Origin of the sequence: Pseudomonas sp. HN2-3 (assembly GCF_020691745.1) — a bacterium.
In the GTDB taxonomy this organism is placed as follows: Bacteria; Pseudomonadota; Gammaproteobacteria; order Pseudomonadales; family Pseudomonadaceae; genus Aquipseudomonas; species Aquipseudomonas capeferrum.
Genome location: NZ_CP085704.1, coordinates 3068107 through 3179847 on the forward strand (window position 1 = coordinate 3068107; position 111741 = coordinate 3179847).

The following is a 111741-nucleotide window of genomic DNA, read 5'->3' on the forward strand; positions in this document are numbered from 1 at the left end:
CTGCCTGGATGCCGGCATCGGCGCCTTCGTCACCAAAGACGAAGACCACGAAGCCTTGCTGTTTGCACTCAAGGCCCTGGTCAAAGGCTATTCGACCTTCCCGCAGATGTCGGTCAACAGCAACTCGCTGGAGAGCGAGTCGATACGCCTGGGCAGCCTGTCCAACCGCGAAATGGAAGTGTTGCGGCGCCTTGCGCGCGGCGAAAACAACAAGAATATCGGCACCTGCATGAACCTCAGTGCCAAGACCATCAGCACCTATCGCGGCCGCATCATGGACAAGCTCAAGACCGAATCGCTGGTGGAAATGGTCGACCTGGCCAAGCGCAACAGCGTTAACTGAGCCCAGCTGCCATGAAGCGCCTGCTGGCGAGCGTTCTACTGGTCATCGGCCTGGCCGGCTCCACCGGCCTGTTTGCCGACAGCGAACCGAGGCAATTGTTGGCGCGCTCGATCAGCGCCGCAGCGCCCTTGCAACTGGGCGACCAAGACCGCCAATGGCTGCAGCAGCGCGGCCGCCTGGTGCTGGGCAGTTCGCGGCCTGATTACCCGCCGTTCGAAATCAACATCAGCCAGCATGATTACGAGGGCCTGAGCGCCGATTATGCAGGCATCATCGCCGAGCAACTGGGCGTCCCGATCGAGGTCCGGCGTTTCGACAACCGCCACCAAGCGATTGCCGCGCTGCGCGACGGCCGCATCGACCTGCTGGGTAGCTCCAACGCATTCGAGGCGGCGGATGCCCAGCTCGGCCTTAGCGAGCCTTACGCCGACGACCTGCCGGTGATCGTTACGCGCGAAGGCCGCACCTTGAAAAACACCCCAGACTTCAATGGCCTGCGCCTTGCGATGGTCGACCACTACCTGCCCGCCAATACCGTGCGCGCGCTCTACCCCAAGGCGCAATTGAGCCTGTACCGCTCAACCCTGGCGGGCCTTGCCGCAGTGGAATTGGGCGAGGCCGATGCCTACCTGGGCGATGCCATCAGCACGGATTTTCTCATCGGCAAGAGTTACCAGGGCACGGTAAAGATCGACCACTTCTGCAAGGTGCCGCCCGGCACCTTCGCGTTTGCCCTGGCCAACGACAACCAACGCCTGCGCAGCCTGATCGACAAGGCCTTGGGCAGAATCACCGAAAGCGAGCGCCTGACCATCCTGCGCCGCTGGACCAGCGGCAATACCAGCCTGCTGCTGGAGCGCCACCTGGCGGCCCTGACCGCTGAAGAAACCGACTGGATCGCCCGCAACCCCACCGTCAAAGTGCTGGTCAACACGTCGCTGGCGCCGCTGACCTTCAACGACGCACAGCACCGCGCCAGCGGCATCACCCTGGAACTGCTCAAGCAGATATCCCTGCGCACCGGGCTGCAGTTCAAGCCGCTGGAAAGCCAGTCGGCGCAGGCGATGCTCGAGCGCCTGGGGCGCGGCGAGGCGCACATGATCGGCGCCCTGGGCTACGGCACGGAGCGCGCCAGGCAATTGCGTTTTACCCGCCCCTACCTGGTCAGCCCACGGGTACTGGTCACCCGCAACGACGCGACATCGCCTGCCCAGGCCAAGGCCCTCGATGGCCAGCGCATAGCCTTGGTACGCGGTTCGCCGCAACGGGCAGAACTCAAGCGTCGCTACCCACGCGCCAAGGTGGTCGAAGTGGACAACCCCCTCGGGCTGATGGAAGCAGTGGCCAACGGCGCCGCCGACGTGGCCTTGAGCAACCACATCAACGCCACCTACTACATCAACCACGTGTTCAAGAACCAGCTGCGCATCGCCAGTGTGCTGGACGACAGCCCGGCCATCGCGGCATTTGCGGTGGCCTCGGACCAACCGCAACTGCAGGCCATTCTCGACAAGGCACTGCTGAGCATCCCGCCAGAAGAGCTGGACCAGCTGATCAACCGCTGGCGCACCAGCACACTGGTCAGTGACAGCCCATGGCGCGATTACCGCACGCTGGCGCTGCAAGTGCTGGTACTGTCGGCGCTATTGCTGGCCGGGGTGGTGTTCTGGAACAGCTACCTGCGCAAACTGATCCACCAGCGCACCGACGCCCAGCATGCCCTGCAGGCCCAGCTGGCATTGAGCCGCGGCCTGCTCGAACAGCTGCGCCAGGCCAAGGACGACGCCGAACAGGCCAGCCAGACCAAGAGCACCTTCCTGGCCACCATGAGCCATGAAATCCGCACACCCATGAACGCGGTGATCGGCCTGCTCGAACTGGCCCTGGAAGACAGTCGCGCCGGCCGCTGCGATACCCAGACCTTGCAGACTGCCCACGATTCGGCCATCGGTCTGCTGGAGCTGATCGGCGACATCCTCGACATTTCGCGTATCGAGTCTGGGCACATGACCTTGCAACCGGTCCCCTGCAACCTGGTCGAACTGGTACGCAACACGCTGCGGGTATTCGAAGGCAATGCGCGGATCAAAGGCCTGCACCTGCACAGTGCGCTGCCACCTTCAGCGGGTTGGGTCATGGCAGACCCGCTGCGGCTCAAGCAGGTGCTCTCCAACCTGATCAGCAACGGCATCAAGTTCACCGAGCGCGGTGAAGTGCATGCCAGCCTGACCCTGTCGGCCCAAGGCAGCAGCGGCGAGATGCAAGTTGAGCTGTGCGTGCGTGACACCGGCATTGGTATCAGCCCTGAAGACCAGGCACGCCTGTTCAATGCCTTCGCCCAGGCCGACGGCCCGCGGGCACGCCAGGGCGCTGGCCTGGGGCTGGTCATCAGCCGTACCCTGGCCGAACTGATGGGCGGTACGCTCAGCCTGCACAGCGTCGAAGGCGTGGGCACCAAGGTGCAGGTCAGCCTGCAACTGCCGGCCAGCCAGGCGCCCGCGCCTGCCGAAGCGCTTGCCCCTGTCCTTGAAAGCAGCAGCGGCCCGCTGAACGTTCTGGTGGTCGACGACTACCCTGCCAATTTGCTCTTGCTGGAGCGGCAACTGAACACGCTGGGGCATCGCGTGACCCTGGCTGAGAACGGCGAAGCGGCGCTGACGCGCTGGCAGGCGGCCCGGTTCGACCTGGTGATCACCGACTGCAGCATGCCGATCATGGACGGCCACGAACTGACTCGGCGCATCCGCAGCCTCGAAAGCGAAGGCGCGCTGGCGCCTTGCCGGATTCTCGGCGTCACCGCCAACGCACAGGCTGAAGAGCGTGCACGCTGCCTGGCCAGTGGCATGGATGAATGCCTGTTCAAGCCCATTGGCCTGCAAACCCTCAAAACCCACCTGCCGCACGCCAGCGTGCATGCGCAGCCTGTGCCAGCCCAAGGCAGTGGTTTCAACCTGAACGAATTGCGCCACCTGACTCAGGACGATGAACAACTGACGCGGCACCTGCTGGAACAATTGTCGCAGAGCGCCAGCGAAGACCTGGCCGCGCTGCGTGCGCTCGGCCCCGACGCCAGTGGCGATGCGGTGCGTGCCTTGGCCCATCGCATCAAGGGCGGGGCAAAAATGCTCAAGGTACGCACACTGGTCAAGGACTGCGAAGCCATCGAGCATGCGCAAGCCCAAGGGCTGCCTACGGCTGAACTAAGGCAGCAACTGCAGGCCAGCATGCAGAGCTTGCTGCACGAACTGGCCGACGCCCTCAGTGCAATTGCAGCGTCGAACTGATCTGGCTGATCGCATCGACCACGTGGCGTGAGCCCTGCTGGATTTCCATGATCACCGTGCCGGCTTCGTTGGCCAGGGCGACGCCATGGCCGGTGCGGGTCAGGCTCGACTGCATGCTGGCCACCGCCAACAGCGACAGGTCGTGGTTCTGGCGCACCACATCGACGATCTCCAAGGTTGCCTTGCTGGTACGCGCCGCCAGGTTGCGCACTTCATCAGCGACCACGGCAAACCCGCGCCCATGCTCGCCGGCACGTGCCGCTTCGATGGCGGCGTTCAGTGCCAGCAAATTGGTCTGGTCGGCAATACCGCGAATGGTCAGGACAATCTGGCCGATCACATCCGACTGTTTGCTCACCGCGTCGATGCTGCGCGCCGCGTCATTGAGCTCTTGGGAAATCTGCTCGATCACCTGCACCGCCTGTTGCACCACCTCGGTACCCTTGCGCGCGCAGGCATCGGTCTGCATGGAGCTGGCGTGGGCGGCATCGGCGGCACTTTGCTGGGTGCAGACCTGGCTGGTGATATCGCTGGCGAACTTGACCACCTTGTACAGCCGGCCCTTGCTGTCGAAGATCGGGTTGTAAGAGGCTTCAAGAAAGACCGTCTGGCCTTGCTTGTTGACCCGCTCGAAGCGGTGCGAGTGGTATTCCCCACGGTTGAGCGACGCCCAGAACTCCCGGTACGCCGACGACTCCCGCTCCTGCGGCAGGCAGAACAGCCCGTGGTGGCGCCCCACCACCTCTTCCAGGCGATAGCCCATGGTGGTGAGAAAATTCGGGTTGGCCTTGATGACCCGGCCGTCAGGGGTGAACTCGATCACAGCCATGGAGCGGCCGATGGCCTTGAGCAGGCTTTCACTCTCGTGTTCCTGCATGACCCGCTGGCTGATGTCCGACGCCACCTTGATCACGCTGGTGACTTGCCGCTGCTCATCCAGCACCGGCATATAGCTGGCTTCAAGCCAGACCTCACGCCCTGCCTTGTCGACCCGCTCGAAGGTGCCGCTGATAGCCTTGCCCTGCCCCAGTTCGCGCCAGAGCTGCTGGTATTCGGCTGTCTTGACGTAGGCCGAGTCGCAGAACAGCCGATGATGCTTGCCGCGTAATTCTTCGACGCTGTAACCCATGGCCTGGCAGAAGCGCTCGTTGGCGTCGAGAATGGTCCCATCCGGCGCGAACTCGATCATCGCCATCGAACGGCTGATTGCCGCGAGCTTTGCTTGCGCACTGGCCAGTGCCTGGTGACTACGCTGGATCTCGACGAGGTCGGACTTGCGATGGAAATCGAACATGACGCCGGGCTCCTTTATGCGCGGGGTTTCCTGAGCATAGATGGGCAACAGCGCCGTGCAAGCACATTGATATCACTTTGTAATTAGTCCCCGAGGCCGTCAAACACGAGGCGCTGAGCCTGAAGAACTCTAAGCCTCAAGAACTCTCGCGCACCATCAGTTCGAACCCAAGGTCCTGCTGCTCGTTGGTCACCCGCTTGCCGTCAAGCAACGTCAGCAGCGCCAGTGCCGCCCCCCGGCCTACGGCCGCCCTAGGTGTGCGAATCGAGGTCAACCGCGGCACCATGTGCGCCGAGGCGGGCAAATCGTTGAACCCCACCATCGCCACCTGCCGCGGTACCTCAACCCCTTGGCGCAGCGCCTGCAGCACAGCGCCCTGGGCCAGGTCGTCGTTGCAGAAAAAGATGCCGTCGACATCCGGCGCCTGCTGCATCAGCTGGCTGAACAACGCACTGCCCAACGCGATGGAAGAAGGCTCGGGCGCCAGGATTTCCAGCTCAGTCGCTTGCAGCCCCGCTTCGCTCAGGGCCTGGCGGAACCCCTCGGCGCGCTGCATCACCCGCGGGTCGAGCTGCGCGGCAATGAACGCCAAGCGCCGCCGCCCGCGTTCGATCAGGTGCTTGGCAGCCGCACGCCCGGCCTGTTGCTGCGAAAAGCCCACCGACAATGCACCCGCCTCGCCACCCAACTCCATCATGTGCACGCAGGGCACGCCACTGGCCGCCAGCATCTGTCGCGATGCGTCACTGCGCTCGAAACCGGTCAGCAGCATGCCGCAAGGCTGGTAGGCCAGGTAGTTGCGGATCAGGTTCTCTTCTTCGGCAATATCGTAGTGATAGTTGCCGATCAAAACCTCAAGCCCGCGCGGGCGCATCACCTCGTGAATGGCTTCGAGGGTGTCGATGAACAACTGGTTGGACAATGACGGGATCAGCACCACCACCGACTGGCTGCGGGCCGAGGCCAGTGCGCGGGCGGCCGGGTTGGCGACATAGCCCAGGCTCGCCGCAGCAGCGGCAACCTTTTCGGCCAGCGCCGGGGCAACCGTGCTGACCCCGCGCAAGGCGCGCGATGCGGTGATCGGGGAAACCCCGGAAAGCCTGGCGACTTCTGCCAGGGTGGGACGACCGGTGGTGCGGGAGCCTGTTCGAGACATGAATGTTGTAATTTTACTACTTGCCAAGGGAGGGGAACGGCCACTAAGGTAGCGCTGTCTCAGGACGCAGGCAATGTAATCTTTGGTAGCCGTTCCGCGTGCTCGCTGCCAAGCGTCCATACTGCGTAAGGACAAGACCAATAACACCGGGGAGGTGGCTGTTCGTCAGCGACGAGACAGCGCTACCTCACCCCGCAGGAGGTACTGATGAATTCTCCCCTGTCCGCCATTGTGGTGATGGGCGTGGCTGGCTGCGGCAAAAGCTGCGTCGGTGCCGCCATTGCCGCCAGAAGCGGCGGCCGCCTGATCGAAGGCGACGCTTTTCACCCTGCCGAAAACATCCGCAAGATGAGCGCTGGCATCCCGCTGGACGACAACGACCGTGCCGGCTGGCTGGTGCACCTGGGCCAGGAGCTGCAGGCCACGGTCAACGCGGGCGAGCGCCCGATCCTCACCTGTTCTGCCCTCAAGCGCCGCTACCGCGATACCTTGCGCGCCTCCATGCCCGGCCTGGTGTTTGTGTTCCTCGAACTCACCCCTGCCGAGGCAGAAAAGCGCGTACTGGCCCGCCCTGGGCATTTCATGCCGGCAAGCCTCATCGACAGCCAGTTTGCAGCCCTCGAAGCCCCGCATGGCGAGCCGCTGACGCTGCCCCTGGACGCCACCCAGCCCATCAATGTGCTTGCCGAGACGGTAGACAGCTGGCTAAAGCCCTGCGGTGAGCGGGACCTGGCGCAAACTGCCTGAACCAGGCGGTTTTTCCGGCTCACCAAAGACAGCGCTGTCTCAATCAATGAAAGCGCCTGAAGTTCAATAAAGCAACGCCCAAAACAACGATAAGACCGAGGCATAAAAACCATGTTCGGACTGGCTACTGATACCTTCCTGCTGCTCGACGCCCTGGTAACCATCATCGGGCTGATCCTGCTGATCACCCATTTCAAAGTTCACCCCTTCGTCGCCCTCACCCTCGCGGCCGGCTTCCTCGGCCTTACCTCCGGCATGCCGGTGGCCAAGGTGATGAAATCGTTCCAGGACGGTTTTGGCGGCGTACTGGGCTTCGTCGGCATCGTGCTCGCCTTGGGCACCATGCTTGGCAAGCTGATGGCCGATTCCGGCGGCGCCGACCAGATCGCGCAGACGCTGATCCGCGCCTTCGGCAAGAAGAACGTGCACTGGGCCATGATGTTCGCCGCCTTCCTGGTCGGCATCCCGCTGTTCTTCGAGATCGGCTTCGTGCTGCTGATTCCGCTGGTATTCATCGTCGCCCGGCGTTCCGGGGTCTCGTTGGTGAAAATCGGCATCCCGCTGCTGGCCGGCCTGTCCGTGGTTCACGGCCTGGTGCCGCCGCACCCGGGGCCGCTGTTGGCGATCGGCATCTTCAATGCCGATATCGGCAAGACCATCTTCTATGGCCTGATCGTGGCGCTGCCTACCGCGATCATCGCTGGCCCGCTGTTCGGCAACTTCATCTCGCGTTACATCCCCGGTAACCCGTCCCAGGAGCTGATGGACCAGATCGCCAAGGAGTCCGACCAGGGCAACCTGCCGAGCTTCGCCGTCACCCTGCTCACGGTGCTGCTGCCGGTGGCGCTGATGCTGCTCAAGACCTTTGCCGACGTGGTGCTGCCCGCCGAGCATATCGTGCGGCAGTGGATGGACCTGATCGGCCACCCCATCACCGCCCTGCTCGCCGCCTTGCTGCTGGCCTTCTATACCTTCGGCGCGGCGCGTGGTTTCAACCGCCAGCAGATCATGAAGATGCTCGACCAGAGCCTGGCACCGACCGCTGCCATCGTGCTGATCGTAGGGGCTGGCGGCGGCTTCAAGCAGATGCTGGTGGATACCGGGGTCGGCAACGTGATCGGGCAGATGGCGGTGCAGGCGGAAATCTCGCCGATCATGCTGGCCTGGCTGGTGGCGGCGGTGATCCGCATCGCCACCGGCTCGGCGACGGTCGCCACCATCACCGGCGCAGGGATCGTCGCACCCGTGATCGACATGGTACCGGGGGTCAACCGTGAGCTGCTGGTGCTGGCCACTGGCGCGGGCTCGCTGATCCTGTCGCACGTCAACGATGCCGGGTTCTGGCTGGTGAAACAGTACTTCAACATGACCGTGGCCGAGACCTTCAAGACCTGGAGCATGATGGAGACCATCCTTTCGGTGGTGGGCATCATCTTCATCATGTTGTTGTCGATGGTGGTGTGACCGTTGATCGGGATGGGGGCACCCGGCGTCAGCTCGGCGGCCCAATCGAGGTAGAAGCCCTCATCCCGATGCAAAGGAGCTTGCACCATGATCCGCCCCTTCCTGCTCGCAGCCGTGTTTGTTTCGCCGCTGGCCCTCGCGGTCGGCACCGGGCCGACCTACCCCGACGACCCGCACAACCCAGCGCCCCAGCCGGGTGTCGACAGCACCCTCAACCCGATTGAAAAACCGATGCCACGGGATACCGACCCGCGCTTGCAGGGCAATGACCCCGACAGCCCGCCTGCCACGCAGAATGATGAACATGATTTGCCCGGCATGGAGGGTAGCGGTTCGCAAGACAGCAACAAGACAGGCGCCAGCAAGCCCTGACGTCGCTGCGCGCTGAGGGGTTACCACTGCCGCTTGTCTGGCCTGGTTAACCCCAGCTTCTCGATCCGGTAACGCAGCATATCCCGCGACAACCCCAGCATCCGCGCCGACTTGGTCACGTTCCAGTCGGTCCGGTCCAGGGTCTTGCACACCAGGTCCCGCTCCATGTCCGGCAGGCTGGTGCCGGGTTCGGGCTCATGCCGTGGTATCTCGAACACCATAGGCGCCTGTTGCTGAATCAACGGTTCGTCGATCAAGCTCATGCACAAGTTCAGCTGATGGGTCTGGATCACCTCGTTGGGCGCCAGCAGCACTGTCTGCTCCAGCATGTTGCGCAGCTCCCGCACGTTGCCTGGCCAGCTGTAGCCCAGCATCAAGGCCTCGGCCTCGGCGGAAAAACGCAGGTTAGGCTTGCCATAACGGCGGCCATGGTGCGCCAGGAAATGACGAGCCAATAGCAGAATGTCCTGCCCACGCGCATACAACCGCGGCACCTTGAGCGCGATGATGCGCAGCCGGAAGAACAGGTCGCGGCGGAACTTGCCCTGCTGCACCATCTGTTCGAGGTTGCAGTTGGTGGCACTGATTACCCGCAAGTCGACCTTGCGCTCCTTCACCGCACCAATGCGGCGGATGCTGCGGTCTTCGAGCAGCTTGAGCAGCTTGGCTTGCAACACCAGGTCCATCTCGCCGATTTCATCGAGGAACAGCGTGCCCCCATCAGCGGCCTCGACCAGGCCCACCCTGCGCTCCTTGGCATCGGTGAAAGCACCTTTCTCATGACCGAACAACTCCGCTTCGAGCAAATTGGCCGGGATCGACGCGCAGTTGAACTCGATGAACGGCCCCTTGCTGCGCAACCCATCGAAATGCAGTGCCCGGGCCACCAGCTCCTTGCCTGTGCCGGTCTCGCCTTCGACCAGCACCGGGGGCAGGTCGTCGCTGGCCATGCGCCGCTCGGCATCCAGCACCTGGTGCAACGTGTGCTTGAGGCTGAGCATCACCGGCGAGTCGCCGATCAGTGCCTGCAACCCGGACTTCTGCGCCTCGCGCTCCTGGTAGAACGACAGGGTGCGCTCCATCCGCTCGGCCGCCAGGGCCTTGTCCAGGGTCAGCTTGAGCTCGGCCAGAACCACCGGCTTGGTCAGGTAATGGAACGCGCCCTCCTTCATCGCCTGCACGGCGTCTTCGACGTTGCCGTAGCCGGTCATCATGATGACTTTCAGCGCCGGCACCTGTGCCACCAGGGCGCGCAACAGGTCGTGCCCGCTCATGCCGGGCAACGAGTTGTCGGTCAGCACGGCGTCGGGCTGGGCCTGCTTGACCTGCTCCAGTGCAAGCTCGGCACTGTGGCAGACCGTCACCTCATAGCCCTTGAGGCTCAGGTAGGTGCGAATGTTGTCAGCAAGGATTTCATCATCCTCGACTACCAGGATGCTCTGTTCCATGGTCCACTCCCGCTGCGATATTGAAAGTAAGGCTGACGCGGGTTCCTTCCTCTTCGCGGCTGCTCAGGCTGACCGAGCCGCCAAAACGCTCCATGATGCGTTGAGCCAGGGCCAGGCCTACGCCGAGGCCGCCCTGTTTGGTGGTAAAGAATGGTTTGAACACCATCCGTTCCTGCTGCTGGCTCATGCCCTTGCCGGTGTCGCTGAGCAGCATGACCGCACGCTGGCCGTCCGCCACGCTGACCTGGGCGCGCAACACACCGCCTGCGGGCATGGCCTCGATGGCATTGGAAAACAGGCTGTTGAGAATCTGCGTGAGCTGCAGCGGCTGGCTGGCCACGTATTGCAGCTCGGGCCCTTCGTAGCAGAACTGCACCCCGTTGCGCGCGATCTGTTGGGCGAAGGCCAGGTGGGTGTCCTCGATGGCCGCGACCAGGTCCACCGCCTCGGGCTCGTCACTGGCCGGGCGCAGCGATACCAACAGGTCGCGCACCCAGCGTGACATGCGGTCCACCTGGCCGATGATGTCGTTGATGTTCTTCTGCGCTGTGGGGTTGGCGATTTCCTGGGCCAGCTCGGCGCTGGAGCGGATGTTGGCCAACGGGTTGCGCAGGCTGTGGGCCACCGCCGAGGACATTTCGCCCAGCGCCCCGTAGGTTTCGCTGGCCACCAGCCGGTCTTGCTGCTGGTCGAGCATGAGCGCAGCCCGCCGCACGATCCAGAACAGGCCGAAATAGATCAGCGCCCCGCCCACCAGGGTTGAGGCCCAGATCAGCACATAGCCCCGCTGGATACGCCGGATCAAGTCCTGCGGCTCTTTGTAGATCTCGACCATCGACAGCACCTGTTCACCCTGGCTGTCGAACAGCGGGATGTAGTTCTCGATGAACAGGTACTCGGGTTCACGCAGGAATTTCTGTTCTTCACGGTCTTCCTCAGCCTTGTGGTAGCTGGCAGAAACCGCCTTGCGCGAACGGAAGGCGTGCTCCAGGTCGCCATCCTCCTCGATGCGTTTGCCAATCAACTGAGGGTTGGTGGACCAGACGATGGTCCGGTCACGGGCATAGACGTTGGCCAGCAGGGTGTCGGGCAGGTGTTCGACGTGGTCGAGGAATTCGACGCGGGTCGACTCGGCCAGCGCCGGGGTGACTTGCAGGTGCTGTAGGTCCAGGCGGGGGTCGAGCAGTTCACCCATGGTGGTGCCCGGCGGCAACTGCGAATGGCGGACTTCGGCCTGGGCCATGGCCTGGATGAACTGCGCGGTGAGCATGGCGTCGCGCTCGACGCTGTCACGTACCACAAAGCGCGTCGATACGTAACCCAGGCCACCGGCTACCGAGGCGATGATCAACAGGCTGATCAGTGAAAACCAACGCAGCAGGTTGAACTCGCGCAGCGGTGCCGCGAAACCACTGGAGGCCGCAGAGGCTTTGTCGGGCATTTCGTTGTCCAGCATCTGCATTGAGTGGTTCCCGCGCAGGGAGTCCGTTCTGAAGCGCAGCCTTGCTACGGTTGGTAGCAATTCAATAGCACTCCACCTGGGCCGCCGAAGCTGCCATCTGTTGCTATCGGTCTTTGCAAAAACTCAGCCAGCAAATCTAGAAATCGATAAATTGATATTTTTCAATTACTTAGTTTAGATTTTTAATCCATTTTCAAGATCTAACCCCCACCATTGGGTGAAAATTACCCAAAAAACCATAAATACATATAAATCATATAGTTACTCAATATATTTAAAGCCAATCATGCGGAGCTGACCAACCTGAAGTTCAGCGAAACCCGAGTGCCGTGCCCTTCACTGCTGCTCAACCTCACCGCCCCACCAAAGCGCTCCATGATGCGTTTGACCAGCACCAGGCCAACACCCAGCCCGCCCTGCTTGGTGGTGAAGAACGGCCTGAATGCCATGCGAACCTGCTGCTCGGTCATGCCCTTGCCGGTATCGGACAGGCGCAGGGTGAGGCTGCGCCGGTCCTGGCGCACCACTTCGACACGCAAGGTGCCGCCCTGCTCCATCGACTCCAGCGCGTTGGCGATCAGGCTGCTGAAGATCTGCCTGAGCAATGCCGGGTGCCCGAGTACCTGAACCGCCGGTAACGGCTGCAGGTCAAGCCTCACTGCACAGCGCGTCAGCGGTACGGCAAAGGTCTGCAGGCTTTCCTGCAGTGCCTGCGCCAGGTCCACCGCCGCCGCTTCGTCATTGAGCGGGCGCAGTGACTGCAACAGTTGGCGAATCCACTGCGACATGCGATCGACCTGGTTGATGATGTCGTTGATATTCCGCTGTGCCGGGCCGTCATCAAACGCTTGTGCAAGCTCGGCACTGGAGCGGATGCTCGCCAGCGGGTTGCGCAAACTGTGCGCCACCGCCGAAGACACCTCGCCAAGGGCCACGTAGGTTTCGTTGTTGATCAGCCGCTTCTGCTGCACTGCCAGCAGCTTGGCGGCGCGGCGCATGATGCCGTACAGGCCGATATAGACCAGTGCGGCGCCAACGGTGATCGCCGCCCAGATAAGGATCAGGCCGTGCTCGATGCGCACGATCAGGTCATGGGGCTCCTTGTAGATTTCCACCATGGCCGTGACATGCTCGCCATCGGCGTCGAACAGCGGGATGTAGTTCTCGATGAACAGCTGCACGGGCGGAGTCACGAACTTCTGCTCTTCGCGTGCCTGTTCAAAATCATGGTAGCTGGCAGAGACTCGCATCTTGTATTCGAAGGCGCGATCAAGGTCGTCATCGCCCTCGATCAGCTTGCCGATCAATGCGGGGTTGCTGGACCAGATCACGGTGCGGTCCGGCGCATAGATATTGGCCAACAGCATGTCAGGCAGGTGCGCGATATGGTCAAGGAATTCACCGCGCGCCTTGCGCCGGGCTTCGGGATCGACATCCGGCAGCGCCGTGCGATCGGTGCGCGGGTCAAGCAGCTCGCCCATGGTGCGCACATTGGGGATTGACACGTGGCGCACTTCGGCGTCGGCAATCGAGGTAATGAACTGGGCAGAAAGCAGCGCATCGCGCTCGACGCTTTCGTCGATGATAAAGCGGCTGGAAATCAGCCCCAGGCCGACAGCCACCGAAAAGATGATGGCCAGGCTGACCCAGGCGTACCAGCGCAACAGGTTGAACGGCTTGCGTGGGGTTGCCGCCTCGCTGCCGGCAGGCACTTCGAGGGCGTCGGAACGGGGGGCGATGTCCATGGCGGACTCCACGGCTGGGCACCTTTGAAGGTTATAGCCCAGAGTTGGGGGAACCATGGTTGTAAATTGATGGCATCCGCCGAAGGGTGGCCGCGCCTACAACGGCGAATCGTCCGCCAACCCTTGCAGCTTGCGGTACTCGCGCAGCACGTTGGGCACGTAGCGGCGGGTTTCGGCGAACGGCGGCACCGCCCCCCGTCGCAGCACTGCATCGGGGCCTGCGTTGTAGGCGGCCACGGCCAAGGTGATGTCGTTGTCGAACAGGGTCAGCATGCGTTTGAGGTAGCGTGCGCCGCCCTGCACGTTGTCTTCAGGGTCCAGGGCGTTCTCCACGCCCATTTCACGGGCGGTATCGGGCATCAGTTGCATCAGCCCCACCGCGCCCGCTGGCGAGCGGGCCTTGGGGTTATAGCCGGACTCGGCCTTGATCAGCGCATGCAGCAACGCTTGCGGTACGTTGTGGGCGAGCGCCGCGGCCGCCACCAGCTCGGCATAGGGGCGCCCGGTGATCAACTGCGCACCGGCCGGGCCCGCCTGGGCCAGCGGTTCGCTGATCACCCGCTGGTAATGACGCCCGGGTCGATGGACGTTGGTCAGTACGTAGCCGCCCTTGGCATCGATGGAGATGTACACATCGGCCTGGGCGGCACCCGCCGCCAGCCAGATCAAACCCAGGATGAGTCCACGCATGTCGGCTGCCTCTTCGTCGTGGCCCCCGATGTGGGGGAAATGCCCCGGAAAACCCGAGGTCGATGTCGACGACGCAAGCACTGTGCCGCTTCCTGTACCGCATGGTGCAAGGCCCCGAGGCAGACGTGCACGGCTGTTGCATGGTGCCTGACACAGCCTGTTTACATGCAGCGGAGGCCTTCACCATGCAGCGCAGATCCAACCCCCAACGTGGTTTCACCCTGCTCGAACTCCTCGTGGTGCTGGTGGTGCTCGGCCTGCTGGCCGGCATCGTCGCGCCCAAGTACTTCAGCCAGCTAGGCCGCTCGGAGGTCAAGGTGGCACGGGCACAGATCGAGGGCTTGAGCAAGGCCCTTGACCTCTATCGCCTGGAAGTCGGCCATTACCCCAACAGTGAACAGGGCCTGCAGGCGCTGGTCACCGCTCCCAGTGGCGAAGCCCGCTGGACGGGCCCCTACCTGCAGAAGGCGGTACCGCAGGACCCGTGGGGGCACGCCTACATCTACCGGCAACCCGGCGAGAACGGCGGCGAATACGACCTGCTGTCGATGGGCAAGGACGGCCAGCCCGGTGGTGACGGGGAAAACGCCGAAATCACCAGTTGGCAATGAGGAGTTCGGCCATGCGCTACAGCCTCAAGGCCCTGGGCAGACAGGGCGTGGTGCAGTTGCAGATCGACGCCGAAGATGCCGACCAGGCGCGTCGCCAGGTCGAGGCGCAAGGTTTGCGGGTGGTTAGCGTGAAGGGCCAGGGCGGCGCATTGCGTCGCATGGCCTGGCGCCGTGAAGCACACTTTGACCTGGTGCTGTTCAGCCAGGAGCTGTCGACCCTGCTGAATGCCGGGCTGCCGTTGATCGACGCCTTGGAAAGCCTGGGGGAAAAAGCCGCGACCCCGGCCACGCGCAAAACGCTGGGTGACCTGGTGCGCCAGCTGTACGAGGGCCATTCGCTGTCCCAGGCGCTGGCCCGGCAGCCGCGGATCTTCCCGGCGCTGTACGTCGCCTTGGTGCAGTCCAGCGAGCGCACCGGCGCCCTGGGCGACGCCCTGGGCCGCTATATCGCCTACCGCCAACGCCTGGACCTGGTCCGGCAGAAGCTGGTGGGGGCGTCGGTCTACCCGCTGCTGCTGTTGCTGGTGGGCGGTGGCGTGGTGCTGTTTCTGCTCGGCTACGTGGTGCCGCGCTTCAGCCAGGTGTTCGAGGGCATGGGTACCGAGCTGCCCTGGCTGTCACGCATGCTGATGCAGATCGGCTTGTTCCTGCATACCCAGCAACTGCCGTTGGCACTGGGCAGTGTGGCGGGGATAACCGCCCTGGTACTGCTGCGCCGTCACCCGCGCGTGCGACGCTGGGCATCCCGCCAGCTAAGGCGCATGCCCGCACTGCACCAGCGGTTGATGATGTACGAGCTGGCACGCTTCTACCGCTCGCTGGGCATCCTTTTGCAAGGTGGCATTTCCATCCTCACGGCAATGGGCATGGCCCGCGGGCTGCTGGGCAGTGCCGCAGCCCAAGGCCTTGAACAAGCCAGCCAACGCGTGGCCGAAGGGCTGCCGTTGTCCGATGCGCTGGAGGCCGGGCAACTGGTGACGCCGGTGTCCTTGCGGCTGCTGCGGGCGGGTGAACAGTCGGGCAACCTCGGCGAGATGCTGGAGCGTTGCGCCGACTTTCACGACCAGGAGATCGGCCGCTGGGTGGAATGGTTCGTCAAGCTGTTCGAGCCGCTGCTGATGACCTTCATCGGCTTGCTGATCGGCTTCATCGTGATCTTGATGTACATGCCGATCTTCGAACTGGCCTCAAGCATCCACTGAAACGGCTAGGCCCAGGCCATTAATGACGCACAAGGTAGGCGCCGGCAGGAATGTGTTTTTTTAGCTTTTTGCACTTGCCGGGCGGGGGTTGATGCCCGGGTGAGCGATCGGGGAACCAGATTCGGCATTTGCCCGGTGGCGGCCTGTGGCCTGGCGGCACCTCAAAAGCAGCATCGGCCATACGGTGTTCAGCAAGACCGATTCGCTGCTGACCGGCAATGCCCTGCATCTGTTCGGCAGCAGCAAGCGTGACTGATCGTGCGTGCGCCGAGCTCGTCTGTACTTGTGTTGCTTGAACTGCCGACGCGTTTACAGCACCAGGAGCAGTACCTGAAGTCCGGGCTTTGTTCGCTGCCTGAATCAATTGCAGATTACGATTGCGCAATGCCACGTTGTGCCCGACGTGCAGGTTGGAGCGCGCCGCCAACACTCCCGCCTGATCGTATTGCCCCTGCTGCAAGCGCAGCACACCCAGATAGTGCAGTGTAGCGGGATTGTTCGGCTGAATTTGCAGCGCCCGCTCCAGTGTGGCCGCGGCCTGATCAAGTTTGCCGTCTGCATATTGCCTAGAAGCGGTGTCGATCAACAGGGTCGAGGCCGTATTACTGTGTGCAGTCGCCGTGCGCTCGCCGGCGACGGTGAAATGGCTCGCAGCGACGCTGAACAACAGGGTAAGGGTCGACAGCATACGCTTGCTTGGCATGAGGAAAGCACTCGACTGGTCCAGGTGGGCCTGGCTCGAAAGAAGAGCCTATCGACCTGAGCATGGCATTGAAGTTCCCGATTGATCGCTCAGATGCTCATCTCCCCGCGATGCCGCTTATCGATGAAAGATCCCGACATATCATTCAGCGTGATAATAACCTTCGCCCCGTTCGATTCGTGCGCCGCGCGCAAGGCACTCACACTCCGCCCACTACTAATACTCTGGCGGAGTTCTCCATGGACCACTCACTCAAACCCTTGCGCTTTCCACTCGCTGCCCTGGCAGTCGTAGTGCTCAGCGCTTGCGGTCGAACCCCCGACGCCGTGCAGGCGCCCGCCGCGCCCAAAGTCACCGTTGCCAAGGTGATCGAACAGCCGATCAATGAATGGGACGAGTTCACCGGCCGCCTCGAAGCCCCGGAAACCGTCGAAGTGCGGCCGCGGGTCTCGGGCCAGATCGACCTCGTCGGTTTCACCGAAGGCGCCCAGGTCAAGAAAGGCGACCTGCTGTTCCAGATCGACCCGCGCCCGTTCCAGGCTGAAGTCCGCCGCCTCGAAGCGCAACTGCAACAGGCCAAGGCCACCGCCATCCGCAGCGCCAACGAAGCCCGCCGTGGCGAGCGCCTGCGTGACAGCAACGCCATCTCCGCCGAACTTGCCGAATCGCGCAGCAGTGCCGCCGCCGAAGCCCGCGCCGGGGTCGATGCAATCCAGGCCCAGCTCGACCTGGCCCGTCTGAACCTGAGCTTCACCCGTGTTACCGCGCCCATCAGCGGCCGTGTCAGCCGTGCCCAGTTCACAGCCGGCAACATCGTCACCGCCGATGTCACCCCGCTGACCAGCGTGGTGTCCACCGACAAGGTCTACGCCTACTTCGACGCCGACGAGCGCGTGTACCTCAAGTACACCCAGCTGGCACGTGAAGGCCAGCGCGGCCAGACCACCCCGGTGTACCTGGGCCTGACCAACGAAACCGGCAACCCGCACCTGGGCCAGATGAACTTCGTCGACAACCAGGTCAACCCGCGCACCGGCACCATCCGTGGCCGCGCCGTGTTCGACAACCGCGACGGCCAGTTCACCCCTGGCCTGTATGCACGCCTGAAGCTGGTCGGCAGCGCCCAGTACGACGCCATGCTGATCAACGACGAAGCCGTGGGCACCGACCTTGGCAAGAAGTTCGTGCTGGTCATGGACAAGGACAACAAAGCTACCTACCGCGCTGTAGAGCTGGGGCCCAAGCTCGAAGGCCTGCGCATCGTGCGCAGCGGCCTGGCCAAGGATGACCGCATCGTAGTCAGAGGCCTGCAGCGGGTACGCCCAGGTTCGGCGGTTACCCCAGAAGAAACGCCGATGGCCAGCGAACAGACCCTCGCCGCCCTCGCCCAGCAGCGCCAGGCCCTCGAAGCCAGCAACACCACGCCGAAGGTAGCGGGCACCACTGAGAAAGTCGCCAGCGTCCAGGCGCCACGCGGTTAAGGGATCACACCGATGAACTTTTCAAAATTCTTCATTACCCGGCCGATTTTTGCCGCGGTGCTGTCGCTGGTGCTGCTGATTGCGGGTTCGATCTCGCTGTTCCAGCTGCCGATCAGCGAATACCCGGAAGTGGTGCCGCCCACCGTGGTGGTGCGCGCCAACTTCCCCGGTGCCAACCCCAAAGTGATCGGCGAAACCGTCGCCGCACCGTTGGAGCAGGCCATCACCGGTGTCGAGAACATGCTGTACATGTCCTCGCAATCCACCGCCGATGGCAAGCTGACCCTGACCATCACCTTCGCCCTGGGCACCGACCTCGACAACGCGCAGGTGCAGGTACAGAACCGCGTCACCCGCACCCAGCCCAAGCTGCCGGAAGAAGTGACGCGCATCGGTATTACCGTCGACAAGGCCTCGCCCGACCTGACCATGGTCGTGCACCTGACCTCGCCGGACAACCGCTACGACATGCTCTACCTGTCCAACTACGCCATCCTCAACATCAAGGATGAGCTGGCACGCCTGGGCGGCGTGGGTGACGTGCAACTGTTCGGCATGGGTGACTACTCGCTGCGCGTGTGGCTCGACCCGAACAAGACCGCCTCGCGCAACCTGACAGCCAGTGACGTTGTCGCGGCCATCCGCGAGCAGAACCGCCAGGTCGCTGCCGGCCAGCTGGGCGCCCCGCCCGCCCCTGGGTCCACCAGTTTCCAGCTGTCGATCAACACTCAAGGCCGCCTGGTCAATGAGGAAGAGTTCGAGAACATCATCATCCGTGCCGGTGCCGATGGCGAAATCACTCGCCTGAAAGACATCGCCCGGGTCGAACTCGGCTCCAGCCAATATGCCCTGCGCTCGCTGCTGAACAACCAGCCGGCAGTGGCCATCCCGATCTTCCAGCGCCCAGGCTCCAACGCCATCGAGATCTCCGATGAAGTACGGGCCAAGATGGCCGAGCTGAAGAAGGACTTCCCCGAGGGCATGGACTACAGCATCGTCTATGACCCGACCATCTTCGTGCGCGGCTCCATCGAGGCAGTGGTACACACCCTGTTCGAAGCGCTGATACTGGTGGTGCTGGTAGTGATCCTGTTCCTGCAGACCTGGCGCGCCTCGATCATCCCGTTGCTGGCGGTGCCGGTGTCGCTGATCGGTACCTTCGCGGTGATGCACCTGTTCGGCTTCTCGCTCAATGCCTTGTCGCTGTTCGGGCTGGTGTTGGCCATCGGTATCGTGGTGGACGACGCCATCGTTGTGGTGGAGAACGTCGAACGTAATATCGGGCTGGGCCTGAAACCGCTTGAAGCCACGCAAAAGGCCATGAGCGAAGTGACCGGGCCGATCATTGCCACTGCCCTGGTGCTGTGCGCCGTGTTCGTGCCTGCCGCGTTCATTTCCGGCCTTACCGGGCAGTTCTACAAGCAGTTCGCCCTGACCATCGCCATCTCCACGGTCATCTCGGCGTTCAACTCGCTGACCCTGTCGCCGGCCCTGGCCGCCGTGCTGCTCAAGGACCACCACGCACCCAAGGACCGTTTCTCGCGCTTCCTCGACAAACTGCTGGGCAGCTGGCTGTTCTCGCCGTTCAACCGCTTCTTCGACCGTGCCAGCCACAGTTACGTCGGCGGCGTGCGCCGGGTCATCCGCTCCAGCGGCATCGCCCTGTTCGTGTATGCCGGTTTGATGGGCCTGACTTACCTCGGTTTCTCGTCCACCCCGACCGGTTTCGTGCCAGCCCAGGACAAGCAATACCTGGTGGCTTTTGCCCAACTGCCTGATGCTGCCAGCCTCGACCGCACCGAGGCAGTGATCAAGCGCATGAGCGAGATCGCCCTGAAGCAACCTGGGGTTGCCGATTCGGTAGCCTTCCCGGGCCTGTCGATCAACGGTTTCACCAACAGCCCGAACAGCGGCATCGTGTTCACCCCGCTCAAGCCGTTCGACGAGCGCAAAGACCCGAGCCAGTCGGCAGCGGCCATCGCCGCCGCCCTGAACGCCCAGTTCGCCGACATCCAGGACGCCTACATCGCGATCTTCCCACCGCCGCCGGTACAGGGCCTGGGCACCATTGGCGGCTTCCGCCTGCAGATCGAGGACCGCGGTAACCTGGGTTACGAAGCGCTGTACAAGGAAACCCAGAACATCATCGCCAAGAGCCACAACGTGCCGGAACTGGCGGGCCTGTTCACCAGCTACCAGGTCAACGTGCCGCAGGTCGATGCCGCCATCGACCGGGAAAAGGCCAAGACCCACGGCGTGGCGATCAACGACATCTTCGACACCCTGCAGGTTTACCTGGGCTCGCTGTACACCAACGACTTCAACCGCTTTGGCCGTACCTACCAGGTCAACGTCCAGGCCGAGCAGCAGTTCCGCCTCGATGCCGAACAGATCGGCCAATTGAAGGTGCGCAACAACCTGGGCGAGATGATCCCGCTGGCGACCTTCCTCAAGGTCAGCGACACCTCCGGGCCTGATCGCGTGATGCACTACAACGGCTTCATCACCGCAGAAATCAACGGTGCGGCGGCCCCGGGCTACAGCTCTGGCCAAGCCGAGGCTGCCATCGAGAAACTGCTCAAAGAGGAACTGCCCAACGGCATGACCTTCGAGTGGACTGACCTGACCTATCAGCAGATTCTCTCTGGCAATACCGCGCTGCTGGTGTTCCCGCTCTGCGTACTGCTGGCGTTCCTGGTGCTGGCGGCCCAATACGAAAGCTGGAGCCTGCCGCTGGCGGTGATCCTGATCGTGCCGATGACCCTGCTGTCGGCCATTACCGGGGTGATTGTCTCGGGCGGTGACAACAACATATTCACCCAGATCGGCTTGATCGTACTGGTGGGCCTTGCGTGCAAGAACGCGATCCTTATCGTCGAATTCGCCAAGGATGAACAGGCCAAGGGCCTCGACCCGCTGGCCGCAGTGCTGGAAGCCTGCCGCTTGCGTCTGCGGCCGATCCTGATGACCTCGATCGCCTTCATCATGGGCGTGGTACCGCTGGTGTTCTCCTCCGGTGCCGGTTCGGAAATGCGCCACGCCATGGGTGTCGCGGTGTTCTCGGGGATGATCGGCGTGACGGTGTTCGGGCTGTTCCTGACCCCAGTGTTCTTCTTCCTGATCCGCCGTTTCGTCGAACGCCGCCAAGCCCGCAAGGCCGAACGCGTGCAATCGCTGGAGAACCCCGCATGAACCTGCTCAAACCCCTGACCCCGAGCCTGCTGGCGTTGGCCCTGGCGGCCTGCGCGGTGGGCCCGGACTACAAGACGCCGAACACCGAGCCTGCCCGTTTTGACCCTCAGCTGCAGGCCAAGGCCTACGACCGTAGCCGCTTCGAAAGCATCTGGTGGAAGCAGTTCGACGACCCGGTGCTGAACCAGCTGGTGCAGGCCTCGCTCGACGGTAACCGTGACCTGCGGGTAGCCTTTGCCCGTTTGAAGTCGGCCCGTGCTATCCGTGAGGACGCCGCCAACGACCAACTGCCGGTGGTCACCAGCCGTGCCAGCAGCGAAATCGGCAAGGGCCAGGTCCCCGGCCAGACCGAGCAGCGGGTCAACAGCGAACGCTATGACCTGGGCCTGGACATGGCCTGGGAACTCGACCTGTTCGGCCGTATTCAGCGCCAGATCGAAGCCAGCGAAGCCCAGGAGGCCGCCGCCGCGGCCGACCTGCAGCAGTTGCAAGTCAGCTTGATCGCCGAACTGGTCGACGCCTATGGCCAACTGCGCGGTGCCCAGTTGCGCGAGAACATCGCCCTGGCCAACCTCAAGACCCAGCAGGAATCGCGCACCATCACCGAAACCCTGCGCGATGCTGGCGTGGGCAACGACCTTGATGTGGTGCGTGCCGATGCGCGCCTGGCAGGTGTCGAAGCCACTGTGCCGCAACTGCAGGCCGAACAGGCGCGTGCCCGTCACCGCATCGCCACCCTGCTTGGCCAGCGCCCGGACGCGCTGAGCGTAGACCTGTCGCCCAAGGCCCTGCCAGCCATCGCCAAAGCACTGCCGGTGGGCGACCCCGGCGAGCTGCTGCGTCGTCGCCCGGATATTCGCAGTGCCGAACGCCAACTGGCCGCCGCCACGGCCAACGTCGGTGTGGCCACTGCCGACCTGTTCCCACGGGTCAGCCTCAGTGGCTTCCTCGGCTTTACGGCTGCGCGCGGCTCGCAGATCGGCTCCTCGGCAGCCAACGCCTGGGGCCTGGGCCCGAGCATCACCTGGGCGGCCTTCGACCTGGGCAGCGTGCGCGCCCGTCTGCGCGGTGCCAAGGCAGACGCCGAAGGCGCCCTGGCCAACTATGAGCAGCAAGTGTTGCTGGCCCTTGAAGAGTCGGCCAACGCCTTCAGCGATTACGACAAGACCCAGCAGCGCCTGTTGTCGCTGATGCGTCAGAGCGACGCTAGCCGCAAGGCGGCAGCGCTGGCCTCGATCCGCTATCGCGAAGGCACGGTGGATTACCTGGTGCTGCTCGACGCCGAGCGTGAGCGCCTTAGCGCAGAAGATGCCCAGGCCCAGGGAGAGGTCGAGCTGTACCGCGGCATCGTCTCGATCTACAAGGCCCTGGGTGGCGGCTGGCAACCGGATACGGTGGCCAGCGCGCGCTGATTCAACCCCTTTCAACGACTCCTTTGGTTGGTTACTCCCCCAACCGTTTGCCCCGCGGGCCTTGGCCTGCGGGGCTTTTTTTTGCGCCTTGCGGGGCCTCTGACGGCCTTGGCGCCGCCATGCCTTCAGCGGTTGCATTTGACCCGTTGCTGGCCCAAGCTCTGCCCTTCCTGCCGCCACGGACCATCCGATGCCCAGACGCAACCGCTACCTGATCGCCTTGCTGCTGCTGATTCTGCTGGTCACCATGATCGGCTACCTGCAGCGAGACGACCAGCCGGCACCGCCCACGCTGCCCGCGCACAGTTACGCCAAGGCCCTGCGCCAGGCCCATGAAGGCTTGCCAGGCGCTGCGCGGGTGCTGTACCAGCAATTGCAACGTAACGACCTGGCCCCCATTCGCCGCGCGGCTCTGTACGCCGAGCTGCCCAACTACCCCTCCCCCCAGGCCCTGAAACTCGCACGCCTGGACCTGGAGCACGCAGACCCGCTGGTACGCCAAGCAGCCATTGCCGGCATTCGCCGCTTGCTGCCGGCCGCACAACGCAGCCTGGTACTCGGCCCCTTGCTCGATGACGCCGAGCAAAGTGTACGCTTCGCGGCCGTAGACGCTCTGCTGGGCCTGGACCCGGACGCTATCGGCCTGTACTTCGGCCCCTTGCAGGCAGCCCTGGAGCAGTACCAGCAGGCACTGGAGGAACAACCTGACGACGCCGATGCCCAGGTGCATCTGGCGCGCCTGTACCTGCACGAAAACGACTACACCCAGGCCGCTGCTGCCTTGCAACGGGCCCTGACGGTGGCCCCAGGCAACGTCGACGCGTTGGCAACCCAGGTTCGCCTGCTGGAGCGCCAAGGCCATCACGACGCTTCTCGCCAGGTGCTGGCCAAAGCCTTGCTCCTGAGCCCCGACTCTGCCTTTTTGCAATATGAGCTGGGGCTCTGGCTCAATCGGCACGAACAGCGCGAATATGCCCTGCTTGCCCTGTCCCGTGCGGTGGAGCTGGAGCCGGACAACGCCGAGTACCGCACTACCCTGGCTGTGACCCTGCATGAACTCGAGCAGGTCGATGCTGCCCAGAAACAGTTGGAAACCGTGCTCAGTCGCGAGCCAGCCAATCGCCGGGCGCGGCTTTTGCTTATCCAGTACTGGAAAGAGACCGGCCAACTGCAGAACGTTCAGGTGCTGCTCGCCGAGCTCGAACGGCAAAACCCCGACGACCCGGTGCTACAACAGGGGCTTTAGGCCGCCGAAAAATTCGTTGAACCCCAAGCGACAGCCTGCGGTCCAGTGAGTATCGGACTACTGGCAGCACGGCCAAGCCTTGGCCCTGCCTAATGTTACAGGAGCGTCGCTTTGGCCAGTTCGTTGGCGTTGGACGAACGTGCCTTGATCCTGGCCCCCCCACAGCTTGCTGCGGATACCGCTCGCCTGCTTGCGACCGTCGGCATCGAAAGCCTGTGTGCCCATGACATCGCCAACCTGCACGACTGCCTGATCGAAGGTGCGGCCCTGGCGATCATCGCCGAGCAGACGTTCAGCAACGGGCCCAGCCCGCCGTTGCAAGGTTTTATCGACCAGCAGCCCAGCTGGTCAGACCTGCCCATTCTGCTGATCATGGATGTCAGCTCAGCCGCCACAGGCCCCACCCACCTGCCTACAGGTAACCTGATGCAGTTGCTCTTCCCACTCGAGGAGGGGCAAGTGTTGCAACTGATCCGCATCGCGCAGCGTAACCGCCGCCATCAGTACCACGCACGTGATCAGCTCTCAGCCCAGCAACAGCGGCTGGACGCACGTTTCCAGGAACAGCACAGCACAGAGCTCGCCCGCACGCAGATCCGCAAAATGGAAGCCATCGGCCAACTGGCCGGTGGCATCGCTCATGATTTCAACAACCTGTTGACCAGTATCGGTGGCAGTCTCGAACTGATCGAGCGTCGTTTCAAGCAGGGCCGCAGCGACAGCCTGGAGGGCATCTTGCGCATGGGCCAGGAGGCCCTGTCGCGCGCAGGTCAGTTGACCCACCGTCTGCTGGCGTTTTCCTGCAGGCAATCCCTGCACACTCAGCGCGTCGAGCTGCACACGCTGCTTGAACCTAAGCGCCTGAATGCTGGGCTCAGCCATTCAGTGACCCTGCAACTGCATGTGCCCGCCGACCTCTGGCCGGTGGAGGCCGACGACGGGCAGCTGCAAGAGGCCGTGGACAATCTGCTGCTCAATGCCTGTGAAGCCATGCCCACCGGCGGGCTGCTACGCATCGAGGCGAGCAACCAGCGGGTCGAGCACGAGCAGTTCGCGGGGGGCGCCCTGAACAGTGGTGAATACCTGCGCCTGAGCATCATCGATGACGGCCAGGGTATGTCGCAGAGCACGCTGGAACACGCCTTCGAACCGTTTTTCAGCACCAAACCCGTTGGCCAGGGCATCGGCCTGGGCCTGTCCATGGTGTACGGCTTCAGCAAGCAGTCCCATGGGCATGTCACCCTGCAGAGCAAGATCGGCCATGGCACCCAAGTCGACCTGTACTTGCCGCGGCACGTTGGCGAGGCAAAGCCCGAGCGCCCGACCCCAAGGCCTGTGCCCGGCAGCAAGGGCCATGACGTGCTGGTGGTCGAAGACGACCCTCATGTGCGTCAGTTGCTCTGTCATGCGCTGTGCGAAGACGGCTTCCCTTGTCAAACCGCCGCCAACGCCAATGAAGCGCTGCACATACTGCGTTCATCGCAAAGGATCGACCTGCTGGTCAGCGATGTCGGCCTGCCCGGCATGAATGGGCGGCAACTGGCGGAAATCGCCCGCACCCTGCGCCCAGACCTGCCGGTGCTGTTCATCACCGGTTACGCAGAAACGGCCATGGCCAGGGAGGGCTTTCTTGGCGCGGGCATGCACCTGATCTGCAAGCCATTCGCACTCGAACAGCTGCAGGCGCAGGTGACGCAGATACTCGGTGAGCCCTGAACCGGCTCAGTCGGCAAGCATGTGCTGGGCCTGGTTGGCCAATTGCTCCAGCGGGAACGGCTTGAGCATCAGCGCGGTGCCAGGCTGCTCGAGCAGTTGGGCTTCGATCGGCTGATCGGTATACCCGGTGATGAAGAGGATTTTCTGCGTCGGTTTGAGCATGCGCATGGCCTTGGCCACTTGCCGGCCGCTGAAACCACCCGGCAAGCCGATGTCAGTGATGACCAGGTCGAAAGCCCCGTCATGACGAAAGCGGTCCAGTGCAGAATTGGCGTCGGAAACTTCAATGACGGCGAAACCACGCTCGCAGAGAAACTCACGCATCAGTGCGCGCAGGTTGACCTCGTCATCGATCAGCAGCAGCCGCCCGCCCTGGACCCGCTCGATGACCGGCAGGCATGCCGGTGCCTCTGCCGGAATCGACGCACGGCTGCGCGGAAACAATAAGGAGACTCTCGTCCCCTCGTTCAGGTTCGACTCGATCCAGACATAACCACCCGACTGCCCGACAAAGCCGTAGACCATCGGCAGGCCGAGCCCCGACCCACGCCCCATGGGCTTGGTGGTGAAAAAGGGCTCGAAAGCTCTGGCGACATCGGCCGCCGACATGCCGTGGCCGTTGTCTTCGACATGCAATGCCACGTAGTCGCCTGGCGGCAGCCCCTGCTCATCCGGAAAATGCGCAGTCAACCGTTCATTGACAGTACGGATAGTGACGCTGCCACGCTCAAGGCAGGCTTCACGGGCATTCACGCAGAGGTTGATCAAGGCATTTTCAAACTGGGTAAGGTCAACGCAGACCGTCCATGGTCTCACATCCAGTTGCCAATGCAGGCTCATTTCCGCGCCCAGGGCCTTTAGTAGCATTGGTTCGATCAAGGACAGCTGCCGATTGACATTCAGTGGCTTGGGATCAAGGGGCTGATGGCTGGAAAACGCCAGCAGCCGGTGAGTCAGGTTCATGGCGCGCTGCACCGAGTCGCGCGCCAGCTCCACATAGGTCTCCATGCGTTCCAGGCGCCCCTGCAGCATGCGTCGTTGCAACAGTTCCAGGCTGCCCCCGATACCCGACAGCAGGTTGTTCATTTCATGTGCCATCCCGCCTGCCAATTGGCCAATGACTTCCAGATGTTCACTGTTGCGCAACAGGGCCTCGGACTGGCGGGTGGCCTCTTCGCGGTCGGCGGTGATGTCACGGCCCACGGCGGTCAGCAAGCTGCCATCGAATTTGGCGGCCCAGCGAAACCAGCGATAGTGGCCATCCTGGTGACGCAGGCGGATATCGATCTGCTCGAGCGCCTTGTCCTGCACGAAGCCGGATACCGCCACCTGCACTTCTGCGCGATCCGCCGGGTGGATCAGCTCCAGTATCGGCATGCCCTGCGCCGCGTCCTTACCCCAACCCAGGATACGGTGCCAGGCTGGGTTGGTAGCGTGTAGCGTCAGTTCACGGGTGACGATCATCATGGCATCACGCGACAGTTGCCAGATCTGTTCACGATCGGCCATGTAGCTTCCGAGCTGTTTTTCAAAGGCCTCGGCCTGCTCACGCCAATGGTGATACGCCTCGACATTTGCCGTGGTTTCGATGAGTGTGTGAAGAAAACCCGCAACGCTGCCCTGCTCGTCACGAATCGGTGAGTAGCCGAAGGCACACCACACGGGGTCGCCGTTCTGGCCGCAGGCGATACGCATGGGCGGGTCCTCGACAAAACTCGAGCGCCCTTCGAGTGCCTTGAACACCCAAGGCCCCATGGTCTGCCAGGCATCGCTCCAGACCGCGTCGAACGCTTTGCCCAGTACATCCTGGCCGCCGAGGCGCAGCGCTCGATAGGCATCGTTATGGATCACGCTGAGGTCAGGCCCCCACACCACCGCGCAGGCAAATGGCGACAACAGCATCATGTCGACGGCAATACGCAGCGAGGCCTGCCAGCGTGGCAATGGCCCGAGGGCGGTGCGCCCCCAATCGAATTGGGCGATGCACTCGCCCATGGGATCGACCGTTGCCGTGTTGGGCGCCAGCAGGATGGCCTGTGACGCAGCTTCGCGGGGGGTGCCATTAGCGACCAAATGTGTGACTCCCATGGTGTTCTGGGTGGCGAATGCTGTTCAAGGTAGCACAGCTCGCGCTGCTTTAATGGCGTACCGGCATGTGGCAGCTATGCTCATTAGGTTTTCCACTGAGCCATGGAATAACGGTCCCTTACAGGCTGCCGACGGGAGTGTGGTCATGAGCAAGAAAGTGCTGGTAGTGCTGACCAATACGGCCAAGTACCCGAACCTCAAGCGGGCAACCGGGCTATGGTTGGGCGAGGCCGTGCATTTTGTCGAGAAAGTCGAGAAGGCCGGTTACGAAGTTGACTATGTCAGCCCTCAGGGTGGCTACGTACCGGTCGACCCGCACAGCCTGCAGATGGCCCCCGACCTGGACTGGCAGTGGTATGACGACAAGCGGTTCATGAGCCGCCTGGGCGCCACCCTGAGCCCAGGTCTGGTCAAGGCTGACGACTACAGCGCCATCTATTACACCGGCGGGCATGGCGTGATGTACGACTTTGTCGAGAGCAAACCGGTTCAAGACCTCGCACGCAAGATCTATGAGAACAAAGGCATCATCGCGGCTGTTTGCCACGGCGTCGTCGGCCTGTTGAACATCAAGCTCAGTGACAACAGCCTGCTGGTGAAGGACCGACAGGTCACAGGCTTTTCCAACATCGAAGAGCAACTGGTTGAACTGGACAAGGTAGTGCCTTTTCTCACCGAAAACGAACTGGTTGCCCGTGGCGGTATTTACAGCAAGCACGATGACCCGTGGAAACCCTTCGTGGTCAGCGATGATCGTCTTATTACCGGGCAAAACCCCGCATCCACGGCTGACTTGGCTGAAAAGGTGCTCGCGAGACTCAAGTCAAAGTGACAACTTACGCCTGATTACCTGATTTCCCGGCGTTCATGCCGCACCCGGACTACATCCGACATACCGTTGAATACATAGGCTTTCAGCTCATCTGTCCAACACGGGCAGCATCAGACTGGAGAGCAATGGCCTATGTCGAAAATCATGCATGCCGGGCGCAGTTTGCTGGAGTTGCTGCTAATCATGGCGATCGGCCTGGTACCGGTGGTTTCCGGGTTGCTGGTGATGGTGTTTCAACTGGAAAAGAAGCTTGAGGAAAACGCACAGATCTCGGTTCAGGAAGCGGTGTTCACCATCGACAAGGTGCTGGAGCGCATGCATAGCACCGCCTTGCTTGCCCAGCCTTTGGCTGGCAAGGCATGCGCGGATGTCATCAGTACATTGCAGGACCAGGTGGCCCGCGATCCCTTGCTACGCTCATTGACGCTGACGCAAGACCAGCAAGCATACTGCAGCACCCACACCGAGTCGCTGGAGCATCTGTCGGCTTTCGCCCAATCCGGGCAGGGGGTTGAGCTGGCGATCGACTCGCCCGTGTTGCCCACCACGCTGGTTACTCACTTTCAAGTGCCGGGGCAAAACCCCAGTGTGATCGTCACAGGCAATGCCTCGGAACTGCGCAACGAATTGCGCGCATTCCAGGATGGCCTGACGCTGCTTCTGGAGTTTGGCGACCAGTACATCTGGAGCCATGGAGACAGCCGCGACCCGAATCGGCCTTCACAGTCCGAGTACACGGTACGGGCAGTTTCTGCCAAGTATGGATATGCCGTCACGGGGGGGTACGCCCAAGGGTACAGCGCCCAGGAAATCCGCCAGTCGATGCTGCAGATTCTTCCTTCTTTGGTGCTGGTAGGCATAGTGACCGGCTCGATCATCTATTGGGGCCTGTTCCGGGCGCGGGGCAACAGGCGTGGTACCGCCGCCGAAAAACCCTGACGGCGGTACCCGGTTGGATCAGTCGGTGCTCAATACGCCCCGACGAACCTGGTCCCGTTCGATGGATTCGAACAGCGCCTTGAAGTTGCCTTCGCCAAAGCCATCATCGCCCTTGCGCTGGATGAACTCGAAGAACACCGGCCCAAGCAACGTTTCCGAGAAGATCTGCAGCAGCAGGCGCTTGTCACCCGACTCTGCGGCGCCATCAAGGAGGATGCCGCGCGCTTGCAGTTGATCCACCGGTTCACCGTGGCCTGGCAGGCGCTCTTCGAGCATTTCGTAATAAGTTTGCGGCGGTGGGGTCATGAAGCGCATGCCAATGCCCTTCAGCGCATCCCAGGTCTTGAGCAGGTCATCGGTGAGGAAGGCCACGTGCTGGATGCCTTCACCGTTGAACTGCATCAGGAACTCTTCGATCTGCCCGGCGCCCTTGGACGACTCTTCGTTGAGCGGGATGCGGATCATGCCGTCGGGTGCGGTCATGGCACGCGAGGTCAGGCCGGTGTACTCGCCCTTGATATCGAAGTAGCGGATCTCGCGGAAGTTGAACAGCTTCTCGTAGAAACCGGCCCAATAGGCCATGCGGCCACGGTAGACGTTATGGGTCAGGTGATCGATGATCTTCAGGCCCGCACCCACAGGGTTGCGATCCACACCTTCGATGAAGTTGAAATCGATGTCGTAGATCGAGCTGCCTTCTTCAAAGCGGTCGATCAGGTACAGCGGCGCACCACCAATACCCTTGATCGCCGGCAGGCGCAGCTCCATCGGGCCGGTTTCGATCTCCACCGGCTGGGCGCCCAGCTCCAAAGCGCGGGCATAGGCTTCATGGGCATTGCGCACGCGGAACGCCATGCCACAGACCGATGGGCCATGTTCGGCGGCAAAGTACGAGGCGATGCTTTTAGGTTCGTTGTTCAGGATCAGGTTGATACCGCCCTGACGGTACAGGTGCACCTCTTTGGAACGGTGCGTAGCAACCTTGGTGAAACCGAGTATCTGCAGAACCGGCTCGAGTACGCCAGGTGTCGGCGATGCCAGCTCGATGAACTCGAAGCCCATCAGGCCCATTGGATTTTCGAAAATATCTGCCATGTTCTTGTCCTCATCTACAGCGAAAAATTAGTGATTTCCGGGGATGTAGAACAGAACAGGCGGTGAGCACGGGATGCCGCGCACGCTGCGAGCGAGGAAGTCACCAATGATCAATTTGAACCCATGGTTTGTCATATGGACCCATTCTCGGCGGGCTTGATTCTCCGGAGGTGGAGAACCTTATTGTTGTATTCGTAACCGGATTCTACAGTGCGTAAATTGCTTTGTCGCGCTTTAGTTAGCCACGCTCCCTGACAAGCGGCTATCCTCTGCACGTTACCTTCCATCACATTAGGCCAGCATGCCCCTTACCACTAGACGCCGCGCCGGCTGGAGCTGGCGCACCCTGCTGCCCTGGGCGATCGGCGTAGTCCCGGTGGCGTGTGGCCTGGCAGTGATGAACTGGCAGATCGATCGCGACCTGCGCGCCAGCAGCCATGCCACCGCCGCCCAAGTGGTCGAGCATGTCGAGCGCATTCTCGACAGCTTGTCCAGCACCGCCCACGCGCTGCTGCCCTTGGCAGGTAGCCCCTGCACACAGGTCAAACTGGCCCTGCGTGGCCAGGTCACCCGTAATGCCTTCGTCCGTTCGACCAACCTTTTTCAGCACAACACGCTGTATTGCTCATCACTGTTCGGGGAGTTCGATGAGGTCGTCGACGCGAGCGAGTACACCAACGGCACGCTCTGGCTGATGGATGGCAACTCGGTGACGCCGGGCCATCCGCTGCTGGTGTACCGGGCCAGCGAGGGCGACCACGGGGCGATCAGCACCGTGGATGGCGACCACCTGCTCACGGCCCTGCGCCTGATCGGCCCGGACGATACGTTGCAGATTCGCGTCGGCAACGACTGGATGGGCAAGGACGGTATCGTCCACAAAGGCGTGCCCCCCACGGCTGCGACCGCCGCCGTGACGCTGAGCTCGACCCGCTACCCGTTCAGCGTGTACGGCGGCTATGGCGCCGAAAAGCAAGGCCAGCTGCTGCGCAGCCACTACCCCGCCCTGCTCAGCTTGCTGATGGTGCTCGGCGTGCTGGCCGGGGCCGCGTGCCACTGGCAAATCCGCCGTGCCACCTCGCCACGTGCCGAGTTGCAGCGCGCCCTTGAGGCTGACGAATTTCTGCCGTACTTCCAACCCGTGGTGCGCAAGGGCGATTACCGCTGGGCGGGCGCCGAAGTGCTGATGCGCTGGAACCACCCACGGGAAGGCCTGGTGCGCCCCGACCTGTTCATCCCCTACGCCGAACACAGCGGCCAGATCGTCGCCATGACCCGCGCGCTGATGCTGCACACCGCGCAGAGCCTGGCACCGTATGCCGCGCTGCTGGAAGATGGCTTTCACATCGGCATCAACATAACCGCCGACCATTGCCGCGACCTGAGCCTGCTCGACGACTGCCGGACTTTCCTTCAGCACTTTCCACCCGGCCGGGTGGCACTGACCCTGGAGCTGACCGAACGCAAGCTGATCGAAGCCACCCCAGTGGCCTTGGAGTTGTTCGAGAAACTGCATGATATGGGCGTGATGATTGCCCTCGATGACTTCGGCACGGGCCAGTCGAGCCTCAACTACCTGCGCCAGTTCAAGGTCGACTACCTGAAGATCGACCAGAGCTTCGTCGCCATGATCGGTGTCGACGCGCTGTCCCTGCACATCCTCGACACCATCATCGAGCTGTCGGGCAAATTGGGCTTGGGCATCGTTGCCGAAGGCGTGGAAACCGAGGCCCAGCGTGACTACCTGGCCCAACACGCGGTGGATTTCCAGCAAGGCTACTTGTTCGCCCGGCCCATGCCGGCAGAGGCGTTCCTCGAAGCGCTGGCCGCACGCTCCGGTGTGTCGCGGTTGCCGCAGGACGCGCCCCCTGAGATCATGCGCGGCTGATCCACACGCTCAACTCCCCTATTCGAGGCATTCGTGTCAAAAGGCATCCTTTCATCGGTCATGGCGTCTTGCTTGTTCGCTGTGATGTACTTCTATACCTCCCTGCTCACGCCGCTCGATGGCGAAGAGATCTTTGGCTGGCGCACGCTGTTGACGCTGCCCTGCCTCACCCTGTTCATGCTGGCCTCGAAGGACTGGAAACGGGTCGGCGAGCTGCTGGCGCGGGTGCGGCGCACACCGGTGCTGCTGCTGGGGATGGTCGGTACGTCCTGGCTTATGGGGGTGCAACTGTGGCTGTTCCTGTGGGCACCGCTGCATGGGCGCAGCCTGGAAGTGTCGATGGGCTACTTCCTGCTGCCGCTGACCATGGTCTTGACCGGCCGCCTGGTCTACGGCGAACGCCTGTCGCACCTGCAGAAGGTGGCGGTGTGCTGCGCCGCGCTGGGTGTCGGGCACGAGCTGTACCAGCATGGCAGCTTCGCCTGGGAAACCCTGGTGGTGATGATCGGCTACCCGATCTACTTCGTGCTGCGCCGACGCTGCCGCACCGACCACCTGGGCGGCCTGTGGTGCGACATGTGCCTGCTGTTGCCATGGGCGCTGTACTTCGTGATCCAGGGGCCGTTGTCAGCGGCGGACCTGCTTGCCCACCCTGGCCTTTACGCCTTGATCCCGGTATTGGGAGCGATCAGCGCCTCGGCCCTGATCGCCTATGTGCTGGCCAGCCGTCTGTTGCCGTTCAGCCTGTTTGGCCTGCTTAGCTACGTCGAGCCGGTATTGCTGGTGGGCGTGGCCCTGCTGCTGGGTGAAAGCATCGGCCCGGATCAGTGGCTGACTTACCTGCCGATCTGGGCCGCAGTGCTGGTACTGGTTGTGGAAGGTTTCAAGCACCTGCTGCGTCAGCGTCGCCGTTCGGTATAAGCCGTACCTGGCGCACGCGCCGCTCTTCAACAGCCTCCACAGTCATGATCCAGCCATTCCAGGCCAAGCGATCACCCACCACCGGCAGGCGGTCCAGCAAGCTCATCACCAGGCCCGCGAGGGTCTGGTAATCCTCGGTGGCACGGGCACTGAAGCCGGTACGTGCCTGGACCTGGCTGAGGTTCAGGGCGCCGCTGACGACAAAGCCATCACCCTCTTCAACGATACCCGGGCCTTCCACTTCGCTGGCATCTGGCAACTCACCGGCAATCGACTCAAGGATATCGGTCATGGTCAGCAGGCCGGTGAAATCACCGAATTCGTTGACCACGAAGGCGATATGGGTAGATTGGCCACGCATCTGTTCAAGGGCGTTGAGGATGCTGAAGCTTTCCAGCAGGTTCAAAGGGGCCCGCGCCATGCGCTCCAGGTCTGGCTGGCTTCCCGACAGCAGCTCCTTGAACAACTCCTTCTTGTGCACGAAGCCCAGCGGCTCATCGATGCGACCATCGCGGATCAACGGGAGGCGTGAGTACGGCGAATTCGCCAGGGCTTCGGCTATGGCCGCGGCCGGCTGCGCAAGGTCGATCACATCGACTTCGGTGCGTGCGGTCATCACCGTGCGGATCGGCCGCTCGGCAAGGTTCAGTACACCACTGATCATTACCCGCTCCCGGCGGTCGAACAGCACCTCTTCGCCGCCGCCCCCGACCAGGTCGGCGATATCTTCGCCCACTTCGTCGGCCTCGACCCGACGGCCACCCAGCAGGCGCAGTACCGCATGGGCAGTACGCTCACGCAGCGGCCGATGCTGCTGCAGGCTGCGTTTGCGGCGCGCGCGGGCCAACTGATTGAACACTTCGATCAGGATCGAGAAGCCAATGGCCGCGTACAGGTAGCCTTTCGGTATATGGAAGCCCAGGCCTTCGGCGGTCAGGCTGAAGCCGATCATCATCAAGAAGCCCAGGCACAGCATGATCACTGTCGGGTGGGCGTTGACGAAGCGGGTCAGCGGTTTGCTGGCGACAATCATGATGCCGATCGAGAAGATCACCGCAATCATCATGATCGACAGCTGCTCGACCATGCCCACGGCGGTGATCACGGCGTCCAGCGAGAACACCGCATCGAGCACGACGATTTGCGCAACAATCGGCCAGAACGCCGCATGGCGTACCACGCCACTGGCCTGAGTGACGTGCCCTTCAAGCCGTTCGTGCAGCTCCATGGTGGCCTTGAAAAGCAGGAATACACCACCGAACAGCATGATCAGGTCACGGCCCGAGAAGCTCTTGCCAAACACCTCGATCAGCGGCGCGGTCAGCGTCACCATCCACGAGATACTCGCCAACAAGCCCAGGCGCATGATCAGCGCCAGGCTCAAACCGATGATCCGCGCACGGTCGCGCTGATGGGGCGGCAACTTGTCGGCCAGGATGGCGATGAACACCAGGTTGTCGATACCCAGCACCAGCTCGAGGACGATAAGCGTCAACAGGCCTAGCCAGGCCGTGGGGTCGGCTAGCCATTCCATTACCGGGTACTCACAAGGGAAGCGTCACAGGGACGGTTGAAGGATGGCCGAGAAGGCCGAAGACTGGGGGGCTCCGCGAAGGTGCTCATAGTTACCTGGGTAGAAATTGGGTAAGCGATCGTACAATCACAGCAGGTTTTTCTGACAGTGAGAAACTATTACAAAACCTGTAACAGCCCATTGGGGACTTTTGTTCAATACGCCAGAGCACCGCAGCCCGAAGATGCTCGGCAACTCCCCTCACAGGATTGCCCTCATGAGTCTGTCTTTGTCTATGGCCGCTTTCGCGCTGGCGGCCTCGATCTCCCCTGGCCCGGTCAACATCGTCGCCCTGGGCAGCGGTGCCCGTCATGGCCTGCGCGCTAGCCTGGCCCATGTGGCCGGTGCGACGCTGGGGTTCTGCCTGCTGCTGGTACTGGTCGGGCTGGGCCTGCATGAACTGTTGCTGCGCTGGCCGCTGCTGGGCGTGCTACTGCACTGGGGTGGGGTGGCTTTTTTGCTGTACATGGCCTGGAAACTGGCCAGCGATGATGGCCAGCTAGGTGGCGAGCACGGGCAGAGCGCGCCCTCGGCCTGGCATGGCGCAGCGATGCAGTGGCTCAACCCCAAGGCATGGCTGGCGGCGGTGGCGGGTGTCGGCGCCTACACCGGCGGCGAACAGCAACTGCTGTGGCTGTTTACCTGGATCTATGGGCCGATCTGTTTTGTCTCGGTGGCCAGCTGGGCATGGGCCGGAAGCGTGATTCGCCAGTGCCTGGGCAACCCCCGGCAGATGCGCTTGCTGAACCGCGGGCTGGCCGTGTTGCTGGTGGCCAGTGCTGCGTATCTGGTCATCTGAGCGACGGGGCACTCTTGCAGTAATGCCCCGGCGTTGCCGCCAGGTGTTTCTTGAACGCACGCTGCAAGTGCGCCTGGTCGGCGAAACCTGCCGCCAGTGCCACTTCGGCAATAGCACGGCCCTTGCGCAGGTACGCCCGGGCGAGCTGCACGCGCTGGTCAACCAGGTAGCCATGGGGCGTCAGGCCGAAACGCTGGCGAAAGGCCCGAATCAGGTAAGACCGGGATAAGCCACTGGCCATGCAGATGTCTTCAAGGCTCAGGGGGTCGGTACGGTGTGCGCGAATGAAGGCAGCAGCTGCGTCCAGCCGAGAGTGTTCCGGCACGTTCAAAGCTGGCGTGGCACCTAGCAGGCTTGGCAGTGTGCCAAAAAATGTCGCTACGCGGCCTTCACGATCAGGCAGGCCGTCGTCGAACAGGTCTGCAAATACCTGTAAAACGCGGCTATAGAGGCGCGGCGAGGTGCTGCAGGTCTGTTGAGGCAGCTGAAAACCCAGCGCCTGCAGCCATGGCAGATCCACGAACAGCATCAGGTAAGACCAGGCCTGGCCCTCGATGGGGTTGCAGGTATGCACAACCCCGGGGTTCATCAGCACCGTAGCACCGGCGCTCACTTCGATCTGGCTATCGCCGGTCAGGTAAGTACTGCGCCCACCGGTGATGACGCCGATGGAAAAACTCTCATGGGAGTGGGCGGCGTAGCACACCTGGCGCCCGTCCCCTACGCGCCGGGCTTCGACGAAGGGCAATGCCGGATCCCGCCAGAACCGCGACACCTCGATCATCACCCTGCCCTCATTCGCCGTCGTCGTGTACCACAACCAGCAACTGCGCCGGCTGCGGCCCCACAGAGCGCAGCCGGTGCGGCGTCTGGGCATTGAAATGCAAGGCATCGCCCTGCTCCAGCAGCACCCGTTCGTTCATGAAATCCACCTCTACCTGGCCTGCATGAACGAACAGAAACTCCTCGCCCTGGTGCTCCTTGAACGTCGGGTCACTGAACTGGGTCGGTGGCTGGATCAGGAACGGCAACAGGCTGCGCTGCCCCACCTGGCTGGTGAGTGCCGCGTACCCCGGCCCTGTGCCGTCGCCCACCAGGGCCTGGCGCTCAGCATGACGCACCAGGCTGTAACGGTGCTGCGCGGTTTGCTCTTCAGCGAACAATTCTTCGACATTGACGTTCAACGCCCGCGCCAGCTTCAGCGCCGCAGCGATCGACGGCGTGTTCAGGCCACGCTCGACCTTGGACAGGTAGCTCTTGGTCATGCCGGTTTTCTCGGCCAGCAATTCCAGGGTCAGGCCCAGTTTCTTTCTCAGCAATTTCAATCGGATAGACATGTGACGCAGTTTTCCCAGGCGAAGGCAGATGCAAGGCTCGCGCGCACCGATGATACGTGGACTGCGCGCGAAATGCTGGCCCTGATCTCAAGGCATCACGGGCGGCACATACTGCAATGTCGTACCCAACGCCCACAGCAGCACCAGTACCAAGGGTGCATGCACCAGCAATTGCACGAACGAGAAGCCGATCAGGTCGCGCGCCTTGAGGCCCAGCACGCCCAGCAGCGGCAGCATGTAGAACGGGTTGATCAGGTTTGGCAGGGCTTCGGCAGCGTTGTAGATCTGCACGGCCCAACCCAGGTGATATTGCAGGTCATTGGCCACCAGCATCACATAGGGCGCCTCGATGATCCATTTGCCCCCGCCCGAGGGGATGAAGAAGCCCAGCACTGCCGAGTACACGCCCATCAGCACGGCGTAGGTATCGTGGGAGGCGATCTGTACGAAGAAGGTGGAAATGTGGTGGGCCAGGGTCTGTTCGTCCACGCCCTTGACCTGGGTGAGGATCGCCGCGATCGAGCCATACAACGGGAACTGGATTAGCACCCCCGTGGTGGTGGGCACGGCACGGGTCACCGCATCGAGGAAGCTGCGCGGGCGCCAGTGCAGCAAGGCACCCAGCATGATGAACAGGAAGTTGTAGGTGTTAAGCCCTGAGATGGCGGTGATTGCAGGCTTGGTGGCGAACTCCTGGTACAGCCAACCACCGGCCAGGGCCACCAGCAGCAAGGTCAGGATCGGGCTGTACTCCAGCCACTCGCCGGGCCGGCTGCGCTGGGCCGGTGGCGGCGCGGTGAAGCTTGGGTCGACGCCGCATTGTTCCGCCGTACGCGCGCTGGTCGCGCCTGGGGCGGTGGCATAGGCCACCACCAGCGATACGATCACCAGCGCCGCCAGCATGACCCCCGACTGCCAGAGGAAGATGGTTTCGGTGAACGGAATCACCCCGGTGATCGACAGAATCGACGGCGGCAAGCTGGCCGGGTTGGCCTGCAGTTGCGCCGCCGAAGACGAAAGGCCCAGCGCCCATACCGCGCCAAGGCCCAGGTAGGCAGCGGCGCCAGCGGCGCGGTAATCCATTTTCAGGTCAGTGCGGCGCGCCAGGGCGCGCACCAGCAGGCCTCCGAAGACCAGCGACAGGCCCCAATTGAGCAACGAGGCCAGCATCGAGACCAGCGCAACCCAGCACACCGCCGAACGGCCGTTGCTGGGGATACGCGCCAAGCGGTCGATCAGCCGAGCGGCAGGCGGCGAGCTGGCCACCACATAGCCGCCAATGACCACGAACGCCATCTGCATGGTGAACGGGATCAAGCTCCAGAAGCCATCGCCGAAGGCCTTGGCGGTGTCGGTCGGTTTGGCACCCATCACCAGGGCACCCAGGCACACCAGCACTACCGCAAGGGCGGCGAATACCCAGGAATCAGGGAACCAGCGTTCAGCCCAGTTGGAACAGCGCAAGGCAAAGCGGGCGGAACGGCTGTCTTGGATTTCAGCGGCCACAGTCATGTCCTTTTATTGGTTTTGTCGAACTGATCTTGAATCAACAGCAAAAACCCTGTGCAAGCTCGCTCGCACAGGGTTGATGATCACAGCAGAGGTTAGAACGTCATCTCTTTCACATCATCCGGCACGATCAGCTTGCCGGCGGTCTTCTCGATGATTTCTTCGACGCTTACCCCCGGCGCCGTCTCGCGCAGGATGAAGGTGCCATTGTCGATCTCCAGGTACGCAAGGTCGGTCAGTACCTTGCGAATGCAACCGGCACCGGTCAACGGCAGGCTGCAACGCTCCAGCAACTTGGACTCACCGTCCTTGGAGGCGTGGGTCATGGTGACGATGATGTTGTCGGCACCGGCCACCAGGTCCATGGCGCCGCCCATGCCCTTGACCAGCTTGCCGGGGATCATCCACGAGGCGATGTTGCCTTGCACATCCACTTCGAAGGCGCCCAGCACGGTGAGGTCGACGTGGCCACCACGGATCATGGCGAACGATTGCGCCGAATCGAAGATCGATGCGCCACGGCGGGCGGTAACGGTCTGCTTGCCGGCGTTGATCATGTCGGCATCGATCGTGCTTTCGGTAGGGAACTCGCCCATGCCGAGCAAGCCGTTTTCCGACTGCAGCATGACATCCATATCGTCGGGTACGTAGTTGGCCACCAGGGTCGGAATGCCAATGCCAAGGTTGACGTAGTAGCCGTCCTTCAGTTCACGGGCGACGCGTTGCGCCATCTGTTCGCGGGTCAGTGCCATGGTCAGGATCTCTTTGTTGTTCTGAAGGATGGCGCTCAGGCCTTGACGGTGCGCTTTTCGATACGCTTTTCGAAGGTACCGACAATCACACGGTCCACGAAAATACCGGGGGTGTGGATCTCGCTGGGCAGCAGCACGCCCGGTTCGACGATCTCTTCCACTTCAACCACGGTGATCTTGCCGGCGGTGGCCGCCAGCGGGTTGAAGTTCTGCGCGGTGTTGCGGTACACCACGTTGCCGTAATGGTCGGCCTTCCAGCCCTTGACGATGGCGAAGTCACCGGTGATGGATTCTTCGAGAATGTAATGGCGGCCTTTGAATTCACGCACTTCCTTGCCATCGGCGACCGGGGTGCCATAGCCGGTGGCAGTGAAGAAGGCCGGGATGCCAGCGCCGCCGGCGCGCATTTTTTCGGCCAGGGTACCTTGTGGGGTGAGTTCGACTTCCAGTTCACCACTGAGCAGTTGGCGTTCGAATTCGGCGTTCTCGCCCACGTAGGAAGCGATCATCTTGCGAATCTGGCGCTCTTCCAGCAGTACACCCAGGCCGAAACCATCGACACCGCAGTTGTTGGAGACCACGGTCAGGCCCTTGACGCCACGGCGCTTGATCTCGTTGATGAGGTTTTCCGGGATGCCGCACAGGCCAAAGCCACCGGCCAGTACCGTCATGTTGTCGGTCAGGCCGTCAAGGGCCTCTTCATAGGTTGCTACGCGCTTGTCCAGTCCGGCCATGTTGATCCGCCTTTTGTAGTTGTTGAACCGACGAGGCTGTCGGTGAGCGTGTGCTGACATCTTCACCGCAGACGACTGATTTGTTAATTTTGTTTTCATCATTGATTGATAACGTTTTCAAAACAAACAGTAGGCCCGTCATGAACGTCAAGCAACTCCGCGCCTTCGTCGCCGTGGCCAAGTACCAAAGCTTCGCCCAAGCCGGCGAGCATCTGCATGTTTCGCAACCGGCATTGAGCCTGACCATCAAGGCCCTTGAGGAAAACCTCGGCGGCGCCTTGCTCAGCCGCACCACCCGCAGTGTCAGCCTGACGGCCGAAGGTGAAGTGCTGCTGCCACTGGCGCGGCGCCTGCTGGCCGACTGGGACGACACCGAAGAACTGCTGCGCCAGCGCTTCACCCTGCAACTGGGTCGGGTTTCAGTGGCGGCGATGCCGGCTTTTGCAGGCAACTTGCTGCCCCGCTCGCTCAAGGTGTTTCGCCAGCGCTACCCGAAGGTCAACGTCACCGTGCACGATGTGATCAACGAACAGGTACTGGAACTGGTGCGCCATCGTCGCGTCGAACTGGGCATCGGCTTCGAACCGGACAACACCGATGGCCTGGCCTTCTACCCGTTATACATGGACCGCTTCGTCGCCGTGGTACCCGCCGACTCACCGTTGGCGTTGTTGCCCGGGGTCAGTTGGGCACAACTGCTGGCCGAAGATTTCATTGCCTTGCAGCGCCCTTCGGCGGTGCGTCTGCTGATGGAACAGAACGTTGCGGCCAGGCACGGCAAACTGGCAGTGGCGTTCGAAAGCCATCAGCTGTCGACCATTGGGCGCATGGTTGCCAGTGGCCTGGGCGTCAGCGCAGTACCGGCGCTGTGCATCAACCAGATGCAGGAGCTCGGCGCCCGCTGCCTGCCCTTGGTCGAGCCCTCGGTTGAACGGCGCATCGGTGTCATTGCCCTGAGCGAGCACAAATTGTCCACCGCAGCGCAAGCGCTGCTCGAGGTACTGCTTTCCCATACCCTGATCCCGGAGGTGACATGCGACACGTGAAACTGGCAGGTTCGAGCGTTCCGGCCATTGGCCAGGGCACCTGGTACATGGGTGAAGACCCCGGCCGCCGTGCAGCAGAGGTGTCTGCCCTGCAACAGGGTATCGAGCTTGGCCTGAGCCTGATCGACACTGCTGAAATGTATGCCGAGGGCGGCGCGGAGGAAGTGGTCGGCCAGGCCATCGCCGGGCGTCGGGACCAGGTGTTTCTGGTCAGCAAGGTCTACCCGCACAATGCCAGTACGCGGGGCGTGCCGGCTGCCTGCGAGCGCAGCCTCAAACGCCTGGGTACCGACTGCATCGACCTGTACCTGCTGCATTGGCGTGGCCAGCATCCACTTGAGCAGACCGTCGAGGCGTTCGAGCGCCTGCGCGAACAGGGCAAGATCAAGCGCTGGGGGGTGTCCAACTTCGACGTCGATGACCTGCGCGAGTTGAACAACCCCGATTGCGCCACCAACCAGGTGCTGTACAACCCGACGCAGCGCGGCATCGAGTTCGACCTGCTGCCGTGGAGCCAGAAGCGTGCATTGCCAACCATGGCGTACTGCCCACTGGCTCAGGCCGGGCAGTTGCTGCAGCATCCTGTGCTGCTGGAGATCGCCGAGCGCCATGGCGCGTCAACGGCCCAGGTCAGTCTGGCCTGGGTGACACGTGAAGATGGGGTGATCGCCATTCCCAAGGCGGTAGCGCCAGTACATGTGCGGCTGAATGCGGCGGCGGGTGTGCTGACCTTGAGCAGCGAAGACCTACGGGCAATCGACCGGGCGTTTCCACCGCCGGCCCGCAAACAACGGTTGGCGATGGTCTGACCGACACCGCCCTTGTAGGAGCGGCCTTGCGTCGCGAAAGGGCTGCGCAGCGGCCCCAGGATTTCAGCGTCACCGCATATAATGCCGGGGCCGCTGCGCAGCCCTTTCGCGACGCAAGGCCGCTCCTACACACTCAGTGAAAATCGCGGCTACGAACATTCAGCCCCTGCAGCAAGGGGCTGACATCCTCCAGCCGTCGGGCGATCAGGTGGCGAACGCCATTCTCCTGCTCCAGCCGCCCGCTCACCTTGAGCAATTGCGAGCCCACCAATGCTCGCCGCTGCCGCTCGGCCAAGTCACGCCACACCACCACATTGACCATGCCGTACTCATCCTCCAACGTCACGAACGTCACCCCGCTGGCGGTTTGCGGGCGTTGCCTGCCCACCACCAGCCCGGCCACGGCAATGCTGTCGCCATGCTCGACAGCAGCCAGCTCGCACGAACTGCGACAGCCCAACGCGCGCAAGCGTGGGCGCAGCAGTGTCAACGGGTGTGGCCCAAGCGTGGTACCCAAGGTCTGATAATCACTGACAAGGTCTTCACCCGCGGTCGGCGCCGGTAGCGCCACCGCGCCCTCTGGCACTGCGTCCACTTCAGCGAACAAGGGCAGTTGCGGTTGCACGGCCGCCACCTGCCAGCGCGCCTGGTGGCGGTCACGCGCCAGGGCCCTCAGTGCCCCGGCGTCCGCCAGGCGGGCGCGGGCACGCTGGTCGAGCCCTGCACGCAGGCACAGATCCTCGACATCGCGCCAGGGCCGTTGCGCCCTCGCCTGCTCCAGGCGCCGAGCATCGGCCTCGGCAAAGCCCCGAATCTGCCGCAACCCCAGGCGAATGGCCAGGGCACTTTCAGCCACGCGCTCGAGCGTGCAATCCCACTCGCTGTGAAACACATCCACCGGCCGCACCTCGATACCTTGGCGCCTGGCCTCCTGCAGCAGTTGGTCGGGGCTGTAGAAACCCATGGGCCAACTGTTGACCAACGCACAGGTAAAAATGGCCGGCTCATGGCACTTGAGCCAACTGCTCGCATAACACAGCAAGGCAAAGCTGGCCGCGTGAGACTCAGGAAAACCATAGCTGCCGAAGCCCTTGATCTGTTCGAAGATGCGCTCGGCAAACGACAGGTCGTAACCATTGCGCAACATGCCCTGTATCAGCCGCTCACGGTGCGGCTCCAGCCCACCGTGGCGCTTCCAGGCAGCCATGCTGCGCCGTAACTGGTCGGCCTCGCCCGGGCTGTAGTCGGCAGCCACCATGGCCAGTTCCATGACCTGTTCCTGAAACAGCGGCACCCCCAGGGTACGCTCGAACACTTCCTGCAACTTCGGCGAGGGGTAGGTGACCGGTTCCTGCTTCAGGCGCCTGCGCAAGTAAGGGTGGACCATGTCGCCCTGGATCGGCCCGGGTCGCACGATGGCCACCTCGATCACCAGGTCGTAGAAGGTGGTGGGTTTGAGCCGAGGCAACATGGCCATTTGCGCCCGTGATTCGATCTGGAACACGCCCATGGTCTCGGCCCGACTGATCATCGCGTAGGTAGCCGGGTCCTCAGCTGGAATGCTCGCCAAGGTCAGCTGCCGGCCACGGTGGCGTTGCAGCAGGTCGAAACAACGGCGCAAGGCGCTGAGCATGCCCAGGGCCAGCACATCGACCTTGAGCAGCCCGACCATGTCCAGGTCGTCCTTGTCCCACTGGATCACCGTGCGGTCTTGCATCGCGGCGTTTTCCACCGGCACCAGTTGGTCCAGCGGTTGCTGCGAGATGACAAAGCCGCCAGGGTGTTGCGACAGGTGCCGGGGAAAGCCGATCAGCTCAGCGGCCAGAATCAGCACCCGCCGCAACGATGGGCTGCTGGCCTCGAAACCCGCTTCGGCCAAGCGCTGTGCATCGGGGATGCGATCACTCCAGCGGCCGCAGCACTTGGCCAGTGCATCCACCTGATCGGCCGGCAACCCCAGTACCCGCGCCACATCACGCACCGCGCCGGCAGCGTGATAGGTGTTGACCACGGCGGTGAGTGCGGCGCGATGCCGGCCATAGCGACGAAACACGTACTGGATCACTTCTTCGCGGCGGTCGTGCTCGAAGTCCACGTCGATGTCGGGCGGCTCGTTGCGCTCGCGTGACAGAAAACGCTCGAACAGCAGGCGGTGCTGCATGGGGTCGAGTTCGGTAATCCCCAGCACGAAACACACCACCGAGTTGGCTGCCGAACCCCGGCCCTGGCAGAGGATACGCTGGCTGCGGGCGAAGGCGACGATGTCGTGCACGGTCAGGAAGTAGCTTTCGTAAGCCAGCTCTTCGATCAATGCCAGCTCCCGTGCCAGCACTTCGCGCACCTTGTCGCTCGGCCCGGCCGGCCAGCGCAACGGCAAGCCTCGCTCGCACAGTTCGCGCAGCCAGCTTGCGGGGGTATGGCTTTCGGGCACCAGCTCACGCGGGTACTGGTACTTGAGTTCGCTGAGGTCGAAACGGCAGCGTTCGGCAATGGCCAGGGTCTCGGCCAGCAAATCGGCGGGGTACAGCTCCTGCAGCTGCTGCGCGTTGCGCAGGTGACGCTCGCCATTGGCGAACAGGTGGCGCCCGGCCTCGGCTACCTGGCAGTGCTGGCGGATGGCGGTCATGCAATCCTGCAGGGCACGGCGACCGCGTACGTGCATGTGCACGTCGCCGCAGGCCACGGCACGGACACCGACCTTGCCCGCCAGTTCGCGAAGCTTGCCGAGGCGCACCTCGTCGTCACTGCCTCGGTGCAAGTGCACCGCCAGCCAGAGCCGCTCGGCGAACAACGTGTGCAGCCAGTGGCCAGGCGCAGGGTCATCGGGGTCGTCGGCTATCCATAGCGCCAGCAACCCTTGATTGTGCGCGCGCAGGTCATCGCCGAACACCTGATACGCGCCCTTTTCCGCCCGCCGTCGCGCACGGGTAATCAGTGCGCACAGGCTCTGGTAGCCCGCCAGGTTTTCCGCCAGCAGCACCAGCCTGGGGCCATCCTGCAGGCGTATTTCACTGCCGACAATCAGTTGTAGCTGGTGCTCCTTGGCCGCCTGCCAGGCGCGCACGATACCGGCCAGGGTGCACTCATCGGTGATCGCCAAGGCTTGGTAGCCCTGCTCGCGGGCACGCCGGAACAACTCATCGGCACTCGACGCACCCCGCTGGAAGCTGAAGTTCGACAGGCAATGCAATTCGGCATAGCCGAATGTATTCATGCGAACCAACCTTGCAACCACAACGGGCCAGGCTGGCTGAGGTCTCGGTAGGCCCAGCCACGCAGGCCTTCGCGGGTTTCGATGCGGTAGTAGTCGCGACGCACGTCGCCACCGTCCCACCAGCCCGATTCGATGCGCTCGGCTTGGCCCAACAAGCGGTGCCCTGCGTCGTCAAGTGCCAAAGGCGTCGGGAGCAGCCAGCCGGGGCGGCTACCTGGCATCAGTTGCAGGCTCGCGCGTGCGCCCTGCTCCACCGCTTGCCAGGCGCATTCGGGGCGATGGTCGGCCTGGGCGCTCAGCCCTTTTACCGCCTCATCGCCCAAGCGCGCACGCAACCGCTCACGCAGCTGCTCCCAAGGCTGCGCCTGCTGCGCGCGGGGGTCGAACAGCGCCTGGTGCTGGGGCACGAAGGGTGGCAAGTCATCGGCGACCAGGCGCAGGTTGCGTACCGGGGCGCGCAGCTGCAGCGGCTCCAGCCGCCCTTTGGCCAACTCGAAGAGCATGCCGGCATCACGCTCGGCTGCCAGCAGGCCCACCTGCAGTTGCGTGTCAGGCCCTTCGGCATGCTCAAGGTGCAGGCAGAAGCGTTGCACGCCGCAATCGCGCCCGGCCAGGAACGCGCCAAGGTCATTGAGCATTCTGCGCAATGGGAACAGCAGCGCCTGGTGCGATTCAACGTCAAAGTTCAGCTCCAGACGCGCTTCGAAGCGGTCAGGCGGCTGGTAGAAAGCCAACCCCAGGTTACGCAGGCCCAGCAACTGGTCCAAGTGCAGCTGTACCTGGGCAGAAAAGCGTTTTGCCAGGGCATCGCGAGGCAAGGCCATGACCTGGCCGAGCTGGCGCAGCCCCATGCGGGCAAAGGCCTCGGCGGCCTCCTGAGGCAGCCCGACACGCTCGATTGGCATGCGTGCCAGCACTGCGCGCGCCTCTTCGGCGCAGGTCACCGCCAAGCCATCGTGGCCATTGGCGAGCATGCGCGCCGCCACCGGGTTGCTGGCCAGCACGATGCGCTGACGCAAGCCCAACTCGCCAAGCTCTTGGCGCAGCCGTGCCTCGAACAAGGGCCAGGGGCCGAACAATTGCAGGCTGGAGCCTACTTCAAGCAGCAGCGCCCTTGGGTAATGCAGGCTCACCTGGGCGCTGAAGCGATAGGCCCAGGCTGCCAGCAGTTGTTGCAACTGTTCGATGCGTTTGCCGTCGGCCTCCACGCAGGTGAAGCCATCGGCCAGGGCACGGGCTGCTGTCAGGGTCTGCCCGGCACGCAGGCCCAATGCCGCAGCAGCGGGGTTGACCGCCTGCAAGACGCGCCGCTGAGTGGGGCCGCCAATCAGCACCAGTGGCGTATCGGGGTCGTTGCGTTCGCGCAGCACCGTGTCCAGCGCCAGCTGTGGCAGCAGAATGCAGGCCCAGAGCATGATGCATCAGCCCTGCCCGGGGCAGGCGATGGGCAGCGCCGGGGGCATGCCACCTCGGCTCTTGAGCACGCGCCATTGTGCTGGCCGGGTGTCGATGGCAATGCGCAAAGCGGCTGGCGACGGGTTGTTTGCCGCCTGCTGCGGGCGGCAGGCGAAGGCCAGCGCCTGGCCGGTTTCGGCGGCCACCTGCAGGCGCCGCAGAGCACGGTCATCGGCGCGTTCTGGCCAGCACAGCACGGCGGCGCAACTGCCCGAGCGCAGGCATTGCTCAGCCGCCCAGAGCGCGTCGACCGGCGCGGCGGCGACCTGGACCAGCCAGCGTAAATCCACCCCCGCTGCCTGCCAGGCCGGGGCAAAGGGAATAAACGGTGGCGCGACCAGCACTACCCGACCGCCTTCAGCGGTCAGGCGTGCCAGCGAAGGCCACAGCAACTTCAGCTCACCGCAACCGGGGCTGGCCAGCAACAGTTCGCTGAGCGCTGCGGCCGGCCAGCCGCCCTCTGCAAGGCGTTGGTCCAGCGCGGCATGGCCGGTGGGCTGCAACCCCAGAGGCCGAGCCTGAACCTGCCGACCGCGCCAGACCTGACGCTGGTCGAGCAGCCTGTCGAGATCGACCACCGCGCCCATCAGTCGCGCCTCAGCAGGCCGCAGAACACGCCTTCGATGAAGAACGCCTGTTCAGGCCCCACATCAATCGGCGCATAGGCCGGGTTGCGTGGCAGCAGCCGGTAACCACCGGCCTGGCGCTGCAAGCGCTTGATGGTCACCTCGCCGTCCAGGCGGGCAACCACGACCTGCCCGTCACGGGCCTCGCCCTGCTGGCGAATACCGACCAGGTCACCGTCGAAGATGCCGTCGTCGATCATGGAGTCACCGCGCACCTTCAACAGGTAATCGGGTGTGCGCCGGAACAGGCTGGGGTCGATCAGCAATTGCTCGTGGATACCGAGGTCCGGGCCGATCGGCGCACCTGCGGCGACCTGGCCCAACACGGGCACTTCGAGAATTTCCGGGCGGCGCAGGGGCTGGGCCAGGCGAATGCCACGCGCCTGGTTTGGCGTGACGTCGATGTAACCGGCCTGGCACAGGGCGGTGATGTGCTTGCGCGCGACGCTGCGCGAGGCAAAGCCGAAGCGCGTGGCGATGTCGGCGAGGCTCGGGGGCTGGCCGTGATCGGTGATGCGCTTACGAATGAATTCGAGAATGGCGCGGCGTTTGGGGGTCATATTGTCCATGGAGCACATTTGTACTCTTTTCCCAGCGCACTGAACAGCCCCCTTCGTCGTCAGCTTTGGTTATGATCGTTGGGCTTGTGTTTTTTCATACCTGGATACCTGATGCTGACTGCCCTGCTGTTCGACCTCGACGGAACCCTTACCGATACCGATACCCTGCACTTGCAGGCTTTCCGCCAGTTGCTGCGTGAGCATGATGGCCGCGAACTTTCCCAGGCCCAGTTCGATGCGCAGGTTAGTGGCCGGGCCAACGGCGAACTGTTCGCCGAGCTGTTTGCCGATGCCAGCCCACAGGAGTGCCTGGCACTGGCAGACCGCAAAGAGGCGTTGTTCCGCTCGCTGGCGCCATCGCTCGAGCCGATGCCAGGGCTGTTGCGCCTGCTGGAGCACGCCCAGGCCTATGGCCTGGGCATGTGCGTGGTCACCAACGCGCCGCGGCTCAATGCCGAGCACATGTTGCAGGCCATGGGGCTGGGGGCACGTTTCGAGCATGTGCTGGTGGCCGAAGAGCTTGAACGTGCCAAGCCGGACCCGCTGCCCTACCTGGCCGGGCTGCAGCGCCTTGGCGCGGTGGCCGGTCAGGCGCTGGCCTTCGAGGACTCGCTGCCTGGGGTCCGGGCTGCCAGCGGGGCGGGTATCTTTACGGTGGGGGTTGCCACGACGCAGACAGCCGAACGGCTGATGGAGGCGGGTGCTGGGTTGGTGATTCGGGACTTTGATGATCCGCGGTTGTGGGCGTTGATTGAATCGATGGGGTGATGGCTTTGGAGCATGCCTTGAGCGCTCTAGCGCCTATGAGATCGAGCGCCGCCCGCGCGGCGCATCGCGAGCTAAGCTCGCTCCTACATTTGTCCCACGCGCCCCTCCTCCAGGCCCCCACATGCTCATCGACGAAGAACTGACCCTGAAAAAGCTGGAAACCTTCCTCGCCTTCATGCGCAGTGGCAACCTCGGCCGGGCCGCCGCCGAACTCGCCACCAGTGCCGTCAGCGTGCACCGCGCCATCCACTCGCTGGAAAACGCCCTGCGTTGCCCCCTGTTCAAGCACGAAGGCCGCCAGCTGATCCCGCTGGAGAGTGCCTACGTGCTGGAAAAAAAAGCCCGTCAGCTGATCCAGGACGCCGAGCAGATGGTCCGCCAGACCCGCGAGGCCGCAGGCTTCTATGCCGAACGCTTCCGCCTTGGCGCCCTGTATTCGCTGACCGTGAAGACCGTGCCAAAACTGGTCATGGGCCTGAAGCTACGCCGCAGCGAGCTCAACATCGACCTGACCCTGGGCTCGAACGTCGACCTGCTGCAACGCCTGAAAAACCACGAACTGGAGGCCATCCTGGTATCGCTCGACGAAAGTGTCAGCGACCCCGCCTGCGAGCAACTGCCGCTGTTCTCCGACGATATCTTCCTCGCCGTCCCCACCGACTCGCCCTTTGCCGAACAAGCCGAGGTGGACCTGGCAGACCTCGCCGACTCCACGTTCATCACCCTGACCCAAGGCTTCGCCACCCACCGTGACGGTGCGCGGGTATTCCAGCAGGCAGGGTTCGAGCCCAAGGTGGCCATGCAGGTGAACGATATCTTCACCCTGCTGAGCATGGTCAGCTCGGGCGTGGGCTTTGCCCTGCTGCCAGGGCGGATCGCAGCGGTGTACGAGAACCGGGTGCGGCTGATTGCCCTGCAGCCGCGCTATCGTCTGCAACAACATATCGGCGTGGTGTTTCTGAAAGCACGGGAGCGGGAACCGAACCTGTTGGCGTTGCTGGCGCAATGCAGGATGTACAGCCGGGAAAACTGAACAAGGCCTGCAGGGCTTTTGCACGCCAGCACAGATTACACCACCTTCCGTGCAGCGCGTCGGCCTGAACCGGCATGGCGCCCTTGCAGCAGCACGGCCAGCGCAGCCAGCACCGCCGGTACAAGCAACGACGCGAACACCTGCGCGAAGCTCCACCCCATTGCCAGCATCTGGGCGCCGGCAAACGCACTGAGAATCGCCCCGAAACGGCCGATGCCACTCATCCAGCTGGCACCGGTCGCGCGCGCTTCGGTCGGGTAGAACGCTGCCGCCAGCGCATTCATGCCCACACTGGCACCATTGAGGCCAAAGCCCACGGCCCAGGCAATCGTGCACAGCCAGGTGAAGTCCCCGGCCACTTGGCCAATGGCGAAGATCACTGCGCCGCTGAACAGGAAGGTCAGCATCAGCACGCGTTGCGGGTTGCAGCGGTCCATGGCCCAGCCCACCGAAATCGCCCCCAGCGGCCCGCCGATCTGGAAGCAGGCGGTGACGATGGCCGCTTCGGCTACCGAGAAGCCACCGCCCTCCTTCACCAGAGTGGGCAACCAGCCGCTGAACAGGTAGACCAGAAACAACGCCAGCACGTAGCCGGTCCAGAGCATGAAGGTGCCGAAGCGATAGCGCGGCGAAAGGATGGTGCCAATTGCCCCACCGCTGCTCGGCGTGCTGGGCGGCAGCACAAAAGTGCTGTCGGCGCTGATGCGCCCCGGCGCCAGGCGGCTGACAATGGCGCGTATGCGTCGCACATCGGCACCTTTGCTGACCAGGAAGGTGACCGATTCGGGCAGCCGCCAGCACAGCAACGGCAAGGTCAGCAGCGGCAGCACGCCCCCCAGCACCAGCACACTGCGCCAGCCCAGGTTCGGGATCATCCAGGCACTGACAAAGCCGCCTGCCGCCGCGCCCAGGGAAAAGCCGCAGAACGCCAGGGTGATCAGCAACGAGCGGCTGCGCGCCGGCGCGTATTCGCTGACCAGGGTGCTGGCATTGGGCATGGCGGCGCCCAAGCCCAGCCCGGTGAGAAAACGCAGGGCCACCAGGGTTTCAAGGTTGGGCGAAAACGCCGAAGCCAGGGTCCAGACGCCAAACAGCAGGACGCTGCCCAGCAAGACCGCCTTGCGCCCGTAGCGATCTGCCAGGGGGCCGGCGATCAAGGCCCCGAGCGCCAGGCCGATGAGGGCGGCGCTCAGCACCGGGCCCAGGCTTTGCGCGTTCAGGCCCCAGTCGCTTTTCAGCTGCGGGGCGATGAAACCGATGATGGCGACGTCCAGCCCGTCCAGGGCGATGATCAGAAACCCCAGAAAGACCACCCACTTCTGGTAGCGGCCGATGGGTTGCTGGTCGATCAGTTGGCGCACATCGATAGCGTTGTTCATGGGTATCACCTGTTGTTGTTTTTATGCGGGTGCAGGGCCCCGGTGGCATTAGCGGTGAGCGAGGCTGTGCAGCCGCACCGGCCTGATGATCCGCGTCTCCTGGGCCACCACTAGGTCACGGGTGGCGTGCAGGTAGGCGGCGAAGTCCGGGTCGGCATCGCGGGCGGCGCTGCGCGTTTCGAAGTCATCCAGGCTGTCGTAGCCCCACAGGTGCACCACCTGGTTCAGCGGGCCGATGCTGCTGGTGTAGAAGGCCAGTGGCGCCCCCAGATGGCGCAGCAGAATCGGCATCGCCAACTGGTCGAAGGCCTCGAGAAACGCCGCCATGCCACGTGGGCGAATGGTGTAGATCCGATGGTCGACGATGGCCTTGTCCATCACGCCACCTCCCGTGCATTGGCCGCAGTCGCCAGGCCTTGTTCGACGCCTGCCAGATGGCGCCCGGTGATGTAGCCAAAGGTCATGATCGGCCCCAGGGTGATGCCTGCGCCGGGGTAGTTGCCGCCCATGATGCTGGCGCGGTCGTTGCCAACGGCATACAGCCCCTCGATGGCCCGCTCATCGGTGCCGAGCACTTCGCCGACCACACTGGTGCGGATCCCGTCGAAGGTCCCCAAGTCGCCCATGATCACCTTCACGGCAAAGTAAGGCCCCTCGCCCAGCGGCGCCACGCAAGGGTTGGGCGCGTGTTGCGGGTCGGCCAGATAACGATTGAAGCGGGTAGTGCCACGCCCGAACTGGCGGTCCTCACCCTGAACGGCGCCCAGGTTGTACTCACGCACGGTCTGCTCCAGCCCGGCGGCATCGATCCCGGCCTTGCCGGCCAGCTCTGCGAGGCTGCGCCCCTTGAGCAGGTAGCCATTGCGCAACAGCGGCCCCAGCGGCATCGGCGCGGGCTTGGCGAAACCCAGGCCATACTTGGCCAGGGTGCGGCGGTCACAGACCAGCCACATGGCGGTTTCCGGCTGCTCGGCACAGGCTTCGATCAACGCTGCCCCCACATCGTGGTAGGAATTCGATTCGTTGGTGAATCGCTTGCCCGAGCGCAGCACCCCGATCACACCGGGCTTGTAACGATCGAGCAAATGCGGAAAGGCAACGTAGCGCCCTGCCCCCATGGGCACTTTCGATACCGGCATCCAGGCCGCTGCGGCTTGCAGGCGGATATCGACCTTGGCGCCCAATGCTTCGGCCATGCGGGCACCATCACCCGTGTTGCCTTCAGGCACCGGCGAAAAATGCTCACCGCCGCGACGCACATGCGGGTAGGCCTGCTTCAACCGTTGCAGGTCGTGGGAGAACCCGCCACAGGCCAGCACCACACCCCGCCGCGCTTCGATACGCAGCTCGCTGTCGCCTTGCTTGGCCAACACCCCCGTGACCCGGTTGCCTTCAAGCAACAGTTGCCTGGCCGGGGTGCCGGTCAGAATCGGAATATCCAGGTCCAGCGCCGACCTCACCAGTCGCGCCGCCAAGGCATTGCCGCTGGTGACCTGAGTACCGCGCCGGTACAGCGCCAGCTCTTTGAAATGGGTTAGCAAGCGCTTGGCCACATAAGCGAACGACGACAGTGAACGCGTGACATTGAAGAAGTGCTTGAGGTCGGCATTCGACGAGTTGAACATCATGCCGATGAAAGTGATGGTCTTGAGCGGTGGCCGCAGGCGTGCCATGTCTGGCCCCAGGCCCCGGATATCGTAGGGCGCCGCCAGTATCGAGCGGCCGACCTCGACGCCACCCTCCACCTGCGGGTGGTAGTCGGGGTACAGGGTGGGGACGAATTTGACGGCTGTCTCGCGCTCGAAGAAGTCCACCATGCGTGGCCCGTGGCGCAGAAACGCCTTGACCGCCGCTTCGTCGAAGCAGTCGCCGGTTTCGTTGCGCAAGTAGGTAAGTGCCGCCGCCTCGCTGTCGTTTACCCCATGTCGGCTGCACGGCACCCACAGCACCCCGCCGGAAAACGCCGTGGTGCCGCCGAAGCAGTCCGCCTTCTCGATCACGATCACATCCAGGCCGTGCTTTTTCGCGGTGATCGCTGTCGCCAGGCCACCGGCCCCCGCCCCCACCACCAGTACATCGCAGTTGCGCGTGTTCATGGGCGAACGCCCTCGAAGCCTGGGCGTGGGATCAATGCCATGGGCATGCTCTCCAGCCCGCCATCGACGGTCAGCTCGGCGCCGTTGATGTAGTCGGCGCGCGGGCTGGCGAGAAACAGGACTGCTTCAGCGATGTCCTGCGGCTCGCCGATCCGCTGGTTGGCGGTCATGGCGCTGCGCTGGCGCTCGATGTGCGGGTCGGCGTAGAACGCGGCCGACAACGGCGTGCGGATCAACCCGGGGCACACCGCATTGCTACGCACCCCGCGCGGGCCCCACTCCACGGCTATTTGCCGCGACAACAGGCTGACACCGGCCTTGGCCGCGCTGTAGGCACCGCTGTTGGGTTGTGGGTAATGAGCGGCGATGGACGCAATATGCACGATCCGCCCCTGGCCACGGGCAAGCATCGAACGGCCGAAGGCCTGGGAACACAGCAGGTAGCCGCTGAGGTTGACCGCCAGTACCTGGTTCCATTGCTCCAGGCTCAGCGTTTCAAGGGCACCGGGGCGCAACACACTGGCGTTGTTGACCAGTACATCGCAGCGACCGTGCAGCGCCTGCACCTGTGCCGCCGCCTGGCTGACGCTGTCGGGGTCGGCGATGTCGCAGCCCAGCGCGCTGACCTCGCCGACGCTGTGCTCGCCCAAGGTCGCCGCCAGCTCGCGGCATTTATCCAGGTCGCGATCCAGCAACACCACATGGGCATGCTGCCCCACCAATGCGGCAGCCAGGGCCGCGCCAATGCCGCCGGCCGCGCCGGTTACCACGCAAACGGCAGAGTCCAGGCCCAGCCAGTGATCAGTCGTCATCTTGTTGTTATGCATGCTGCTCTCCAGAGTGTCGCTTCATCTGGCAAACAGCCTAGGGCCGGCACGTGCCCGGGCAGAATGGACAAAACCTGCAACCCACCCCACATTCCCGACAATTTCGTCCACTGGCCCTTAACCCGGCAAGCCGCTGTGGCACAGTAGCCGGGTATCGATCACAACAATAACTACAAGACCATGAACAAGATCCCCAACTACGCCCTGTACGGCGAAACCGCGCAGCCGGTGTGGCACGAGTCCCTGCATGTGGAGTCGATCTCGCAACGCTCCGGCGCCTACAACTGGGAGATTGCCGCGCACCGTCATGAAGGCCTGCTGCAGTTGCTGTACCTGCAAAGCGGTGCCGGCGAAGTGCTGTTCGACAGCGACCGCGTGCAGGCCCGGGCGCCCTGCGTGGTGTACGTGCCGGCGCAGGTGGTGCATGGTTTTCATTGGGCCGGCGCGGTCGAGGGCCAGGTGATCACGGCGGCGCAGCATCCGCTGGAAAGTATCGCCCAGGTACTGGCACCGAACCTGCTGGCACAGGTGCGCAAACCCCAGGTGATCGCCCTGCCGCAGTGGGACGCCGACGAAGACCCGCTGCTACCGCTGTGCCGCGCACTGCGTGAGGAATACCACAACCGCGCCCGCGAGCATGTGGCGTGCAGTATGTCGCTGTTGCTGACGCTGATGATCCAGGTGTTGCGCCACGAGCCGCAGGCCCGCGCCGGCGAGCAGCGTCTACCGTCGAGGCGCAGCCAGCAACTGACCAGGTTCCGTGAGCTGGTGGACATGCACTACCGCGCGCATTGGTCGCTCGGTGATTACGCCGGTGAGCTCGGGCTGACCTTGACCACGCTGGGGCGGCTGTGCCAGGAGCATCTGGGCATGACGCCGATGAACGTCATCAATGCCCGCCTGGTGTTGGAGGCCAAACGGGCGCTGGGGCATTCGAGCCTCAGTGTGAAAGAGATTGCCCATGAGCTGGGGTTTGTCGATGTCGGCTACTTCAGCCGGTTTTTCCGCAAGCATTCAGGGGTGAGCCCGAGTGGGTTTCGTGAGGCCGCAGGGCGAAAGGGCCCGTAATTTCGCACAGCACCCTCAAGCCTCCAGTGCCTGCTGCACCTGGCCCACTGTCGCCGCCAAGCGCTGCAGATGCAGGCTCAACACCCGCTCTACCGGCGCCTGGTCCTCCGGCCAGTGCAAGGCAATGCTACCCGCCAGCCGCCCTTCAACCCGCACCGGCAACGCGATCGCCCGGATCAGGAACGGCAACCGCACCGGGTACTCCCAGTGCCCCTCGGTGCGCTGACCAAAGCCCTTGTGCGCATCGTCCTCGATATCGCGCAACAGCGTTTCATCACCCAACTGCTGGTGGCTGGCCAGGCGCTGCACTTCGTCGCTGTGCATTTCCCCCAGGCATGCCCGCCCCATTGCCGAGTGAAACAGGCTGGCATGGTGCCCGACGATCTGGCAGTTGTTCGGGTAGCGCTTGCGCAGCACCAGGGGGATGGCGCTTTCCATCACTTCAAGGCGCTCGCCATCGAAGCACGACAGGTCCGCCACCAGCCCGGTGCGCTCGCTCAGTTCCAGCAACCAGGGCGCTGCGTGTTCGACCAGGCGCCGCTTCAAACGCAACTGGCGGTCACCGAACAGGCGCCGGGCGCACAGGCGATAACGCCGATCACTCAAGCCCCGGTAGACCCAGCCCTGCTCCTGCAAGGTGGCCAGCATTCGCGACACCGTGGCCTTGGGTAGGGCCGTCAGGTAATGCAGCTCCTCCAGCCCTAACGCCTGGTGTTCGCCGAGCAAATCGACGATGGCCAGCGCCCGCTCCACCGAGCGCACGCCGCCGCTGTCTGTCGTGGTGCCCATGTGTCTGACCTCCCTGTCTCTGCGTGGATGGTCATGATGCCCAGCAAAAAACGCGCCTGCCCAGGGTGCTCAACGTGATTGCAGGCAATTAGGCGGCTGCCGCTCGACCCAACGGGTCAGTTGTTCATGGGCATACGCCAGCTGCAGCACGGCTTGGTCGGCCTGGGCGGGGCCTATGATCTGCAGGCCCATCGGCAGCCCCGCGGCATTGAAGCCAACCGGTACGCTCATGCTCGGCAAGCCGGCCAACGTCGGGCCGATGACTACCTCCATCCAGCGGTGGTAGGTGTCCATCGCCTGCCCGCCGACCACCTTCGGCCACGCTTGGGCTGCGTCGAAAGGGAACACCTGGGCAGCAGGCAACAGCAGAAAATCGTAACGTTCAAACAGGGTGTTCAACGCCTGGTACCAGGCGCTGCGGTCCAGCGAGGCCTGGTAAACGTCCGCCGCCGTCAGGCGCTGGCCCCCTTCAACCTCCCAGCGCGCCTCGGGTTTGAGCAGTGCGCGCTTCGCGGGGTGGGCATAGGCTGCGCTCAGGCTTCCGTGCACCAGGAAGTGGCGGTGAGTCAGCCAGCATTGCCACAGGCGCGCCATATCGAAGCCTGGCTGGCACGCTTCGACTTCGCAACCCAGCGCGGCGAAGTCCGCCAAGGCCGCTTCGCACAGGCCCATTACCCCGTCATCCATCGGCAGGTAACCGTCATGGCTGCCCAGCCAGCCGACCCGCACGCCCTTGAAATCACGCGGCAGCCCATGGGCGAAGTCGCGCGGGCCGTCGCGCAGTGACAATGGCACCCGCGCGTCATGGCCGGCCTGGACCGACAGTAGCCGCGCCACATCTGTCACCGTGCGCCCCATCGGGCCCTCGGTGGCCAGCTGCTGCATGAACAGCTCCGGTGTCGGCCCATATGGCACCCGCCCTTGCGAAGGGCGCAGGCCAAACACATTGTTGAACGCCGCCGGGTTGCGTAGCGAGCCCATCATGTCGCTGCCATCGGCCACCGGCAGCAAGCGCAGGGCCAGGGCCGCAGCTGCCCCGCCACTGCTGCCACCGGCCACGCGGCTCGGGTCGTAGGCGTTGAGGGTGGTGCCGAACAGCGTGTTGTAGCTTTGCGAGCCGAGGCCGAACTCCGGCACATTGCTCTTGCCGATGATGATCGCCCCGCTGGCGCGCACCCGCGCCACGCTGAGCGCATCCTGCTCGGGCACATGCTCGGCGAACAGCGGCGAGCCCAGCGTGGTACGCAGCCCCGCCGTGGCCGCCAGGTCCTTGACCGCCTGCGGCATGCCATGCATCCAGCCCCGCGACTGCCCGCCCGCCAGCTCGCGGTCGCGCGCGTCGGCCTCGGCCAACAGCACCGCGCCCTCGCGCAGCGACACCAACGCATTGACCTGCGGGTTAAAGCGTTCGATATGGCCCAGGTAGGCCTGCATCACTTCACGGCACGACACTTGGCGGGCATGAATCGCCTGGGACAGCGCCTCGGCATCCAGGGCAACGATCGGGTCGATGGCTAACAGGTTCACGGTTTCACTCCAAGGTTGAAGGCAACAGCCTTGCCAGCACGCGGGGCCTCTTTCAGGCAATAGGTGCCCAGCAGCGTCAGCAGGCACGCGAATAGCACATAGAACGACGGCGCCACCGGCGTGCCGAGCACCTTGCTCAGCCAAGTGACGATCAGCGGGGCGAAGCCGCCGAACACCATCACCGCAACGTTGTAGGCCACCGACACCCCGGTGGAGCGCACCTCGATCGGGAACTGCTCGGCCAGGGCGGTCGGCGCCGGGCCGAAGAAGCCGCCGATGGCAGTGCACAGCAGCAGTTGCATCACCAGCAGGCGCTCGATCGATGGCGCCGCCGCTACCCAGACATACAACGGGTAGACCATCACGAAGAACGCCAAGGTAAAGGCCATCAGCACCGGCCGCCGGCCCAGGCGGTCCGATAACGCACCCGCCAGGGGGATCACCACGGTCATCAGGCCCACGGCCAGCATCTGCACCAGCAACACCTGGTCCAGCGGCAGGCCCAGGTTCTTGTGGGCGAAGGTTGGCATGTTCACCAGCACGACATAGAACGACACCGTCGCCCCACAGGCCAAGCCCATCGACACCAACAGGCTGCGGCGGTGCTCACGCAGTACCTGCCACAAACTCGGCGCCTGGCCCTTGGCCTGCTTGCGGGCTTCGAGGAACTCCTCGGGCTCTTCCATGTGCTTGCGAATCCACAGCCCCACCGGGCCGATCAGCAAGCCGATCACGAACGGGATCCGCCAGCCCCAGCTGTCCAAGGCCTCGGGCGTGCACAGGTGGGTGACCAGCGCCACCATCGCCGCCCCACTGAACACCGCCAGGCATTGCCCCACCAGTTGCCACGAACCATACAGCCCCTTGCGGTGGGCCGGTGCGCTTTCCACCAGAAACGCCGTGGCACTGGCGTATTCACCGCCCGTGGCAAAGCCCTGCAGCATGCGCGCCACCACGATCAGCAGCGGCGCGCCCATGCCGATGGCCACGTAGCTGGGGGCAAAGGCGATCATCGCGATGGACACCGTCATCAGGCGGATGATCAGTTGCATCGCCGCCTTGCGCCCCTTGCGGTCGGAATACATACCCAGCAGCACCCCGCCCACCGGGCGCATGAAAAAGCCCACGCCGAAGGTGGCCAGGGCCATCAGCAGCGAGGCGTACTCGTCGTCGGAGGGGAAGAACTGACGGGCGATGATGCTGGCCAGAAAGCCGTACACGATAAAGTCATACCACTCCAGGGCATTGCCGATGACCGCCGCGACCACTTGCCGGGTACGCGACGCGCCTGTATTGGAAGTCTGCATGCGGAGCACTCCATCAATCTGTTGGCCAGAAACGCTTCAAGTGATCGCCCAGGCACGCTCGCGCCCGGGTTCCAGCGGCAGTCGTCAATGCAGGGTTCAGGCGGGCTCGAGCCAGCGCTCGGTCAGCGCGCCCCAGTAAGCGGCGCCGGTCAGCAGGATGTCATCGTTGAAGTCATAGGCCGGGTTGTGCACCATCGGCCGCTTCACGCCATTGCCAATGAACAGGTAGGCGCCAGGGCAGCGCTGCAGCATCCAGGCAAAGTCCTCGCTGCCCATCAGCTTGCGGGTATTGCCATCCACCGCGTCGGCGCCGAGCAGTTCGACACCGACCTGGTGGGCAAAGGCGTTTTCGGCGGCGTGGTTGACCAGCACCGGGTAAGCGGGACGATGCTCGATGCTGGCGGTGCAGCCATAGCTCTGCGCCTGGCTGACGATGATCGCCTGCACCCGCTCCAGGGTCTGTGCGCGCACCTCGGCATTCAGGGCGCGCAAGCTCAGACGCAGCAGGGCCTGCTGCGGGATCACGTTGGCTGCCTCGCCAGCCTGCAGCGCACCGACGGTCACTACTGCCGCTTCCTGCGCATCGATGTTGCGCGCCACCACGGTCTGCAACGCCATCACCACACTGGCCGCTGCCACCAGCGGGTCGACCGTCAGGTGCGGCATGGAACCATGCCCACCGACCCCCTCGATGGTCACCGTGAGCAAGTCCTGCGAGGCCATCATCGGCCCCTCACGCAAGCCCAGGTGCCCCGCTGGCAGCCCGGGCATGTTGTGCATGCCGAACAAGGCATCGCAGGGGAAGCGCTCCAGCAGGCCGTCGGCGAGCATCGCCTCGGCGCCACCTTGGCCCTCTTCAGCCGGCTGGAAGATCAGCGTCAGCGTGCCATCGAACTGGCGGGTAGCAGCCAGGTAACGGGCGGCACCCAGCAACATGGTGGTATGCCCGTCATGGCCGCAAGCGTGCATGCAGCCCTGGTGGCGGCTGCTGTAGGCAGCGCCGGTGGCCTCGTGAATGGGCAGCGCGTCCATGTCGGCACGCAGGCCGAGCTTGCGTGGGCTGCTGCCGTTGCGCAGCACGCCGACCACGCCGGTCTTGCCGATGCCTGTGTGCACCTCGTAGCCCCAGTCTTTGAGCAATTGCGCGACCAGGGCCGAGGTGCGGCTTTCTTCGAAACCGAGTTCGGGGTGAGCGTGGATATCGTGGCGGATGGCGTGCAGGTCGCTGGCCACGTCGTTGAGCCAGGCCAGGATGTGCTGATGGTGCGGCATGTGGAATCTCCTCGCGCGGGTGAGTCCCGTTCTTGTTGTTCGCTTTGAGATCACGACGGGGAAGGCAGGTCGTGGTTACGGACAGATAAGCGCGACGGGGGCCGGAGCACAATTGAATGTGGTTCCACGGGGTGGAACATGGCAGCGAAGGGGGATTGCGGGCGGGCGGCTATGGGTATGTCTTGGGAGTTTTTGCGCCTATGAGATCGAGCGCCGCCCGCGCGGCGCTTCGCGGCGCAAGGCCGCTCCCACATTTGTTTCGGGCCAATGAGGTCTGTGGCATTTGCGCGCGACCGCCCTGTTTGTACGACGCGATATTGAGGCAGGCGCCAAAGGGCCGCGCGCCAATGCTTCAGGCATAACTGGCCCGAAACAAATGTGGGAGCGGCCTTGCGCCGCGAAGCGCCGCGCGGGCGGCGCTCGATCTCGCAGGCGCTAAACCTCCCAACCCCTACACCTGCCAGCCCCCCCCAATCCCCGCACAGCCCCTCAAATTACTGCTACCGTGCCCCATTTCCCCAGCCAAGGAGCGCCCAATGCCACCACGCAACCCAACCCCTACCGGTTTCGTCCGTGTCCGTGGCGCTCGCGAGCACAACCTCAAGAACATCGACGTGGACATCCCCCGCGACGCGCTGGTGGTGTTCACCGGTGTATCCGGCTCGGGCAAATCTTCATTGGCCTTCTCCACCCTGTATGCCGAAGCCCAGCGCCGCTACTTCGAATCGGTCGCGCCCTATGCCCGGCGCCTGATCGACCAGGTTGGCGTACCCGACGTGGACGCCATCGAAGGCCTGCCCCCTGCGGTGGCCCTGCAGCAGCAACGCGGCACGCCAAGCGCGCGCTCCTCGGTCGGCAGCGTCACCACATTGTCCAGCTCGATCCGCATGCTCTACTCGCGTGCCGGCCACTACCCGGCCGGGCAGGCCATGCTGTACGCCGAAGACTTCTCGCCCAATACCCCACAAGGGGCCTGCCCCGAATGCCACGGCCTGGGCCGTGTCTACGAGGTGAACGAGGCAACCATGGTCCCCGACCCGTCGTTGACCATACGTGAGCGGGCGGTGGCCGCCTGGCCGATGGCCTGGCAGGGCCAGAACCTGCGCGATATCCTGGTGACCATGGGCTATGACGTTGACACCCCCTGGCGCGACCTGCCCCAGGAGCAACGCGACTGGATCCTCTACACCGAAGAAACCCCCACCGTGCCGGTCTACGCCGGGCTCAGCCCGGCGCAGACCCGCGCCGCACTCAAGCGCAAGCTCGAACCCAGCTACCAAGGCACCTTCAGCGGCGCCCGGCGCTACGTGATGCACACGTTCATGCATTCGCAGAGCGCGCAGATGCGCAAGCGCGTCTCCCAATTCATGCGCCCAAGCCCCTGCCCGCTGTGCCAGGGCAAACGGCTCAAGCGCGCAGCGCTGGCCGTGACCTTCGCCGGCCGCGACATCGGCGAGCTGTCGCGCCTGCCTTTGCAGACGCTGGCCGAGGTATTCCGCTCGGTGGCAGCCCCCGGTTATCTGCAACAGCACGAAGACACCCTGACCCTGGAAAAGCGCCTGGCCGCCCAGCGCATCGCCCACGAACTGCTGGAACGAATCGCGCCGCTGATTGACCTGGGCCTCGGCTACCTGGCCCTGGAACGCAGCACGCCGACACTGTCCTCGGGCGAACTGCAACGCCTGCGCCTGGCCACCCAGCTCAACTCGCAACTGTTCGGCGTCATCTACGTGCTCGACGAACCGTCGGCCGGCCTGCACCCGGCCGACAGCGAAGCGCTGTTCGACGCCCTGCAACGGCTCAAGCAGGCGGGCAATTCGGTGTACGTGGTGGAGCACGACCTGGACACCATGCGCCGCGCCGACTGGCTGGTGGATGTCGGCCCGGCAGCCGGCGAGCATGGCGGGCAGGTGCTGTACAGCGGCCCGCCCGCAGGCCTGGCCGAGGTCGAGGTATCGCGCACCCGAGCCTATCTCTTCGCCCCGCAGCAGCCGGCCGCTCGAGCGCCACGACAGCCGCAGGCCTGGCTGCAGCTGGAGGGCATCACGCGCAACAACCTCAACAACCTCAGTACCCGGTTCCCTTTGGGGTGCTTCACCTCGGTGACCGGTATTTCCGGCTCGGGCAAGTCGAGCCTGGTCAGCCAGGCGCTGCTGGAGCTGGTCGGTGCCCACCTGGGCCATGCCGAACAGCGTGCCGAGCCCGAGGAGCAGAGCCTGGAAGACGAGCCCGAGCAAACCAGCGCAGGCCGTGTCAGCGCGGGCCTGGACAACATCAAGCGGCTGGTGCAGGTCGACCAGAAGCCCATCGGCCGCACGCCGCGCTCCAACCTTGCCACCTACACCGGCCTGTTCGACTACGTGCGCAAGCTGTTCGCCAGCACCGAGCAGGCCAAGGCGAACGGCTTCGATGCCGGGCGGTTTTCGTTCAACGTTGCCAAGGGCCGTTGCGAGAACTGCGAGGGTGAAGGGTTCGTCAGCGTCGAGCTGCTGTTCATGCCCAGCGTGTATGCACCCTGCCCCACCTGCCATGGCGCCCGCTACAACCCCGATACCCTGGCAGTGACCTGGCAGGGCATGAACATCGCCCAGGTGCTGCAACTGACCGTCGACCAGGCCCTTGCGGTGTTCGCCGAACAACCGCCGGTACGACGCTGCCTGCAAGTCCTGCAGGATATCGGCCTGGGTTACCTGCGCCTGGGGCAGCCGGCCACCGAGCTGTCCGGCGGCGAGGCGCAACGCATCAAGCTGGCCACCGAGCTGCAGCGCACCGCGCGCGGGGCGACGCTGTACGTGCTGGACGAGCCCACCAACGGGCTGCATCCGCAGGACATCGACCGGCTGCTGGTGCAACTCAATCGCCTGGTCGATGCCGGGCATAGCGTAGTGGTGGTCGAGCATGACATGCGTGTGGTGGCGCAAAGCGACTGGGTGATCGACATCGGGCCGGGGGCCGGGGATGCCGGCGGCAAGGTCGTGGTCAGTGGGACGCCACAAACGGTTGCCCAGTGCAAAGCCAGCCGCACCGCCAGCTTCCTGGCCAAGGCGTTGTAGGCGCGGCAAACTTGAGCGCAGACAGTTTTAATGCCCCAGCCCCTCACGTACAGTCTGCCCATGAACAAATACGCCCCACGCCAGTGGCTCCCACACGAAAAACCCAGCCTGCCTGGGTCGCCCTCCACTCCCCTGCACACGCCCGGAAAACGCCTGGCCTATGGGGTAGTGGGGCTGCTGGTGGCGATCACTGGTGGCCTGGGCAGCGCGCTGGTAACGGCCAACCTGGTGTTCCTGCAGGGTGCCCTTGGCGCGACCACCGCCGAAATGGCCTGGCTGCCGGCCGCCTATGTGATGACCAACGTGTCGATGAACCTGCTGCTGGTCAAGTTTCGCCAGCAGTTCGGCTTGCGCGCCTTCACCGAAGTGTTCCTGGTGCTCTATGTACTGGTCACCTTTGCCCACCTGTTCGTCAATGACCTGAACTCGGCAATCGCCGTGCGCGCCGCCCACGGCATGGTCGGCGCTGCGCTCAGTTCGCTGGGCCTGTACTACATGATCCAGGCGTTCCCTGCGCAGTGGCGGCTCAAGGCTATGGTCCTGGGCCTTGGCGCCTCGCAGCTGGCCTTGCCGCTGGCGCGGATCTTCTCCGAAGACTTGTTGCAGATCGCTGAATGGCGCGGGTTGTACCTGTTCGAGTTGGGCCTGGCACTGGCCGCACTGGGTTGCGTGCTGATGCTCAAGTTGCCGCCTGGCGACCGCTTCAAGACCTTCGAGCCGCTCGACTTTCTGACCTTCACCCTGATGGCCAGCGGCACCGCCCTGCTTTGCGCCGCACTGTCGCTGGGGCGCATCGACTGGTGGCTGGAGGCGCCCTGGATCGGTGTGGCGCTGGCGTCGTCGATCGGCCTGATATTCAGCGGCCTGGCCATCGAACACAATCGCCAGAACCCCTTGCTGATGACACGCTGGCTGGGCAGCGGCACGATCATCCGCCTGGCCCTGTGTGTGATCCTGATTCGCATGGTGACCTCGGAGCAGTCCACCGGTGCGGTGGGTTTTCTGCAGGCGCTGAACATGAGCAGCGAGCAGATGCGCACGCTGTACGCGATCATGCTGTTCGGCGCGGTGGCCGGCCTTGCCACCAGCGCCCTGACCATCGACCCCAAGCACCTGGTCATCCCGCTGCTGGTTTCGCTGCTGGCAATGGCCGTCGGAGCCTTCATGGACAGCAGCTCAAGCAACCTCACGCGCCCGGCGCAGATGTACCTTAGCCAGTTCCTGCTGGCCTTCGGCAGCACCTTCTTCCTGGGCCCGTCGATGGCCCTGGGCATCAGCCATGTGCGGGCCAACCCCCGCAACCTGGTGAGTTTTTCGGTGCTGTTCGGCATCTGCAACAACCTCGGCGGCCTTATTGGCGCAGCGCTGCTCGGCACCTTCCAGACCTGGCGGGAAAAATTTCACTCCAGCCACCTGATGGACCGGCTCAGTTACCTTGAGCCGCTGGTCAACGCCCGCGTGCAAAGCGGTGGCGGCGGTTATGCCGGGATCCTCGCCGACCCGGCGCTGCGCAGCGAAGCCGGCCTGCGCGTGCTAGCCAGTGCGGCCACCCGGGAGGCCAACGTGATGGCCTACAACGATGTCTTCATGCTGATCGGCAGCATCGCTATCCTGACCATGGTCTGGATCTGCATCCGCAGCACCTGGCTCTGGTACACGGCCGCCAAGGCCACCTACTCCGACCCTAGCCGTAGCGCGCCTACCCGATGACCGACGAAACCCGCACGACCACCACCACCGCCCTCGCCGAGACCCCGGAAGGCACGCCGCCCCCCAGCGAACCAACCAGCCCGGTACGCTCGCGCCGGGTGCGCATCCTGTCGACGGTCAGTTTTGCCTGCGTGGCCCTGGCCGGCATCCTGCTGGTGCTCTATGCCTGGCGCCTGCCGCCGTTCGGCAGCGCCATCGAGAGTACCGAAAATGCCCTGGTGCGCGGCCAGGTGACCATCATCGGCCCGCAACTCAGTGGCTACATCGTCGATGTACCGGTGCATGACTTCCAGTTCGTCAAGGCGGGCGACCTGCTGGTGCAACTGGACGACCGCATCTACACGCAACGCCTGGCCCAGGCCATCGCCCAATTGCAACAGCAACAGGCGGCACTGGCCAATAACCTGCAGCAACGCAACAGTGCCGAGGCCACCATCGCCCAGCGTCAGGCTGCCATCGGTGATGCGGCAGCCCAGGCGGCCAAGGCCAAGGCCGACCTCGGCCGTAACCAGGCTCTGGTCAGCGACGGCTCGGTGTCGCGCCGCGAGCTGGACCTGGCCCGGGCCAGCCAGGCGGCTGCCGTCGCCAGCCTGGCCCAGGCCAAGGCTGCACTGGAAATCGCCCGCCAGGACCGGGAAACCGTGGTGGTCAACCGGGCTGCGCTGCAAGCTGCGGTGGAAAATGCCAAGGCCGCCGTGGAGCTGGCCCGCATCGACCTCGACAACACCCGTGTGACCGCCCCGCGCGATGGCCAGCTGGGGCAGATTGGCACGCGCCTGGGGGCCTATGTGAACTCAGGTGCGCAATTGATGGCGCTGGTGCCCGACACCCTGTGGGTGATCGCCAACATGAAGGAAACCCAGATGGCCGCAGTGCGTATCGGCCAGCCGGTGAGTTTCACCGTGGATGCCTTGAACCACCTGAAGCTGTACGGCCATGTGCAGCAGATTTCGCCGGCCACCGGCTCCGAGTTCGCGCTGCTGCAGGCGGACAACGCTACCGGCAACTTCGTCAAGATTGCCCAGCGGATCCCGGTGCGCATCACCGTGGATGCCGACCAGCCCCAGGCAAAACGGTTACGGCCAGGTATGTCGGTGGTGGTGAGCATCGACACCCGTGACGAGCGGTAGGTACCTGCCGAGGTGCCGTCTTGCCGCTCTAGGCCGTGGGGTTTGCCTGGCTTTGGCTTGGCGGTGGTGCTGATATCGAGCGCCGCCCGCGCGGCGCATCGCGACGCAAGGCCGCTCCTACATTTGTTTCGGGCCAGTGAGGCCAGTGGCAATTGCGCGCGACCGCCTTGTTTGTACGACGCGATATTGAGGGGGGCACCAAGGGGCCGCGCGCCAATGCCACAGGAATAATTGGCCCGAAACAAATGTAGGAGCGGCCTTGCGTCGCGATGCGCCGCGCGGGCGGCGCTCGATATACGCACCCCTGAAGAAACCAAGCCAGGCACCTGATGCCCCTCCCTACAATCTCCAGCCCCCCCAAAAACGCGAGCAATACAACTGCCCCCCACAACGTAAACCTACGCGCTACATCCATGCAGCCAGCACAACCGGCAACCAGGCAAACGACAGCACAGTCGAACACATCACCAGGTTCGCCACCTGCTCGGGCGAGCGATTGGCCCGCACCGCCATCAGGTAGTTGAACACCGCCACCGGCATCGCGGACTGCAGCATCAGCACCGCCCGCTCCAGCGGTTCCATACCCAGCCCCGCGCCCACGGCCCAACCCACTGCCGCGCCCAGCACGATACGCAGCCCACCCAACAGGATGCCGCTGCCGACATGCTGCAAGCGGATGCTGGCCAACGATACCCCCAGGGTCAGCAGCATCAGCGGTATGGTCATGCCGCCAAGCAGGTCTGCCGTGTTGGCCAGCCAACGCGGCAGTTCGAAATCGAGAAAGATGATCGGCATCGCCCCCGCCAGGCTGATCACGATGGGGTTGCGGACCAGCGCCTTGAGCGACGCCGCCGTGCCCGAGATGGCCATGCCGATGGTGAACTGCACGATCGACAGGGTCAGGAAAAACGCCACCGCCAGGGCCAACCCATGCTCGCCGAAGGCGTACAGGCTGATCGGCAGGCCCATGTTGCCGGTATTGGGGAACATGAACGCCGGCAACAGCACCCGCCAGTGTTGCCCCGAGACGCGGCACACCAGCAGCCCTGCCAAGGCCATGCCCAGCGTGCACAACAGGCAGGCCACGGCCATGCTGGTGAACGCCGTCGGGTCCAGTTCGGTGCGGCTCAAGGTCGACAGCACCAGCGAGGGCGTGCCGACCGTCATCACGATCCTGGCGATGAACTCGGTGGGGTAGTCCAAGCCTTTGCGAGCCCAGGCGAAACCAATGCCGGCAACGATGAACACGGGTGCCAGAACGGCGAACAACGATGCCAGCATGAGCCTTACCTTCCTGGGTTGGGGAAGGCGTCAGTATGCCGCAGTGTTACCCCGCATCAACCCGGAAACAGAAATGGGTTGATGCTGCTACGGGCAAAGCCTTGCCCTTCAAGCTCGGCATCCAGCCGCAGCGTGGCCAGGTCATCGGCGACAGGTTCCAGCGCCGGGTCGTGCTCGTAATAGAACGCCTTGAGGTAGCTTTCGCAGTCGCCGCAGCTTTCTGCCTTGACCGCACTGTCCTGACGCTCCAGCGACCAATAGTCCAGTTTGCCGGTGTGTTCGCAATTGCTGCACTTGACCCGCACCATGTGCCAGCGGCTCTCGCACAGCCCGCAATGCAAATAGCGCAGCCCGGCACGCTTGCCCGTGAGGATGACGCTGGCCACCGGCGCGCCGGCGCATACCGGGCAGAACTGGCGGTGCTCCCCCACTGCCGCGTGGGCATGGGCAGGCAGTGCCGCCGCAAGTTGCACGAAGTACAGCCCCAGTGCGGCCCACAGGAACAGCGCCTGGCCGCTGTCCACTTCGCCATAGCGGCCCTGCAGCAGGTGCTCGGCGCAGGCTTCGCGCTGTTCGTGGCTCAATGCGGCAAGCGCATCCAGCGCGGCGCGTACCGGGCCGCTGGCCTCAGCGCGCAGGTCTTCGATCAACGCTTCGAGCGCTTGCTGCCAGTAACGCGAACGCGGCAACTGCTGCACCGCTAACGGCGCAGCATCGCCCACCCGCTGGGCAAGGGCCTCAAGCTCGGGCGCAGGCACCGGAAAACGCTCCAGCAGCCGCTGCTGGGCCTGTGCAACGGTGGCGGCGAAGCCCAGGTAATCAGCCTGCTCATGCCCCTCGGCCAGCTGGCGCAAACGCGCTGCGCGCTTGGCAAAGTGCTGACCCAATTGCGGCAGCAACAAGGCGCTGATAGCGCCCACGCCACCGCTGGGTTGCTCGACCGCCGTCAGTTTGATGCTGCTGCTCATTTCTTCTCACTCTTGTTGCTGATCTGCTGGTACCAGCGGTCATGGTGCGACTTGGCCCAGGTACGCGAGACGTAGCCTGTGATCATGCCGCGAATCGAGCCCTTGACCCAGAACGCCAGGTAAGCGTGGCCGATGATCAGCAAGATCAGCGAGATGCCGGCCAGGGCATGGGTAAACAGGGCGATGCGGATCAGCGGGATGCTGAAGTAGTCGGCAAACCACGGCCGCCAGATGATCACGCCACTGCCCATCAGCAAGGTGATCAGGCCCATGATCCCCCAGAACAGGACCTTCTGGCCGGCGTTGTACTTGCCAATGCGCAGCGGCTGACTGTGATCGCCCGCCAGCACCTTGTTGACGTTGCGAAACCAGATGGCGTCTTCACGCTCGGGCAGGTTGTACCTGACGAAGCGCACGAACAGGAACATCAGCACCACAAACACCACCACCCCGAAAAACGGGTGAAGGATTCGCGCCAGCTGTGGCGTGCCGAACACCCCGTTGAGCCAGTTCAGCGACGGGAAGAACCACGACAGCCCCGACATCGCCACCAGGAAGAAACAGATGACCATGAACCAGTGGCTGGCCCGGTCGATGAAGCGCGTGCGCAGAATCAGTCGGTCCTTGTTCATACCTGGGTCTCCTTTTCGTCTTCCTCGACTTCGTTGGGGCCTACACCGATGTAGTGGAACACCGTGCCCGCCAGGGTGGCGAAGAACGCTGCGGCGGCCACCGGCTTCAGCCAGCCTTTCCAGCCCTCGATGGCGCTGCTGATGCGCGGGTCCGGGTTGAGCTTGTGGTACAGCTGCGGCTTGTCGGCGTGTTGCAGCACGTAGAACACATGGGTGCCACCCACGGCCTGCGGGTCGTAGATACCGGCACCGGCAAAGCCGCGGCCTTGCAGTTCGCTCACGCGCTCTTCTGCCTGCACCAGCATGTCGGCCTTGCTGCCGAAGTTGATCGCGCCGGTCGGGCAGGTTTTAACGCAGGCCGGTTCCTGGCCGACCGTGACCCGGTCGACGCACAGCGTGCACTTGTAGGCCTTGTTGTCCTTCTTGCTGATGCGCGGCACATCGAACGGGCAGCCGGCCACGCAGTAGCCACAGCCAATGCAGTGTTCGGACTGGAAGTCGACGATACCGTTGGCGTACTGAATGATCGCACCCGGTTGCGGGCAAGCCTTCAGGCAGCCAGGGTCGGCGCAGTGCATGCAGCCATCCTTGCGGATCAGCCACTCCAGCTTGCCGTTTTCGTCCTGGTGCTCGTCGAAACGCATCAGCGTCCAGGTGTCTGGCGTGAGATCGGCCGGGTTGTCGTACACGCCGACGTTATGCCCGACCTCGTCACGCAGGTCGTTCCACTCGTTGCACGCTACCTGGCAGGCCTTGCAGCCGATGCAGATGCTGACGTCGATCAGCTTGGCCACCTCGGCCTGGTGGTCGCGGGCACGGGGCGCGGGGGTGAAGGCGTTGGTCGCCGAACGGCGAATGATGTCTTGGGATTGCAGGGACATGTGCGTCGCTCCGTCAGGCCTTTTCCACGTTCACCAGGAACGCTTTGTATTCCGGGGTGTTGGTGTTGGAATCACCCACGCCTGGGGTCAGCGTGTTGGCCAGAAAACCCTTGCGGGTAGCGCCTTCGAAGCCCCAGTGGCAAGGGATGCCGATGGTGTCGACCATCTGCCCGGCAACCTCCAGGCGCTGGACCCGCTTGGTGACCACCGCCTTGGCCTTGATGTAGCCGCGCTTGGTGGTCACCCGCACCAGGTCGCCCTGGACGATGCCCTTCTCCTTGGCCAGCACTTCGCCGATCTCGATAAACTGCTCGGGCTGGATGATCGCGTTGAGCCGCGAGTGTTTGGTCCAGTGGCGGAACAGCTCGGTGATCGAATAGGTGGTGGCCACGTAAGGGAACTCCTCACGGCTACCCATGCGCGCCCGGTCGCTTTCGTACAGCCGTGCGGTCGGGCTCTTGCTGACATTGGGGTGCAGCGGGTTGGACACCAGCGGGCTTTCGATCGGTTCGTAATGCTCAGGGAACGGCCCATCGTTCATGGCGCCGACCGAGAACAGCCGCCCTACCCCTTCGGGCAGCATGATGAACGGGTTGACGTCGCTGCCGGGCGCGGCGGTAACCGGGTAGTCCGGCACATCGCTGCCAGCCCAGCGGCTGCCATCCCAGGCAATGATCTGGCGCTTCGGGTCCCAGGCCTTGCCCTGAGGGTCGGCCGAGGCACGGTTGTAGAGGATGCGGCGATTCTGCGGCCAGGCCCACGCCCAGCCCGGCGTGCAGCCCAGGCCGCTGTCGGCGTTGTCGCGGCGGGCCATCTGGTTGCCGGCTTCGGTCCAGGAACCGGCGAACACCCAGTTGAAGCAGGCGGTACTGCCGTCGTCACGCAATTGGGCGAAGTTGTCCAGCAACTGGCCCTTGCGCAGCACCAGGTTGCCCTTGTCGTCATGCAGGTCGGCCAGGGCGTAGCCGTTGGACTCCTTGGCGACTTCCTCGGGTTCTGGGTCGTAGGGGTTCTTGTAGTCCCAGGCCATGTTCAACACGGGCTCCGGGCACACGCCACCCTCGCGGCGATACAGCTCGCGCAGCTTCATGAACAGATGGCCGAGGATCTTGCCATCGTGCCAGGCTTCACCCGGTGGCGCCGCGCCGGCCCAGTGCCATTGCAGCCAACGGCTGGAGTTGACGATCGAGCCGTTCTCTTCGGCGAAGCAGCTGGAGGGCAGGCGGAAGACCTCGGTCTGGATGGCTGCCGGGTCGACGTCGTTGGACTCGCCATGGTTCTGCCAGAAGCTCGATGTCTCGGTCGCCAGCGGGTCGATGATCACCAGGAACTTGAGCTTGGCCAAGGCCTCGGCAGCCTTGTTCTTGTCCGGGAAGGCCGCGATCGGGTTGAAGCCCTGGGCAATGTAGCCGTTGACCTTGCCTTCGTACATGCGGTTGGAATAGTTGAGCACATCGTAGCTGTCGTCCCACTTGGGCAACCAGTCGAAGCCCCAGTTGTTCTCGCGGGTGGCCTGGTCGCCCCACAGGCTCTTCATCAGGCTGATGAAGAACTTGGGTGTGTGCTGGTAGTAGTTGACCTGCCCCGGCAGCTGGGCGCTGGGGGTGGTTTCCTTGAGGTAGGTTTCAACGCTGGTCTGGTTGTCGGACGGCAGGTTCATGTAACCCGGCAGGCGTTGCGACAACAGCCCCAGGTCGGTATAGCCCTGGATGTTGGAGTGCCCGCGCAGGGCGTTGACGCCGCCACCGGCCATGCCGATATTGCCCAGCAGCAGCTGGATCATGCCCGAACCGCGGATCATCTGGGCGCCCGTGGTGTGGTGGGTCCAGCCGAGGGCATAGAGGAAGGTCGCAGTCTTGTCCGGTGCGCTGGTGCTGGCAAGGATCTCGCAAATCTGCAGGAAATCGTCCTTGGGCGTTCCGCACAACTCGTTGACCCGCTCCGGCGTGTAGCGGCTGACATGCTGCTTGAGCAGGTTGTACACGCACCGCGGGTGGCTGAGCGACATGTCGCGCTTGGCAAAGCCCTGCTCGTCGAGCTCGTAGGCCCAGGAGCTGCGATCGTAGCGCCGGGTGCCTGCGTCGTAACCGCTGAACAGGCCGTCGTCGAAACTGTAGTCGTTGCGCACGATCAGGCTGGCATTGGTGTAGGCACGCACGTACTCATGCTGGATACGGTCGTGGCTGATCAGGTAATTCACCACCCCCATGAGGAAGGTGATGTCGGAGCCGGCGCGGATCGGCGAGTACAGGTCGGCCACCGAGGCGCTGCGGTTGAAGCGCGGGTCGACCACGATCACCTTGGCGCCGTTGCGGATCTTCGCCTCGATCACCCACTTGAAGCCCACCGGGTGCGCTTCGGCGGGGTTGCCGCCCATGATCAGCACCACGTTGGCGTTCTTGATGTCCACCCAGTTGTTGGTCATGGCGCCACGGCCAAAGGTCGGTGCCAGCGCCGATACGGTCGGGGCGTGACACACCCGGGCCTGGCTGTCGGTGCCGAGGATGCCCAGGGCGCGAGTGAAGCGCTGATCGAGCGAGCCGGTTTCGCTGCTGGCCGCCGAGGAACAGAGCATGCCGGTGGACAGCCAACGGTTGACGGTTACGCCCTTGGCGTTCTTTTCGATGAAGTTGGCATCGCGGTCGTCCTTCATCAACCGGGCGATGCGCTCGATGGCATGGTCCCAGCTGATGCGCTGCCACGTGTCCGAGCCTGGCGCGCGGTACTCCGGGTACAACAGGCGCTGTTCGCTGTGGATGTAGTCCACCAGCCCCGCCCCTTTCGGGCACAGCGAGCCCCGGCTGACCGGGTGGTCCGGGTCGCCTTCAATATGGAAGATGCGCGCCTTGGCGTTCTTCGCACCGTCGCCCAGGCTGTACATGAGGATGCCGCAGCCTACCGAGCAGTAGGTGCAGTTGTTGCGTGTCTCTTTGGCGCGCAACAGCTTGTATTGGCGTGACTGGCTGGCATTGGCCACCGCCGGTGCAAAGCCAAGCGACACGCTGGTCGCTGCCGCCGCCCCGGCCGTGCAAAGTTTGAAAAATTGTCGTCTGCCAAGTGCCATGGGCATCTCCTCATCTAAGCCCGGCTCGGTACCGGGCGAACAGGCGTTACTTATCAACGGGTGTTATCGGCAAGTCGTTCTAGTTGGGTGACGGGCACTAATCGGCGGCAATAGGTATTTGCAGTGCGTTGATATAAACGCAACTTGTTGGCAAACACTAAATGGGCCGTGGCATCACTCGTTTATCAAGGCGCCCCTTGCAGGCCGCGGCCGCCATTGTAGTGGCAGGATGCCGCAGGGACCAATTGACCGGCTTGATCGCTTGATAAGTTTTATCGATCAATACACTGCGATGGCAAATAACTGCATAACTGTATTGATCCAGATCAATAAACGGACTCGGCAACTCGATAAACCCATGAATCAATACGACTAAAGTTATTTTCCCTTACAAATTATTATTAGCAGGCTGTATTCTGGGTGCAGCTGCACTCCCCCCTGCGGCGTCTCGTCGCAGGCCAATGCCCCTTGGGCAAATCGATGCAAGCACGTAGAATCGCGCTTCCTTTTCGCCCGTCGCCTTGAACGGTGGCAACCGGCAGCAACGACAGAGTCCGTGCCTGAACACATGAACGCACATGTGAAATAGGCTCAACCCACCCCGCCCGGCCCAGTTCTTCCAAGGCCCAGCGGTTGAGTCTTGCCCAGGTCGCATCCCTCCCAGGCACATCCGTGCAGCCTCTTGGCCCCTTATCGGGCCATGTCGGCGTGCGCGTCCGAAGAGGCGCTCATTCCGCTCATCCACCTTGAGGTACATATGTCTCCGCGTTTGCTGGCCATGGCGCTGGCGCCCCTGCTCGGGCTGTTTATCATTGCCCTGGGCAACGGCTTCATGTCTTCCCTGACCACCCTGCGCCTGGGCGCTGCCGGTGAATCGGCAACCACCATCGGTATCGTGTCGTCGAGTTACTTCATTGGCCTGACCCTTGGCGCGATCTTCAATGACCGGCTGATCCTGCGCATCGGCCATATCCGCGCCTACACCAGCTTCGCCTCGCTGATCGCTGCAACCATCCTGCTGCAAGGGATGTTCTACGACACGACCTGGTGGTCGATCCTGCGTTTGATCAACGGCTGGGCCGCGGTGGGCGTATTCCTGGTGATCGAGAGCTGGCTGCTGCTGGCCGGCGACGCGAAGATCCGGGGCCGCCTGCTGGCGCTGTACATGATTGCCTTCTATGGCGCTGGCGTGATTGCCCAGGCAGGCCTTGGCGAGATCACTCGCCTGGGCGATACCGCACCGTTCATGCTCGCTGGCATGCTTGCGGCGCTGTCGGTGCTGCCGATCGTGATCCTGCCGCGGGTATCGCCGCTGCTGGACCAGGTCGAGCCACTGAAACCGCGGCAACTGCTGGGGGTCGCACCGTCGGGCCTGGTCGGCTGCTTCGGTTCGGGCGTGGCGATTGCCGGCATCTATGCCCTGCTGCCGCTGTACCTGCAGCGCATCGGCCTGGACGTGGGGGAAGTCGGCAACATGATGGCCTGGGTCATCCTCGGTGCCATGCTGCTGCAATACCCGGTTGGCCGCTGGTCTGACCGCAAAGACCGCCAGGACGTGCTGATTGCCCTGGCCGGGCTGTGCGTGGTGCTGTCGTTGATCACGGTGTTCCTGCCGTCTGAATCGTCATTGCTGCCGGCGATGCTGTTCCTGCTGGGTGGCGGGGTGTTCGCCCTGTACCCGGTGGCGGTCAGCCACGCGGCCGACCGTGCACCGTCCGACGCCCTGGTGCCGATGATCCAGGGCTTGCTGCTGATCAACTCGCTGGGCTCGGCGCTGGCGCCATTGGCGATTTCGCCGATGATGACGTCGTTCGGCGAAGCGGGGCTGTTCTGGGCCTTTGCGGTGGTCAACTTGGGGATGGTGAGCTTCTTCCTGTGGCGCCGTGGCAAGCGCCCGGCGGCGGAGCACCCGGCACCGTTCACCGCCTCGACTACCTTCTCGCCCACCGGCGCGGAGCTGCGGGTGACCGAAGACCTGATGCATGCGGCGCAGGAGCATCCGCCGCTGGAACCCGTGGAAAGCACCCGCCCCGACCCCATCCGCTAATCGCTTTTTGTAGGAGCGGCCTTGCGTCGCGAACGGGCAGCGCAGCAGCCCCGAGATTTCAGCTTGGCCGCAGAGATTGCCGGGGCTGCTGCGCAACCCGTTCGCGACGCAAGGCCGCTCCTACACAAGGCGCAATCCCGGGAGTGCATGACCACCCGTCGCCCGAAGGGCACCGCGCCGGCGCTGCCCGGCCAAACGAATGACAGATCATCCGCAAGGGAGATACACCATGATCCGCATTCGTCCCCTCTCGCTGTGCCTGGCCCTGGCCTTGGGCGTCATCAGCGGCACCAGCTTTGCCGCCACCGAGCCCACCAATACCGACAGCCACCCGCAGACCGATCAATCCGGCGGCAAGACCGCCGGTGAAGACAGCAGCGTCAACAGCCCCGGCAGCGGCCAGGACAACGACAGCAGCAACACCGGCACCAGCACCGATGCCGCAGACGGCGCCAGTGGCGGCTCCAACAGCACGGGCGAGGCCACAGGCTCGGGGGCTGGCAGCAGCGGCGGCACCGCCGAGGACCAGGACAGCCGTTAAGGCCAACCTGGACTACACTGCGCCCCATTGCCCTGCCAAGGAATTGCCATGAACATCAAACCGTGGCTGCTCGCAGCCCTGCTGCCGTGCAGCGCACTGGCCGCAGGGCCGGGTTCTGGTGCGCTGTCGATCAGCTCATCGTCGTTCACTGACGGCGGGGTGATCGCCTTGCAACAGGTCGGGCCAGACCCGGCCTGTGGTGCCGGTGAGGAACGCACGCCGCAGTTGAGCTGGGACAACCTGCCCGCAGGCACCCGCTCGCTGGCGTTGGTGATGTTCGACCCCGATGGCGGCAAGGGCCTCGGGGTGGTGCACTGGATCGCCTACAACATCGACCCGGCCCTGGATGGTTTGAAAGAAGGTGTGGCCGGGCAAACCACCCATGCCGTGACGGTGGGGCGCAATTCCCGCGGCACGACCAGCTATCGAGGCCCCTGCCCGCCCGCCGGGGACAACCCGCACCACTACGCACTGACCTTGATCGCCACCGACCTGGCACCCGGCATCCTGCCAGCTGAACTGGACCGCAATGGGCTGCTTGAATTGCTGCAAGGCCATGCACTAGGTGCGCAAACCTTGGTAGGGCGTTACGGCCACTGATATTGGCAGTAATAATCTGCCCCATAGAATTTACCCATTGAACGGCGCGCCCGATCTGCAGTAAGCTCGGGCTCATTCACTGGAGAGCAACATGCCGAAACACACCTGCAATCACGCCAACCACACCGGTCGCCCCCTGCGCCCTGTGCTGGCCGTTGCCGGTAGCATGGCCCCTGCCAGCTTTTATTTTGGGTATTGGTTTAGCCACTAGGCGCCGCTGATACCTACACGGCGCCCACTTTCGAGGGGCCGCCGAACATGAGAATACTCAAACCCCCGGTCGGCTCCCCGACCGGGGGTTTTGCTTTTCAGGCCTTTGAACAACACCGATTCATATTGAGGACAGATCCATGAACTACGCCACTTATTACTCCGCAAGCACCTATGCCTGGCGATTTAGCCAATCCCGTTCGGGCCAGCCTGCCGCCTCCGTTCGGTCCCTCAAGGGTGGCAACGCTGCAGACAACACTCACTCAACGATCTGTCGAACACCTCGATAGGGCCGACCGCGCGGGTCACAACCCGCCGTCCGCCCAGGGAAAAACGCCATGCAAGCCTCGAACCTCGCCCTGCCCCTGACCCAACCGCAAGCTGCCAATACCACCGTCAGCCAGCGCCTGCCCAGCCCGCACCTGCTCAAGCAGCAAATGCCGCTGACCGCTGAACTCACCCAGCAAGTTCATGCCCATCGCCAGGCCATCCGCGCCATTCTCGAAGGCCGCGACGAGCGCCTGCTGGTGGTAGTCGGCCCATGCTCGATCCATGACCCACGCTCGGCCCTGGAATACGCCGACCGCCTGGCCGCGCTGAGCCGCGAGGTGGGCGGCAAGCTGCTGTTGGTGATGCGCGCCTACGTCGAAAAACCCCGCACCACGGTGGGCTGGAAAGGCCTGGCCTACGACCCGCGCCTTGATGGCAGCGATGACATGCATGCGGGTATCGCCCTGTCGCGCGGCCTGATGTTGAACATGATCGAGCGCGGCCTGCCGATTGCCACCGAACTCTTGCAACCGATGGCCGCGGGCTACTTCGACGACCTGCTAGGCTGGGCCGCCATCGGCGCGCGTACCACCGAGTCGCAGATCCACCGCGAAATGGTCAGCGGCCTGGATTTGCCCGTAGGCTTCAAGAACGGCACTGACGGCGGCATCGGCGTTGCCAGCGACGCCATGCGCAGCGCCGCCCACCCGCATCGCCACTTCGGCATGGATGCGCAGGGCTACCCGGCGATCATCGAGACCCTCGGCAACCCCGACACCCACCTTGTGCTGCGTGGCGGCCACAAGGGCCCGAACTACGATGCGGCAAGCATCGCCCAGGCCCGCCAGGGGCTGGCCAAGGTCGGTTTACAGGCGCGGATCATGGTCGATTGCAGCCATGCCAACAGCGGCAAGGACCCGGCGCGTCAGCCAGCGGTGTTCGAGGACGTGCTGGCGCAGCGCCTGGCCGGTGACCGCTCGATTGTCGGTGTGATGATCGAAGGGCACCTGTTCGATGGCTGCCAGGCCTTGGGCAAAGGTACTTTGAAATACGGCGTGTCGATCACCGACGGTTGCCTGGGCTGGGCCGCCACTGAAACGCTGTTGCGCGAGGCTGCACAAAAACTGTAGGAAGCCACCAGCAAGCCTTGCGAGACATTTCCCGAATAAGTGCGCTAGGCTTGCATTTTTACCCTAAGGAGCAGTACCCATGGCCCGTGCCACAGCCCGCCACATCCTGGTCAGCAGCGAAGAGAAGTGCAACGAACTCAAGACCCAGATCGAAGCGGGTGCCGACTTCGCTGAAGTCGCCAAAACCAACTCCACCTGCCCTTCCAGCCGCCAAGGCGGCGACCTGGGCTCGTTCGGCCCAGGCCAGATGGTGAAGGAGTTCGACACCGTGGTCTTCAGCGCGCCGCTGAACGTTGTCCAGGGCCCGGTGAAGACCCAATTCGGTTATCACCTGCTGGAAGTGACCAGCCGTCAGGACTGATGCCACGTTGTTCCTCTGGAACGACGTATCACCTGTAGCAGCACCGGCGTGCTGCTACCGGGGCTTGTATCGCCTGGGCTGGCTGGCATTGGCACTGTGCCTGGGTCAGCCCGCCCACGCCGGGCCCAGCCACGCCTTGACCGTCTATGGCGAAGCCCCCCGCTATAGCGACACCTTCCGCCATTTCGACTACACCAACCCCGACGCCCCCAAGGGCGGCATGCTGCGCCGCTCGGCCCTCGAGATTGGCCAGTTCGACCACATTCTTCCGTACATCGACAAAGGCACCGGCGTCAGCGAAGTCGATGGCTGGCTGTACGCGCCGCTGGCCGTGCGCGCGTTCGATGAACCCTACACCGTTTATGGCCTGATCGCCCGGCGCATGGAACGCGGCCCCGAAGATGCCTGGCTGCGCTTCGAGATCGACCCGCGCGCCACCTTCGCCGACGGCAAGCCGGTGCGCGCCGAAGACGTGCGCTTTACCTTCGAGCTGCTGATGCGCAAGGGCAGCCTCAAGTACCGCACGCAGTTCGCCGATGTCGTCGGGGTGACGGTCGAAAGCCCCCATCGCGTGCGCTTCGACTTCAGGCAAGGCCATGGCCGCACCCTGCCGCTAGACTTGGCGAGCCTGCCGGTGCTGCCCGAGCATGACTGGCAGCAGCGCAACTTCGCCAACGGCGGCGGCTTCGAGCGGCCGGTGGGCAGCGGCCCGTACCGCATCGGGGCTATCGATAATGGCCGCAGCATCACCTTTGAACGGGACCGCAACTGGTGGGCCAAAGACCTGGCTGTCAGCCGTGGCCGCTTCAACTTCGACAAGCTGCGTATCGAGTACTTCGGCGACACCGAAGTGGCGCGCCAAGTACTCAAGGGCGGCGGCTACGACTACAACCGCGAATTCTCCGCCACCGGCTACACCCTAGGCTACAAAGGCGCACAGCTGGACGACGGCCGCCTGCAGCGGGCACACCTGGGGCCGGCCAAACCGCAAGTCGCCCAAGGTTACGTGTTCAACCTGGACAAGCCGCAGTTCCACGACCGCCGCGTGCGCCAGGCGCTGGGCATGCTCTGGGACTACGAGTGGAGCAACCGGCAGATGATGCGCAACCTCTACATCCGCCAGCAGAGCGTGTTTTCCAACACCCCGCTGGCAGCCCGCGAACTGCCGGACGCCAGCGAGCTGGAACTGCTGGAACCGTTGCGTGGCAAGGTGCCTGATGAAGTCTTCACTCACGTATTCACGGCCCCGGTCACCGATGGCTCTGGCATTGTCCGCACTCAGCAGCTGCAAGCGCTGGCCTTGCTTGAGCAAGCCGGCTGGCGCCCCGAGGGCGATCGCCTGGTGAACACCCACGGCGAGCCGCTGGAATTCACCTTCCTCAATGGCCAGGCTGGCCTGGAGCGCCTGCTGCTGCCCTGGAAGCGCAACCTGGCGCAGATCGGTGTCACCCTCAACATCCGCAATGTCGACTCGGCCCAGTACGTCAACCGCCTGATGGCGCGTGATTACGACATGATCGTCACCGGCTACCCGGTGACGCTGTCGCCCGGCGCCGAGCTGTACAACTACTTTGGCTCGCAAGCGGCCCACGACCCCGGCTCGAACAACCTGATGGTGCTCCAGGATCCGGCCGTCGACAGCTTGGTCGATGGCCTGGTGCGCGCCAGTACGCAAGCCGACATGCTGCGCCATGCCCATGCCCTGGACCGCGTGCTGCAGTGGAACTACTACTGGATCCCCAACTACTACCCACCCGGCAGTTCCACGCTCTGGTGGAACCGCTTCGGCCTGCCCAAGGTGCAGGCCACCTATGACGAAGGCCTGGACACCTGGTGGGAAGTCAGCCCTACCGCGCTGACCAACGCGCAGATGGCCGAGCGCAGGAAGGCCACCCCATGACCGCCTATGTGCTGCGTCGCCTGTTGCTGATCATCCCGACCCTGCTGGCGATTTTGTTGGTCAACTTCGCCATCGTCCAGGCCGCGCCGGGCGGCCCGGTAGAGCAAGCGGTGGCGCGGCTGCAGGGCATCGGCGGCGGCGCGCCAGGCGCGCGTGCCGAAGGGGTGCACAGCGAATCGCGGGCCACCCGTGGCCTGGACCCGAAACTGATCGAAGAGATCAAGCGCCAGTACGGCTTCGACAAGTCAGCCCCCGAGCGCCTGTGGCTGATGCTCGGCCAGTACACCCGGCTCGACTTCGGCCAGAGCTTCTTTCGCGGGGCCAAGGTCACCGACCTGATCCTCGACAAGCTGCCGGTCACCTTGTCACTGGGCTTCTGGGCCACGCTCATCACCTACTGGGTGTCTATCCCGTTGGGCATCCGCAAGGCCGTGCGCCACGGCAGCCGGTTCGATGCCTGGAGCAGCGGGTTGATCGTGATCGGCTATGCCCTGCCCTCGTTTCTGTTCGCCTTGTTGCTGATCGTGCTGTTTGCCGGTGGCACGTCACTGAACTGGTTCCCGGTGCGCGGCCTGGTATCGGAGAACTTCGACCAGCTGAGCCTGCTGGGCAAGGTCGCCGACTATTTCTGGCACCTGGTGCTGCCGGTCGGTGCGCTGGTGATCGGCGGTTTCGCCACCCTGACGCTGCTGACCAAAAATGCCTTTCTCGACGAGATTTCCCGCCAGTACGTGGTCACCGCCCGGGCCAAGGGCCTGAGCGAGCGCCGCGTGCTCTACGGCCATGTGTTGCGCAATGCCATGCTGCTGGTGGTGGCCGGGCTGCCCCAGGCGTTGATCACGGTGTTTTTCGCAGGGTCGCTGTTGATCGAAGTGATCTTTTCCCTCGATGGGCTTGGACGGATGAGCTATGAGGCAGCCGTGTCGCGCGACTACCCGGTGGTGTTCGGCACGCTGTTCATCTTTACCCTGGCAGGGCTGTTGATCCGCCTGATCGGCGACTTGTGCTACACACTGCTCGACCCGCGCATCGACTTCAACACGAGGGCCAACTGATGCTCTCGCCCGTCTCGCGCCGCCGCCTGCAACGCTTTCGCCGCAACCGCATTGGCTGGGTCTCGCTGTGGCTGTTTGCCGGCCTTTTGCTGCTGAGCCTGGGCGCGGAGCTGGTGGCCAATGACAAACCCTTGCTGCTTGGCTACAAAGGCGAGCTGTACACCCCGGCGCTCAAGCGTTACACCGAGCAGCAATTCGGCGGCCAGTTGCCGTTTCAGCCGGACTACCGCAGTGCCTACGTGCGCCAGTTGATCGACAGCCAGGGTGGCTGGATGCTGTTCGCACCGATCCCGTTCAGTGCCGACACGCCGAACTACGATTTGCAAGTACCGACCCCCAGCCCGCCCAGCGCAGCCAACTGGCTGGGCACCGATGACCAGGGACGTGACGTGCTGGCGCGGGTGCTGTACGGCACACGGGTGTCGCTGCTGTTCGCCTTTGCCTTGACTGTGGTCAGCGTGCTGATTGGCGTGACCGCAGGGGCGCTGCAGGGCTATCACGGCGGTTGGGTCGACCTGCTCGGGCAGCGCCTGCTGGAAGTATGGTCGGGCTTGCCGGTGCTGTACCTGCTGATCATTCTCAGCGGCTTCGTCGAGCCGGACTTCTGGTGGTTGCTGGGGATCATGGCGCTGTTCTCCTGGCTGGCCCTGGTCGATGTGGTGCGTGCCGAGTTCCTTCGGGGGCGCAACCTTGAGTACGTCAAAGCCGCGCGCGCGTTGGGGCTGCCCGACAGCCAGGTGATGCTGCGGCACATCCTGCCCAATGCCATGAATGCCACGCTGACGTATGTACCGTTCATGTTGACCGGGGCGATCACCACCTTGACCGCGCTGGACTTTCTGGGCTTCGGCATGCCGGCCGGGAGTGCTTCGCTGGGCGAGTTGGTGACCCAGGGCAAGCAGCACCTGGAGGCCCCTTGGCTTGGGTTTACCGCGTTTTTCGCGCTGGCACTGGTGCTGTCGTTGCTGGTGTTCATCGGCGATGCACTGCGCGAGGCGTTCGACCCACGCAGGTAACAGCCGCCCCAGACAGTTTGATCACGTAGACAGGGAGCATCCGCATGACCCTCAAAGGCAAGACTGCACTCGTCACCGGTTCCACCAGCGGCATCGGCCTGGGTATTGCCCAGGTGCTGGCCGGCGCTGGGGCCGACATTCTGCTCAATGGTTTTGGCGACCCGGCGCCGGCACTGGCCGAAATCGCCCGCCACGGCGTGAAGGTCGCCCACCACCCCGCCGACCTGTCGGACGTGGCGCAGATCGAAACCCTGTTCGCCCTCGCCGAACGGCAATTCGGTGGCGTGGACATCCTCGTCAACAACGCCGGTATCCAGCACGTGGCCCCGGTGGAGCAGTTTCCGGTCGAAAGCTGGGACAAGATCATCGCCCTGAACCTGTCGGCGGTATTCCACGGCACCCGCCTGGCCCTGCCCGGCATGCGCGCGCGCAACTGGGGGCGCATCGTCAATATCGCCTCGGTGCATGGCCTGGTCGGCTCCACCGGCAAGGCCGCCTACGTGGCCGCCAAGCATGGCGTGGTCGGCCTGACCAAGGTCGTGGGGTTGGAAACCGCCACCAGCAATGTCACCTGCAATGCCATCTGCCCAGGCTGGGTGCTGACCCCGCTGGTGCAAAAGCAGATCGACGATCGCGCCGCCAACGGTGTGGACGCGCAGCAGGCACAACAGGACCTGCTGGCCGAGAAGCAACCTTCATTGGCCTTCGTCACCCCCGAGCAGCTGGGCGAGCTGGTACTATTTCTGTGCAGCGAGGCCGCAAGCCAGGTCCGCGGTGCCGCCTGGAATGTCGATGGCGGCTGGTTGGCCCAGTGAGGGCCGGCCTTGATCTGGCAAAGGTCTCGCACCTTTCAACTGCAAGGAGGCCTTAATGCGCCCAATCACACTCTCCGCGATCCTGACCTTGACCCTGGCTGCTGCCGCTCCGGCGATGGCCGCCAGCTTGAAGGACGTCGCGCCCTATCCCGAGGCGGAAAAAGGCTACACCCGGCAGGTCATCCACCTGCCCGCCCAGGCCGATGAGTCGGCCTACAAACTGGAAATACTCGCCGGCAAGACGCTCAAAGTCGACTGCAACCGCCAGCACCTGGGGGGCAACCTCGAAGAACGTACCCTTGAAGGCTGGGGCTACAACTACTACCGTCTGGACAAGGTCGCCGGCCCCGCCAGCACGCTGATGGCCTGCCCGGATGGCAAGAAGACCGACGCGTTTGTGCCCGTAGTCGGTGAAGGCTTCATGCTGCGCTACAACAGTAAGTTGCCGGTAGTGGTGTATGTGCCCAAAGGGGTCGAGGTGCGCTACCGCGTATGGTCGGCTTCGCAAGACGTGCAAAAGGCAAAAGTGGAGTAAGCACGTTGCACGATCAGGCATAATGGCGCCCTTTTTTTACCCCGAAGCACAGGTGCCCCATGAAAGCTCAAGCCCGCCACATCCTGGTCAAGACCGCTGACGAAGCCGAAAAGCTCAAGCAGCGCATCGCCAATGGCGAGGCTTTCGACGTGCTGGCGAAGAAGTTTTCCATTTGCCCGTCAGGCAAGCGCGGCGGTGACCTGGGTGAGGTGCGCCCAGGCCAGATGGTCGGGGCGATCGACCAGGTGATCTTCAAAAAGCCGCTGCGCGTGGTGCACGGGCCAATCAAGAGCAAGTTCGGCTACCACCTGGTGCAGACCTTCTATCGCGATTGACCCTGCCCTCACGCGCCGTCTTAGCGGCGCGCCGCCAGCAGACCAAGGCCAGCGCAGCCCAGCAAGGCGGCGCTGACCCGGTTGAACAGCCGACGCGGCCCTGGCTGGCTGAACCACCGCTGCATGTAGGTGCCAAGGCCTGCATAAATGGCGATGGCCGCCCACTCCAGCAGCAGGAACATCACACCCAGCCACAAAAACTGCTCACTGACCGGCGTGGCGCTGCCGACCGATACGAACTGGGGCAGGAAGGCCGTGAAGATCAGAATGGCCTTGGGGTTGCCCGCTGCCACCCAGAACTCTTGCCGCGCCAGGCGCCAGGTGCCGCGTGGATGGTCGGCCGCGACTACGGCCTCAGCCACCGGTGCCCGCCACAGCTGCCAGGCGATGTAGAACAGGTAGGCAGCGCCGACCACCTTGATGGCGAGAAACAGGTATTCGCTGGTATGCAGCACCACCGCCAAGCCCATGGCGGCCAGCGCGATCATGCCGCTGAAGGCGACAATGCGGCCACCGCCGGCCACGCAGGCCGTGCGCAGGCCATAGCGGCTGGCGTTGTGCAAAGACAGCAGGTTGTTGGGCCCGGGCGCCATGTTCAGGGCGAAGCAGGCAGGGATGAACAGCAGCAAGCTGGAAAGGTCCATTTTTATTTTCCTATGACATCAAGCGTTTATTTCGACGGCTGACGCGCGCGGGGTCAAGCTACAGCCAGGCGAAAAAACTGTATGGGTCACCTGCAGCTGTTAAGCTTTTGCCCTTGCCGAGGACCCCATCATGCCCCGCTCACAAGCCTCTGTCTGGCGCGATGCTGCCCTGCCCTTCGTCGAAAGCCGCCGCGCCTGCCACAGCCGGGCCTGCTACAAGGCGCATAGCCATCCAACCTTCTCCATGGGCGCAGTCGATGCCGGCTTCAGCCTTTTTACCGGCGCGGGCCGTGCTACGGAGCGCCTGACACCCGGCACCTTGGTTATGGTACCGGCAAGGCGTGTGCACGCCTGCAACCCTGAGCCGGGGCAGGCCTGGAGCTACCAGATGCTGCATGTGGATGCCGGCTGGTTGACGCACCTACGTCAGGAGTCTGGGCTGCGCGGTGCACGACCTGGCGAGCCGGCCCGCATCAGCCGCGCGCCCGCCCTGTACCGTCAATTCTGCGCACTGAATGCACTGCTGTTCTCCACGGCCAGCCATGGCGAGAAAGAGGCGGCGCTGCTTGCCTTCATGGGCGATCAGGACTTCTGCGTACACCCCACACTAGAGGCGGAACCCGCGCTGCGGGCGTCCATGCTCAGTGGGCTGGTCGAGCGTATAGAAGCAGCCGACCCCGCACGCTTGAGCCTCGATCTACTGGCCCGGGAGTCGGAGCTGGGGCGCTATCAGTTGATCCGTGCGTTCCGCGCCGCAACCGGGCTGACCCCGCATGCCTACCTGCTCAATGCCAGGGTCAACCGGGGCCGGCAGTTGCTCAACCAGGGCCAGGCGTTGGCGGAGGTCGCCTACCAGCTCGGGTTTGCCGACCAAAGCCATTTTCAGCGGGTGTTCAAGGCGCATGTGGGGGTGACGCCGGGGCAATACCGGGGCACGCAATAATCTTCAATACGCTCACCCGGCACGGCGCCAGACTGCGGCTTTCCCCAGCCGGAGTCGTCCCGTCCATGGAGCAGTTGCTGATCATCGCCCTCGCCCACTTCCTTGCCCTGCTTTCACCCGGCCCGGACTTTTTCCTGGTCGCCCGCACTTCGGTCAGCGGCGGTTGGCGAATCGCCAGCGGCGCCTGCCTGGGCATCGCACTGGCCAATGGCGCCTTCATCGCCATGGCGTTCACCGGCCTGTCGATACTGCGTGAAGGTAGCCCGCTGTTCATTGGCTTGCAGCTGGCCGGCGCGGCCTACCTCCTGTACATCGGCACGCAGTTCTTGCGCTACGCGGGGCGCTCCAGCCTGGCCGCTGTAGCCGACAGCGGGGCCGTGCCGGGCTTGTGGCGCAGCTTCGTGCTGGGGTTTCTGTCGGGCATTCTCAACCCCAAGAACGCCCTGTTCTATGCCAGCCTCGCCAGCATGGTGGCCAACAGCAGCGTCGGCTGGAAAGTGGTCTATGCGAGTTGGATGTTCAGCATGGTACTGCTCTGGGACCTGCTGGTAGCCGTGGCCATCGGCAATCAACGCGTGTTGCAGCGTTTCGCGCGCTCCTTGCCATGGCTGGAACGGGCCTCAGGGGTCATGCTGATCGTGTTGGCAGTGGGGCTGGCCCTGCACCTTGCCCGGGGCTGACCAGTTCAAGGGTTGCCAGGTCGATCAGGCTGAAATGGCCATTGGCCCAACCGCCGGTATCCAGATGCCAGACATTGCCCAGCAGCTTGGCTTGCAGCACGGGCGTGTGCCCGACCAGCAAGGCGCGGACACCGTGCACGGGTTGGGTGTCGCCCTCCTTGAGCCGGCGCCGCGACCATTGGCAAACTTCACGCACTTCGGGGTCGTCATCCAGCTCCAGCCAGGTGCGCAGAACGGCCCAGTCGGCGAACGGGCTGTCGGCATGCAACAGGCCGATCAGCCCCCGCTCGTTTTCGACCTCCATGGCGATCGGCAATTGCTCGAAGCGTTCGACGAAACGCACCTGCTCGCTTCTGGGCAGGTCGAGAAACCAGCCACCACCGGCGGCGCGATACATCTGCAGGTCGAGCCGGCCACCGCGCAGGTAGGTAATCGCCAGCGCCTCATGGTTACCTTGCACCGCGTGGAACCAAGGCCGGTCCAGCCATTGCAGCGCCGCTTCACTGTAAGGGCCACGGTCGACCAGGTCGCCGACGCTGAACAAGCGGTCTACCGCTGGGTCGAACCCGGCCTGCTCCAGGCACATCACAAGGCGCCCGAAGTGCCCGTGGATGTCGCCTACCGCCAGGTCGCGCCCCTGGGTATTGGCGGCTAGCCGTAGAAACCGACTCATGACAATCTTCCTCTGCTGGCGCCAGCCTGGCAGGCGTAGAATGGCGCTACACGCAAACCGCCCCGGAGGTGCATCATGCGTACCGCCCTTGTGTGTGCCGTGCTCATGGCGCTGTCACTGGACAGCATGGCACAAGGCGCCCCGGCCGCGCAGGTCGAGGTGCATTTTGACCGCCCCGGGAAATTTCGCGATGCCAGCCTCGACAGCCCCGGATACGAGCGCGGGGCCGATGCCTATGTCATGAAGAGCCTGACCGAGTACCTGCAGAAGCTCGGCCAGCGCTATTTGCAGGCGGACCAGCAACTGGTCATCAACATCCGTGACATCGACCTGGCTGGCCGCTTCGAGCCTTGGCACAGCCGTGCCTACGATGTGCGCTTCATGCGCGAAATCACCTGGCCGACCATCGACCTCAGCTACACCCTCAGCCAGCCCGGCAAACCTGCCCAGCAAGCCCAGGAGCGGGTCAGCGACAAGATGTACCTCAGCCGCCCCGGGCGCGTAACCAGCAGCAGCGACCGCCTGTACGCCGAAAAGGCCATGCTGAACGACTGGTTCCGCCAGCGCTTCGCGCCGCATCCGGCTTCCTGAAAAACCCTTCACTGGTACAGGTGTTGCTGCCGAGAGTATGCTCGGCCTTTCGGCCTGTACCAGGGAAGGAGCTATTGATGAAACTTTGCGCCGTGCAATTGGCATCGCTCAAGGGCGACCTACAGGGCAACCTCGAACGCCACCTTGTCTGCATCGAGCAGGCGGTGGCGCTGGGTGCCGAGCTGGTGGTGTTTCCTGAACTGTCGCTGACCGGCTACGAGCCGACCTTGGCCCGCCAGGTCGCCCTGCCGCTGTCTTCGTCGCGGCTGGACCCGCTACAGGCGCTGTGCGATCGACATGGCATCACGGTCGCCGTGGGCCTGCCCTTGCCGACACCTGACGGCGTCCAGATCGGCATGCCGATCTTCAGCCCGGGTGCGCCTCGCCAGGCCTATGCCAAACAACGCCTGCACAGCGACGAACTGCCCTACTTCACCACAGGTGATCAGCCCTTGCTCCTGGACGTGGCTGGGCATCGGGTGGCGCCCGCCATTTGTTACGAGTCGATGTTCATCGAACATGCGGCAGAGGCTCACGCACAGGGTGCGCAGGTGTACCTCGTGAGTGTGGCGAAAACGGCCAAGGGTATTCGCGAAGGTCATGAGCACTACCCCGAGGTCGCGCGCCAGCTGGGCCTTGGCGTATTGATGGCCAACTGCGTGGGGCCGGCCGATACCTTCATTGGCGCAGGCGGGTCGGCGGCCTGGGACAGCCAAGGCCGACTGCTGGCCAGCCTGGATGACCGCTGCGAAGGGCTGATCGTGCTGGATACCGCCAACGCCAGCGCGTCTGCCGTACCTTTGAGGGCACTCCCTGCGTGAAGTATCTGTTAGTAATGCTGGCGAGCTACGCGTCGACTCATTACCTGGTCGGGTTGTTGATCCAGGGCCAACTGGCCAATATCGCCGAAGGCCTGCGCCACCGGCCCGATGCCCCGACACCTGGCGAGTACCTGCGCGAGGTCAGGCCGCAGGCACGACGGGCCCACAGGCAGTACACCGTGATGGCTGGCTCAGCGCTTGCGCTGGTGGCTTGCCTGATCGCGAGTTGGTTTGGCTGATCGATGCCTTGCTGTGGCCCGGCTCAAAGCGCCAAGGCCAGGCTCTGTCGCCCTTCCAGCGCCAGCAGGTATTGCTTTGCCGCAAGCCCGCCGGCAAAGCCGGTAAGGCTGCCCGAAGCGCCGATCACCCGATGGCATGGCGCAATGATCGAGATCGGGTTGCGCCCATTGGCTGCGCCCACCGCACGGACCGCGCTGGGGTTACCGATCTGTCGGGCGATGTCGCCGTAACTGCGGGTTTCGCCGAAGGGAATGGCCAGCAATGCAGCCCACACTTCACGCTGAAACGGCGTGCCGGCGAAGTCCAACGCGAGGTCGAAGCAGCGTCGCTTACCGGCGAAGTACTCGCCCAACTGGCGGGCGGTGTCCAGCAGAACCGGGCAGTGATCATCGCGATGAAGGGCGCCGAGCCGCACGCGGTTCTCCCGCTCCTCCTCCCACAGCACCGCTGCCAGCCGCTCGCCGCGGGCCACCAGCGTCAGCGTGCCGACGGGGGATTGCATCAAGGTGAAGGCACTGGACATAGGGGAGGTTCCTGCTGGCTGCGTTACGGTCAGCGCACTCTACCCATGCCCAAGGCCGCACGCACCCGCTTTCTTGCTCAACCAATCGCGCAACCGGCAATGCGCCTGGCTTCGGAAAGGTTGACCTTGGGGATCAGCTCGGTCGGAATACGCGAAGCCGCCGACAGGTTGTAGACGTGAAAGTGCTCATTGACCACTTGCCGCGCCATCAGCGTCAGTGACGGCAGGATACGGCTGTCCCAGTGCTGGTCCAGGCCGCAGGGCGAGTGTTCACCTTCGGCGGTTTCGTAAAAGCGCCCTACCGTCTGATCAAGATCTACGCCCACCAGCAACACCTCTTCAAAACCCAGGTGATACGCCAGTTGCAGGGCCACATAAGCGACCGTGCGGGCATCGAAAAAGCCCTGCGACAGGTCTTTGCTGAAGGCAATCGAGCGGGCTCGTTTGCTCCACAACGCTCGGTTGCAGACACAACTGTCACCGTGCCCGCGCATACCGTCGAGCAAGCCTGGCGTGTGCGCCTTGTGCAAGGCATAGCATTCGCTGGCGGCGGGAATATCGGCACCTTCGAACTGCTCTGGCCATAACGCCAGGCGCTGGCTGTCACGCAAGGCGGTGGCGAACAGTGCTGGTTGCTGTTGGCCAAAGCTCTTGTCGGTGCACACGTAAAAGAACGGCTTCACGCCATGCTCGGCAGTCATGGCAACTGAACCATTCATGGCGATGATCGGTAGATGGGCAAATTCGCCCAGGGGGAAATGCTTGGCTGAGGCGCCCGAAGCCAGAATTACCACGGGGCCTTGCTGGGTATTGCGACACGCCTCGAAACTGGAGAACGCCCCGCGTTCAGCGCTTGGCTGCGACGGAAGTGTGTTCATCATTGGCTACTTTGGACTGGACAGTACAAAACACGATACCGGTCCTTGTACGCGCAACGGACGCTTTTACATAAGCCTTACACAAAGCGACTGAAGGGTCTAAATCTGTCCAAAAACTAAGTGCACACCGTTTTCCACACAGGTGCTGTGTCATTCAGACCTACGCATTCTCTACGCGTTCCCCGCCCTTCGGCCTGCCTGTGCATTTTTGCCACTTGAACTATTCGTCGTTTCTTCATGAGTCTCCTTGATGGTTACCCATTGCGAGACTAATACTTAAGTCTCTGCCTGGGGAGGCACGAAACATGCAACCAAGATTCGTTATCGTTCCGGCGGTACCCATCGAAAAGGAGTCCTTCCGCATCGCTAGCCGCTACTACGCGGCTACCGTAAGCGGCGGCTTCGACATCTATGACAACTTGGCGAAGGAGCGGCTGAAACCCAGCTACCCGAGCAGAACCGATGCGCAGATGCAGTGTGAGCGGATGAACAACAAGCTCGAAATGAGATGATTGGCATACAGTGCAAGGCCAGTCAGCCAGAGACCAACATGGGCAGCGCGGATTACTGACCTCAGTCCAGACACTCCCTGGCCGCCAGGCGCAGCTTGTCGCCTGACAGGAAGCTGCCCTTGTAGAACGTTGCCCGGCTGCCGTCACGTACGTCGACTACCTCCAGCACATCGTCAGAGGCCACCGCGCTGGGCGCCGTCAACCGATAGCCGTGGGCGATGGACTTCTGGTTGGCAAGTGGCGCCAGTGCTCGCCACTTCGGCATCACGCACGCGGCAAACTGCGCGGGGGTTTTATGGGTCAGCTTGCTGGCTGTGGGTTTACCTGGCGTTGCGCAACCGGCAAGGCTGGCAGCCATGAAAGCGCTGAAGAAGATACGAAATGTAGGCATTTGCAATTGGCCATTAGGGGTACGCGGCATTCTACCGAGGGTTGCGCACGGGTACCAATCAACCAAGGTCGTGGCCACTCAGCCTTTGTCCATGCCTGGGCATGTTGCTTGAGTACAAGCGCGCTGGCACCTGTCAATTCTGCCAGTAGCGAAAACCGTAAAGGGGGAAGATAGTTTGCCTTGCGGATGTTCATCCAGCCGGCACAAAGCGAGGACCTACCCTATGCCAACCGACCGCACGCGTTTCTTCTACCAGAACGGCAGCCTCCACACATTGAAGACGGGCGACGAAAGCCGCGTCATCTTTCGTAGTGCAGACATGCCACTTGCAGAGTTGCAGCCTGACACTGTGCAAGGCACTGGGTTGTTGGCTACGGATGATAAAGGCTCAGTGCTCCAGGTGCAGGGTGGCGATATCGAAACGTCAGACACGGACCCCGCTTAGCGTTGAAACAAACCGTGGAAAACACGAGACAGCTGGACTTGCCACACCCTCTTCAATGGTGTGTGATGATGCGTTTTACAGCTTGATCAGCGCAGGACGCCCATGCCTCAAATTGACTGGCTAGAAAACCATATGAACCATTGCGACACTTTCGCTCAATGGATTCATCAGCAATTCCAGTATGAGTTCGAGGACATTGACCTCGCCCAATGGCAGTTGGACTTCGCGCAAGGCCAGGGCAATGGCCAATGGCAATGCCTGGTCGCACTGGATCAAGGCCACTTGCTGGGTGGCGCTGCCCTCGCCAAGGAAGACCTGCCGTCCCGCCCGGAGCTAGGCCCCTGGCTAGCCTGCGTATTCGTGGACCCGGCAGCCAGAGGTGCCGGTATCGCCGAGCAGTTGATCGAGGGCATATGTACCCACGCACGTGACACCGGCGTAGAAACCTTATACCTGCACACCAGTGACAAACAGGCTTACTATGCCAAGCGTGGCTGGGCGGTGATCGAGCAGTTCGAGGCCTGGGGCAAGGCGCAGTGGCTGATGTCGCGATCGCTTCGCTGAGCCTGCGCCCAAACGATGCCGCAGCGAGGCCCAACTGGGCCGTAGACGCACACTTCAAGGAACGCAGCCAAGATCATGGAACCGCTTCAAACCATCAAATCAGACCTCGTCAAAACGGCCGACCACCTCAATGCACTCAGCAAGGCCATGACCGGGCATGCCAAGTTCATGGAGGCCAGAGCGACTCCGGAAACCAAGATCGATGTACGCGCTCATATCAAGTCCATCGACGGCGTCGCCGATGAGTTGAGGTCAGTTGCCGCAAAAATCACAGACACCGCTCTACCCGCTACTTCGAACAGGCAAATTGCTCGTTGACAGGCATCGCATCGCTCGCGATACGCCGTGCTCGGCCTACGCCCCAGGCCAAAGCGCGAGTCATCGACTCGCCTGGGCGCGAATCGAATGCTTCTTCATGAATCGCCATGCCGCTAGTGGCATAAACACCGATGAACATCTGCGTGCTGCCTGTTCGCGACAGTCGCACCTGGACATCGATGTAGGTTCCATCGTTTAACGTTTCGTCGTGTGACCGATGGTGAAGCGTTGGGTCTGCCCAGCCCCAGAAAACGTCGCCGCGAATCCGCATGTCGCCCCTCCTACGACTTTAGTTGTATGCGTAAATGCCACCATAGCCAAAGCCAAACGGCACGCAACTGTACTTAGTCGGAATGAGAGCTGAATCGGACAACTGGCTGTCAGGCGAAAGCGAAGTCATTTTCGCCTCTGCAATATCAACGCCTCAGGGTTTACCGACCAGCTCTGGCGGCCATGCGCTCATGAAGATGATGACCCCAGGTATGGAGAGCGCGAGCAAGTACTGCCCAGGGTGAACCACCACACCAATGGCCCAGACCGCCATCACAGCCCCGCCGACAATACGCCGCTGTCGGGGCGTGAAGCGCTTTTGAAAGGTTTCCAGTTTTTTACGCCAAGCCATTACCCATTCCTTTGCACGCTCAGGTCCATTGCGTCGGCGCGTGGCTACGTTACAGATTCTTCAATCTTGCTCTGTCAGCTCACAGACACCATTTGCGCGACCCTTGCCGGTGTACGAAACGCCCGACGATCCGTCAGGGTTAACCATGATCGATACGGTTACCCCACTGCCCTTGGCTTCGAAGTACGTGTCACTGAATTTCTTCAATTTTGCTTCCTTGCCATTGATGTACACAGGGCCGCCCTCATCGGCATGCACCTCGATATTCCCCGGGCATGTGGCATTGACCAGCGGGATCTGCGCATTGGCGATACCCGCAATGGAACACAACGCCGCACCTAGCAGTAACTGCTTCATTAAAACCTCCTGATTTGGCGGGCTATAAAAGTTTTAGAATTAGCCCAGTGCGAATGATCGCGCAACCCCTTCCGGCGGCGATGGATCACTTAATCACAGATGCGCAGATTAGCGCCGCTCTGTCGCCAGGCTCGAATCGACATTCAGCACTCGCAGGAGTTTGAGGGCATCTTCAAGGCAAGCGACCCTCACTGACCAGTGCTCCTTCTGAGCCGAGTCAGTGAAGCCTTCTGGAAACTCGTTTCGCAACAGGGCGACCCGGAACCTCTTTGTTCTTGTCACTGGCGGCCGCCATTGGAATGTTACCCACTTCTTGGCAGGCATGATCGTGTACCAACACTCGCCATCGACTTCGATACCTACCGAGCGGACTTCGCCCTGGGGCTTACGCCCGCAACGAAACTTTCCCAGACACGCGAATGTACCAATCAAAAGCGCGAACGCCTCCTTGGCGCGCTTGTCTTCGATGTACTCATAAAAGCTCGTTATCCATCGCCCATCGTCAGCAGCGCTCAGCATCTCAAAGCCCCCATTTGACCGCTAACTGTATCCGAACCGGCGGGCCCTGCCAGTTCGGCCGTCTGCCGGCAGATGAAATCAAGCTTCTCTTTCACTGCCATTAGCGAAAAGCCCAGCTGAATGCATGCCTATCTCATTCATCACAGGCCAAATCTGCTCGCTGCTCCTGCAGGGTCAGGTATCCCAACTTACGGGGATTGCCACACAGCCAGCAGGAACAGACTTTGCCGTGATTGGCGAACAGCCCTGCATTGCGTGGATTAGTCGTCCAGCATTCGTGGAAGCGCTGCTTCCGGTAGAAGCGAGCCTTGATTCGGCGTGTATCGTGTCGGCGTTGTGCTCTGGTCATATATCCTCCTAAGCCAAAGCCGACGAAGCCCCGGCAGATTTCTCTGGCGAGGCTTATTGGGGATCATTCCTCGACAACCACAGGAACGACAGGTAAGGCCATACTGGCTCAGTGGTTTACTGCCAGTCAAACCACATTTGCCGTCACCAGGCATCGGCGCAAAACGAAAAGCCCCGGCGATGGCGAGGCGTCAAGGTTGATAGGGGCCGATGGATTCGGCCCAGACCAGCAAGGCTTCTGGCTGGATGTCTCGCTGATGCCGGTGCTGAGGCGGCAGGTGCTCCGGCACCGTGGTGACGCCGACGCCTTGAGCCAGGGCATGGCTGGCAATCTGACGACGCTGATGAAACACCATCAGGCGATCGCTGTTGACCCGGATATCCACCAGCAGGTGGATATAATGAAACGGCACGGAGTAGTGCAGCCAGTCGGCTACTGTTTGGCTGGCCACTGCCGTGGCGTAGAGGTAGCCCGAGGCTCCCAGAGTACCGACACAAACTTGAGCCTTGGACACTTCTCAGGTGTCGCGGTTGACGATGGGCATGGTACGTCCGCAAAAATCCACAAACAGCTTGTCGCCGGGTTTATGGATCTACCGCATGCTGATTTTCTGCTGGTTACGCCAGGCCCGGTAGAGGCGAGTGAACTGCGCGTAGGACACGCTATCCGGCTCGCCCACGCGGAACTCTTGCCAGAGCAGATCCAGCGTGACGTCCCGCTGCTGCAATTGCTCATGGACAGTCGTCCAACTGGGTACAGCTCGACGGCTACCGCCCGTACGCCACCGCTGAAGCGGGCCTGCAAGGCGGCATCCTCCAGGTCGCGCAACTGTTCCCAGCCCTCACCCCGCTGGCTCAGCCGATCTCGCAGGCCGCGAACGGTATTGGGTGATATCTCCACTAGGCACGCCACCGCCCGATGCGATAGCGAAGGATTGCAGGCATGGCGAATAGCCTGCCGGAGTTGCTCAATAGTCAGTCTCATAGGTTCTCCCCGCGACAGGCGTGGTTACGCAGGCGGTGCTGTTCGAACCTGTCGGTGGTATCGAGGTTTACTGGCAGCGGGCCAAAGTCACCGTCGTACTGATGAGAAAGCTGGAGCGCATTGCTAGCCTGGATGCCCTGGCGGCATTGACCTAGTTGCTGCGCGAAGCCATCGTGCAGGGCAACCGCAAGAATACGGAGCGATTGGCGCGCAGTATTTATACGGCGCTGCTGATAATGGGCATCGAATGGCAAAACCGGGAGCTGGCGGAGCCGCTGCTCAAGCTGTTTGCGCAGCGTATTCTGCCGCTGGGTTCGCCACCCCATCGGCGCTTCTGCATGAGCGGGCAGGACATGCTTGAGTGCTCTGCCGCACTCAATTTGATTATGTACCAAACCACCGACGGTAAGCGTCGCGGCCTGACATGGCTGCAGCGGGTGCACATCATGCGTCGGTTACTGGCTGGCATGACGGGCTTCCATGTAGTGCATGCCCTGGCACCCCAGTACATATCCGCAGGCACCAATGTACCGGCAGAAGTCATACACCGACTCGAACAAGATGAGCGCTGCCGGCAATGGGGGTGGAGCAGTATCAACGCTCTCCAGCCTGAGCCATTTCCACCCAAGAGCATTTGGCTTCCGCGCCCATTAGACGCAGAGAGGCCAGCTCCTGGATACCCACCTTTGAGCAGCTGAGGGTTTCCCCACACGCATCTCTTGGTAGCCAGCACCTTGTCGGAGTGGCGCATGGCCGGTACATTGCGCAGCCATTGGCCACGCATGCTCTCGCGAGGCTCGTGTCAAAGGAATGAAATGCAAGACGAACTCCAAGGATTGGGCGTTTCGCCTGAGGTCGACACAGGCCTTGCCTGTCTGGTCATGCTGGCGCGTTTTCATAACGTAGCCGCCTCCCCCGAACAACTCGCTCACGAATTCGCCGAAGATGGCCGCCGCTTCGGCCGTGCCGAACTCCACATCGCCGCCAAGAAGCTGGGCCTCAAGGCCAAGTCCGCGCGCAGCTCGCTTAGCCGCCTGGATACCACCCCGCTGCCCGCCATCGCTGCCGACCGTGACGGCCGCTACTTCATCATTGCCCGGATCGACGATGGCAAGGCGTTGATCCACGATCCGCGTGCGCACCGTCCTGAAGTGCTGAGCTTCGAGCAACTGGAGCAGCGCTGGACCGGCGAGCTGTTGCTGATCCGCTCCGAAGCCTCGCTTGCCGGTGAGCTGAGCAAGTTCGACTTCACCTGGTTCATCCCGGCCATCGTCAAGTACCGCAAGCTACTCTGCGAAGTGCTGCTGGTCTCCTTCGTGCTCAACATTTTCGCGTTGCTCACGCCGCTGTTCTTCCAGGTGGTGATGGATAAGGTGCTGGTGCATCGCGGCCTGTCGACCCTGGACGTGATTGCTGTCGGCCTGCTCGGCATCATGCTCTTCGAGACGCTGCTCAGCGGCCTGCGCAGCTACGTGTTCGCCCACACGGCCAGCCGCATCGACGTGGAGCTGGGCTCACGGCTTTTCCGCCATCTGGTGACCCTGCCGCTGGCTTACTTCCAGGCCCGACGGGTGGGTGACTCGGTGGCGCGAGTGCGCGAGCTGGAGAATATCCGCAGCTTCCTCACTGGCAACGCCATCACCCTGATCCTCGATGTGCTGTTCTCGGTCGTGTTCATCGCCGTGATGTTCTACTACAGCGGCTGGCTGACCCTGGTGGTGGTCCTCTCGCTGCCGTTGTACTTCCTGATCTCCCTGCTGATCACTCCGGTGCTACGCGCGCGGCTCAACGAGAGTTTCTCGCGCGGCGCGGAGAACCAGGCCTTCCTGGTCGAGACGGTCAACGGCATCGACACCCTCAAGGCTATGGCCGTAGAGCCACAGATCAACCGCAAGTGGGACAATCAGCTGGCCGGCTATGTGGCCGCCAGCTTCAAGACCCAAACCCTGTCGACCCTGGCCTTTGAGGCCGTCGGCCTGGTGGGCAAGCTGGTGACAGTGGCCACCCTGTGGCTGGGGGCGCGCCTGGTGATCGACGGCGACATGTCGGTGGGTCAGCTGATCGCCTTCAATATGCTGGCCGGTCGGGTATCGCAGCCGATCATGCGCCTGGCCCAGCAGTGGACCAACTTCCAGCAGACCGGGGTGTCGGTGCAGCGCCTGGGCGACATCCTCAACGCGCGCACCGAACTGTCCCAGGCCACCCGCAGCGCCTTACCGCCGCTCAAGGGGCAGATCGAGTTCGACCAGGTGCACTTCCGCTACCGCCCTGATGGCTCGGAGGTGCTGCGCGGAGTGAACCTGCAGATCAACGCCGGCGAAGTGATCGGTGTAGTCGGCCGCTCCGGCTCCGGCAAGAGCACCCTGACGCGTTTGCTGCAGCGCCTCTATACCCCCGAGCGTGGACGCGTGCTGGTGGACGGAATGGATCTGGCTCTAGCCGATGTCTCCTCGCTGCGCCGGCAGATCGGCGTGGTGCTGCAGGACAACATGCTGTTCGCCCGTAGCATCCGCGAGAACATCGCCCTGACCGACCCGGGGGCGCCGCTGGAAGCGGTGATCCAGGCGGCTAGGCTGGCCGGTGCCCACGAGTTCATCCTCGAGCTGCCAGAAGGTTACGACACCGTGGTCGGTGAGCACGGTGCCTCGCTGTCCGGCGGTCAGCGCCAGCGTATCGCCATCGCCCGCGCGCTGATCGGCAACCCGCGGGTGCTTATTTTCGACGAGGCCACCAGCGCCCTGGACTACGAGTCCGAGCGGGTGATCCAGCAGAACATGCAGGCCATCTGCAAGCGCCGCACGGTGATCATCATCGCCCACCGGCTGTCTGCCGTGCGCGATGCCAACCGCATCCTGGTCATGGACCGCGGGCAGAAGCTGGGGCTGGTGTATAGCACGCGGATTCAACTGAAGGAGAACAGCATCCAGGTCGGCGAGAACCGTATCGACCTGTCACCGGGCATAGCAGTGCGAGCGGAAGTGAAGACAGACAAAAGAAAGGTTATTGATTATTTCTTGAGTCCGCTCCGAGAATACAAAGATGAAAGTTTGATGGAAAGATAGTTTGTATATTTGGCTTTTATTGGGGCGTGAAAAATGATCCGTAATGTGCTGACAAATTGGCGCGGCGCTAGATTTTTATTTACTACGCTAGCAGTTTTTGTAGTGACCTTTATTGGCTACATCGCCAGTGGCTGGGTTGAGCTAGGTAAATTTTGGCTCTCTGAAGGTGTCTGCAGGTCTTGCTCTACCGGAGATATAACTGGGGTGCTCGGCGGGATGAAAATCAAGATCCCACGCGATTGCGCTGAGCTTGTGGAGTACGACGGCGATCCAGGTTTTGGAGAAAGACCGAGCGATGCCGCATCAAATAGAAATACGCGGAATATTCGTAGTTTGGGAATGGATGTGCGGCTGCCGGAGATGTCCTGCAAAAGCAGCAAAGAACTAAAAGACGATTATCGATCAAATTTCCTGAACAAGCATAGCCTCTGGCTGAGCATTGGGGTTAATTCTGGAGAAATATACCCAGGACCTCAGGCTGCTCAGCGCCAATTGGACGCTGTTTTAAGTAGCATAAGATCTCCGAATGAGTTTTGGCTTGATAATTACGAGCGCACCCCTGAAATGATATATGGTCTAGATGCTTTTGTGGTTTCAGGGACTGACCCACAACTGGGGGGACCTGCAAAAGATAACGAAAGAGCAAGCGATAAATTCTTTGGTCATAACGAATCTGACGCAGCTGACTTATATATCTCCTGTGGCAAAACCTATGTACCGAGAGGTGTCGCGACCTGCGTCATGAAATTCAGCATGGAGCCTAGTGCTAAGGCTATGCTCTCTGTTCGATTTTCTAGAGAACATCTATCGCAGTGGCGTGAAATTAGAAATGTAGTAGTGGGTTTTGTTAGCGGACTTAAACCTGAAAATTGACCCTCAGCGAACACGTAAAAAGTATTCGCCCGAGCCCTGTAATAATTTAAATGGAAATTAAATTATGACTCAATCGGTTACGGTTGCCCAGCTTGGAGCTTACCAGCTGTCTATTCAGAGTGGAGGAGCCAGTGCTACGACAGCCTGTACGGCAGCACCGGCAACGACATCCTCGAAGGCGGCGCCGGCAACGACACCCTGAGCGGCGATGCCGACAGCGACGTGTACCGTTTCAGCCGTGGCTGGGGCCAGGACACGGTCAACAACAACGACAGCAGCACCGGCAAGGTGGATGCTATCGAGTTCGCGGCGGACATCGCGTCGAGCGATATCCTGGTCACCCGTTCGAGCAACAACCTGATCCTGTCGCTGGCGGGCTCGACCGACAAGGTGACGGTGAGCAACTACTTCACCAGCGACGGCGCAAGCTACTACAAGCTGGAAGAGATTCGCTTCGCTGACGGCACCGTTTGGAGCTATGCCCACATCAAGGCGATGACCCTTTTTGGGACGGACCATGACGATGTGCTGACTGATCTGGGACAATCTGGGCGAACTGCACGGCGGCGCGGGCAACGACACCCTCGACGGCGGCAGCGGCAGCAACCGTCTGTACGGCGATGCCGGCGATGATGTGCTCAAGGACAGTACCAATGCCTCGAACAACCTCTTCGTGGGTGGCACGGGCAATCAAGTGGTTAAGTGGATGCAATTTCGCACGGGGCAGCTGTCAGTCAGGAAAAGACCCTGAATGCTACCCAGCTCGTCACCAGGGCAAATGCCGCCCCTGCGAGAGCCGAGAGGATAATGCTACGGGTTTCATGTCGAGAGGTACTGTTAAACTCATTGCCCAACTGGGCAAGGTTTTCCCGCGTCTGATAACTTGATCGTAGCTCATGCTCTTCCTCGCTCGGGATCATTTTTTTGGGCAGACATAATTGCTGAAATCCCGGCCACGACAGGCCGCCATCCGTCAGTCCCTTGGCACCCTGTCCTCAGCTTGTAGCCCAAGAGATGTACTCATCCTAATGGGAGATACATCATGAAACGGACTAGTCCGCAGACCCTGCTGCTCGCCCTTTGCCTGGGCGTCATTACCCCTATGGCCTTCGCGGCCAGCGATATGAACGACAACGGCGCAGGCTCGCCTGGTACGCCAGGCGCAAATAGCGGCCACGGTAGCCCTAGCGGCGGCGGAGCAAGTGGCTCTGGTACGCCGGCAGATGCCATGGGCACCGGCGCAGGCACCGAAAGAAACGGAACCGACAAAACAGGCGGCGATGGGACTGATCACACGGGTTCGGGTAATAGCGGTACCGCCGGCCCGGGGAGTAGCACCGGCGGCAGTGGTACGGGTAGCAGCGGTGCCGGCGGGGGCGCAGGTGGCAGCGGTGGGGCAAGCGGTGGCTCGGGTGGCGGCGGAAGCTAAGCTCGCGGCTGCAACTTACACCGCGTCCGGCTCTACCAGCCACTTCTTGAACTTCGCCGGAGAGCCGGCATAAAGCGCATTGGCGACAACATCCTCAGTCACCACACTGTTGGCCGCAACCACACTGTTCTGGCCAATGTTGACGCCCGGCAATATCACGGCGCCCGCGCCTATCCATGCATTGTCACCCACGGTGATCGGCGCAATGTAGTCGTTGCTCTTGCGCCGATCCGGGTGGACATCGTGGCTGGTCGTGCACAGTCGTACCTGTGGTCCCAGCATCGCCTTGCGCCCAATGCGGATAGTTGCCTCGTCGAGTAACACGCAACCGCTATTGATAAACGCGCCCTTGCCCAGTTCCAGGTTGCCGCGCTCGAAGTAGATCGGTGGGCGAATGACAACGCTGCCTTCAGTGCGAATACCCGCCTTGGCCATAAGGCGATTAGTCTGCTTCTTGCCCAGATCATGGGTATCCAGCAATCGCATGAACTGGCGTGGGGTCAAGCTACGTTTGAGTTTTGCGATGAATAAAAACAAGCGGTAAACCCAATGAGGTGATGTTGCTTAAGGTCGGATTGTCGACCCATGCGGCAAGCATGGCCGAGCTGAAGCGCTAACGAGCCCGTGCCAAAGGTACACTTTATATAGCGCCGTTTTATCGGCGACCTTGCACACTTCTTTAGCCTATCGTGTCGGGCTCATGGTAATCGCCCCTGCAGCCCCTGGCCACCCATCCACCCTGGACGCAAACCCAGTAACCCACCTGCCCTGCTCCGTAGTAGCGTCTCGGCCTCTACGAACTTCCAGGTCCGTCACTTTGAAACCCATGGACCTGGGCGATTCAGACCAGGAGGTCAAATGCAGCGTGTTCAGGTGATTGATCAAGCAGCTTTGGATTCGGCACTGATAGCGTTTGCCCGCTACAAAACCGGAGAAACAAAACTCTTCGATCTAGAGCGTGCAATGAGCTTTGAAGTAGGTGAAGCCCTGTCGAGGAGCGAGCTGGTGCGATTCACGATTACCAAAATGGTGTCGGGTCGGTATCGCATCCGTGATGAAGGAGAGAACGCCATCACCGATGCCGGGCGGGCTCGCCTCGAGGTGATTCGAGGCTAGCGCCGCCCTCAATAGCGCGTTCAGCCAGCTTCACCTCAAGCGCAGGGCAGGTATGCACCTCCCGCTTAGCATCGAGGTGAAGTCCCACGGCCAGTTCACAACGAATAAACAGGTCCTGCTTCAGGTGGCCAGAAGATACGCGGCGGCACCCTTGATCAAGCGCCAGGGCTTCCAGAGTGAAAGGTGCTCGAACAACCTGCTGGAGTTGCCCGCCAAGCCTGCAATCCAGAGATAGACGAACCACTTCCGTAGCAACCTGAGGGTTTTCTTTGTTTTCACTCGCAACAGTCAACACACCTTGATCAATGCCCCTGCCAGCAAAAATGAGTAGCACGTGAACACGCACACACTCTGGCAGACAAATCGGTTCCAAAAAAAGCGGGATTAGACCGCCTGTGACCGGCATTCTACAAGGGTCGCCGTTTAAGTTTTTAACGCATTTCAGCGAAAACCATCAGGGTCAGCTAGAGTTTTTCATGAGTTCAAACACCGTGAGATGACGATCATGCTAAAACAAGAAGCGGACGACGTTATTGAGCGTATCAGGGACGATCTAAAACGGCACGGGGTGCTGATCGGCTACGATCCAGAGTTCACCACGCCTGAATTCGGCTGCGACCTGGATCACCACGTTGCTCAGATCAGAGAAGATCCGGAAAGCCATGTCGTGCGCATCGTGATCCATGACGAAGGCTTGTGGGCGCAGCTCAGACAGGGGTCCGTGTATCGCTGCGTCGTCAGTGAATGTAAAGGGAAGCTATTCGGCATGCCAATTACCATCGAACCTCGAACCGATGCGTCCTACACCATCCAGTACAAGCTCTGAAGCTTCTGCAGGGTTGTCTGGCGGCAGGACTGCCCTGCAGATCGAAAGCCGAACAATTCAGTGAAGCCCACTCGGCCTCTCAGGCCTTAAAGTGCTGGTTTCCGCCCATGCCTGTGTGCATCTTTCTCTCTTCGCCCATCGCGCGCGCCTGCCAGTGAGGGGTAGATACGTGCGGTTCGAACCTGCAACCTCAATGGCGCCGCCCCCTAAGACACTGGGGATCAGATACCCCCGTATAACTGCCGCCATACCTATGCGACAATAGGCTCAATGTCTGGTCTCAACCCCGCATTTATCGCCCAACAGCTCGGGCATGGCGTGCAGATGCTCTTATCGACTCATGCGCGCTGGATTGACACGTCCAACGACTGGCAGGAGCTGGAACCGCTCCAGATTGGTCCGAAATGGGCTCGCAGCTGCGACGAAGCCACGTAAGTTATTGATAGGTAAGCTCCTTTGATCTCCACCGCTAACATCACCATGCGGTTTCTTGGAGGTGTTTGGCGGTGACAAAGGGTTGATTTCATTGGGTCGAACGCCCCTCCATCCCCCGGCTTTCCCTTCAAGTGGTATCAAAATTGGTATCGCTCGCCTCAGACCACCAGCTCATCGCCTTCACGCCCTGAAGTCAAAAGCCTCTGGCGATTGCGTCGTCACGTAGTGCGCCAGGTAGTTGTCCAGCACAGTCTCTGGATCATCGAGCAAACGATAATCGGCCAAGTCACCGTTCTTCACGTGATAGACCTTTCCGTCGCACTTGCCTTCGTCAAGAAACAGGGCATCACCCGCATCAGTCAACAGCCAGCAACACAGTGAGTGCACGGAACTCGCCTGGATGCTTTTGACGAAACCCCTGACCAACGCCTTTTTCACCCCGCGCAGTACTCGATAGCGCTCGATTCTCAGACGTCCGCAATAGGAAAACGGGGAGTTAGTCCATTCCATGGACTTATAGGAGCATTCGGTCAACATAAAGGACCAGAAATAGCGATACAGCTCCTTCCAGCGGGGCGGTAGCATCGCGCAGTCTTGCTCGAATTCAGGACCCTCTGTTTCAAGTGTAACGGGCGCCAGATGGAAGAACAGGTTCAGCCCACGCCCTTCAGCCGCCATTGATGCTAACCAGTGACCTTGAAACAGCTTGAGCAGCACTATCGGCGCCGCATACTCACGCTCGATAGCCGCCACGGTACGAGGAAAGGCCGCGGCAAAGCCAGGAAACATTTCGCCGACTGACGAGCCCAGTCCATCGACCACAACGCTGTACAGGAGCGGCCTCAGTGCGTCGTCAAGATCAGCCGAGTTCACGGCCACTAAATCGTATCCATCCTTGTCAAGCATCACTTTTCCCTATTTGAATTCCATCTTCAGAATGCCTGTATCGGCCGGACAAAGCTTATCACCGGCAGGACTCACTCCCTCTACTGATTGGGGATGCCAATAGCTGCGGGCTTGTTCAGAGCCTCCTTAGCAGTCCGTGAGCGTGAAAGACCGTCTCTCTCGCAGCAAAAAATAAGCACTAGCCGCCCAAGCACCGCTTACCCGGATTTGCAATCCGATATAAGGATCTCCGCCTAATGCGCCCTTGGCGGTAAAATCAGTTCCAAAACGAATCGAGATTGATCGAGCTGTAACCCGCATTCTACAAGGGCCGGCGTTTCAGTTTTGGAACCGATTTTCGCTCTCCTCCGGCGCTCTGCCGACCTACTCCCAACCCCTTTACGTCCTGAAGTCAAACCCTTCTGGTGACTGCGTCGTAACGTAGTGCGCCAGGTAGTTGTCCAGCACCGTCTCCGGATCTTCGAGCAGGCGGTAATCGGCAAAGTCATCGTTCTTAACGTGATAGACTTTCCCATCGCACTTGCCTTCGTCAAGAAACAGGGCATCGCCCGCATCAGTCAACAGCCAGCAACGCAAATAGTGCTCGGAGTTCGCCTGGATGCTTTTGACGAAATCCCTCATCACGGCCTTCTTCACCCCACGCAACACTCGATAGCGTTCGATTGACAGTCGTCCGCTGTAGGAAAACGGGGTGTTGGTCCAATCGATGGACAGATAGGAATCTTCGGTCAGCATGAAAGAATTGAAATAGCGATACAGCTCCTTCCAACGAGGCGGCAGCATCGCACATTTTCTTTCGAACTCTGCACCCTCTGCTACAAGTGTCTCAGGTATCAGGTAGAAGAATAGGTTTAGCGCGCGCCCTTCAGCCGCAAGCGACGCTATCCAAGTATCCTGAAAACGCCTGCACAGCACTATCGCCACCGCATATTTCCGCTCGATCGCCGCAACGGTATGAGGAAAGGATGCGGCAAAGCCGCGAAACATTTCGCCAACGGATGCGCTAAGCCCATCGATTACCACGCTGTTCAGGCGCGCTCGCTGGGCCTCCCCAACATCGACAGCGCTCGTGCACACTAAATCGTACCCATCCTTGTCAAGCATCATCTATCCCTATTCGAGTTCCAACTTCGAAAGCCTGTATCGGCCGGACGAGTCATTTCTCCAGCTCCGGTATAGGCCCGGTCATGATCGGTACTAACTAGATCTCTCTTGCCCACACCACCATGCGATTATTTTGCGGTTTTGAGCGGTGTTGAGTGCAGTGTTTCCGGGGGTTTCAGCCTCTCAAGAACGCACAAAAACGCATGCATTGGCCCAAGAATTGGCCCAAGAATGGCTTCCAGTTTCGAGGCCCAGGCCAAGCCGTTTCCCGGATTTGCAATCCGATAGAAGAATTGCAGCCTCAAGCTGGTTTGGCTAGGAAATCAGTTCCAAAACGAATCGAGTTCTACCGGGCTGTAACCCTCATTCTACAAGGGTCGCCGTTTCAGTTTTGGAACTGTTGTTAGTGACGACCTCATCGCCGGTAAGCCAGCTCATGCCGTTGCGGCACACGGGCTCACGCTGTAACCGGCGGCGACGGCTTGGACACTCAGTGCTGTGATGGCAGAATGACTCCCCGTCAGAAATACAAGGACGATGCACATGGCGTTGGACGATCTCGCTCAGATCCTGGAGGACCACTTTAGCCCCAAGGCCCGTGACATCACGCGCTTTGCGGGCACAGGCTACTCGTTTGAAGAGTGGTTCAACTGGGAACAATTTATCGCTTTTACCGCTCGAGAATTCGAGTGCAATCCCAAGCCAGGCTATAAGAGACATTTTGCCGAGCACGCATCTTCATCTTCCCAATTAGGCGACCTCGCGATTTGGGCGAAGGATGGCACAAGCTGGTTGGTGGAAACGTCGCTGGTCCATGCCTATACGCTAAACAAATGGAAAACTAAGATTCTAGAGGACCGGAGAAAACTCCAAGGTGCCGTTGGGCCAAAAGTTCGAAAGGTTCAGTTGATCTTGCTGTGTAGCGATGTAGAAACAGACCTTCAGGCCAAGTGGGCCTACTGGTTTGAGGGTATGCCCTTCTGGGCAGCGCCGGACGCTAAAAAATGCTTAAGCGATGGTGAGCAGGGTGAAGTGTGCTTGTTACTATGGGAGGTAGAGTAACAAAAGCAGGTGCAGACGAGGAAAGGCTCCTACAAGTCGGCAACCGAGAAATAACATTGACCCGCTCGTTCAGCTTGTCAAAAGTAGCTTTTCGATGTCAGATTCGGATCGATAGGAGCCAATCGCTGTACCTGCTGATCCCGCCGATGTCGTAAGACTGTTGCTTGGCAGCGGTTTTCAAGACCGTGGGATAAAGCCACATTCCATTTGGACTGTACCGAAAAATCGATTCCAAAACAAAGACGAAACGGCACGGCTACAGTCCGCATACTGCCAGGGTGCTCGTTTCAGTTTTGGAATTGATTTTCGACCTTGATCGAGCGCCACTGTACATGGAATAGAGCGCCCTATAGCGTTACCTGTCGTTACGGAAAATTTGCGTACTTAAGGCTATATCCTATGATGATGTGATTTCTGAATACCATCCACTCGGACGGATCCACTGATGCCCAAAGCATGCCCCTTCTGCTGCAGATCATCACCTGACATCAAGTTCAGCAACGAACATATCCTACGCGACAAGCTGAATGATACCTTTCCACCGATTGAGAGAAGCGTGGAATGGGCAAGCAGAGTTTCCACCACAGACGGATCGTCATCGCTTTCCAGGCGCCTGATTCCACAAGGGCCATTTGATAGAACTGTTAACTCCGTTTGCGAGCAATGCAATGGGGGCTGGATGAACGCGCTCGAGGAAGAGGTCGAGGGCAGCCTATTAGATCTTCTCTACGGAAGGACGGTTAGCCCGCCCGAAAATCGGCGACTGGCATTAGCCCGCTGGGCCGTGAAGACAGCGGGCGTCTACTCTCTCCTACACAGAGATGGCGTTCCTGGCTTTCCGGACGAGCATTTCCCTCACCTACGAGACAGCTACGAACCACCGCCATGTACTTATGTGTGGCTTTGTGAAAGTGGGTTCGACCACAACAGCTTTATGAGGTATCGGAGGGGTCATGTCGCGTCAGCGCCGGGGATGTCCTTCTATCTCTATACATTGAGCGTAGGCCGAGCTGTCTTCTTCGTTCTGGGAGCCAAATCACAAGCCACCATCTCGAAGATTCTTGTTGAAGTCGGGTTACGGGATACACTGGCCGAAAGGCTGTGGCCACTAACTGAGAACAAGCCAATCGAACGGCTCGTTGTGCGAAACAGAGATGACATGCTGATGTTTTCAGATCTGGTCTTCCCATCCTTCCAGCACCTTTTGTGATCACGCATCTCACGAGTTTCCGGTAATGCAGCAGTAGCGTAAGAAATCAACCACAGTCCGCGCCATCAGCGGCCTGTGAATCGAGCACGTCTAATACTGTTCCAACAGTTTCGACAATTTTCCCCCAGCAAAACCGAGATCCTTTTTCGCAGTTTTAGACAGCTCTCCCTCACTGCCGAGCCCGCTCGGCGGCTCAAGCTGCCTCTTCATCCTCAATCAGCGCCCACAGCCTAGCCGCCTCGGCAAACTCAAGCATGTCGGCCAACTGGTCTGTGTCAACGTCGCTACGTCGGTGCGCGGAAATCGCGAGTTCGGCAAGCACTGCGGCCCTGCCATCGGGATCGGCTACCAGAGCGGGCTGATCATTGAGTTCGGCCAGCCAGGCCGGTGGCAAGCTCAACACTTGACCGTCCACAGCTGATCGATCCGCGTCGTATAGGATTGGCTCATCATCTCCCTCCTCATTCCCCAGTCCGGTGTCGCCGGTACGCTGGCGGCTCGCATTGTCCCCCTCCCCCAGCGCTCGTTGATGTCATCCATCACCTGCATCAGTCGGTCACATGCCAGCGATTGCTTGAGCGCAAACAAGTCCTCTGAAAACTCACCTGGTTGCCGCAGGTCCATCAGCAGCACCTCTGCCTTGCTATACCGAAAACTCTTTCACAGTCAGGCAACCACCATCACGATCAACGCGCCAAGCGTGGCCTCAATCAGCTGGCGAACTGGGCGGGTTTCCTTGCCGTCGAACTGAATGCGTAACCAGGTCAGGGCGAATGTCAGGCCCATCGCAAGGCCGTTCTCTCTCAGGGCGGTAAGAACCAGCACCCAGAAGGATGGGTCTTTCTCAGGTGGCATATGGGCCATCTCAGTTCCTCCCGTTGCGGGGAGCGGAAAAAGAAAAGGCCCGCCGTTATGGCGAGCCATTGGAATTGATACGGAGGACTGATACACCTCAGTCTTGGCAGCTTGAGAACTTACCTTCTAAGTTTCTTTAACTCTTCTTGCTCTTTTTGAATCTTTTGTAGTGTTTCGTTCAAGGCAGCATTTTTTTGATCTAGGGCATTCAACTTCGTCTCGATCGACTCGCTACCAATCCCGGTAACATAATTTGCTACCAAATACGGGTTTGCACACTTAGATGTTGTTCTTCCGGCTGCAGCCGACCGGACAGGGAAAGGCTGACTCACGTCTGACGCCGTAGCAACGTCTTCGCGAACTGCCGCCCCCACCGCGAGCAGCCCGTTGATACTTGAGGACGGACCAATACCCAAAGCATTTGCATTGTTGACTGCCACCGCAGAGGCTCCGGAAAGACCGCTAAAACCAGCAATCATCCCAGCGTTAGCAGCTGCGTTTGCGGCAGTTAGTGCAGGCGCAATCACTGCCCCAGAAAATAGACCAACTAATGTCCAGCTCCAGGCGCCCCTTGCCCTTTTTGAGGCTTCAGCAGATTTGACTCCGAAAAAGTCCATGCACACCTGAAGTCGCTCATCAATTAGATCGTTCTGCTCTGCAATGCTAAAAACTGGAGGGGAATCGTCCGATAAATTGGCTGCGTACTCGTTCTGGTTTTGGCCAGTTGAGCATCCAATCAACGTAACTGCCGTAGTCAATAACAGAATTGCTCTCATTCATATCCCATCCATGCCATATGATCTCATTTAGCTATTAGCTCATAGCTAGCCGAAATTCAAGACAACATAGCCAAACAGGCTAGTGAATAGTTTTCCGAATGAGCCACAAAGAAAACCCGACGTATTACGTCGGGTTTTACACAGGATTCTGGAGAAGGCTATGCCTCCAACAGCTTGATTCTGACACCGCGTGACGTTGCAAGCTGACGCCAGCGCAGGCTGCGCGACAGAAGCTGGACAATCCAATGCGTGGCACAACTGTTGAGCATGACGACGCCCGAGCCGTGACCTGCTGGAAGTGATCAGCAGGCGGCGGTGCCGGCGCGGCAAGCGGCCTGTCCTGTTTACCCGACTGGATGCTGCGTGGCCCAGACCAGGCCGGCAACGAGCGCCAGCTCTCCCCGCACGAAACCCAACCTGAACCTACACCCGCTCTGGCGCCTGGGCGCTGGATTGATGAGAGGTATCAGCTGTGAACGCAGTAACTGATCAAGATGTTGAATTTGCGCAGGCTGTGGTCGCCCTGGCGCGCCAGCACGGCATGACCGGTATTTCTATGGAGTTTCGGCAGAACTTCGACTTGGCCCAGGTGACCGGCTGCTACTGCGGCAAGCGAATCACCTGGTCGGAAGGTCGCCACGGTGACTCCAGCGATATCAAGTTCCGCACCGAAGCTGAAGCCTCATTCCCAGAGCTTCCCGAGGTGCAGCCATGACCGACCTGATCGAAGCAAAGACGTCCACCTACTTCCTGCAGGCCGCCATCGACGTGCAGGCCGAGCGCGGCAAGCAGTACGACGCACCGGACGGCACTCGCAGCATGGTGAAGACGGTCCAAGCCTTCAACGCCATAACCGGCCGCGATCTCACCGAAGCAGAAGGCTGGCTGCTGATGCAGATCGTCAAGGACGTGCGCCAGTGGCAGAACCCCAACAAATACCACGAGGACAGCGCGTTGGATGGCGTGGCGTACGCCTCACTGAAGGCTGAGGCCCTGGCCGCTGGAGACAAGCCATGAAAACTTTCGGAGAAATCATCGAGGCGGCGAAATCGGGCGACTGGCCTGACTACGACGACCTGCGCCTATCAATCACCATCAAAATCACCATTGGTCCAGGTCGTGGAGACGTTGTATCTGGTGCTTGTACTTGCACACAGTCTGATAGGTAGCGCTCGCGGTCCCAGTGATGAGAGCACCTACCACACCGCAATCTGCCTCTACGAACTGCTCCCACGCTGCCTGCGCCTGGGGCATCATGGCCGGTACATTTTTCGGGAGCCACCCTTTGTCGACGTCCTCCTGTGCGCTGGCAAAAGCCTTCTGGTACTTCTCTTTCACCGCATCCTTAGCCGCCTCCCGCATTGCATATGCGCAAAGACCTGAATCCTGGGTGGTTTTGGTCTCCGGCTTCCTCAAGCACTGCTGCCAATCGGCCTCCAGCTTCGCCGCGTACTGACGCACCGCTGCATCCCGTGCTGCATTCTCTGCTTCTTCCCCGTGCAGCTCGGCGTGGGCTGCGCCCACTACTACCAGCACCGCGCCTGCGATACCGGCCTTGATAGCGGTCTTCATTGTTCTCATTTCCCTGAGTGATAGCCCGTCCGGCGTGGTGCCGTTCCAGGCGGGTTTGGCTCGGCCAAAAGCCGGGCTGAGGTGATCCCTAACGCATTATATGCGTTGCCATCACCATCGAGCTGGGCACCGCAACATTTCAACCGCAATCAAGGCCCCGATCAGAGAGCGCGATCAGCTTCGGCAAGATCGAGACGCCCTGCTGGATGCCGGAGGACACCTTCTATGACCCTACCCCTGATGTACATGGCCTACCTGATCTATAGGGGGCCGCGATGAGCGACGCACCAATCGAACCGCAGGATTACATCTACGGCGTGAAGGTCGTCCAGATTGAGGACCTGCGAGTTGCACGAGGGCTCACTCGTCGACCTGCCTGCGCCTGCCGACACAAGAAGCTGGTCTACGACGACAAGGAGCGGCGCGTCTGGTGCAGCGACTGCGAAGCAGAAGTCGAGCCGTTCGACGCCTTCCTCGGCCTGGTGGAAGTGTTCAGCGCCGGAACAAACAGGATCAATCGGCGCGCGGCCGAACTGGCCGAGGCCGAGAAATTCCAGATCCGCAGCCGCGCCGCGAAGGTTATGGATGAAGCCTGGCGCAGCACGAAGATGGCTCCGCTTTGCCCTCACTGCAATAACGCGCTCCTGCCCGAGGACGTGGTGGGCGGCCTCGCCAGCATGTCGAAAGAGTTCGTCATGGCCGATCGCAAGCGTAAAGCCAGTCCCGAGCCGAAGTAACCCCTCCCCTACTACTCAAGCCCGCCGACGGGTCGTCCAGAAGTGCGTCGCGGCTAGCAACACCCCAGGTATAGCCATGCCCAGGCCGCTGTAGATGAATGCAGGCTGATCTGACAGCAGCCCTCCCATAACGAACCCGATGCCCGTCGGCATGAGCGTGACCGCTACGTAGCCAAATGGCTTCCTGGCTTCCTTTGCCATTTCAATGCTCCTTGTTTTGGGGGCACTATTTAAACATGCGTGCCCGCCCCTGTGTGCGGGCGAGGAACCTCTATGTCTGAAGGCAAAACGATGTGCATCTACCATGGCAACTGCGCTGACGGCTTCGGCGGCGCCTGGGTCGTCCGCAAGGCCTTGGGCGACCAGGTTGAGTTCGTTGCCGGCGTGCACGGCCAGGAACCGCCTGACGTTGAAGGCAAGGACGTCATCATCGTGGACTTCAGCTACAAGTACGAAGTCATGGCCAGACTGAGCTGGAAGGCTCACAGCATCATCATTCTGGATCATCACAAGTCGGCGGCCGAGGACCTGGGTAAGTTCCCGCCCTTCCACGCTGGCGTTCGGCACGATGGCCGGCACGCCGACGGCACGGTCGCGCTGGGCTGGGAAAGCGCGCACATCTTCATGAATTCGCAGAACTCCCCGGCTATCGCCTGCTGCTTCGACATGAACCGCAGCGGCGCCATGCTGGCCTGGGACCACTTCTTCCCCGGGCAGGAGCCGCCAATGCTACTGCGCCACATCGAGGACAGGGACCTGTGGCTGTTCCATTTGGATGGAACCCGCGAGATTCAGGCCAACCTATTTAGCTATCCCTACGACTTCGAAGTCTGGGACACGCTCATGGCGACTGATGTGCAGACCCTCCGCGCGGACGGCGCCGCGATTGAGCGAAAGCACCAGAAGGACGTTGCCGAGCTGGTGGCTGTGACCAAGCGCCGCCTGGTCATCGCCGGTCACGATGTGCCTGTGGCCAGCCTGCCCTACACGCTCACCAGCGACGCCGGCCACCTGATGTCGCAAGGCGAGCCGTTCGCAGCCTGCTACTGGGATACACCGGAAGGCCGAGTCTTCAGCCTGCGCAGCAATGATGATGGCCTAGACGTCTCGGAAATCGCTAAGCAGTACGGCGGTGGTGGCCACCGCAGTGCCTCAGGTTTCCGAGTGCAATTTGGCCACGAACTGACCAAGTAACTCCCCCTCCTTCAACAAACCCCGGCGGCAACGGCTGCCGGGCGAGGATGACCTATGTCTGCAATAAACCGATTCCACGAAGTCGCCAATGATGCACTGGTAAAAATCAGCAACCAGCTGACGGCCGAAGCCAAGCTGTCACTAGTGATCTACACCCCGGGTGAGCCAGAGCAAGACATCCT

General features: G+C 62.3%; 107 protein-coding genes and 5 pseudogenes (2 of these 112 cut by a window edge). 60 read left to right on the forward strand and 52 right to left on the reverse strand.

Translation table 11 applies throughout. From position 1 onward, the window contains the following. Both LJX93_RS13895 and LJX93_RS13900 read left to right on the forward strand, forming a co-directional pair. Window positions 1-343, forward strand: the 3' portion of a protein-coding gene (locus tag LJX93_RS13895) for a response regulator transcription factor (RefSeq protein WP_033698002.1). It extends 272 nt beyond the left edge of the window; the window shows 343 of its 615 coding nt (coding positions 273-615); its start codon lies off the left edge, out of view; the stop codon is at window positions 341-343. A gap of 11 nt (window positions 344-354) precedes the next feature. Then, window positions 355-3627: a transporter substrate-binding domain-containing protein gene (locus LJX93_RS13900; protein ID WP_156310139.1), complete on the forward strand. Its 3273-nt coding sequence runs from the start codon at window positions 355-357 to the stop codon at window positions 3625-3627. Here LJX93_RS13900 and LJX93_RS27505 read toward each other — a convergent pair. The 3 genes and pseudogenes from LJX93_RS27505 to LJX93_RS13910 all read right to left on the reverse strand — a co-directional run bounded on the left by LJX93_RS27505 (window position 3602) and on the right by LJX93_RS13910 (window position 6077). After that, window positions 3602-4096, reverse strand: a complete 495-nt coding sequence (locus LJX93_RS27505) for a methyl-accepting chemotaxis protein (RefSeq protein ID WP_238338555.1) — start codon at window positions 4094-4096, stop codon at window positions 3602-3604. The genes LJX93_RS13900 and LJX93_RS27505 overlap by 26 nt on opposite strands. A gap of 90 nt (window positions 4097-4186) precedes the next feature. After that, window positions 4187-4921 (reverse strand): annotated as a pseudogene (locus LJX93_RS27510) (PAS domain-containing protein); the annotation flags it as partial. Window positions 4922-5057: 136 nt separating this feature from the next. Next, window positions 5058-6077 (reverse strand): LacI family DNA-binding transcriptional regulator, encoded by a 1020-nt coding sequence (locus tag LJX93_RS13910; RefSeq protein WP_033698005.1) that lies wholly within the window; start codon window positions 6075-6077, stop codon window positions 5058-5060. 207 nt (window positions 6078-6284) lie between these two features. Here LJX93_RS13910 and LJX93_RS13915 point away from each other — a divergent pair, with 207 nt between their 5' ends. The 3 genes from LJX93_RS13915 to LJX93_RS13925 all read left to right on the forward strand — a co-directional run bounded on the left by LJX93_RS13915 (window position 6285) and on the right by LJX93_RS13925 (window position 8660). Then, window positions 6285-6824 carry a gluconokinase gene (locus LJX93_RS13915; RefSeq protein WP_033698006.1) on the forward strand — a complete coding sequence of 180 codons (540 nt, stop codon included), beginning with the start codon at window positions 6285-6287 and terminating at the stop codon, window positions 6822-6824. Between the two features lie 111 nt (window positions 6825-6935). Next, window positions 6936-8288, forward strand: coding sequence for a GntP family permease (locus tag LJX93_RS13920; RefSeq protein WP_033698007.1), 1353 nt, complete (start codon window positions 6936-6938; stop codon window positions 8286-8288). An 87-nt stretch (window positions 8289-8375) separates the two neighbouring features. Next, entirely contained in the window at window positions 8376-8660 is a 285-nt protein-coding gene (locus LJX93_RS13925; protein WP_033698008.1) for a hypothetical protein, read from the forward strand. A 20-nt stretch (window positions 8661-8680) separates the two neighbouring features. Here LJX93_RS13925 and LJX93_RS13930 read toward each other — a convergent pair whose 3' ends face one another. From LJX93_RS13930 to LJX93_RS13945, 4 genes are all read right to left on the reverse strand, one after another. Then, window positions 8681-10108, reverse strand: a complete 1428-nt coding sequence (locus tag LJX93_RS13930) for a sigma-54-dependent transcriptional regulator (protein ID WP_156310138.1) — start codon at window positions 10106-10108, stop codon at window positions 8681-8683. After that, window positions 10077-11570 (reverse strand): sensor histidine kinase, encoded by a 1494-nt coding sequence (locus tag LJX93_RS13935; RefSeq protein ID WP_033698010.1) that lies wholly within the window; start codon window positions 11568-11570, stop codon window positions 10077-10079. The genes LJX93_RS13930 and LJX93_RS13935 overlap by 32 nt, the downstream gene beginning before the upstream one ends. Window positions 11571-11854: 284 nt before the next feature. Next, window positions 11855-13315 (reverse strand): sensor histidine kinase, encoded by a 1461-nt coding sequence (locus tag LJX93_RS13940; protein ID WP_033698012.1) that lies wholly within the window; start codon window positions 13313-13315, stop codon window positions 11855-11857. A gap of 96 nt (window positions 13316-13411) precedes the next feature. Further along, window positions 13412-14005: a lytic transglycosylase domain-containing protein gene (locus LJX93_RS13945; RefSeq protein ID WP_033698014.1), complete on the reverse strand. Its 594-nt coding sequence runs from the start codon at window positions 14003-14005 to the stop codon at window positions 13412-13414. A 185-nt stretch (window positions 14006-14190) separates the two neighbouring features. Here LJX93_RS13945 and gspG point away from each other — a divergent pair, with 185 nt between their 5' ends. Further along, a complete protein-coding gene (gene gspG / locus LJX93_RS13950; RefSeq protein WP_033700061.1) occupies window positions 14191-14616 on the forward strand; it encodes a type II secretion system major pseudopilin GspG in 426 nt (141 codons plus the stop codon). A gap of 11 nt (window positions 14617-14627) precedes the next feature. After that, window positions 14628-15818 carry a type II secretion system F family protein gene (locus tag LJX93_RS13955; RefSeq protein WP_227696065.1) on the forward strand — a complete coding sequence of 397 codons (1191 nt, stop codon included), beginning with the start codon at window positions 14628-14630 and terminating at the stop codon, window positions 15816-15818. Window positions 15819-15837: 19 nt separating this feature from the next. Here the strand turns inward: LJX93_RS13955 and LJX93_RS13960 are convergent, their stop codons facing one another. Then, the gene (locus tag LJX93_RS13960; RefSeq protein WP_227696066.1) at window positions 15838-16521 is read right to left on the reverse strand and encodes a tetratricopeptide repeat protein; all 684 of its coding nucleotides are present in this window, start codon (window positions 16519-16521) and stop codon (window positions 15838-15840) included. Between the two features lie 239 nt (window positions 16522-16760). Here LJX93_RS13960 and mexE point away from each other — a divergent pair, with 239 nt between their 5' ends. From mexE to LJX93_RS13985, 5 genes are all read left to right on the forward strand, one after another. Beyond that, complete coding sequence (gene mexE, locus LJX93_RS13965) at window positions 16761-18002, forward strand: multidrug efflux RND transporter periplasmic adaptor subunit MexE (protein ID WP_033698016.1); 1242 nt, start codon at window positions 16761-16763, stop codon at window positions 18000-18002. Between the two features lie 12 nt (window positions 18003-18014). After that, window positions 18015-21194 (forward strand): efflux RND transporter permease subunit, encoded by a 3180-nt coding sequence (locus tag LJX93_RS13970; RefSeq protein ID WP_033698017.1) that lies wholly within the window; start codon window positions 18015-18017, stop codon window positions 21192-21194. Further along, window positions 21191-22606 carry an efflux transporter outer membrane subunit gene (locus LJX93_RS13975; RefSeq protein WP_033698018.1) on the forward strand — a complete coding sequence of 472 codons (1416 nt, stop codon included), beginning with the start codon at window positions 21191-21193 and terminating at the stop codon, window positions 22604-22606. The genes LJX93_RS13970 and LJX93_RS13975 overlap by 4 nt, the downstream gene beginning before the upstream one ends. Window positions 22607-22796: 190 nt before the next feature. Continuing rightward, window positions 22797-23852 carry a tetratricopeptide repeat protein gene (locus LJX93_RS13980; protein ID WP_033698019.1) on the forward strand — a complete coding sequence of 352 codons (1056 nt, stop codon included), beginning with the start codon at window positions 22797-22799 and terminating at the stop codon, window positions 23850-23852. Between the two features lie 111 nt (window positions 23853-23963). Further along, a complete protein-coding gene (locus tag LJX93_RS13985) occupies window positions 23964-25568 on the forward strand; it encodes a response regulator (protein ID WP_033698020.1) in 1605 nt (534 codons plus the stop codon). A gap of 6 nt (window positions 25569-25574) precedes the next feature. On the opposite strand, the gene LJX93_RS13990 is transcribed toward LJX93_RS13985, so the two are convergent. Next, a complete protein-coding gene (locus LJX93_RS13990) occupies window positions 25575-27656 on the reverse strand; it encodes an ATP-binding protein (RefSeq protein WP_047583222.1) in 2082 nt (693 codons plus the stop codon). 145 nt (window positions 27657-27801) lie between these two features. Between LJX93_RS13990 and LJX93_RS13995 the strand changes: the two genes are divergently transcribed. Next, complete coding sequence (locus LJX93_RS13995) at window positions 27802-28488, forward strand: type 1 glutamine amidotransferase domain-containing protein (protein WP_033698022.1); 687 nt, start codon at window positions 27802-27804, stop codon at window positions 28486-28488. 132 nt (window positions 28489-28620) lie between these two features. Next, on the forward strand, window positions 28621-29427 hold the full coding sequence (locus tag LJX93_RS14000) for a CSS-motif domain-containing protein (RefSeq protein WP_033698023.1): 807 nt from the start codon (window positions 28621-28623) through the stop codon (window positions 29425-29427). An 18-nt stretch (window positions 29428-29445) separates the two neighbouring features. Here the strand turns inward: LJX93_RS14000 and hppD are convergent, their stop codons facing one another. After that, window positions 29446-30522: a 4-hydroxyphenylpyruvate dioxygenase gene (hppD, locus tag LJX93_RS14005; RefSeq protein WP_033698024.1), complete on the reverse strand. Its 1077-nt coding sequence runs from the start codon at window positions 30520-30522 to the stop codon at window positions 29446-29448. 301 nt (window positions 30523-30823) lie between these two features. On the opposite strand from hppD, the gene LJX93_RS14010 reads away from it, so the two are divergent. Together LJX93_RS14010 and rarD are read left to right on the forward strand one after the other, a co-directional pair. Then, a complete protein-coding gene (locus LJX93_RS14010; protein WP_033698025.1) occupies window positions 30824-32410 on the forward strand; it encodes a cyclic diguanylate phosphodiesterase in 1587 nt (528 codons plus the stop codon). A gap of 33 nt (window positions 32411-32443) precedes the next feature. Further along, complete coding sequence (rarD, locus tag LJX93_RS14015) at window positions 32444-33331, forward strand: EamA family transporter RarD (RefSeq protein WP_033698026.1); 888 nt, start codon at window positions 32444-32446, stop codon at window positions 33329-33331. Here the strand turns inward: rarD and LJX93_RS14020 are convergent. Beyond that, window positions 33294-34865 (reverse strand): TerC family protein, encoded by a 1572-nt coding sequence (locus LJX93_RS14020; protein WP_033698027.1) that lies wholly within the window; start codon window positions 34863-34865, stop codon window positions 33294-33296. The genes rarD and LJX93_RS14020 overlap by 38 nt on opposite strands. Window positions 34866-35121: 256 nt before the next feature. Between LJX93_RS14020 and LJX93_RS14025 the strand changes: the two genes are divergently transcribed. Next, on the forward strand, window positions 35122-35703 hold the full coding sequence (locus LJX93_RS14025; protein WP_033698028.1) for a LysE family translocator: 582 nt from the start codon (window positions 35122-35124) through the stop codon (window positions 35701-35703). On the opposite strand, the gene LJX93_RS14030 is transcribed toward LJX93_RS14025, so the two are convergent. From LJX93_RS14030 to LJX93_RS14050, 5 genes are all read right to left on the reverse strand, one after another. Further along, window positions 35696-36487, reverse strand: a complete 792-nt coding sequence (locus LJX93_RS14030; RefSeq protein ID WP_033698030.1) for an AraC family transcriptional regulator — start codon at window positions 36485-36487, stop codon at window positions 35696-35698. The two genes, LJX93_RS14025 and LJX93_RS14030, sit on opposite strands and share 8 nt — an antisense overlap. A 10-nt stretch (window positions 36488-36497) precedes the next feature. Beyond that, a complete protein-coding gene (locus tag LJX93_RS14035; RefSeq protein WP_047583224.1) occupies window positions 36498-37040 on the reverse strand; it encodes a helix-turn-helix domain-containing protein in 543 nt (180 codons plus the stop codon). A gap of 87 nt (window positions 37041-37127) precedes the next feature. Beyond that, entirely contained in the window at window positions 37128-38552 is a 1425-nt protein-coding gene (locus tag LJX93_RS14040) for a short-chain fatty acid transporter (RefSeq protein WP_156310133.1), read from the reverse strand. 92 nt (window positions 38553-38644) lie between these two features. Then, window positions 38645-39301: a CoA transferase subunit B gene (locus tag LJX93_RS14045; protein WP_033698033.1), complete on the reverse strand. Its 657-nt coding sequence runs from the start codon at window positions 39299-39301 to the stop codon at window positions 38645-38647. Between the two features lie 35 nt (window positions 39302-39336). Then, a complete protein-coding gene (locus LJX93_RS14050; protein ID WP_033698034.1) occupies window positions 39337-40035 on the reverse strand; it encodes a CoA transferase subunit A in 699 nt (232 codons plus the stop codon). Between the two features lie 140 nt (window positions 40036-40175). Between LJX93_RS14050 and LJX93_RS14055 the strand changes: the two genes are divergently transcribed. Together LJX93_RS14055 and LJX93_RS14060 are read left to right on the forward strand one after the other, a co-directional pair. Beyond that, window positions 40176-41081, forward strand: coding sequence for a LysR family transcriptional regulator (locus LJX93_RS14055; protein WP_033698035.1), 906 nt, complete (start codon window positions 40176-40178; stop codon window positions 41079-41081). After that, window positions 41069-41890, forward strand: a complete 822-nt coding sequence (locus LJX93_RS14060) for an aldo/keto reductase (protein ID WP_227696067.1) — start codon at window positions 41069-41071, stop codon at window positions 41888-41890. Before LJX93_RS14055 ends, LJX93_RS14060 begins: the two co-directional genes overlap by 13 nt. 133 nt (window positions 41891-42023) lie before the next feature. Here the strand turns inward: LJX93_RS14060 and LJX93_RS14065 are convergent, their stop codons facing one another. The 4 genes from LJX93_RS14065 to lexA are packed head-to-tail and all read right to left on the reverse strand — an operon-like array spanning window position 42024 to window position 47763. Next, entirely contained in the window at window positions 42024-45104 is a 3081-nt protein-coding gene (locus LJX93_RS14065) for an error-prone DNA polymerase (RefSeq protein ID WP_227696068.1), read from the reverse strand. Further along, entirely contained in the window at window positions 45101-46519 is a 1419-nt protein-coding gene (locus LJX93_RS14070; RefSeq protein WP_047583091.1) for a Y-family DNA polymerase, read from the reverse strand. The genes LJX93_RS14065 and LJX93_RS14070 overlap by 4 nt, the downstream gene beginning before the upstream one ends. Window positions 46520-46525: 6 nt before the next feature. Beyond that, on the reverse strand, window positions 46526-47146 hold the full coding sequence (gene imuA / locus LJX93_RS14075) for a translesion DNA synthesis-associated protein ImuA (protein ID WP_033698043.1): 621 nt from the start codon (window positions 47144-47146) through the stop codon (window positions 46526-46528). Further along, window positions 47146-47763: a transcriptional repressor LexA gene (gene lexA / locus LJX93_RS14080; RefSeq protein WP_227696069.1), complete on the reverse strand. Its 618-nt coding sequence runs from the start codon at window positions 47761-47763 to the stop codon at window positions 47146-47148. Before lexA ends, imuA begins: the two co-directional genes overlap by 1 nt. Before the next feature lie 93 nt (window positions 47764-47856). On the opposite strand from lexA, the gene LJX93_RS14085 reads away from it, so the two are divergent. Both LJX93_RS14085 and LJX93_RS14090 read left to right on the forward strand, forming a co-directional pair. Further along, window positions 47857-48513 carry an HAD family hydrolase gene (locus tag LJX93_RS14085; RefSeq protein WP_095064426.1) on the forward strand — a complete coding sequence of 219 codons (657 nt, stop codon included), beginning with the start codon at window positions 47857-47859 and terminating at the stop codon, window positions 48511-48513. 121 nt (window positions 48514-48634) lie between these two features. Continuing rightward, the gene (locus tag LJX93_RS14090; RefSeq protein ID WP_033698047.1) at window positions 48635-49546 is read left to right on the forward strand and encodes a LysR substrate-binding domain-containing protein; all 912 of its coding nucleotides are present in this window, start codon (window positions 48635-48637) and stop codon (window positions 49544-49546) included. Window positions 49547-49581: 35 nt separating this feature from the next. On the opposite strand, the gene LJX93_RS14095 is transcribed toward LJX93_RS14090, so the two are convergent. Genes LJX93_RS14095 through LJX93_RS14110 form a run of 4 tightly spaced genes read right to left on the reverse strand, consistent with a single transcriptional unit; the run spans window position 49582 to window position 53848 of the window. Beyond that, window positions 49582-50925: an MFS transporter gene (locus LJX93_RS14095; protein WP_227696070.1), complete on the reverse strand. Its 1344-nt coding sequence runs from the start codon at window positions 50923-50925 to the stop codon at window positions 49582-49584. 48 nt (window positions 50926-50973) lie between these two features. After that, the gene (locus LJX93_RS14100; protein WP_033698050.1) at window positions 50974-51303 is read right to left on the reverse strand and encodes an NIPSNAP family protein; all 330 of its coding nucleotides are present in this window, start codon (window positions 51301-51303) and stop codon (window positions 50974-50976) included. After that, the gene (locus LJX93_RS14105) at window positions 51303-53021 is read right to left on the reverse strand and encodes an FAD-dependent oxidoreductase (RefSeq protein ID WP_033698051.1); all 1719 of its coding nucleotides are present in this window, start codon (window positions 53019-53021) and stop codon (window positions 51303-51305) included. The genes LJX93_RS14100 and LJX93_RS14105 overlap by 1 nt, the downstream gene beginning before the upstream one ends. Continuing rightward, the gene (locus LJX93_RS14110; RefSeq protein ID WP_033698053.1) at window positions 53018-53848 is read right to left on the reverse strand and encodes an SDR family NAD(P)-dependent oxidoreductase; all 831 of its coding nucleotides are present in this window, start codon (window positions 53846-53848) and stop codon (window positions 53018-53020) included. The genes LJX93_RS14105 and LJX93_RS14110 overlap by 4 nt, the downstream gene beginning before the upstream one ends. A 180-nt stretch (window positions 53849-54028) precedes the next feature. Between LJX93_RS14110 and LJX93_RS14115 the strand changes: the two genes are divergently transcribed. Further along, window positions 54029-54916: a helix-turn-helix domain-containing protein gene (locus LJX93_RS14115; protein WP_033698055.1), complete on the forward strand. Its 888-nt coding sequence runs from the start codon at window positions 54029-54031 to the stop codon at window positions 54914-54916. Window positions 54917-54931: 15 nt separating this feature from the next. Here the strand turns inward: LJX93_RS14115 and LJX93_RS14120 are convergent, their stop codons facing one another. From LJX93_RS14120 to LJX93_RS14135, 4 genes are all read right to left on the reverse strand, one after another. Next, the gene (locus LJX93_RS14120) at window positions 54932-55705 is read right to left on the reverse strand and encodes an IclR family transcriptional regulator (protein ID WP_033698056.1); all 774 of its coding nucleotides are present in this window, start codon (window positions 55703-55705) and stop codon (window positions 54932-54934) included. A 69-nt stretch (window positions 55706-55774) separates the two neighbouring features. Continuing rightward, window positions 55775-57232, reverse strand: a complete 1458-nt coding sequence (locus LJX93_RS14125) for an amidase (protein ID WP_033698057.1) — start codon at window positions 57230-57232, stop codon at window positions 55775-55777. Continuing rightward, a complete protein-coding gene (locus LJX93_RS14130; RefSeq protein ID WP_033698060.1) occupies window positions 57229-58539 on the reverse strand; it encodes a citrate-proton symporter in 1311 nt (436 codons plus the stop codon). Before LJX93_RS14130 ends, LJX93_RS14125 begins: the two co-directional genes overlap by 4 nt. A gap of 96 nt (window positions 58540-58635) precedes the next feature. Further along, a complete protein-coding gene (locus LJX93_RS14135; RefSeq protein ID WP_033698062.1) occupies window positions 58636-59811 on the reverse strand; it encodes a M20 aminoacylase family protein in 1176 nt (391 codons plus the stop codon). A 536-nt stretch (window positions 59812-60347) separates the two neighbouring features. Between LJX93_RS14135 and uvrA the strand changes: the two genes are divergently transcribed. From uvrA to LJX93_RS14150, 3 genes are read left to right on the forward strand one after another with little or no spacing between them, the layout of a single operon-like run. Beyond that, window positions 60348-62864 carry an excinuclease ABC subunit UvrA gene (gene uvrA, locus LJX93_RS14140; RefSeq protein WP_095064425.1) on the forward strand — a complete coding sequence of 839 codons (2517 nt, stop codon included), beginning with the start codon at window positions 60348-60350 and terminating at the stop codon, window positions 62862-62864. A 60-nt stretch (window positions 62865-62924) separates the two neighbouring features. After that, entirely contained in the window at window positions 62925-64574 is a 1650-nt protein-coding gene (locus LJX93_RS14145) for an MFS transporter (RefSeq protein WP_227696071.1), read from the forward strand. Continuing rightward, entirely contained in the window at window positions 64571-65704 is a 1134-nt protein-coding gene (locus tag LJX93_RS14150; RefSeq protein ID WP_033698068.1) for an HlyD family secretion protein, read from the forward strand. The genes LJX93_RS14145 and LJX93_RS14150 overlap by 4 nt, the downstream gene beginning before the upstream one ends. A 405-nt stretch (window positions 65705-66109) precedes the next feature. On the opposite strand, the gene LJX93_RS14155 is transcribed toward LJX93_RS14150, so the two are convergent. The 5 genes from LJX93_RS14155 to fdnG are packed head-to-tail and all read right to left on the reverse strand — an operon-like array spanning window position 66110 to window position 72530. Further along, window positions 66110-66985, reverse strand: coding sequence for an AEC family transporter (locus LJX93_RS14155; protein ID WP_033698069.1), 876 nt, complete (start codon window positions 66983-66985; stop codon window positions 66110-66112). A gap of 56 nt (window positions 66986-67041) precedes the next feature. Then, complete coding sequence (gene fdhE, locus LJX93_RS14160) at window positions 67042-67953, reverse strand: formate dehydrogenase accessory protein FdhE (protein WP_033698070.1); 912 nt, start codon at window positions 67951-67953, stop codon at window positions 67042-67044. Next, complete coding sequence (locus LJX93_RS14165) at window positions 67950-68585, reverse strand: formate dehydrogenase subunit gamma (RefSeq protein WP_227696072.1); 636 nt, start codon at window positions 68583-68585, stop codon at window positions 67950-67952. Before LJX93_RS14165 ends, fdhE begins: the two co-directional genes overlap by 4 nt. Continuing rightward, window positions 68582-69466 (reverse strand): formate dehydrogenase subunit beta, encoded by an 885-nt coding sequence (fdxH, locus tag LJX93_RS14170; RefSeq protein WP_033698073.1) that lies wholly within the window; start codon window positions 69464-69466, stop codon window positions 68582-68584. The genes LJX93_RS14165 and fdxH overlap by 4 nt, the downstream gene beginning before the upstream one ends. Window positions 69467-69479: 13 nt before the next feature. Then, entirely contained in the window at window positions 69480-72530 is a 3051-nt protein-coding gene (fdnG, locus tag LJX93_RS14175; protein ID WP_227696073.1) for a formate dehydrogenase-N subunit alpha, read from the reverse strand. 757 nt (window positions 72531-73287) lie between these two features. Here fdnG and LJX93_RS14180 point away from each other — a divergent pair. The 11 genes from LJX93_RS14180 (at window position 73288) to LJX93_RS14230 (ending at window position 83345) form a co-directional block, all read left to right on the forward strand. Beyond that, window positions 73288-74577 carry an MFS transporter gene (locus tag LJX93_RS14180; RefSeq protein ID WP_033698075.1) on the forward strand — a complete coding sequence of 430 codons (1290 nt, stop codon included), beginning with the start codon at window positions 73288-73290 and terminating at the stop codon, window positions 74575-74577. 229 nt (window positions 74578-74806) lie between these two features. Further along, window positions 74807-75118, forward strand: a complete 312-nt coding sequence (locus tag LJX93_RS14185) for a hypothetical protein (protein WP_227696074.1) — start codon at window positions 74807-74809, stop codon at window positions 75116-75118. A 48-nt stretch (window positions 75119-75166) separates the two neighbouring features. Continuing rightward, complete coding sequence (locus tag LJX93_RS14190) at window positions 75167-75718, forward strand: YbhB/YbcL family Raf kinase inhibitor-like protein (RefSeq protein ID WP_227696075.1); 552 nt, start codon at window positions 75167-75169, stop codon at window positions 75716-75718. 548 nt (window positions 75719-76266) lie between these two features. After that, the gene (locus LJX93_RS14195; protein ID WP_033698085.1) at window positions 76267-77328 is read left to right on the forward strand and encodes a 3-deoxy-7-phosphoheptulonate synthase; all 1062 of its coding nucleotides are present in this window, start codon (window positions 76267-76269) and stop codon (window positions 77326-77328) included. A 79-nt stretch (window positions 77329-77407) separates the two neighbouring features. Next, the gene (locus LJX93_RS14200; RefSeq protein ID WP_033698087.1) at window positions 77408-77689 is read left to right on the forward strand and encodes a peptidylprolyl isomerase; all 282 of its coding nucleotides are present in this window, start codon (window positions 77408-77410) and stop codon (window positions 77687-77689) included. Window positions 77690-77753: 64 nt separating this feature from the next. Further along, complete coding sequence (locus tag LJX93_RS14205) at window positions 77754-79589, forward strand: extracellular solute-binding protein (RefSeq protein WP_227697306.1); 1836 nt, start codon at window positions 77754-77756, stop codon at window positions 79587-79589. Next, on the forward strand, window positions 79586-80644 hold the full coding sequence (locus LJX93_RS14210; RefSeq protein WP_227696076.1) for a microcin C ABC transporter permease YejB: 1059 nt from the start codon (window positions 79586-79588) through the stop codon (window positions 80642-80644). The genes LJX93_RS14205 and LJX93_RS14210 overlap by 4 nt, the downstream gene beginning before the upstream one ends. Continuing rightward, a complete protein-coding gene (locus LJX93_RS14215) occupies window positions 80644-81660 on the forward strand; it encodes an ABC transporter permease (RefSeq protein ID WP_156310052.1) in 1017 nt (338 codons plus the stop codon). The genes LJX93_RS14210 and LJX93_RS14215 overlap by 1 nt, the downstream gene beginning before the upstream one ends. A 44-nt stretch (window positions 81661-81704) precedes the next feature. Continuing rightward, window positions 81705-82475 carry a 3-hydroxybutyrate dehydrogenase gene (gene hbdH, locus LJX93_RS14220; protein WP_033698094.1) on the forward strand — a complete coding sequence of 257 codons (771 nt, stop codon included), beginning with the start codon at window positions 81705-81707 and terminating at the stop codon, window positions 82473-82475. Between the two features lie 55 nt (window positions 82476-82530). Next, window positions 82531-83010, forward strand: coding sequence for a serine protease inhibitor ecotin (gene eco, locus LJX93_RS14225; RefSeq protein ID WP_033698096.1), 480 nt, complete (start codon window positions 82531-82533; stop codon window positions 83008-83010). Window positions 83011-83069: 59 nt separating this feature from the next. Then, window positions 83070-83345, forward strand: a complete 276-nt coding sequence (locus LJX93_RS14230) for a peptidylprolyl isomerase (RefSeq protein WP_016499499.1) — start codon at window positions 83070-83072, stop codon at window positions 83343-83345. Between the two features lie 20 nt (window positions 83346-83365). Here LJX93_RS14230 and LJX93_RS14235 read toward each other — a convergent pair whose 3' ends face one another. Beyond that, a complete protein-coding gene (locus tag LJX93_RS14235) occupies window positions 83366-83989 on the reverse strand; it encodes a LysE family translocator (RefSeq protein WP_033698098.1) in 624 nt (207 codons plus the stop codon). A 130-nt stretch (window positions 83990-84119) separates the two neighbouring features. On the opposite strand from LJX93_RS14235, the gene LJX93_RS14240 reads away from it, so the two are divergent. Then, entirely contained in the window at window positions 84120-84932 is an 813-nt protein-coding gene (locus LJX93_RS14240) for a helix-turn-helix transcriptional regulator (protein WP_227696077.1), read from the forward strand. 65 nt (window positions 84933-84997) lie between these two features. Beyond that, window positions 84998-85612 (forward strand): LysE family translocator, encoded by a 615-nt coding sequence (locus LJX93_RS14245; protein ID WP_033698102.1) that lies wholly within the window; start codon window positions 84998-85000, stop codon window positions 85610-85612. Here LJX93_RS14245 and LJX93_RS14250 read toward each other — a convergent pair. Continuing rightward, window positions 85560-86285, reverse strand: coding sequence for a metallophosphoesterase (locus tag LJX93_RS14250; protein ID WP_033698105.1), 726 nt, complete (start codon window positions 86283-86285; stop codon window positions 85560-85562). The two genes, LJX93_RS14245 and LJX93_RS14250, sit on opposite strands and share 53 nt — an antisense overlap. Window positions 86286-86360: 75 nt before the next feature. Between LJX93_RS14250 and LJX93_RS14255 the strand changes: the two genes are divergently transcribed. From LJX93_RS14255 to LJX93_RS14265, 3 genes are all read left to right on the forward strand, one after another. Then, on the forward strand, window positions 86361-86876 hold the full coding sequence (locus tag LJX93_RS14255; protein ID WP_033698107.1) for a DUF3016 domain-containing protein: 516 nt from the start codon (window positions 86361-86363) through the stop codon (window positions 86874-86876). A gap of 77 nt (window positions 86877-86953) precedes the next feature. Next, the gene (locus tag LJX93_RS14260; protein ID WP_033698108.1) at window positions 86954-87697 is read left to right on the forward strand and encodes a carbon-nitrogen hydrolase family protein; all 744 of its coding nucleotides are present in this window, start codon (window positions 86954-86956) and stop codon (window positions 87695-87697) included. Window positions 87698-87711: 14 nt separating this feature from the next. Then, on the forward strand, window positions 87712-87936 hold the full coding sequence (locus LJX93_RS14265; RefSeq protein ID WP_156310068.1) for a hypothetical protein: 225 nt from the start codon (window positions 87712-87714) through the stop codon (window positions 87934-87936). Between the two features lie 23 nt (window positions 87937-87959). Here the strand turns inward: LJX93_RS14265 and LJX93_RS14270 are convergent, their stop codons facing one another. Then, window positions 87960-88460 (reverse strand): methylated-DNA--[protein]-cysteine S-methyltransferase, encoded by a 501-nt coding sequence (locus LJX93_RS14270; RefSeq protein WP_033698112.1) that lies wholly within the window; start codon window positions 88458-88460, stop codon window positions 87960-87962. Window positions 88461-88537: 77 nt separating this feature from the next. Then, window positions 88538-89338, reverse strand: a complete 801-nt coding sequence (locus tag LJX93_RS14275) for an LPS biosynthesis protein (protein ID WP_033698114.1) — start codon at window positions 89336-89338, stop codon at window positions 88538-88540. A gap of 305 nt (window positions 89339-89643) precedes the next feature. Here LJX93_RS14275 and LJX93_RS14280 point away from each other — a divergent pair, with 305 nt between their 5' ends. Continuing rightward, complete coding sequence (locus LJX93_RS14280) at window positions 89644-89850, forward strand: hypothetical protein (protein ID WP_033698116.1); 207 nt, start codon at window positions 89644-89646, stop codon at window positions 89848-89850. Window positions 89851-89911: 61 nt separating this feature from the next. On the opposite strand, the gene LJX93_RS14285 is transcribed toward LJX93_RS14280, so the two are convergent. Beyond that, complete coding sequence (locus LJX93_RS14285; RefSeq protein WP_156310050.1) at window positions 89912-90271, reverse strand: hypothetical protein; 360 nt, start codon at window positions 90269-90271, stop codon at window positions 89912-89914. Window positions 90272-90464: 193 nt separating this feature from the next. On the opposite strand from LJX93_RS14285, the gene LJX93_RS14290 reads away from it, so the two are divergent. From LJX93_RS14290 to LJX93_RS14300, 3 genes are all read left to right on the forward strand, one after another. Further along, window positions 90465-90686, forward strand: coding sequence for a hypothetical protein (locus LJX93_RS14290; protein WP_050506062.1), 222 nt, complete (start codon window positions 90465-90467; stop codon window positions 90684-90686). Window positions 90687-90788: 102 nt separating this feature from the next. Continuing rightward, window positions 90789-91250, forward strand: coding sequence for a GNAT family N-acetyltransferase (locus LJX93_RS14295; protein ID WP_047583065.1), 462 nt, complete (start codon window positions 90789-90791; stop codon window positions 91248-91250). A 75-nt stretch (window positions 91251-91325) separates the two neighbouring features. Next, a complete protein-coding gene (locus tag LJX93_RS14300; RefSeq protein WP_050506063.1) occupies window positions 91326-91568 on the forward strand; it encodes a hypothetical protein in 243 nt (80 codons plus the stop codon). On the opposite strand, the gene LJX93_RS14305 is transcribed toward LJX93_RS14300, so the two are convergent. The 5 genes from LJX93_RS14305 to LJX93_RS14325 all read right to left on the reverse strand — a co-directional run bounded on the left by LJX93_RS14305 (window position 91540) and on the right by LJX93_RS14325 (window position 93929). After that, window positions 91540-91839 (reverse strand): hypothetical protein, encoded by a 300-nt coding sequence (locus LJX93_RS14305; protein WP_077068425.1) that lies wholly within the window; start codon window positions 91837-91839, stop codon window positions 91540-91542. The genes LJX93_RS14300 and LJX93_RS14305 overlap by 29 nt on opposite strands. 153 nt (window positions 91840-91992) lie before the next feature. Next, window positions 91993-92190 (reverse strand): hypothetical protein, encoded by a 198-nt coding sequence (locus tag LJX93_RS14310; RefSeq protein ID WP_047583064.1) that lies wholly within the window; start codon window positions 92188-92190, stop codon window positions 91993-91995. A 60-nt stretch (window positions 92191-92250) separates the two neighbouring features. Continuing rightward, entirely contained in the window at window positions 92251-92547 is a 297-nt protein-coding gene (locus LJX93_RS14315; RefSeq protein WP_033698122.1) for a hypothetical protein, read from the reverse strand. A 108-nt stretch (window positions 92548-92655) separates the two neighbouring features. Next, on the reverse strand, window positions 92656-93066 hold the full coding sequence (locus LJX93_RS14320; protein ID WP_047583063.1) for a hypothetical protein: 411 nt from the start codon (window positions 93064-93066) through the stop codon (window positions 92656-92658). A 539-nt stretch (window positions 93067-93605) separates the two neighbouring features. Continuing rightward, entirely contained in the window at window positions 93606-93929 is a 324-nt protein-coding gene (locus LJX93_RS14325; protein ID WP_152604597.1) for a Mu transposase domain-containing protein, read from the reverse strand. Between the two features lie 625 nt (window positions 93930-94554). Between LJX93_RS14325 and LJX93_RS14330 the strand changes: the two genes are divergently transcribed. From LJX93_RS14330 to LJX93_RS14350, 5 genes and pseudogenes are all read left to right on the forward strand, one after another. After that, window positions 94555-95097 (forward strand): hypothetical protein, encoded by a 543-nt coding sequence (locus tag LJX93_RS14330; protein ID WP_047583061.1) that lies wholly within the window; start codon window positions 94555-94557, stop codon window positions 95095-95097. Between the two features lie 117 nt (window positions 95098-95214). Then, window positions 95215-97272 (forward strand): annotated as a pseudogene (locus LJX93_RS14335) (type I secretion system permease/ATPase); the annotation flags it as partial. Between the two features lie 222 nt (window positions 97273-97494). Next, complete coding sequence (locus LJX93_RS14340) at window positions 97495-98334, forward strand: hypothetical protein (protein WP_152604596.1); 840 nt, start codon at window positions 97495-97497, stop codon at window positions 98332-98334. A gap of 222 nt (window positions 98335-98556) precedes the next feature. Beyond that, the gene (locus LJX93_RS14345) at window positions 98557-98967 is read left to right on the forward strand and encodes a calcium-binding protein (protein WP_047583060.1); all 411 of its coding nucleotides are present in this window, start codon (window positions 98557-98559) and stop codon (window positions 98965-98967) included. Continuing rightward, complete coding sequence (locus tag LJX93_RS14350; protein ID WP_227697308.1) at window positions 98891-99085, forward strand: hypothetical protein; 195 nt, start codon at window positions 98891-98893, stop codon at window positions 99083-99085. The genes LJX93_RS14345 and LJX93_RS14350 overlap by 77 nt, the downstream gene beginning before the upstream one ends. Before the next feature lie 693 nt (window positions 99086-99778). Here LJX93_RS14350 and LJX93_RS14355 read toward each other — a convergent pair. Continuing rightward, a complete protein-coding gene (locus tag LJX93_RS14355; RefSeq protein ID WP_033698124.1) occupies window positions 99779-100249 on the reverse strand; it encodes a DapH/DapD/GlmU-related protein in 471 nt (156 codons plus the stop codon). Between the two features lie 372 nt (window positions 100250-100621). Here LJX93_RS14355 and LJX93_RS14360 point away from each other — a divergent pair, with 372 nt between their 5' ends. The 3 genes and pseudogenes from LJX93_RS14360 to LJX93_RS14370 form a co-directional block, all read left to right on the forward strand. Beyond that, the gene (locus LJX93_RS14360) at window positions 100622-100879 is read left to right on the forward strand and encodes a hypothetical protein (protein ID WP_033698126.1); all 258 of its coding nucleotides are present in this window, start codon (window positions 100622-100624) and stop codon (window positions 100877-100879) included. 505 nt (window positions 100880-101384) lie between these two features. Continuing rightward, a complete protein-coding gene (locus tag LJX93_RS14365; protein ID WP_033700074.1) occupies window positions 101385-101705 on the forward strand; it encodes a hypothetical protein in 321 nt (106 codons plus the stop codon). A gap of 228 nt (window positions 101706-101933) precedes the next feature. After that, window positions 101934-102140, forward strand: a pseudogene (locus LJX93_RS14370) (site-specific integrase); the annotation flags it as partial. A 180-nt stretch (window positions 102141-102320) separates the two neighbouring features. On the opposite strand, the gene LJX93_RS14375 reads toward LJX93_RS14370, so the two are convergent. Both LJX93_RS14375 and LJX93_RS14380 read right to left on the reverse strand, forming a co-directional pair. Then, on the reverse strand, window positions 102321-103046 hold the full coding sequence (locus tag LJX93_RS14375) for a hypothetical protein (RefSeq protein WP_047583057.1): 726 nt from the start codon (window positions 103044-103046) through the stop codon (window positions 102321-102323). 378 nt (window positions 103047-103424) lie between these two features. Further along, the gene (locus LJX93_RS14380) at window positions 103425-104150 is read right to left on the reverse strand and encodes a hypothetical protein (RefSeq protein WP_152604595.1); all 726 of its coding nucleotides are present in this window, start codon (window positions 104148-104150) and stop codon (window positions 103425-103427) included. 543 nt (window positions 104151-104693) lie between these two features. Between LJX93_RS14380 and LJX93_RS14385 the strand changes: the two genes are divergently transcribed. Beyond that, the gene (locus LJX93_RS14385; RefSeq protein WP_047583055.1) at window positions 104694-105212 is read left to right on the forward strand and encodes a hypothetical protein; all 519 of its coding nucleotides are present in this window, start codon (window positions 104694-104696) and stop codon (window positions 105210-105212) included. Window positions 105213-106615: 1403 nt separating this feature from the next. On the opposite strand, the gene LJX93_RS14390 is transcribed toward LJX93_RS14385, so the two are convergent. The 4 genes and pseudogenes from LJX93_RS14390 to LJX93_RS14405 form a co-directional block, all read right to left on the reverse strand. Continuing rightward, window positions 106616-106825 (reverse strand): hypothetical protein, encoded by a 210-nt coding sequence (locus LJX93_RS14390; protein WP_227696078.1) that lies wholly within the window; start codon window positions 106823-106825, stop codon window positions 106616-106618. After that, a pseudogene (locus LJX93_RS14395) lies at window positions 106819-107076 on the reverse strand (DUF4113 domain-containing protein); the annotation flags it as partial. The pseudogene LJX93_RS14395 and the gene LJX93_RS14390, both read right to left, overlap by 7 nt. A gap of 12 nt (window positions 107077-107088) precedes the next feature. After that, window positions 107089-107286: a phage holin family protein gene (locus tag LJX93_RS14400; protein WP_047583081.1), complete on the reverse strand. Its 198-nt coding sequence runs from the start codon at window positions 107284-107286 to the stop codon at window positions 107089-107091. A 110-nt stretch (window positions 107287-107396) separates the two neighbouring features. After that, entirely contained in the window at window positions 107397-108053 is a 657-nt protein-coding gene (locus LJX93_RS14405; RefSeq protein ID WP_227696079.1) for a hypothetical protein, read from the reverse strand. A 248-nt stretch (window positions 108054-108301) separates the two neighbouring features. Between LJX93_RS14405 and LJX93_RS14410 the strand changes: the two are divergent. The 3 genes and pseudogenes from LJX93_RS14410 to LJX93_RS14420 all read left to right on the forward strand — a co-directional run bounded on the left by LJX93_RS14410 (window position 108302) and on the right by LJX93_RS14420 (window position 109073). Further along, a pseudogene (locus LJX93_RS14410) lies at window positions 108302-108532 on the forward strand (hypothetical protein). Beyond that, a complete protein-coding gene (locus LJX93_RS14415) occupies window positions 108529-108771 on the forward strand; it encodes a hypothetical protein (protein ID WP_227696080.1) in 243 nt (80 codons plus the stop codon). The pseudogene LJX93_RS14410 and the gene LJX93_RS14415 overlap by 4 nt, the downstream one beginning before the upstream one ends. Next, window positions 108768-109073 (forward strand): hypothetical protein, encoded by a 306-nt coding sequence (locus tag LJX93_RS14420; RefSeq protein WP_227696081.1) that lies wholly within the window; start codon window positions 108768-108770, stop codon window positions 109071-109073. Before LJX93_RS14415 ends, LJX93_RS14420 begins: the two co-directional genes overlap by 4 nt. An 84-nt stretch (window positions 109074-109157) precedes the next feature. On the opposite strand, the gene LJX93_RS14425 is transcribed toward LJX93_RS14420, so the two are convergent. Beyond that, window positions 109158-109628, reverse strand: a complete 471-nt coding sequence (locus LJX93_RS14425; RefSeq protein WP_227696082.1) for a lysozyme inhibitor LprI family protein — start codon at window positions 109626-109628, stop codon at window positions 109158-109160. A gap of 275 nt (window positions 109629-109903) precedes the next feature. On the opposite strand from LJX93_RS14425, the gene LJX93_RS14430 reads away from it, so the two are divergent. Further along, on the forward strand, window positions 109904-110365 hold the full coding sequence (locus LJX93_RS14430) for a hypothetical protein (protein WP_227696083.1): 462 nt from the start codon (window positions 109904-109906) through the stop codon (window positions 110363-110365). A gap of 15 nt (window positions 110366-110380) precedes the next feature. On the opposite strand, the gene LJX93_RS14435 is transcribed toward LJX93_RS14430, so the two are convergent. Further along, window positions 110381-110566: a hypothetical protein gene (locus LJX93_RS14435; protein ID WP_227696084.1), complete on the reverse strand. Its 186-nt coding sequence runs from the start codon at window positions 110564-110566 to the stop codon at window positions 110381-110383. 72 nt (window positions 110567-110638) lie between these two features. On the opposite strand from LJX93_RS14435, the gene LJX93_RS14440 reads away from it, so the two are divergent. Both LJX93_RS14440 and LJX93_RS14445 read left to right on the forward strand, forming a co-directional pair. Then, window positions 110639-111559: a DHHA1 domain-containing protein gene (locus LJX93_RS14440; RefSeq protein WP_227696085.1), complete on the forward strand. Its 921-nt coding sequence runs from the start codon at window positions 110639-110641 to the stop codon at window positions 111557-111559. A gap of 54 nt (window positions 111560-111613) precedes the next feature. Next, window positions 111614-111741, forward strand: the 5' portion of a protein-coding gene (locus LJX93_RS14445) for a hypothetical protein (protein ID WP_227696086.1). Its footprint extends 370 nt past the window's final position; only the first 128 of its 498 coding nucleotides appear in the window; it begins with the start codon at window positions 111614-111616; the stop codon falls past the right edge of the window.

Excerpts from the sequence above, each read along its gene's own strand:
- LJX93_RS13900 (WP_156310139.1), top strand. The coding sequence starts at position 355 with ATGAAGCGCCTGCTGGCGAGCGTTCTACTGGTCATCGGCCTGGCCGGC.
- LJX93_RS27505 (WP_238338555.1), bottom strand. The coding sequence starts at position 4,096 with ATGCAGACCGATGCCTGCGCGCGCAAGGGTACCGAGGTGGTGCAACAG.
- LJX93_RS13910 (WP_033698005.1), bottom strand. The coding sequence starts at position 6,077 with ATGTCTCGAACAGGCTCCCGCACCACCGGTCGTCCCACCCTGGCAGAA.
- LJX93_RS13915 (WP_033698006.1), top strand. The coding sequence starts at position 6,285 with ATGAATTCTCCCCTGTCCGCCATTGTGGTGATGGGCGTGGCTGGCTGC.
- LJX93_RS13920 (WP_033698007.1), top strand. The coding sequence starts at position 6,936 with ATGTTCGGACTGGCTACTGATACCTTCCTGCTGCTCGACGCCCTGGTA.
- LJX93_RS13925 (WP_033698008.1), top strand. The coding sequence starts at position 8,376 with ATGATCCGCCCCTTCCTGCTCGCAGCCGTGTTTGTTTCGCCGCTGGCC.
- LJX93_RS13930 (WP_156310138.1), bottom strand. The coding sequence starts at position 10,108 with ATGGAACAGAGCATCCTGGTAGTCGAGGATGATGAAATCCTTGCTGAC.
- LJX93_RS13935 (WP_033698010.1), bottom strand. The coding sequence starts at position 11,570 with ATGCAGATGCTGGACAACGAAATGCCCGACAAAGCCTCTGCGGCCTCC.
- LJX93_RS13940 (WP_033698012.1), bottom strand. The coding sequence starts at position 13,315 with ATGGACATCGCCCCCCGTTCCGACGCCCTCGAAGTGCCTGCCGGCAGC.
- LJX93_RS13945 (WP_033698014.1), bottom strand. The coding sequence starts at position 14,005 with ATGCGTGGACTCATCCTGGGTTTGATCTGGCTGGCGGCGGGTGCCGCC.
- gspG (WP_033700061.1), top strand. The coding sequence starts at position 14,191 with ATGCAGCGCAGATCCAACCCCCAACGTGGTTTCACCCTGCTCGAACTC.
- LJX93_RS13955 (WP_227696065.1), top strand. The coding sequence starts at position 14,628 with ATGCGCTACAGCCTCAAGGCCCTGGGCAGACAGGGCGTGGTGCAGTTG.
- LJX93_RS13960 (WP_227696066.1), bottom strand. The coding sequence starts at position 16,521 with ATGCCAAGCAAGCGTATGCTGTCGACCCTTACCCTGTTGTTCAGCGTC.
- mexE (WP_033698016.1), top strand. The coding sequence starts at position 16,761 with ATGGACCACTCACTCAAACCCTTGCGCTTTCCACTCGCTGCCCTGGCA.
- LJX93_RS13970 (WP_033698017.1), top strand. The coding sequence starts at position 18,015 with ATGAACTTTTCAAAATTCTTCATTACCCGGCCGATTTTTGCCGCGGTG.
- LJX93_RS13975 (WP_033698018.1), top strand. The coding sequence starts at position 21,191 with ATGAACCTGCTCAAACCCCTGACCCCGAGCCTGCTGGCGTTGGCCCTG.
- LJX93_RS13980 (WP_033698019.1), top strand. The coding sequence starts at position 22,797 with ATGCCCAGACGCAACCGCTACCTGATCGCCTTGCTGCTGCTGATTCTG.
- LJX93_RS13990 (WP_047583222.1), bottom strand. The coding sequence starts at position 27,656 with ATGGGAGTCACACATTTGGTCGCTAATGGCACCCCCCGCGAAGCTGCG.
- LJX93_RS13995 (WP_033698022.1), top strand. The coding sequence starts at position 27,802 with ATGAGCAAGAAAGTGCTGGTAGTGCTGACCAATACGGCCAAGTACCCG.
- LJX93_RS14000 (WP_033698023.1), top strand. The coding sequence starts at position 28,621 with ATGTCGAAAATCATGCATGCCGGGCGCAGTTTGCTGGAGTTGCTGCTA.
- hppD (WP_033698024.1), bottom strand. The coding sequence starts at position 30,522 with ATGGCAGATATTTTCGAAAATCCAATGGGCCTGATGGGCTTCGAGTTC.
- LJX93_RS14010 (WP_033698025.1), top strand. The coding sequence starts at position 30,824 with ATGCCCCTTACCACTAGACGCCGCGCCGGCTGGAGCTGGCGCACCCTG.
- LJX93_RS14020 (WP_033698027.1), bottom strand. The coding sequence starts at position 34,865 with ATGGAATGGCTAGCCGACCCCACGGCCTGGCTAGGCCTGTTGACGCTT.
- LJX93_RS14025 (WP_033698028.1), top strand. The coding sequence starts at position 35,122 with ATGAGTCTGTCTTTGTCTATGGCCGCTTTCGCGCTGGCGGCCTCGATC.
- LJX93_RS14030 (WP_033698030.1), bottom strand. The coding sequence starts at position 36,487 with ATGATCGAGGTGTCGCGGTTCTGGCGGGATCCGGCATTGCCCTTCGTC.
- LJX93_RS14035 (WP_047583224.1), bottom strand. The coding sequence starts at position 37,040 with ATGTCTATCCGATTGAAATTGCTGAGAAAGAAACTGGGCCTGACCCTG.
- LJX93_RS14040 (WP_156310133.1), bottom strand. The coding sequence starts at position 38,552 with ATGACTGTGGCCGCTGAAATCCAAGACAGCCGTTCCGCCCGCTTTGCC.
- LJX93_RS14045 (WP_033698033.1), bottom strand. The coding sequence starts at position 39,301 with ATGGCACTGACCCGCGAACAGATGGCGCAACGCGTCGCCCGTGAACTG.
- LJX93_RS14050 (WP_033698034.1), bottom strand. The coding sequence starts at position 40,035 with ATGGCCGGACTGGACAAGCGCGTAGCAACCTATGAAGAGGCCCTTGAC.
- LJX93_RS14055 (WP_033698035.1), top strand. The coding sequence starts at position 40,176 with ATGAACGTCAAGCAACTCCGCGCCTTCGTCGCCGTGGCCAAGTACCAA.
- LJX93_RS14060 (WP_227696067.1), top strand. The coding sequence starts at position 41,069 with ATGCGACACGTGAAACTGGCAGGTTCGAGCGTTCCGGCCATTGGCCAG.
- LJX93_RS14065 (WP_227696068.1), bottom strand. The coding sequence starts at position 45,104 with ATGAATACATTCGGCTATGCCGAATTGCATTGCCTGTCGAACTTCAGC.
- LJX93_RS14070 (WP_047583091.1), bottom strand. The coding sequence starts at position 46,519 with ATGCTCTGGGCCTGCATTCTGCTGCCACAGCTGGCGCTGGACACGGTG.
- imuA (WP_033698043.1), bottom strand. The coding sequence starts at position 47,146 with ATGGGCGCGGTGGTCGATCTCGACAGGCTGCTCGACCAGCGTCAGGTC.
- lexA (WP_227696069.1), bottom strand. The coding sequence starts at position 47,763 with ATGTGCTCCATGGACAATATGACCCCCAAACGCCGCGCCATTCTCGAA.
- LJX93_RS14085 (WP_095064426.1), top strand. The coding sequence starts at position 47,857 with ATGCTGACTGCCCTGCTGTTCGACCTCGACGGAACCCTTACCGATACC.
- LJX93_RS14090 (WP_033698047.1), top strand. The coding sequence starts at position 48,635 with ATGCTCATCGACGAAGAACTGACCCTGAAAAAGCTGGAAACCTTCCTC.
- LJX93_RS14095 (WP_227696070.1), bottom strand. The coding sequence starts at position 50,925 with ATGAACAACGCTATCGATGTGCGCCAACTGATCGACCAGCAACCCATC.
- LJX93_RS14100 (WP_033698050.1), bottom strand. The coding sequence starts at position 51,303 with ATGGACAAGGCCATCGTCGACCATCGGATCTACACCATTCGCCCACGT.
- LJX93_RS14105 (WP_033698051.1), bottom strand. The coding sequence starts at position 53,021 with ATGAACACGCGCAACTGCGATGTACTGGTGGTGGGGGCGGGGGCCGGT.
- LJX93_RS14110 (WP_033698053.1), bottom strand. The coding sequence starts at position 53,848 with ATGCATAACAACAAGATGACGACTGATCACTGGCTGGGCCTGGACTCT.
- LJX93_RS14115 (WP_033698055.1), top strand. The coding sequence starts at position 54,029 with ATGAACAAGATCCCCAACTACGCCCTGTACGGCGAAACCGCGCAGCCG.
- LJX93_RS14120 (WP_033698056.1), bottom strand. The coding sequence starts at position 55,705 with ATGGGCACCACGACAGACAGCGGCGGCGTGCGCTCGGTGGAGCGGGCG.
- LJX93_RS14130 (WP_033698060.1), bottom strand. The coding sequence starts at position 58,539 with ATGCAGACTTCCAATACAGGCGCGTCGCGTACCCGGCAAGTGGTCGCG.
- LJX93_RS14135 (WP_033698062.1), bottom strand. The coding sequence starts at position 59,811 with ATGCCGCACCATCAGCACATCCTGGCCTGGCTCAACGACGTGGCCAGC.
- uvrA (WP_095064425.1), top strand. The coding sequence starts at position 60,348 with ATGCCACCACGCAACCCAACCCCTACCGGTTTCGTCCGTGTCCGTGGC.
- LJX93_RS14145 (WP_227696071.1), top strand. The coding sequence starts at position 62,925 with ATGAACAAATACGCCCCACGCCAGTGGCTCCCACACGAAAAACCCAGC.
- LJX93_RS14150 (WP_033698068.1), top strand. The coding sequence starts at position 64,571 with ATGACCGACGAAACCCGCACGACCACCACCACCGCCCTCGCCGAGACC.
- LJX93_RS14155 (WP_033698069.1), bottom strand. The coding sequence starts at position 66,985 with ATGCTGGCATCGTTGTTCGCCGTTCTGGCACCCGTGTTCATCGTTGCC.
- fdhE (WP_033698070.1), bottom strand. The coding sequence starts at position 67,953 with ATGAGCAGCAGCATCAAACTGACGGCGGTCGAGCAACCCAGCGGTGGC.
- LJX93_RS14165 (WP_227696072.1), bottom strand. The coding sequence starts at position 68,585 with ATGAACAAGGACCGACTGATTCTGCGCACGCGCTTCATCGACCGGGCC.
- fdxH (WP_033698073.1), bottom strand. The coding sequence starts at position 69,466 with ATGTCCCTGCAATCCCAAGACATCATTCGCCGTTCGGCGACCAACGCC.
- fdnG (WP_227696073.1), bottom strand. The coding sequence starts at position 72,530 with ATGGCACTTGGCAGACGACAATTTTTCAAACTTTGCACGGCCGGGGCG.
- LJX93_RS14180 (WP_033698075.1), top strand. The coding sequence starts at position 73,288 with ATGTCTCCGCGTTTGCTGGCCATGGCGCTGGCGCCCCTGCTCGGGCTG.
- LJX93_RS14185 (WP_227696074.1), top strand. The coding sequence starts at position 74,807 with ATGATCCGCATTCGTCCCCTCTCGCTGTGCCTGGCCCTGGCCTTGGGC.
- LJX93_RS14190 (WP_227696075.1), top strand. The coding sequence starts at position 75,167 with ATGAACATCAAACCGTGGCTGCTCGCAGCCCTGCTGCCGTGCAGCGCA.
- LJX93_RS14195 (WP_033698085.1), top strand. The coding sequence starts at position 76,267 with ATGCAAGCCTCGAACCTCGCCCTGCCCCTGACCCAACCGCAAGCTGCC.
- LJX93_RS14200 (WP_033698087.1), top strand. The coding sequence starts at position 77,408 with ATGGCCCGTGCCACAGCCCGCCACATCCTGGTCAGCAGCGAAGAGAAG.
- LJX93_RS14210 (WP_227696076.1), top strand. The coding sequence starts at position 79,586 with ATGACCGCCTATGTGCTGCGTCGCCTGTTGCTGATCATCCCGACCCTG.
- LJX93_RS14215 (WP_156310052.1), top strand. The coding sequence starts at position 80,644 with ATGCTCTCGCCCGTCTCGCGCCGCCGCCTGCAACGCTTTCGCCGCAAC.
- hbdH (WP_033698094.1), top strand. The coding sequence starts at position 81,705 with ATGACCCTCAAAGGCAAGACTGCACTCGTCACCGGTTCCACCAGCGGC.
- eco (WP_033698096.1), top strand. The coding sequence starts at position 82,531 with ATGCGCCCAATCACACTCTCCGCGATCCTGACCTTGACCCTGGCTGCT.
- LJX93_RS14230 (WP_016499499.1), top strand. The coding sequence starts at position 83,070 with ATGAAAGCTCAAGCCCGCCACATCCTGGTCAAGACCGCTGACGAAGCC.
- LJX93_RS14235 (WP_033698098.1), bottom strand. The coding sequence starts at position 83,989 with ATGGACCTTTCCAGCTTGCTGCTGTTCATCCCTGCCTGCTTCGCCCTG.
- LJX93_RS14240 (WP_227696077.1), top strand. The coding sequence starts at position 84,120 with ATGCCCCGCTCACAAGCCTCTGTCTGGCGCGATGCTGCCCTGCCCTTC.
- LJX93_RS14245 (WP_033698102.1), top strand. The coding sequence starts at position 84,998 with ATGGAGCAGTTGCTGATCATCGCCCTCGCCCACTTCCTTGCCCTGCTT.
- LJX93_RS14250 (WP_033698105.1), bottom strand. The coding sequence starts at position 86,285 with ATGAGTCGGTTTCTACGGCTAGCCGCCAATACCCAGGGGCGCGACCTG.
- LJX93_RS14255 (WP_033698107.1), top strand. The coding sequence starts at position 86,361 with ATGCGTACCGCCCTTGTGTGTGCCGTGCTCATGGCGCTGTCACTGGAC.
- LJX93_RS14260 (WP_033698108.1), top strand. The coding sequence starts at position 86,954 with ATGAAACTTTGCGCCGTGCAATTGGCATCGCTCAAGGGCGACCTACAG.
- LJX93_RS14265 (WP_156310068.1), top strand. The coding sequence starts at position 87,712 with ATGCTGGCGAGCTACGCGTCGACTCATTACCTGGTCGGGTTGTTGATC.
- LJX93_RS14270 (WP_033698112.1), bottom strand. The coding sequence starts at position 88,460 with ATGTCCAGTGCCTTCACCTTGATGCAATCCCCCGTCGGCACGCTGACG.
- LJX93_RS14275 (WP_033698114.1), bottom strand. The coding sequence starts at position 89,338 with ATGAACACACTTCCGTCGCAGCCAAGCGCTGAACGCGGGGCGTTCTCC.
- LJX93_RS14280 (WP_033698116.1), top strand. The coding sequence starts at position 89,644 with ATGCAACCAAGATTCGTTATCGTTCCGGCGGTACCCATCGAAAAGGAG.
- LJX93_RS14285 (WP_156310050.1), bottom strand. The coding sequence starts at position 90,271 with ATGCCGCGTACCCCTAATGGCCAATTGCAAATGCCTACATTTCGTATC.
- LJX93_RS14290 (WP_050506062.1), top strand. The coding sequence starts at position 90,465 with ATGCCAACCGACCGCACGCGTTTCTTCTACCAGAACGGCAGCCTCCAC.
- LJX93_RS14295 (WP_047583065.1), top strand. The coding sequence starts at position 90,789 with ATGCCTCAAATTGACTGGCTAGAAAACCATATGAACCATTGCGACACT.
- LJX93_RS14300 (WP_050506063.1), top strand. The coding sequence starts at position 91,326 with ATGGAACCGCTTCAAACCATCAAATCAGACCTCGTCAAAACGGCCGAC.
- LJX93_RS14305 (WP_077068425.1), bottom strand. The coding sequence starts at position 91,839 with ATGCGGATTCGCGGCGACGTTTTCTGGGGCTGGGCAGACCCAACGCTT.
- LJX93_RS14310 (WP_047583064.1), bottom strand. The coding sequence starts at position 92,190 with ATGGCTTGGCGTAAAAAACTGGAAACCTTTCAAAAGCGCTTCACGCCC.
- LJX93_RS14315 (WP_033698122.1), bottom strand. The coding sequence starts at position 92,547 with ATGAAGCAGTTACTGCTAGGTGCGGCGTTGTGTTCCATTGCGGGTATC.
- LJX93_RS14320 (WP_047583063.1), bottom strand. The coding sequence starts at position 93,066 with ATGCTGAGCGCTGCTGACGATGGGCGATGGATAACGAGCTTTTATGAG.
- LJX93_RS14340 (WP_152604596.1), top strand. The coding sequence starts at position 97,495 with ATGATCCGTAATGTGCTGACAAATTGGCGCGGCGCTAGATTTTTATTT.
- LJX93_RS14355 (WP_033698124.1), bottom strand. The coding sequence starts at position 100,249 with ATGCGATTGCTGGATACCCATGATCTGGGCAAGAAGCAGACTAATCGC.
- LJX93_RS14360 (WP_033698126.1), top strand. The coding sequence starts at position 100,622 with ATGCAGCGTGTTCAGGTGATTGATCAAGCAGCTTTGGATTCGGCACTG.
- LJX93_RS14365 (WP_033700074.1), top strand. The coding sequence starts at position 101,385 with ATGCTAAAACAAGAAGCGGACGACGTTATTGAGCGTATCAGGGACGAT.
- LJX93_RS14375 (WP_047583057.1), bottom strand. The coding sequence starts at position 103,046 with ATGCTTGACAAGGATGGATACGATTTAGTGGCCGTGAACTCGGCTGAT.
- LJX93_RS14380 (WP_152604595.1), bottom strand. The coding sequence starts at position 104,150 with ATGCTTGACAAGGATGGGTACGATTTAGTGTGCACGAGCGCTGTCGAT.
- LJX93_RS14385 (WP_047583055.1), top strand. The coding sequence starts at position 104,694 with ATGGCGTTGGACGATCTCGCTCAGATCCTGGAGGACCACTTTAGCCCC.
- LJX93_RS14400 (WP_047583081.1), bottom strand. The coding sequence starts at position 107,286 with ATGGCCCATATGCCACCTGAGAAAGACCCATCCTTCTGGGTGCTGGTT.
- LJX93_RS14405 (WP_227696079.1), bottom strand. The coding sequence starts at position 108,053 with ATGAGAGCAATTCTGTTATTGACTACGGCAGTTACGTTGATTGGATGC.
- LJX93_RS14420 (WP_227696081.1), top strand. The coding sequence starts at position 108,768 with ATGACCGACCTGATCGAAGCAAAGACGTCCACCTACTTCCTGCAGGCC.
- LJX93_RS14425 (WP_227696082.1), bottom strand. The coding sequence starts at position 109,628 with ATGAAGACCGCTATCAAGGCCGGTATCGCAGGCGCGGTGCTGGTAGTA.
- LJX93_RS14430 (WP_227696083.1), top strand. The coding sequence starts at position 109,904 with ATGAGCGACGCACCAATCGAACCGCAGGATTACATCTACGGCGTGAAG.
- LJX93_RS14435 (WP_227696084.1), bottom strand. The coding sequence starts at position 110,566 with ATGGCAAAGGAAGCCAGGAAGCCATTTGGCTACGTAGCGGTCACGCTC.
- LJX93_RS14440 (WP_227696085.1), top strand. The coding sequence starts at position 110,639 with ATGTCTGAAGGCAAAACGATGTGCATCTACCATGGCAACTGCGCTGAC.